The sequence below is a fragment of the Caulobacter sp. GW456-12-1-14-TSB4 genome, assembly GCF_059424195.1.
The window spans coordinates 203,553-287,958 of the sequence record NZ_JBWKZF010000004.1 but is presented as its reverse complement, the minus strand read 5'-3'; the positions used below and the strand labels follow the sequence as shown (position 1 = coordinate 287,958).

The 84,406-nt window shown below is 68.5% G+C and carries 67 protein-coding genes (1 of these 67 running past the window's edge); 30 read left to right on the top strand and 37 right to left on the bottom strand.

What is annotated here, in order from left to right:
- Nucleotides 1–362 (top strand): CbtA family protein (locus AC07YH_RS05895; protein ID WP_494746081.1); only part of this gene is annotated, 362 nt, incomplete at its 5' end.
- Here the strand turns inward: AC07YH_RS05895 and AC07YH_RS05890 are convergent.
- Entirely contained in the window at nucleotides 346–1,107 is a 762-nt protein-coding gene (locus tag AC07YH_RS05890; RefSeq protein ID WP_494746080.1) for a FadR/GntR family transcriptional regulator, read from the bottom strand. The genes AC07YH_RS05895 and AC07YH_RS05890 overlap by 17 nt on opposite strands.
- 181 nt (nucleotides 1,108–1,288) lie before the next feature.
- Between AC07YH_RS05890 and AC07YH_RS05885 the strand changes: the two genes are divergently transcribed.
- The 9 genes from AC07YH_RS05885 to AC07YH_RS05845 all read left to right on the top strand — a co-directional run bounded on the left by AC07YH_RS05885 (nucleotide 1,289) and on the right by AC07YH_RS05845 (nucleotide 15,383).
- On the top strand, nucleotides 1,289–2,461 hold the full coding sequence (locus AC07YH_RS05885) for a mandelate racemase/muconate lactonizing enzyme family protein (protein WP_494746079.1): 1,173 nt from the start codon (nucleotides 1,289–1,291) through the stop codon (nucleotides 2,459–2,461).
- Nucleotides 2,462–2,500: 39 nt separating this feature from the next.
- Nucleotides 2,501–3,442, top strand: coding sequence for an aldo/keto reductase (locus AC07YH_RS05880; protein WP_494746078.1), 942 nt, complete (start codon nucleotides 2,501–2,503; stop codon nucleotides 3,440–3,442).
- Nucleotides 3,439–4,308: an amidohydrolase family protein gene (locus tag AC07YH_RS05875; protein ID WP_494746077.1), complete on the top strand. Its 870-nt coding sequence runs from the start codon at nucleotides 3,439–3,441 to the stop codon at nucleotides 4,306–4,308. The genes AC07YH_RS05880 and AC07YH_RS05875 overlap by 4 nt, the downstream gene beginning before the upstream one ends.
- Complete coding sequence (locus AC07YH_RS05870; protein ID WP_494746076.1) at nucleotides 4,305–5,564, top strand: MFS transporter; 1,260 nt, start codon at nucleotides 4,305–4,307, stop codon at nucleotides 5,562–5,564. The genes AC07YH_RS05875 and AC07YH_RS05870 overlap by 4 nt, the downstream gene beginning before the upstream one ends.
- A 116-nt stretch (nucleotides 5,565–5,680) precedes the next feature.
- Nucleotides 5,681–8,386: a TonB-dependent receptor gene (locus AC07YH_RS05865; protein WP_494746075.1), complete on the top strand. Its 2,706-nt coding sequence runs from the start codon at nucleotides 5,681–5,683 to the stop codon at nucleotides 8,384–8,386.
- A gap of 146 nt (nucleotides 8,387–8,532) precedes the next feature.
- On the top strand, nucleotides 8,533–9,258 hold the full coding sequence (locus AC07YH_RS05860; protein ID WP_494746074.1) for an SDR family oxidoreductase: 726 nt from the start codon (nucleotides 8,533–8,535) through the stop codon (nucleotides 9,256–9,258).
- Nucleotides 9,258–10,100 carry a fumarylacetoacetate hydrolase family protein gene (locus AC07YH_RS05855; protein WP_494746073.1) on the top strand — a complete coding sequence of 281 codons (843 nt, stop codon included), beginning with the start codon at nucleotides 9,258–9,260 and terminating at the stop codon, nucleotides 10,098–10,100. The genes AC07YH_RS05860 and AC07YH_RS05855 overlap by 1 nt, the downstream gene beginning before the upstream one ends.
- Nucleotides 10,101–10,140: 40 nt before the next feature.
- Entirely contained in the window at nucleotides 10,141–12,162 is a 2,022-nt protein-coding gene (locus AC07YH_RS05850; protein WP_494746072.1) for a right-handed parallel beta-helix repeat-containing protein, read from the top strand.
- A complete protein-coding gene (locus AC07YH_RS05845) occupies nucleotides 12,159–15,383 on the top strand; it encodes an alpha-L-rhamnosidase (RefSeq protein WP_494746071.1) in 3,225 nt (1,074 codons plus the stop codon). The genes AC07YH_RS05850 and AC07YH_RS05845 overlap by 4 nt, the downstream gene beginning before the upstream one ends.
- Before the next feature lie 142 nt (nucleotides 15,384–15,525).
- Here AC07YH_RS05845 and AC07YH_RS05840 read toward each other — a convergent pair whose 3' ends face one another.
- From AC07YH_RS05840 to AC07YH_RS05790, 11 genes are read right to left on the bottom strand one after another with little or no spacing between them, the layout of a single operon-like run.
- Complete coding sequence (locus AC07YH_RS05840; RefSeq protein WP_494746070.1) at nucleotides 15,526–17,604, bottom strand: glycoside hydrolase family 2 protein; 2,079 nt, start codon at nucleotides 17,602–17,604, stop codon at nucleotides 15,526–15,528.
- 22 nt (nucleotides 17,605–17,626) lie between these two features.
- Complete coding sequence (locus AC07YH_RS05835) at nucleotides 17,627–19,258, bottom strand: rhamnogalacturonidase (RefSeq protein WP_494746069.1); 1,632 nt, start codon at nucleotides 19,256–19,258, stop codon at nucleotides 17,627–17,629.
- Between the two features lie 56 nt (nucleotides 19,259–19,314).
- On the bottom strand, nucleotides 19,315–20,454 hold the full coding sequence (gene lldD / locus AC07YH_RS05830; RefSeq protein ID WP_494746068.1) for an FMN-dependent L-lactate dehydrogenase LldD: 1,140 nt from the start codon (nucleotides 20,452–20,454) through the stop codon (nucleotides 19,315–19,317).
- Nucleotides 20,451–21,230 (bottom strand): kinase, encoded by a 780-nt coding sequence (locus AC07YH_RS05825; RefSeq protein ID WP_494746067.1) that lies wholly within the window; start codon nucleotides 21,228–21,230, stop codon nucleotides 20,451–20,453. The genes lldD and AC07YH_RS05825 overlap by 4 nt, the downstream gene beginning before the upstream one ends.
- Nucleotides 21,214–22,170: a 2-hydroxyacid dehydrogenase gene (locus AC07YH_RS05820; RefSeq protein ID WP_494746066.1), complete on the bottom strand. Its 957-nt coding sequence runs from the start codon at nucleotides 22,168–22,170 to the stop codon at nucleotides 21,214–21,216. The genes AC07YH_RS05825 and AC07YH_RS05820 overlap by 17 nt, the downstream gene beginning before the upstream one ends.
- A gap of 9 nt (nucleotides 22,171–22,179) precedes the next feature.
- Complete coding sequence (locus AC07YH_RS05815) at nucleotides 22,180–23,334, bottom strand: fumarylacetoacetate hydrolase family protein (protein ID WP_494746083.1); 1,155 nt, start codon at nucleotides 23,332–23,334, stop codon at nucleotides 22,180–22,182.
- Between the two features lie 10 nt (nucleotides 23,335–23,344).
- Nucleotides 23,345–24,115 carry an enoyl-CoA hydratase/isomerase family protein gene (locus AC07YH_RS05810; protein ID WP_494746065.1) on the bottom strand — a complete coding sequence of 257 codons (771 nt, stop codon included), beginning with the start codon at nucleotides 24,113–24,115 and terminating at the stop codon, nucleotides 23,345–23,347.
- Between the two features lie 11 nt (nucleotides 24,116–24,126).
- Entirely contained in the window at nucleotides 24,127–25,227 is a 1,101-nt protein-coding gene (locus tag AC07YH_RS05805) for an extracellular solute-binding protein (RefSeq protein WP_494746064.1), read from the bottom strand.
- Entirely contained in the window at nucleotides 25,224–26,411 is a 1,188-nt protein-coding gene (locus AC07YH_RS05800) for a CaiB/BaiF CoA transferase family protein (protein WP_494746063.1), read from the bottom strand. The genes AC07YH_RS05805 and AC07YH_RS05800 overlap by 4 nt, the downstream gene beginning before the upstream one ends.
- A 23-nt stretch (nucleotides 26,412–26,434) precedes the next feature.
- Entirely contained in the window at nucleotides 26,435–27,199 is a 765-nt protein-coding gene (locus AC07YH_RS05795; protein WP_494746062.1) for an SDR family NAD(P)-dependent oxidoreductase, read from the bottom strand.
- Nucleotide 27,200: 1 nt separating this feature from the next.
- Nucleotides 27,201–28,379 carry an aldose 1-epimerase family protein gene (locus AC07YH_RS05790; RefSeq protein ID WP_494746061.1) on the bottom strand — a complete coding sequence of 393 codons (1,179 nt, stop codon included), beginning with the start codon at nucleotides 28,377–28,379 and terminating at the stop codon, nucleotides 27,201–27,203.
- Nucleotides 28,380–28,472: 93 nt separating this feature from the next.
- On the opposite strand from AC07YH_RS05790, the gene AC07YH_RS05785 reads away from it, so the two are divergent.
- Nucleotides 28,473–28,826, top strand: coding sequence for an L-rhamnose mutarotase (locus tag AC07YH_RS05785; protein WP_494746060.1), 354 nt, complete (start codon nucleotides 28,473–28,475; stop codon nucleotides 28,824–28,826).
- Here the strand turns inward: AC07YH_RS05785 and AC07YH_RS05780 are convergent.
- A complete protein-coding gene (locus AC07YH_RS05780) occupies nucleotides 28,823–29,650 on the bottom strand; it encodes an AraC family transcriptional regulator (protein WP_494746059.1) in 828 nt (275 codons plus the stop codon). The two genes, AC07YH_RS05785 and AC07YH_RS05780, sit on opposite strands and share 4 nt — an antisense overlap.
- A gap of 229 nt (nucleotides 29,651–29,879) precedes the next feature.
- Here AC07YH_RS05780 and AC07YH_RS05775 point away from each other — a divergent pair, with 229 nt between their 5' ends.
- From AC07YH_RS05775 to AC07YH_RS05760, 4 genes are read left to right on the top strand one after another with little or no spacing between them, the layout of a single operon-like run.
- A complete protein-coding gene (locus AC07YH_RS05775; protein ID WP_494746058.1) occupies nucleotides 29,880–30,131 on the top strand; it encodes a hypothetical protein in 252 nt (83 codons plus the stop codon).
- Complete coding sequence (locus AC07YH_RS05770) at nucleotides 30,128–31,696, top strand: PepSY-associated TM helix domain-containing protein (RefSeq protein ID WP_494746057.1); 1,569 nt, start codon at nucleotides 30,128–30,130, stop codon at nucleotides 31,694–31,696. The genes AC07YH_RS05775 and AC07YH_RS05770 overlap by 4 nt, the downstream gene beginning before the upstream one ends.
- The gene (locus AC07YH_RS05765) at nucleotides 31,693–31,971 is read left to right on the top strand and encodes a DUF3325 domain-containing protein (protein WP_494746056.1); all 279 of its coding nucleotides are present in this window, start codon (nucleotides 31,693–31,695) and stop codon (nucleotides 31,969–31,971) included. The genes AC07YH_RS05770 and AC07YH_RS05765 overlap by 4 nt, the downstream gene beginning before the upstream one ends.
- Nucleotides 31,972–32,018: 47 nt before the next feature.
- On the top strand, nucleotides 32,019–34,208 hold the full coding sequence (locus AC07YH_RS05760) for a TonB-dependent siderophore receptor (protein ID WP_494746055.1): 2,190 nt from the start codon (nucleotides 32,019–32,021) through the stop codon (nucleotides 34,206–34,208).
- A gap of 24 nt (nucleotides 34,209–34,232) precedes the next feature.
- On the opposite strand, the gene AC07YH_RS05755 is transcribed toward AC07YH_RS05760, so the two are convergent.
- From AC07YH_RS05755 to AC07YH_RS05735, 5 genes are read right to left on the bottom strand one after another with little or no spacing between them, the layout of a single operon-like run.
- Entirely contained in the window at nucleotides 34,233–35,585 is a 1,353-nt protein-coding gene (locus AC07YH_RS05755; RefSeq protein WP_494746054.1) for an aminotransferase class V-fold PLP-dependent enzyme, read from the bottom strand.
- Nucleotides 35,579–36,145: a rhodanese-like domain-containing protein gene (locus AC07YH_RS05750; protein ID WP_494746053.1), complete on the bottom strand. Its 567-nt coding sequence runs from the start codon at nucleotides 36,143–36,145 to the stop codon at nucleotides 35,579–35,581. Before AC07YH_RS05750 ends, AC07YH_RS05755 begins: the two co-directional genes overlap by 7 nt.
- Nucleotides 36,142–36,681, bottom strand: a complete 540-nt coding sequence (locus AC07YH_RS05745; protein WP_494746052.1) for a DUF6691 family protein — start codon at nucleotides 36,679–36,681, stop codon at nucleotides 36,142–36,144. Before AC07YH_RS05745 ends, AC07YH_RS05750 begins: the two co-directional genes overlap by 4 nt.
- Nucleotides 36,678–37,142: a YeeE/YedE thiosulfate transporter family protein gene (locus AC07YH_RS05740; protein WP_494746051.1), complete on the bottom strand. Its 465-nt coding sequence runs from the start codon at nucleotides 37,140–37,142 to the stop codon at nucleotides 36,678–36,680. The genes AC07YH_RS05745 and AC07YH_RS05740 overlap by 4 nt, the downstream gene beginning before the upstream one ends.
- A complete protein-coding gene (locus tag AC07YH_RS05735) occupies nucleotides 37,139–38,023 on the bottom strand; it encodes a sulfurtransferase (RefSeq protein WP_494746050.1) in 885 nt (294 codons plus the stop codon). The genes AC07YH_RS05740 and AC07YH_RS05735 overlap by 4 nt, the downstream gene beginning before the upstream one ends.
- Nucleotides 38,024–38,174: 151 nt before the next feature.
- Between AC07YH_RS05735 and AC07YH_RS05730 the strand changes: the two genes are divergently transcribed.
- Together AC07YH_RS05730 and AC07YH_RS05725 are read left to right on the top strand one after the other, a co-directional pair.
- Nucleotides 38,175–39,371: a sensor histidine kinase gene (locus AC07YH_RS05730; RefSeq protein ID WP_494746049.1), complete on the top strand. Its 1,197-nt coding sequence runs from the start codon at nucleotides 38,175–38,177 to the stop codon at nucleotides 39,369–39,371.
- On the top strand, nucleotides 39,368–40,111 hold the full coding sequence (locus AC07YH_RS05725; RefSeq protein WP_494746048.1) for a LytR/AlgR family response regulator transcription factor: 744 nt from the start codon (nucleotides 39,368–39,370) through the stop codon (nucleotides 40,109–40,111). The genes AC07YH_RS05730 and AC07YH_RS05725 overlap by 4 nt, the downstream gene beginning before the upstream one ends.
- On the opposite strand, the gene AC07YH_RS05720 is transcribed toward AC07YH_RS05725, so the two are convergent.
- The 3 genes from AC07YH_RS05720 to AC07YH_RS05710 all read right to left on the bottom strand — a co-directional run bounded on the left by AC07YH_RS05720 (nucleotide 40,098) and on the right by AC07YH_RS05710 (nucleotide 43,585).
- Nucleotides 40,098–41,717, bottom strand: coding sequence for a GMC family oxidoreductase (locus AC07YH_RS05720; protein ID WP_494746047.1), 1,620 nt, complete (start codon nucleotides 41,715–41,717; stop codon nucleotides 40,098–40,100). The two genes, AC07YH_RS05725 and AC07YH_RS05720, sit on opposite strands and share 14 nt — an antisense overlap.
- A 33-nt stretch (nucleotides 41,718–41,750) precedes the next feature.
- Nucleotides 41,751–42,584 (bottom strand): sugar phosphate isomerase/epimerase family protein, encoded by an 834-nt coding sequence (locus AC07YH_RS05715; RefSeq protein ID WP_494746046.1) that lies wholly within the window; start codon nucleotides 42,582–42,584, stop codon nucleotides 41,751–41,753.
- An 80-nt stretch (nucleotides 42,585–42,664) separates the two neighbouring features.
- Nucleotides 42,665–43,585: a LysR substrate-binding domain-containing protein gene (locus AC07YH_RS05710; protein WP_494746045.1), complete on the bottom strand. Its 921-nt coding sequence runs from the start codon at nucleotides 43,583–43,585 to the stop codon at nucleotides 42,665–42,667.
- A gap of 101 nt (nucleotides 43,586–43,686) precedes the next feature.
- Between AC07YH_RS05710 and AC07YH_RS05705 the strand changes: the two genes are divergently transcribed.
- The gene (locus AC07YH_RS05705; RefSeq protein ID WP_494746044.1) at nucleotides 43,687–44,448 is read left to right on the top strand and encodes a phytanoyl-CoA dioxygenase family protein; all 762 of its coding nucleotides are present in this window, start codon (nucleotides 43,687–43,689) and stop codon (nucleotides 44,446–44,448) included.
- Nucleotides 44,449–44,495: 47 nt separating this feature from the next.
- Here the strand turns inward: AC07YH_RS05705 and glpK are convergent, their stop codons facing one another.
- The 8 genes from glpK to AC07YH_RS05665 all read right to left on the bottom strand — a co-directional run bounded on the left by glpK (nucleotide 44,496) and on the right by AC07YH_RS05665 (nucleotide 55,800).
- On the bottom strand, nucleotides 44,496–45,980 hold the full coding sequence (gene glpK / locus AC07YH_RS05700; protein WP_494746043.1) for a glycerol kinase GlpK: 1,485 nt from the start codon (nucleotides 45,978–45,980) through the stop codon (nucleotides 44,496–44,498).
- Nucleotide 45,981: 1 nt separating this feature from the next.
- Nucleotides 45,982–47,475: a glycerol-3-phosphate dehydrogenase gene (gene glpD / locus AC07YH_RS05695; RefSeq protein WP_494746042.1), complete on the bottom strand. Its 1,494-nt coding sequence runs from the start codon at nucleotides 47,473–47,475 to the stop codon at nucleotides 45,982–45,984.
- 17 nt (nucleotides 47,476–47,492) lie between these two features.
- A complete protein-coding gene (locus AC07YH_RS05690) occupies nucleotides 47,493–48,719 on the bottom strand; it encodes an MFS transporter (RefSeq protein ID WP_494746041.1) in 1,227 nt (408 codons plus the stop codon).
- Complete coding sequence (locus AC07YH_RS05685) at nucleotides 48,719–50,728, bottom strand: alpha-glucosidase (protein WP_494746040.1); 2,010 nt, start codon at nucleotides 50,726–50,728, stop codon at nucleotides 48,719–48,721. The genes AC07YH_RS05690 and AC07YH_RS05685 overlap by 1 nt, the downstream gene beginning before the upstream one ends.
- A 98-nt stretch (nucleotides 50,729–50,826) precedes the next feature.
- Nucleotides 50,827–53,160, bottom strand: coding sequence for a TonB-dependent receptor (locus AC07YH_RS05680; RefSeq protein ID WP_494746039.1), 2,334 nt, complete (start codon nucleotides 53,158–53,160; stop codon nucleotides 50,827–50,829).
- Nucleotides 53,161–53,249: 89 nt separating this feature from the next.
- Nucleotides 53,250–53,840, bottom strand: coding sequence for an NADPH-dependent FMN reductase (locus AC07YH_RS05675; protein WP_494746038.1), 591 nt, complete (start codon nucleotides 53,838–53,840; stop codon nucleotides 53,250–53,252).
- A 14-nt stretch (nucleotides 53,841–53,854) separates the two neighbouring features.
- Nucleotides 53,855–54,922 (bottom strand): LLM class flavin-dependent oxidoreductase, encoded by a 1,068-nt coding sequence (locus tag AC07YH_RS05670; protein WP_494746037.1) that lies wholly within the window; start codon nucleotides 54,920–54,922, stop codon nucleotides 53,855–53,857.
- Nucleotides 54,919–55,800 carry an aldo/keto reductase gene (locus AC07YH_RS05665; RefSeq protein WP_494746036.1) on the bottom strand — a complete coding sequence of 294 codons (882 nt, stop codon included), beginning with the start codon at nucleotides 55,798–55,800 and terminating at the stop codon, nucleotides 54,919–54,921. The genes AC07YH_RS05670 and AC07YH_RS05665 overlap by 4 nt, the downstream gene beginning before the upstream one ends.
- Before the next feature lie 270 nt (nucleotides 55,801–56,070).
- Between AC07YH_RS05665 and AC07YH_RS05660 the strand changes: the two genes are divergently transcribed.
- The gene (locus AC07YH_RS05660; protein WP_494746035.1) at nucleotides 56,071–57,054 is read left to right on the top strand and encodes a YeiH family protein; all 984 of its coding nucleotides are present in this window, start codon (nucleotides 56,071–56,073) and stop codon (nucleotides 57,052–57,054) included.
- Nucleotides 57,055–57,056: 2 nt separating this feature from the next.
- On the opposite strand, the gene AC07YH_RS05655 is transcribed toward AC07YH_RS05660, so the two are convergent.
- Both AC07YH_RS05655 and AC07YH_RS05650 read right to left on the bottom strand, forming a co-directional pair.
- Nucleotides 57,057–58,061: a LacI family DNA-binding transcriptional regulator gene (locus AC07YH_RS05655; protein WP_494746034.1), complete on the bottom strand. Its 1,005-nt coding sequence runs from the start codon at nucleotides 58,059–58,061 to the stop codon at nucleotides 57,057–57,059.
- Between the two features lie 75 nt (nucleotides 58,062–58,136).
- On the bottom strand, nucleotides 58,137–58,775 hold the full coding sequence (locus AC07YH_RS05650; protein WP_494746033.1) for an arylesterase: 639 nt from the start codon (nucleotides 58,773–58,775) through the stop codon (nucleotides 58,137–58,139).
- A gap of 57 nt (nucleotides 58,776–58,832) precedes the next feature.
- On the opposite strand from AC07YH_RS05650, the gene AC07YH_RS05645 reads away from it, so the two are divergent.
- From AC07YH_RS05645 to AC07YH_RS05625, 5 genes are all read left to right on the top strand, one after another.
- The gene (locus AC07YH_RS05645; protein ID WP_494746032.1) at nucleotides 58,833–59,510 is read left to right on the top strand and encodes an ABC transporter ATP-binding protein; all 678 of its coding nucleotides are present in this window, start codon (nucleotides 58,833–58,835) and stop codon (nucleotides 59,508–59,510) included.
- On the top strand, nucleotides 59,507–62,041 hold the full coding sequence (locus AC07YH_RS05640; protein WP_494746031.1) for an ABC transporter permease: 2,535 nt from the start codon (nucleotides 59,507–59,509) through the stop codon (nucleotides 62,039–62,041). Before AC07YH_RS05645 ends, AC07YH_RS05640 begins: the two co-directional genes overlap by 4 nt.
- 144 nt (nucleotides 62,042–62,185) lie before the next feature.
- A complete protein-coding gene (gene kdgD, locus AC07YH_RS05635) occupies nucleotides 62,186–63,130 on the top strand; it encodes a 5-dehydro-4-deoxyglucarate dehydratase (protein WP_494746030.1) in 945 nt (314 codons plus the stop codon).
- Between the two features lie 151 nt (nucleotides 63,131–63,281).
- Nucleotides 63,282–64,190, top strand: a complete 909-nt coding sequence (locus AC07YH_RS05630) for a LysR substrate-binding domain-containing protein (protein ID WP_494616465.1) — start codon at nucleotides 63,282–63,284, stop codon at nucleotides 64,188–64,190.
- A gap of 56 nt (nucleotides 64,191–64,246) precedes the next feature.
- Entirely contained in the window at nucleotides 64,247–65,812 is a 1,566-nt protein-coding gene (locus AC07YH_RS05625; RefSeq protein WP_494746029.1) for a carboxylesterase/lipase family protein, read from the top strand.
- On the opposite strand, the gene AC07YH_RS05620 is transcribed toward AC07YH_RS05625, so the two are convergent.
- From AC07YH_RS05620 to AC07YH_RS05610, 3 genes are read right to left on the bottom strand one after another with little or no spacing between them, the layout of a single operon-like run.
- The gene (locus tag AC07YH_RS05620; RefSeq protein WP_494746028.1) at nucleotides 65,809–67,299 is read right to left on the bottom strand and encodes a right-handed parallel beta-helix repeat-containing protein; all 1,491 of its coding nucleotides are present in this window, start codon (nucleotides 67,297–67,299) and stop codon (nucleotides 65,809–65,811) included. The genes AC07YH_RS05625 and AC07YH_RS05620 overlap by 4 nt on opposite strands.
- An 18-nt stretch (nucleotides 67,300–67,317) precedes the next feature.
- Nucleotides 67,318–69,162, bottom strand: a complete 1,845-nt coding sequence (locus AC07YH_RS05615) for a DUF8034 domain-containing protein (protein WP_494746027.1) — start codon at nucleotides 69,160–69,162, stop codon at nucleotides 67,318–67,320.
- A 2-nt stretch (nucleotides 69,163–69,164) separates the two neighbouring features.
- Nucleotides 69,165–70,481: an MFS transporter gene (locus AC07YH_RS05610; protein ID WP_494746026.1), complete on the bottom strand. Its 1,317-nt coding sequence runs from the start codon at nucleotides 70,479–70,481 to the stop codon at nucleotides 69,165–69,167.
- A gap of 369 nt (nucleotides 70,482–70,850) precedes the next feature.
- On the opposite strand from AC07YH_RS05610, the gene AC07YH_RS05605 reads away from it, so the two are divergent.
- Nucleotides 70,851–73,643: a TonB-dependent receptor gene (locus AC07YH_RS05605; protein ID WP_494746025.1), complete on the top strand. Its 2,793-nt coding sequence runs from the start codon at nucleotides 70,851–70,853 to the stop codon at nucleotides 73,641–73,643.
- A 180-nt stretch (nucleotides 73,644–73,823) separates the two neighbouring features.
- Nucleotides 73,824–76,874, top strand: coding sequence for a DUF2339 domain-containing protein (locus tag AC07YH_RS05600; protein WP_494746024.1), 3,051 nt, complete (start codon nucleotides 73,824–73,826; stop codon nucleotides 76,872–76,874).
- 39 nt (nucleotides 76,875–76,913) lie between these two features.
- Here the strand turns inward: AC07YH_RS05600 and AC07YH_RS05595 are convergent, their stop codons facing one another.
- Nucleotides 76,914–77,798 (bottom strand): tyrosine-protein phosphatase, encoded by an 885-nt coding sequence (locus tag AC07YH_RS05595; RefSeq protein ID WP_494746023.1) that lies wholly within the window; start codon nucleotides 77,796–77,798, stop codon nucleotides 76,914–76,916.
- Between the two features lie 17 nt (nucleotides 77,799–77,815).
- Nucleotides 77,816–80,077: a TonB-dependent receptor gene (locus AC07YH_RS05590; protein ID WP_494746022.1), complete on the bottom strand. Its 2,262-nt coding sequence runs from the start codon at nucleotides 80,075–80,077 to the stop codon at nucleotides 77,816–77,818.
- A gap of 153 nt (nucleotides 80,078–80,230) precedes the next feature.
- Here AC07YH_RS05590 and AC07YH_RS05585 point away from each other — a divergent pair, with 153 nt between their 5' ends.
- The 3 genes from AC07YH_RS05585 to AC07YH_RS05575 all read left to right on the top strand — a co-directional run bounded on the left by AC07YH_RS05585 (nucleotide 80,231) and on the right by AC07YH_RS05575 (nucleotide 83,420).
- Nucleotides 80,231–81,391, top strand: coding sequence for a TetR/AcrR family transcriptional regulator (locus tag AC07YH_RS05585; protein ID WP_494746021.1), 1,161 nt, complete (start codon nucleotides 80,231–80,233; stop codon nucleotides 81,389–81,391).
- A gap of 56 nt (nucleotides 81,392–81,447) precedes the next feature.
- Complete coding sequence (locus AC07YH_RS05580; RefSeq protein ID WP_494746020.1) at nucleotides 81,448–82,800, top strand: MFS transporter; 1,353 nt, start codon at nucleotides 81,448–81,450, stop codon at nucleotides 82,798–82,800.
- A gap of 77 nt (nucleotides 82,801–82,877) precedes the next feature.
- A complete protein-coding gene (locus AC07YH_RS05575; protein ID WP_494746019.1) occupies nucleotides 82,878–83,420 on the top strand; it encodes a DUF1353 domain-containing protein in 543 nt (180 codons plus the stop codon).
- Here AC07YH_RS05575 and AC07YH_RS05570 read toward each other — a convergent pair whose 3' ends face one another.
- Nucleotides 83,421–84,071 (bottom strand): HD domain-containing protein, encoded by a 651-nt coding sequence (locus AC07YH_RS05570; protein ID WP_494746018.1) that lies wholly within the window; start codon nucleotides 84,069–84,071, stop codon nucleotides 83,421–83,423. It abuts the gene before it with no gap.
- A 138-nt stretch (nucleotides 84,072–84,209) separates the two neighbouring features.
- Between AC07YH_RS05570 and AC07YH_RS05565 the strand changes: the two genes are divergently transcribed.
- Nucleotides 84,210–84,406: the beginning of a GlxA family transcriptional regulator gene (locus AC07YH_RS05565; RefSeq protein ID WP_494746017.1), read on the top strand. Its footprint extends 772 nt past the window's final position; only the first 197 of its 969 coding nucleotides appear in the window; it begins with the start codon at nucleotides 84,210–84,212; its stop codon lies beyond the right edge, outside the window.

The window sequence follows — 84,406 nt, the reverse complement described above, 5'->3', positions numbered from 1 at the left end:
TGAAGTACCCGCCCACCCCGCCGGCCGTCGGCCAGCACGAGACGGTGGCCCTGCGCACGGCCGCCTTCTTCCTGATGATCGCCCTGTCGGTGATCGCTGCCGTCACCGCCCTGAACGTCGGCCGCAAGCTTCACGCCCGCCTGGGCGCGCTGAACGCTGGCTTCGCCGCCGTTGCAGCCTATGTCGTGCTGATCTCGGCCGCCCAGGCGATGCTGCCAAGGATCAACGAGGTGCCGACCGACTTCCCGGCCGTGGTGCTATGGGACTTCCGCATCGCCTCGATCGGCATGCAGGCCTTGCTATGGACGGTGATTGGCGTCGGCTTCGGCGCGCTGGCCAAGCGCGTCATCCAGCGGGGTTAGCCCGGTTGTCGATGCTGGTCGGCCGGCGCTTGCGCCACGAGGTCTCGATGTGGTCGCGCATCGCGTGGGCGGCGCCGTCAGAGTCACCGGCCACGATCGCGTCGTAGATCCGCTTGTGCGCCTCGTGCGTGGCGCGGACGTGGTCCACGTTCAGCCGCCCGCTATAGCTGTAGGTCTTCACGGCCTTGCTCTGGATGCTGTCGATGATCGCCTTGCTCAGGCGGTCGCCCGATAGGCGCATGATGATGTCGTGGAAGGCGACGTCCTCGTGGACATAGCCGGCCGGGGTGTCGATCAGCCCCTCCAGCCGCTCCATCTGCCGGCCCAGCTGGGCGGCGGCTTCCGGGGTGATGTTGCGAGCCGCCTTTGCGGCCATGCTGGCTTCCAGCGAGGCGCGGATTTCCGAGAGATTGTCCAGATAGCTGAGCCCGTCCTCGCGCCGGAACAGGGCGCTGAGGATCATCGGGTCCAGCAGGTTCCAAGACGAGGCGTCCTGGATGATCGTGCCGCGCCCCTGCTGGGAGACGACCAGGCCCTTTTCCGTCAGCGCCGTCGTGGCCTCGCGCACGACCGTACGGCTGACGGCGTACATGTCGCACAGGACGTTCTCGGGCGGCAGCACGGTGCCGGACGGGTAGATCTCGGTGACGATGGCGTTGACGAGGTCCTCGACCACGGCCACGGCCAGCCGGGGACGGCGCGCGGCGGCGGCTCGCAGGCCCGTGGCGTTCGTGGAAGCTGTCATAGCCTGGCGCTCATCTGGTTGTCCGAGCGTTCTACCCGACGCCCCAGTCGTATCACAATACGAGATTCGAGCGGGAGCGAGGCCGTGAAAGCCGTAACCGCTTGCGCCCTACGAAGGGTTGCAAAGCCAAAATTCATAATACATATTATCTCATCTGAGGGCAGTCGTCCCATATTCTGGATTGAAGACCGACACCATGCGGATTACCGGCTATCGCAGCCTGACGACCATCCACGATTGGCAGCGCCCCGTCGGGGACGTGAACGGCGTGGTCGAAGCCGGCGTCACTGAGGTCCCCATCCTGCTGCTGGAGACCGACGGCGGCCTGACCGGCGTGGGCCTGGGCCAGCACACCGACATCGACCGGGTCTTCCCGGCCGTCGAGGGCGAAGACCCCCGCGCCGTCTCGGCGCTGTACGACCGCATGCTGGCGCACGTGTTCAAGAGCGGCCACGCCGGGGCGACCTACGGCGCGATCGCGGCGGTCGACATGGCCCTGTGGGACCTCAAGGCCAAGATGGCCGGCGAGCCGCTATGGCGAACCCTGGGCGCGCGCGACCGCTTCGTCCCCGGCTACGCCTCGGGCCTGTGCTACGGCCTGACCGATGAAGCCTTCGAGGCGCACTATGGCCTGTGGGCCGAGCGCGGCTTCACCGCCGCCAAGATCAAGGGCGGCCGCGACGTCGAGCGCGATATCCGCCGACTGAACCTCGCAGGCGACATCCTGCGCCGCAACACCGAGCGCCCGGCCCTGATGCTGGATGTCAACGAGTGCTGGAGCCGCAAGCAGGCCGTGCGCCACACCAGCGAGATCGAGGCCCGCGTCGACCTGACCTGGGTCGAGGAGCCCTTGCGCCGCTGGGACGCCGAGGGCCACGCGATCGTCAGCCGCGCCATCAAGGCCGCCGTCGCCACGGGCGAGAACCTGACGGGCCTGGACCAGTTCACGCCGCTGTTCGAGGCCAAGTCCGTCGATATCGTCCAGACCGGCAGCGTCTGGGGGATCACCCACTTCAACCGCGTCGCCCTGGCGGCCCATGCCCACAACCTGCCGGTCTCGCCGGTCGGCTATGACTGCAATCCCGTAGCCCATGCCGCCGCGGCCGTGCCCAACATGGTCGGCATCGAGATCCAGGACTTCAACTTCCCGCTGGGCCTCTCGGTCGATCAGCAGATCACGGACGGCGGCCTGGTGCTGGGCGACAAGCCTGGCCTGGGCATCGAGGTCGACGAAGCCGCGATCGCCGCCAACCGACTCAGCGGAACATGGTCGAAGTCAGGGGGACCGCACGTCCGGCCTCGCAGGGCGGGGCTGGGACTGGTGCCCAACAGCCGCGCCGCCGGCGAACGATAAGACGTCCTCAAGGACGCTTCTGGGTAGGAAATGAACCGGATGATCACCACCCGCCTCGGCGCGCCCCTCTCGCCCCTGGCCCTCGGCGGCGCCTCGCTGGGCGGCGTCTACCACGCCGTGTCGCAGGCCCAGGCCGACGCCGTGGTCGCCGCTTCTCTGGAAGCCGGTGTCAACCTGATCGACGTCGCGCCCTACTACGGCCTGACGCGGGCCGAGACGGCGCTGGGCGCGGCCCTGCGCGGCGCCGACCGCGACTCCTACGTGCTGATGACCAAGATCGGCCGCTATGGCGACAAGGACTGGGACTTCTCGCGCGAGGCCACCTTGCGCAGCCTGGACGAAAGCCTGGCGCGCCTGGGCGTGGACCGGATCGACGTCCTGCAATGCCACGACATCGAGCACGGCGACCGCCGGCAGCTGCTGGACGAGGCCCTACCGACGCTGCGCGCGCTGAAGGCCCAGGGCGTGATCGGCCATGTCGGGATCACCGGCTACGACCTGGCCCTGCTGGAGGAGATCGCCGTCGCCGAGCAGGTCGACACGGTGATGGCCTATTGCACCTACACCTTGCAGGACCAGCGCCTGGGGCCGGTTTCACAGCGCTTGGCCGCACATGGGGTGACGGTATTCAACGCCTCGCCGCTGGGCATGGGCCTGCTGACGGCCGGCGGCCCGCCGGACTGGCATCCCGCGCATGATAGCGTCCAGGCCGCCGCCGCCGAAGCCGCGCGCCGATGCGCGGCGCTGGGCGCGGACCTGTCGTTCACCGCCTTGCAATTTGCCCTGCAGACTGCCGCCGACGCGGGGATCGCCTCGACCGTCGTCGGCATGTCCAAGGCCGAGAACCTACGCCAGAATCTCGCCGCCCTGACCACGCCGCTCGACGCGTCCGTGCTGGCGGCGGTCGAGGACGCCCTGGCGCCAGTGCTGGACATCGGCTGGGACATCCGGCCCGGCAGCGGCGGCAAGGCCGGCAAATGATCGACGCCCACCTGCACCTCTGGGACCCCGCCCGGCTCGACTACGACTGGCTGCGCTTCGTGCCGACCATCGCCGGTCGGCAAGGTCCCGAGCAGTGGAGCGCCCAGCGCACCGGCGTACGCCGCGCCGTCTTCGTCCAGGCCGACTGCGCGCCCGAACAGGCGCTGGCCGAGGTCGATTGGGTCGCAAGCCTCTCCCATCCCGATCTGGATATTCTGGGCGTCGTCGCCTTCGCTCCATTGGAAAAGGGCAAGGCCGTCGGCGACCACCTGGACGCCCTGCGCCAGCGGCCTCTCGTACGCGGCGTCCGCCGTTCGGTGCAGAACGAGCCCGACGCCCTCATCACTGATCCTCGTCACCTGGACGGCCTGGTGGCAGCCGCCGAGCACGGCCTGACAATCGACGTTTGCGCCCGTGACCATCAACTGCCGCTGATCATCGACCTGCTCGACGCCCTGTTCGAGCGCGCGCCCGCAGCCCGCGTCGTGCTGGACCACCTGGGCAAGCCCGACATCGCCGCCCATGCCGGCGACATCCACGGCGCCGATTGGGCCAACAGCCTGCGCCGTCTGGCCGCCTTCCCCAATGTCTTCGCCAAGCTGTCAGGCCTAACCACCCAGGATCACTGGACCGAAGGCCGCGACGAGACCCAGGTCCCGTACATCCGCCACGCCCTGGACGGCTTCGGCCCCGAGCGCCTGATGTTCGGCGGCGACTGGCCGGTCGTGGACCTGGCCGGCGGCTACGCCCGCTGGCTGAGCCTGTTCGAGACCACGATCACCGCCCTACCTCCGCGCGACCGCCTCCGCATCGAGGCCGGGACCGCGACCGAATTCTACGCCCTGACGACGGAGACGCTCGCATGAGCCTGGACACCACCCTCCCCGTCACGGCTCCCGCCAGCGCAGGCCGCATGCGTCTGCAGCTGTCGCTGATGGTCAACTTCTTCCTCTTGATGGCGCTCTACAGCGGCGTGCTGGGCGTGCTGCTGCCCAACCAGATCGCCACGCTGAATCCTGGCGAAAAAGCCAACAACCTGGCTTTGCTATTCGCGATCACCTCGGTGTTCTCGACACTGACCACGCCGATCGCCGGCGCCCTGTCGGACCGCACCCGCACGCGCTGGGGCCGCCGCTCGCCCTGGATCGCCGTCGCCTCGCTGATCGGCTCGATGGCCCTGTTCGGGGTGTCGTGGCAGACCAGCTTCTGGTCGCTGATGGTGCTGTGGGTGATGGCCACCGTGGCCTACAACTCCATGCAGCCGGCCATGACCACGGTGATCGCCGACCGCTTCGCGCCGGAGACGCGCGGCGCGGTGTCGGGCATCGTCGGCGCGGGCATGACCGCCGGCCTGACCGCCGGCACCGTCGTGGCCGGCTATCTGGCCGGCGCCCAGGTGCTGGCCTACAGCCTGTTCGCGGTCGCCATCGCCGTCTCGTGCCTGGCCTTCGTGCTGATCAACCGCGAGCCCTCCAGCGCCGAGGCGCCCGCTCGTCCCTTCTCGTGGAAGGCCTTCGCCGCCAGCTTCTGGATCAGTCCCAAGGAGCACCCGGACTTCGCCTGGGCGTTCGCCGGCCGGTTCACGGTCTACATGGGCTACCAGGCCGTGGCGGCCTATCTGCTCTACATACTGCGGGACTATATCGGCCTGTCGGACGCCGCCTCGAACCGGACCATCGCCAACCTGGCGATGCTGACCCTGGTCTGCCTGATCGTCTCGTCGCTGACCTCGGGCTTCCTGTCTGACAAGCTCCAGCGCCGCAAGCCGTTCGTCATCGCCTCCAGCCTGATCATGGGCTGCGCCATGGTCGCCCCGCTGGTCCTGCCCAACATGACCGGCATGTGGATCTATGCCGGCGTGATCGGCGTCGGCTACGGCATGTTCATGTCGATCGACATGGCCCTGATGACCCAAGTGCTGCCCAAGAGCGCCGTCGGCGACGAGGGCAAGGACCTGGGCGTGCTGACCACGGCGGTCAACATCCCGCAGATCCTCAGCCCCGTGATGGCGGCGGTGCTGCTGAACGTCTTCCACAACAACTACGCGGCCATCTTCGTGGCGGCGATCGTGTTCGTCTTCGCTTCGGCCCTGTGCGTCGCGCCGATCAAGGGTGTGCGCTGAGGCCTCAGATAATTTGTATGACGTATTATGATAATTTGACATACGTCTTATCTTGTCGTAAATGCTTTGGATAAGGCCGGGAAACGGCCAAGGGGTTGAAACGACAGGATCCAAGCATGTCCACGAAGACTACTTTGATGGCCGCAACCGCCCTCGGACTCATGGGGGCATGGGCGGCTCCTTCTGCGGTCTGGGCGCAGGACGCCTCCTCGACCGCCGTCGAAGAGGTTGTCGTCACCGGCATCCGCGCCAGCCAGCAGCAATCGATCGACATCAAGCGCAACGCGGTCGGCGTCGTGGATTCGATCGCCTCGGAAGACCTGGGCAAGCTGCCCGACCAGAACGTCGCCGAGTCCCTGCAGCGCATCGCCGGCGTGACCATCGAGCGTAACCGCGGCGAAGGCCGCTACGTCTCGGTCCGCGGCTTTGGCCCGAAGTTCAACGCCGTCACCGTCAACGGCCGCACCCTGGCCACCGACAACAACGGCCGTGAGTTCTCGTTCGACGTCCTGCCCTCGGAGATCATCTCGGGCGCCGACGTCTACAAGTCGCCGCAAGCCAACATCAACGGCGCCTCGATCGGCGCGACCATCGACGTGCGCACGCTGCGTCCGCTGGAACAGCGCCAGGCCTTCAGCGCCGCCGGTTCGGTCAGCGGCACCTGGGCCGAGCTGCGTGACAAGTACAATCCGGAAGCCTCGGGCGTGCTGAGCTGGCGCAACGCCGACCGCACCTTTGGTGTCGCCGTGTCGGCCTCGTACACCGACCAGAAGGTCCGCGACGACGAGTTCACCATCGGCGCCGGCCACGTGTACCGCTCGAGCACGGACTCCTACTACAACGCCGGCGGCGTCGCGGGCGCCCGCATCGGCCCGGGCGTCGCGCCGTTCAGCAACATCTCGATGCCCTCGAACCTGTCGCCGTTCTTCTTCGAGCGCGACAAGACCATGCTGGGCCTGAACGGCACCGTTCAGTACAAGCCGACCGAACGCCTGACCGCCACGGTCGACGCCCTCTACGCGCGGGCCAACATCAAGGAACAGCAGACGGGCCTGGCCTATGACTTCGCCGGCGGCACGCTGGTCGAGCAGGTCATCGCGGGCAAGGAAGCGGTCTACCAGCGCTATCAGGGCGGCTTCGTCGATCAGATCATCCAGTTCGACCATCGCAAGGTCACGACCGACCAGCTGGGCTTGAACCTGAAGTGGGACGCCACCGACGACCTGACCCTGACCTTCGACGCCTCGCACTCGAAGGCCGAGCGTCGCGGCAAGGAAGACAACGACTTCACGACCATCCGCCGCAAGAACGTCGACACCTGGTTTGATCGTCGCGGCGGCAACGAGATGTACTCGTACGGCTTCACCAGCCCCAACTACACCAACGCCGCGACCAACCCGCAGGGCGTGACCGCCCACTACTACATCTGGGGCGGCGGCTCGGACGTCGATGACGCGATCAACGAGTTCTCGGTCGACGCCAACTGGAAGCCCGAAGGCGCGGTCTCGCTGCGTGGCGGCCTGGCCGCTCAGAACCGCAAGAAGACCATCACCGCGATCGAGATGCCGTTCGGCGAACAGTGCGCCTACTGCGACTCCAACCAGGTGCTGCCGGCCTCGCTGTTCCAGAACACCAACCGCAACTTCTTCGACGGCAAATACGGCAACACCATCCTGCACGACTGGCTGATCTACGATCCGCGCGCCCTGATCCTGCAGGTCAAGGAATACGCCACCCGCGACGGCAAGGCCTTCAACCCCTCGGTCCCTTCGCCCTCGGCCTCGTCGGTCGTGGATGAGAAGGTGCTGCTGGGCTACCTGATGAGCGACATCAAGACCGAGCTGGGTTCGATGCCGCTGGCCGTGAACGTGGGCGTCCGCATCGAGGACACCGACTACACCTCGTCAGGCGCCTCGCGCACGGTGACCAGCGCCAAGCCGAACGGCGCGGGCCAGAACATCATCACGGTGTCGCCGGTCGTGCCCGTCAGCTTCAAGGGCCACTACACCGACATCCTGCCGTCGTTCAACGCTCGCCTGAACCTCACCGACGACGTCATCGTCCGCCTGGCCGCCTCGCGCGTCATGACCCGCCCGACCCTGTCGGACCTGTCGCCACGCCAGACCATCCAGACCAACCCGGGCAACGAAACCATCCGTCGCGGCAACCCGGACCTGCAACCCTTCCGCGCCACCCAGATCGAAGGCGGCGCCGAGTGGTACTTCGGCGAGATGTCGCTGCTTTCGGCGGCGGTCTTCTACAAGAACATCGACTCGTTCGTGACCCTGACCACCACGCCGCAGAAGGTCGATCAGGTCACCTTCCAGGTGACGGTGCCCAGCAACGGCAAGGGCGCGGTCGTGAAGGGCTTCGAGCTGGGCTACCGCCAGGTGTTCAACCAGCTGCCCGCGCCGTTCGATGGCCTGGGCGTGCAGACCAGCTTCACCTACGCCGAGTCCAACGCCAACTACACCAACACCGTGGCCAACGTGTCGTACGGTCTGGAGGGCCTTTCGAAGTACTCGTACAGCCTGGTCGGCTTCTACGAGAAGGGTCCGATCCAGGCCCGCGTGGCCTACACCTGGCGCGACAAGTTCCTGCAGGTCGCCTCGGGTCGTAACGGCGAGCCGGAATATTTCGACAGCTACGGCCAGCTGGATGTCGGCGCTTCGTACAACGTCTCGGCCAACTTCACGGTGTTCGTCGACGGCCTGAACCTGACCGACACCGAAGAGTTCATCTACTCGGTCACGCCGGACCGCACGAAGGAGTTCCGAACCACGGGCCGCCGCATCGCGGCCGGGGTACGGATGCGCTTCTAAACCTTTCCCCCTCCTGCCAATCTGGTGAACCGCGTCACGCCCGTCGTGGCGCGGTTTTTCTTTATGGCGATGCCCCCGATCGCGCCTTGACGGGCCGGGCCATCGCCACTAGCAAACATCATACGTCTTATGTTTGAGGTGACGAGATGAGGCTCGCAGGCAAGACCGCCCTGGTGACGGCGGCGGCGCAAGGGATCGGCCGCGCGACGGTCGAGGCCTTCCAGCTGGAAGGCGCGACGGTCATCGCCGCCGACATCCGCACCGAGGCGCTGGACGGCGTCGAAGGGCTGACCGTCCGCCAGCTGGACGTCACCGACCGCGAGGCCGTCAAGGCCATCGCCGAGGAGTTCCCGAACGTCGACGTGCTCTACAACTGCGCGGGCTTCGTCCACGCCGGCACGATCCTGGACTGCGACGAGGACGCCTGGGACTTCTCCAACGCCCTGAACGTCACCGCCCAGTACCGGATGATCCGCGCCTTCCTGCCGCGCATGATCGCCAATGGCGGCGCCTCGATCATCAACATGTCTTCGGTGTGCTCCAGCATCAAGGCGGTGCCCAACCGCTTCGCCTACGGCGCCACCAAGGCCGCCGTGATCGGCCTGACCAAGTCGGTCGCCGCCGACTTCGTGGCCAAGGGCATCCGCTGCAACGCCATCTGCCCGGGCACGGTCGAGACCCCGTCCCTGCTGCAGCGCCTGCGCGACACCGGCGACTTCGACAAGGCCTATGCCGAGTTCACCGCCCGCCAGGCCATGGGCCGCTTCGGCCGCGTCGAGGAACTGGCCGCGCTGGCCGTCTACCTGGCCTCGGACGAGTCCGCCTTCACGACCGGAACCATCAATGTCATCGACGGCGGCTGGGTGAACTGATGAAACTGCTCCGCTTCGGCCCCATCGGCCAGGAAAAGCCCGGCGTCCTCGACGCCCAGAACCGCATCCGCGACCTCAGCGGCGTGGTGGCCGACATCGGCGGCGAGACGCTGTCCGACGAAGGCCTGGCCCGCTTGCGCGCCCTCGATCTGGAGAGCCTGCCGCTAGCCCCTGAAGGCGTGCGCTACGGTGCCTGCGTCGCGGGCGTCAGCAAGTTCCTGTGCATCGGCCTGAACTACGCCGACCACGCCGCCGAGAGCGGCCTGCCGATCCCCGACGAGCCCGTACTGTTCTCGAAGTTCACCTCGGCCATCTGCGGCCCGAACGACGAAGTCCTCAAGCCCCGCGGCTCGACCAAGCTGGACTGGGAAGTCGAGCTGGGCATCGTGATCGGCAAGACCGCCAGCTACATCGACGAAGCGGACGCCGACGTCCACATCGCCGGCTACTGCACCATCAACGACGTCTCCGAGCGCGCCTTCCAGATCGAGCGTGGCGGTACGTGGGACAAGGGCAAGGGCTGCGACACCTTCGGCCCGATCGGTCCCTGGCTGGTCACCCGCGACGAGGTCCCCGATCCGGCGAACCTGAAGATGTGGCTGACCGTCAACGGCAAGACGTTCCAGGACGGCTCGACCGCGACCATGATCTTCAAGCCCGCCTTCATCGTCGCCTATCTCTCGCAGTTCATGACCCTGCTGCCGGGCGACGTGATCTCGACCGGCACGCCGCCGGGCGTGGGCCTGGGCCAGAAGCCGCCGCTCTATCTCGAGGTCGGCGACGTCATGGAACTGGGCATCGAGGGCCTGGGCCAGCAGCGGCAGGTCGTCGCCCAGGCCTGACGCCATCCTCGACAAGAAGAACAAGACTAGGGAGTTCGTGATGGTCAAAACCCTCTTCGCTCGCGGCCTCGCGGCGACCATGGTCTCCGGCGCCGTCCTGGCCTGGGCGGCTCTCGCGAACGCTCAAGTGACGCTGCACGTCTCGCCCCAGGGCGACGACAAGAGCCCCGGCACGGCCGAGCGCCCGGTCCGCACCCTGCCCCGCGCCCAAGCACTGGTGAGGGCCAGCAACGCCAAGGCCGATGTCACGGTCGAGGTGGCGACGGGCGAGTACCGCTTGGACAAGCCCCTGGTCTTCACGGCGGCAGACGGCGGCCAGGCCGGTCACCGCGTCACTTGGCGCGGCCAGGCCGGCGCGCGGCCACTGGTCTCGGGCGGCTTCGACATCACGAACTTCGCGGTGTTCGACGCCGACCGCCGGATCTATGTCGCCGACATCCCCAAAGGTCTCGACACCCGCCAGGTCTGGGTCAACGACACCCTGGCCGAGCGTCCGTGGATGGAAATCCGCGCCTCGGACGTGACCTTCAACGCCACGGGCTTCGAGGTGACCAATCCCAAGCTCGCGTTCCTGTCGAACCTGAAGCACCCGTCACGGCTGGAGATCGAGGCCACAGGCTTCTTCACCGACCGCGTCTCGCCGGTCCAGGCCATCGACGGGACCAAGGTGACGATGCGCCAGCCGGCTTGGGACAACAACACCTGGGGCTATGACACCCTCTCCAAGCCGATCTTCCCCGAAGACTCGCGGCTGTTCCTGGTCAACGCCCTGGAGCTGATCGGCAAGACCAACGACTGGCACGCCAAGCCCTACCAGTGGTTCGTCGATCCGGCCGCCGGCAAGCTGTACCTGCGCATCGCCGAAGACGACGACATCAAGACCCTGCGGGTGACCGTTCCCGCCCTGCCCGCCTTGGTCTCGATCAGCGGCTCGGCCAAGGCGCCGGTGCGTGGGCTGACCTTCGAGGGCCTGCGGTTCTCGTACACCTCGTGGATGGGCCCGTCGGAACCGACCGGCTACGCCAACCAGCAGAGCGGCGCGTTCCTGAAGGATGCGTCGCCCCTCCGCCCGGCCGACGCCTGGACATCGTGCGGCTGGGGCTGCCCCGAGTTCGAGTCCATGCGCCAGAAGTGGAGCCAGATCCCGGCCGCCGTGCAGGTCGCCGCGGCGCAGGACATCGTCTTCACCGGCAACCAGTTCTCGCAGCTGGGCCAGATCGGCCTGGGGATCGGCAACGACGCCAACGCCAACCTCTCCGGCCAGGGCCTCGCCACCAAGGGCGTGCGCGTCAACCGCAACCTGTTCGCCGTGCTGTCGGGCAGCGCCATCATGGCCGGCGGCGTGCGCGAAGACGCTCACCACCCGTCCGCCCCCGAGCTGGTCAATGCCGACCTCGAGATCGCCGACAACACGATCGCCACGGTCAGCCAGGACTACAAGGACAACGCCGCCATCCTGACGACCTACGTCGACGGCGCGCGCATCCTGCACAACGAGATCTCGGACGCGCCCTATGACGGCGTCGCGGTCGGTTGGGGCTGGGGCTACAACGACGCTGGCGGCAACCCGAACTACGACGAGAACCAGAAGGGCTATCGCTACAACACCAAGTACGCGACGCCGACGGTGCTTCGGAACACCCTGGTCGAGGGCAACCGCATCCATGGCGTGAAGACCTGGTACATGGACGGCGGCGCCATCTACAATCTGTCGGCCAATCCGGGCTCGGTGATCCGCGGCAACCACATCTTCGACATCGACGGCAAGATCGCCATCTATCTGGACGAGGGCTCCAAGCACTTCCAGGTGACGGGCAATGTCGTCGATACCCAGGGCAAGTGGCTGAACATCAACACCGCCGGCAAGATGTTCCGCCGCAAGATCTCGACCGACAACCTGGCTGCCGGCAACTGGCACAACTCGCTGCGCACCGGCGGCCGCTGGCTGGCCGAGATCGGCAATGTGGAGAAGGACAACATCCTGGTCCCGACCCGCGACTGGCCGGTTGAGGCTCAGGCGGTGATCGACAAAGCCGGCCCGCGTCCGGAGGCCGGCAAGTGAGCGTCTCCCGTCGCGGCCTGATGATGGGCGCCGGCCTGGCCGGCGTCGCAGCGGCGTCGCCGTCCCTGGCGGCCCAGGCGCTGCAAGGCCCTGCGCTCGAGGTGCTCGATCTCAAGGCCGGCTCGGTCACCGCCCCGATCGGCGTCGAGGACCAGGCCGTGCGGCTGTCCTGGCGACTGGTCAGCCCCGATCCGGACGTCAAGCAGACCCGCTACGAGATCCAGGCGGCCAGCTCGCGCGAGAAGCTGGAGGCCGGCGACGCCGACCTCTGGAACGCCGGCGAGGTGTTGACCGACCAGTCTATGGACGTCTCGTGGCTGGGCAGCCCGCTGAAGTCGCGCCAGATCGTCTGGTGGCGCGTTCTGGTGCGCGACAACAAGGGCCGCAAGGCCAACAGCGCCATCGCCAGCTTCGAGACCGGCTTGCTGGCGCCGTCCGACTGGACCGCCAAGTGGATCGCGGCCGAGAGCGAGCTGGCCAAGGCCGACCGTCAGGCTGGCCTGCTCTGGATGCGCGGCGATCGTCCCGCAGACCGCTCGGCGCGCTACTTCCGCCTGGCCTTCGACCTGCCGGCGGCCGCCAATGTCACGCTATTCTCGATCGCCAACTTCAAGTCCGACGCCTGGCTGGACGGCCAGCCGGTCCAGCGCCCGCCGCACTCGCCCATCGCCTTCGGCGTCGCCCCGATCGCCGAGACCAGGCACAAGCTGGCCGCCGGCCGCCACGTGGTCGCGATCAAGGTCGAGGACCCGGTCGGCTTCAACGAGCCCAAACTGCATGAGATCGCCACGGCGGTGATGGTCCGCGCCGAACTTCCGGGCGGCAAGACCCTTCGGATCACCTCGCGCGGCATGAAGACCACCCTGCACGCGCCCGACGACTGGATGCGCCCGGGCTTCGCCGACGGCGGCTGGGCTAAGGCCGAGGTCTCGAAGACCCAACCCCAAGCGTGGCCCGGCTACGGCGCCTTCCTGCTGCGCAAGGACTTCAAGGTCGCGCGCCCGATCGCCCGCGCCCGGCTCTACGCCACGGCCCTGGGCGCCTACGAGGCCCAGATCAACGGCAAGCGGGTCGGCGACGCCCTGCTGACGCCCGAGAGCACCGACTTCCGCAAGACCGCCCTCTATCGCGCCTATGACGTCACCGACCTGCTGGTCACTGGCGACAACGCCATCGGGGCCATGGTCGGCGACGGCTGGTACGGCAGCTATCACGCGCCCGCTGGTCGCTACACGTTCGGCGACGCCCCGTTGCGCTTCCTCGGCCAGCTGGAGATCACCTACGCCGACGGGACCCGCGAGACCGTCTCCAGCGACGAGACCTGGCGCATCGCCCCTGCCCCGATCACGCGCGGCGAAATCTACTACGGCGAGGACTACGACGCCCGCCTGGAACAGTCCGGCTGGGCCACCGCCGGCTTCACCGGCCAAGGCTGGCGCGCCGTCGATCCCGCCCCAACGCCGCCCTGCGCCCTCAAGGCCCAAATTAGCCCGCCGATCCGTCGGATCGAGACCCTGAAGGCCGCCACGATCAAGGCCGTCGGCGCGCGCCACGTCTTCGATTTCGGCCAGAACTTCGCCGGCTGGGCGCGGCTGAAGGTGCGCGGCAAGGCCGGCCAGGTCGTCACCCTGCGCTTCGCCGAGGTGCTGGCCGCCGACGGCCGCGCCGACCAGTCCAACCTGCGCGCCGCTCGCGCCGCCGTCGTCTACACCCTGAAGGGCGACCCGGCCGGCGAGACCTATGAGCCGCGCTTCACCTATTTCGGCTTTCGCTATGTCGAGGTCGAGGGTCTGGCCCAGGCCCTGGGCCGCGCGCCCACCGCCGACGATGTCGAGGGTGTCGTCGTTTCCTCGAACCTCACCGAGACCGGCCACCTGCGCATCGCCAATCCGGTGATCCAGCAGCTGTGGCGCAACAGCCTGTGGAGCCAGCGCAGCAACTTCATGGGCGTGCCCACCGACTGCCCGCAGCGCGACGAGCGCCTGGGCTGGACCGGCGACGCCAACGTCTTCTGGGACGCGGCGGCCTTCAACATGGACGTCGCCGCCTTTACCGAGCGGTTCGGCCGCGACCTGCGCGACGCCCAAGGTCCGCGCGGCGAGTTCCCGGACTACGCCCCGGCCGGCTGGGCGGATCTCGGCCTCGGCGCCTCGCCCGGCTGGGCCGACGCCGGCGTCATGCTGCCGTGGACGGTGTGGAAGCGCTACAACGACACCGCCATCGTCGACCAGAACTGGGCGGCGATGACCCGCTACCTGGCCTTCATCCGCAGCAATAATCCGGACCTGATCTGGCGCAAGGAACGCGGCTACGACTTCGGCGACTGGGTGGCGCTGGACGCCAAGAACCCCGGCGACGAGACCACGCCCAAGGCCCTGATCGCCACCGCCTGGTGGAAGCGCTCGGTCGAGGCCATGGCCGACATGGCGTACGGGTCGAGCCGCAAGCCTGACGCCGTCCGCTACCGCGATCTCGCCAGCCAGATCACCGCCGCCTTCCAGCGTGAATTCGTGCGGCCCGACGGCTCGATGGGTAATGGCTCGCAGGCTGGCTACATCCTGGCCCTGCGCTTTGGCCTCGTTCCACAGGACCTGCGCGCGGCGGCCACGGCCTACCTCGTCGCCGACATCCGCCGGCGCGGCAATCTGCTGTCCACGGGCTTCCTGGGCACGCCGTTCAGCCTCGACGCCCTCGCCGACAACGACCAGGACAGCGTCGTCTACGACCTCTTGCTGCGCACCGACTTCCCGTCGTGGGGCTACATGATCCGCAAGGACGCCACCACGATCTGGGAGCGCTGGAACGGCGATGTGGGCGACGTGTCCATGAACTCGTTCAACCACTACGCCCTGGGCGCGGTGACCGGCTTCGTGTTCCGCCGGATCGCGGGGATCGAGCCGATCCGCGCGGGGTTCCTGTCGTTCCGCTTCGACCCGGTGCTGGACCCGCGCGTGCCCAAGGGCGGCGGGGATTATGACAGCGTCCTGGGGCGGATCAGTACGGATTGGGAGCTGAAGCCGGATGGCGGGTTCGCGCTGCGGCTTGTAGCTCCGACCAACAGCCGGGCCGAGGTGCATGTGCCCGCGAAGAACGCCGATGCGGTGCGGGTGAATGGCGTCGCGGCGGCTCAGGCGCCGGGCGTGACGGTGCAGGGCCTGAAGCGCGGCAAGCTGGTGCTGGAAATCGGCTCGGGCGATCACCGGTTCGAGAGCCGAGGCTAACCTAAACCCCGCCTTCCCGGCGAAAGCCGGGACCCAGATCGAACCAAGGGCGCTGAGTGCTTTCACTCAGCGCCCTTTCGCATTCACGACAGACTCTCAGGATGAATCTGGGCCCCGGCTTTCGCCGGGGAGACGGAGAGGTTTACGGGTTAGTCCGGTACGTCCACCGCACGCTCTCACTCAGCGTCTTCCCCGCGCCTTGCGTCTCGGCCTCAACGACGTTCTCCCCCGTCGCCAGGTCGATCTCCCACAGCGCCACGTGATCATCGACCGCCACGGTCGCCCACTCGCCGCCATTCAGCCGCAACCGCACGGTCGGCTGGTTCGAATAGACCTTCACCTTCACGTGCTTGGTCCGCTTGTTCACGTCGCGCGAGCTGGTGATGTGCAGCATCGGAACCTCCGACCAGTTGGCCTGGTACCAGTAGTAGGCGTCCTTGCGCACCTTGCGATCCTCAGTGACCAGGCCCTTGTCGTTGATCGCCGGGCGGTCGCCCTCGTTGCGCTTGAACGACGGGAAGTCGAAACCGACCCAGATGAAGTTCGACCACAGGAACGGGCGCTTTTTCAGCTCACGCCAATGCACCTCGTGGAAGCCGGTCTGCCACTGCTCGGGATGCCAGTAGCCGTCAGCCACCGGGCGACGCAGAACCGGGTCTTCCTGATGCAGGATGCTGGCCCCGGCGCCGTATTCGCTGACCCCGATCGGCCGCTTGGGCAGGCGGGCATGCAAATCATCCGCCCACGGACCAATGTCCTTGCTCTCGGTCCAGTACCAGCCGAAATAGCGATTATAAGAGACCGTGTCGCTGTGCTGGGCGATCGGGTCGTCGTCCTTCAAGCAACAGTGGGCGTAGGTTGTCGGCCGGGTCGGATCGAGTTCCTTGGCCGTCGACTGCAACGCCGCCAGCAGCTTGTTGGGCGCCTCGCCCGACGCGCGCAGCTCGTTGCCGATGCCCCACAGCGCCACCGACGGGTGGTTGACGTTCTGGGCGATCAGTTCGCGCATCTGTTGGACGAGGTTCTCGCGGAAGGCGTCCGACGGGTCGATGTCGTCGATCAGCGGCACCTCGGTGGTCAACAGGATGCCCAAACGATCGGCCGCGTCATAGACCCGCTGCGGATGCTGCATGTGGGCCAGGCGCAGGGCGGTGACGCCCATCTCGGACATGATCCGCATGTCCTCGTCGATCTCGGCGTCGCTGAGGATCGGGCCCTTGCCGAAGCGGGTCGGCATCTGGATGTTCGCGCCGTAGAGGGCATAGGGCTTGCCGTTCAGCAGGAACCGCCCCTCCCCGTCGAGGCCGACGGTACGGACGCCCAGCGGAACCTCGGCGCTGTCCACGAGCTTGCCGTCGACCCGCACCTCGGTGCGCAGGCGGTAGAGATAGGGCGAGCGTCGGCCCTCCCACAGCTTGGGCTTCTTCAGCACCAGGGCCTGCGGGACCGTCTGGCTCTGGCCGGCCGCGAGCTTGGCCGAGCCCTTGGCCTGGGCCACCGCCGCACCCTTGGCGTCAAGAATGGTGGTCACGACCTCGACGCTGGCGGCCGCCTTGCGGTCGTTGCGGACCAGCACCTTGGCCGCGATTTTCGCTTGGCCCGCCGCCAGACTCTCGGTGCGGCCGTAGAGGCCGGGGCCGCCCCAGTCGCCGAGGTCCACGTGGACGTCCGAGGTCTCGACCAGCTTCACGGCGCGATACAAACCGCCGAACACGTTGAAGTCGCCGTTCAACGGCGCGAAGCGGGTGTTGCGGGCGTTGTCGACCCGCACGGCCAACACGTTGCGACCGGCCTTCAGCGCCTCGGTGACGTCATAGCGGAAGGCCGCATAACCGCCCTCGTGCGTGCCCAGCTTCGTCCCGTTCAGATAGACGTCGGCCTTCAGCGCCGCGCCGTCGAACTGCAGGAAATAGCGCTGGCCGGGCTTGGGCGCATGATCGAGCGCCAAGCGGTACCAGGCTGGTCCACGATAATAGACGCCTTCCGGCTCGCCCCGCGCCTTGGCCCCGCCGATGCCGGAGTCAGCGATGTTGTAGGTGTGCGGGGTCGAGACGGTGGTCCAGGCCTTGTCGTCGAACGCCACGGCCTCGGCGCCGGCGGCGTCGCTGCGCACAAAGCGCCAGCCGTCGCTCAGCGGCTTGACCTCGGCGGCCTGGGCCGCGCTGAACACCAGGACGGCGAGACCGGCCAGCAGGCCGGCGCGGAACGATCGAGGGGTCATGGCGTCTCTCTGTCTTCGATGTTCAGGTCAGGCGTTCGACGTCGCGCACGCGGACCTCGCGGCTGCGCACGGCGCGGACGGCCGAGCCGGGCGCGAGGCTGGAGCCGAGGCCGTCGATGACCGCGCCCTGCACGTCGTCCAGCACCACGGCCGGCCGCGCGTCGGGCTTGTCGACCGTGAAGCTGACGTCCTTGATGCTGATGTTGCGGGCGTGGCGCACCCACAGGCCATGAGCCGGGAGAGCGCCCATGAAGCTGGGCTCCAGCGACGACTTGGGACGCTCCTCGATCTCGCGGGCGGCGTCCTCGCGCGTGCCGCCGCCGGCCGAGCGCACGTGGATATCGGCGAAGCTGACGTCCTCGATGATCCCGCCCGGAATGCCGACGACGCCGCTGGCATAGGGCCCCCGCGCGCCCGAGACGTTGATGTTCGAGAACCGCACGCGCCGCACCTGTGACGGCCCGTTGCCCTCCGGCGCGCGGTTGCGGGCCGACAGGCGCACGAAGATCGGGTGATTGACCGGGTTGCGCAGCAGGATGTTCGAGAAGGTCACGTCCTCCAGGATCCCGCCGTCGATCGCGCCCAACTGCAGGCCGCGCGTGTTCTCGCAGACGCAGTCCGAGATGAGGATGTTGCGGAAGCCGGCCACGCTGTCGGTGCCCAGCTTGATCCGCCCCAGCACCCCGATGTCGTCCACCGACATGTAGGGCGAAGGCTGGTAGGTCCCGTCGACGACCGTGCCGAGCAGGTAGCCGCTGGTCTTGCAGCCGATGACACTGACGTCCTCGCAGAAGCGCGGCTCCTGCAAGGCCATGCTGCTCTTCAGGACGATGGCGTCGTCCTTGGGGGCGTTGACGATGCAGTTGGTGACCTTCACGTCGCGGCAGGCGTCGATGTCGATGCCGTCGCGGTCGGTGTCGACCGTCAGGCCGTCGATCCGGACATTGGTCGAGCCCAGCACGTAGCAGGCGAAGTGGCCGCCTTGCAGGATGGTGAAGTCGCGCAGCAGCACGTTGCGGCAGCGGATCAGGCCGATGCCCTTGTTGCCGCGGCCCTCATAGGCCATCTCGCGCGGGATGGTCCGGCGGGCGGCGTCGGCGCTCAGCCCCTGCTCGGCCGGCGACTTCCAGCCGGTGATGCCATGCCAGCGCGGCGCGGGCCCTTCGCGGTCCAGACCCAGGCCGTGGATCAGGCCCTTGCCGATGATGGCGACGTCGTTGACCCCGTCGCCATAGATCAGGCTGTTGTGGAAGTGGCTGACGCCGTAGTCCTGATATTGCTCGTCATAGACGCTCTCGGGCAGGTCGTAGCGGCCGGCGTGCTTGCGCGGATCGGCGGCCTCGATCACCGAGCCGTTCATCAGCACCAGGGTGATGAAGCTCTTCAGGCGGATCGAGAAGCAGAGATAGTGGCCGGGCGGCACGACGACCGTACCGCCGCCGGCGGCAGAAGCGGCTTCGATGGCGCGGTTGATGGCGTCGGAGTCGATGGCGATGCCGTCGCCGACCGCCCCGTAGTCGCGGATGTCGTAAAAGCCCTTCAGCGAGCCGGCGGCCCGCACCAAGGACGGGCTAGCCGCCATGGCCACGCCGAGACCCAAGGTTACGAACCGACGGCTGAACTCCGCCTTCTGGCCCAACGCGTCGTCCGCCATGCCTCCCCGCCTCTTCTTGTTTGAGGGCGGCATGTTGTATGATGTATTATCTTATATCAACCCATCTTTGCCAGGATGTCGGAAGAGATCGCCGCCGTGGAGGTCACGCCGGTCAACGCCATGGCCACGCGCATCTCGGCGGCGATCAGCTCCAGAAGACGCGTCACGCCGGCCTGCCCGCCGGCCGCCAGGGCGTAGACATAGGCCCGGCCCAGCATGACGCCGTCCGCGCCCAGGGCTAGCATCCGCACGACGTCGAGACCCGTGCGCACGCCGCCGTCGACCAGCACCGTCATCCGGTCGCCTACCACCTCGGCGATCGGCGGCAGGGCGCGGGCGGTCGAGAGCACGCCGTCCAATTGCCGGCCGCCGTGGTTGGAGACCACCAGTCCATCGGCGCCGAAGCGCAGGGCGTCGCGAGCGTCCTCCGGATCCAGGATTCCCTTGATGATGATCTGGCCCTTCCAGACGTCGCGGATCCACTCCAAGTCTTTCCATGAGATCGACGGATCGAAGTTCTCGCCCAGCCAGCCGATATAATCCGCCAGTCCCGTCGCCTTGCCGCGATAGGCCGAGATGTTGCCCAGGTCGTGCGGACGGCCGTGCAGGCCGACGTCCCAGGCCCAGCCGGGCTTGAACACCGCCTGCTTCATGCGCCGCACGCCCGACCACGGCCCGCTCATGCCCGAGTGCGGATCTCGATAGCGCGAGCCCGGCACCGGCATATCGACGGTGAACACCAGCTTGGTCACGCCCAGCGCCATGGCCCGCTCCAGGGCGTCACGCATGAAGGCGCGGTCCTTCAGGACATAGAGCTGGAACCAGATCGGCCGCCCCGAGGCCTCGGTGACCGCCTTGAGGTCGCAGACGCTGACGGTCGAGAGGACATAGGGAATGTTGGCCGCCGTCGCCGCGCGGGCCACCTGCAGCTCGCCCCGCCGGGCCGCCATGCCCCCAAGGCCGATCGGGGCCAGCAGCACCGGCATGGCCAGGGTCTCGTCGAACAGCCTGGTCTCGAGGCTGCGGGCGGAGACGTCGCGCAGCACGCGTTGGCGCAGGGCGATGCCGGCCAGGTCGTCGACATTGCTGCGCAGGGTCTTCTCGGCGAAGGCCCCGCCGTCGATATAGTCGAACAGGAAGCGCGGCAGGCGACGCTGGGCCGCCGCGCGGAAGTCGGTGGTCGAGGCGATGATCATGTGAGGCCGCGCTGCTCGTCCAGCCGCAGCGTCAGGTCCGCATAGGCCGGCATGTCGGAAAGGATGTGGCGGGTCAGGCGCTCGTAGTGCTGGATGAAGATGCCGATCTCGGTGTCGCTCATCGTCCGGCCGCCCTCGCCGACGCGGGCGCGCAGTTGGTGTTCCTGCTGAATGCGCCAGTCGCGGACGACCTCGAACCCCGGCGCGGCCAGGAGGACCAGCCGGTCGATCCGCGCGAAGAGGTCGGCATAGTCGGTGGCCAGGGCCAGGTTCACGCAGCGCCGCCAGGTGGCGTCCTCGTCACGCTCGGCTTCCAGGGCGTTGATCGGAGCGTCCAGCGCCGCGTCGTCCTGGGCTCGCGCGCCGACGCACCAGCCCTCGAAGATCAGTACGTCCAGCGGCCCCTTCACCGGCGCTCCGCTCGGCGCGGGATCGTCGGTGGCCTTGTCGAAGCGCGGCAACACCACATTGCGGCCCTCGCGGACCTGGTCCAGGAGGCGGACGCCCAGTCCGGTGTCGTGGGTCCCCGGAACACCGCGCGTGGCGAACAGCGGATGGACGATCTCGCCCAGCCGCGCCCGTTCGGCGTGGGACAGGTAGAGGTCGTCGATGGAGAGCGTCGCCGCCCGCAAGCCCCTAGCGTTCAGGCGCGCCGTCAGCCCCTCGGCCAGGGTCGACTTACCCGAGCCCTGCGCACCGCAGACGCCGAGAACGAACGGCCCGTCGCCGCGCCAGCCGTCCAGGGCCCGCTCGACGACATCAAGCGACGCGGTCATGAGGCGGCTTGCCGTCGAAAAAGGCGTCGAGATTGTCGGCCACCCGCATGCCCATGGCCGTGCGGGTCTCCAGCGTCGCGCTGCCCAGGTGCGGCAGCAGCACGGTGTTGGGCGCGGCCAGCAGCACCGGGTTCACCTTGGGCTCTCCCTGATAGACGTCCAGGCCCGCGCCAGCGATCACGCGGTCGGTCAGAGCCTGGGCCAGGTCGGCCTCGTTCACGACCGACCCGCGCGCTGTGTTGATCAGGATCGCCGTCGGCTTCATCCGCGAGAGCAACGCCGCATCGACCATGTGATGGGTCTCGGCCCCGCCCGGCGTATGCAGCGACAGCACGTCCGACATCGCCGCCAGGCTCTCCAGCGTGTCGTGATAGGTCGCGCCGTCCTCGTCGATCGCGCGTCGGCGGCTGTAATAGGCAAGCTCCATGCCCAGCGCCGCCTTGGCCCGCTGGGCCGTGGCGCGGGCGATGCGGCCGTAGCCCACCAAGCCCAGGGTCTTGCCGGCCAGCGACTGGCCCAGCAGATGCGTCGGCCGCCAGCCGGCCCAGCGGCCCTCGCGCAGCTCGCGCTCGCCCTCCCCGGCCCGCCGGCTGGTCATCAGCATCAGCAGCACGGCCAGCTCGGCCGTCGCGTCGGTCAGGACGTCGGGCGTGTTGGTCACCACCAGGCCGGCGGTCTTGGCGGCGCCCAGGTCGATGTGCTCGAAGCCCGCGCCGTAGTTGGCGATGATCTTCGCGCGCGCCCCCGGCGTCGACAGTACCTCGGCCGGCATCTTGTCCGACACCGTCGGGCACAGGGCGTCGTACTCGGTCATCGCCACCTTCAGCTGGTCGATGGTCAGCGGCGTGTCGGTCGCGTTCAGCGTCACGTCGTAGCGCTCGGCCAAACGCTGCTGGACGGCTTCGGGCCAACTGCGGCTGATCAGGATCTTCGGCTTCATCGTCTCGTCCTAGATCAGGCCGCGACGGGCCAGGTTCCGCATCAGGTCCGCCACGCCGAAGGTCCACGGCTCGCAGGCGTCGGTCGGACGCACGCGATTGACCAGCGCGCCCAGCTCGTCGCAGGCGATGCGGACCACGTCGTTCGTCGCGTGGGTGAATCCCTTGCCGCTTTCGTAGCGGTCCTCGACCGGGGCGAACAGGGTCCCCAGAAACAGCACCAGGCCGTCGGGATAGCGGTGATGGGCGTTGATCGCCTGGGCGACCAGGTCGGCCGGCGCGCGGCTGATCTCGCTGAGCGACGAGCGGCCCCGCATCGTGAAGCCGTCCTCGCCGATCACGGTCAGGGCGATCTCCAGCTTGCCGACGGTGTCGAGGTCGAAGTGCTCATCGAACAGCCGCACGAACGGGCCGACGGCCGCGGCGGCGTTGTTGTCCTTGGCCTTGCCCAGCAGCAGGGCCGAGCGGCCTTCGACGTCGCGCAGGTTGACGTCGTTGCCCAGGGCCGCGCCGACGATCCTTCCAGCGGACGAGACGGCCAGCACCACCTCGGGCTCGGGATTGTTCCAGGTCGAGGCCGGATGCACGCCGACATCGGCGCCCGTGCCGACCGACGACATCGGCTGGCCCTTGGTGAAGATTTCGGCGTCCGGACCGATGCCGACCTCCAGGTACTGGCTCCAGGCCCCGGCGGCGATCAGGGTCGCCTTCAACGCCGCCGCCTCGGGGGAGCCGGGCTTCAGCTGTCGCAGATCGTCGCCGACTAGGTCGCGGATCTGGCCGCGCAGGCCCGCCGCCGCCGACAGGTCGCCCCGCGCCCGCTCCTCGATCACCCGCTCCAGCATCGAGGTGACGAAGGTGACGCCGGCGGCCTTCACCGCTTGCAGGTCGATCGGCGACAGCAGCCAGGGCTTGGTCGGATCGCGGGTGTCGGGATCGGTGTTGGCCAGGACGTCGGCCAGCAGACCCAGGTCCACGCCCTCGGCAGAACGCAGGGCGGCGGCCGGATCATCGGCCTCACAGAGATCACGCGCGGTCGGGAAGGCGCGCGAGACGTCGATCAGGCGCTCGCCGTCGACGCGGACCACGGCCGGGCCGGCAGGCGTCCAGATGCGGCCGAACAGCAGGGCCCGCGCATCGGCGGGCAGGATGTCGGAGGGTTGCAGACGCATGGCTCTACCGGCGCTTGAACACGGGCGGACGCTTCTCCGCGAAGGCCGCGCGGCCCTCGGCGGCGTCCTGGGTGGCGAAACAGATGGTCTGCAGGTCGCGCTCGTATTCCACGGCCTTTTCGTAGGGCATGGCGTGGGCGGCCTTCAGGTTCAACTTAGCGGTCTCAGCGGCGATCGGGGCGCGCGAGGCGATGGTCTCGGCCAAGGCCTTGGCGCGGGTTAGCAGGTCCTCGGGCGCGACCACCTCGCTGACCAAGCCCCACTCGCGAGCGCGCTCGGCGTCGACGGGGTCGCCGGTCAGGATCATCAAGGCCGCGTTCGAGGCGCCGATCGAGTGGACCAACCCCGCCGCCATGCCGCCGCCGCCGATCCAGCCCAGCTTGATCTCGGGCGCGGCGAACCTGGCGTTGGTCGAGGCGATGCGGATGTCGCAACTCATCGCGGTCTCCAGCCCGCCGCCCAGAGCGTAGCCGTTGACCGCCGCGATGGTCGGCTTGCGGCACAGGCGGACGGCGTCGCAATAATCGCCCCGGTTCCGGAAGTCCCAGGGGGTCTCGTAAGCGTCCAGGGTCGCGATGTCCGACCCGGCGCAGAAGGCCTTCTCGCCCGCGCCGGTGATCACCACGCAGCGGATGGTGTCGGAAGCATCGACCTGCACGATCGCCGCCTCGACGGCCTTGGCCATGTCGGGGGTCACCGCGTTCAGCTTCTGGGGGCGGTTCAGGGTGATGACGGCGACGTGGCCCGTCACCTCGAACAGAACGTCTTGGCTCATCTCGAAGTCCTTCAGATCTCGGCGCCGGCTGGGCGGTGGCGCTCGAACAGCGCTTGCAGGTCGTCCAGCACGGCGTCGGCGGGCTCACCGGCCTCGAGACCGGCGCGGAGGCGTTGCGAGGCCGCCGTCTGGAAGGCGATGGCCCCATAGTGGCGCGGGCGCAGGCTGGCGCCGTCCAGGGTGGCGTAGGTGTCGGCGTAGAACCCGCCCCAGCGCGCATTGACGGCCGGGTCGCGCCAGGCGCTCTTCAGGGCCGGCTGGCCCTCGTGGTCGGGGATGAAGCCGCGCTGGGCCTCGTGCGACATCAGCCAGCGCAGGTGATCCAGCAGTTGCGGCGTCACCTCGCACTTGCGCGAGACGCCGATCCCCGTGCCGCCCAGGATCGAGCCCACCGGCCCGTCCGCCGTCACGCGCGGCGCGTCGGCGAAGCTCAAGGAACCGCCTGGGGCATAATTCACGTAGCCGTAGACCAACGGGCAGACCGCCACGTCATCGTTGCGGCTCATGTGCTCCAGGATGCCGATCGGGTTGAGCGGCCGCAAAGCCTGCGGGCTGTTCGCCGCCAGCTTGCTCAGCAGGTCCCACGCCGCGCGAGCCTCGGGACGGTTGCGGAAGGTCCCGCCATGCGCGGCGCAGATCGACTGGAAGGTCAGGGCCGCGTGCGGGCCCGACAGCGACATCGCCACGACGCCCGTCTCGGACAGCCGCACGATCTCGTCCCACAGCGCCGGCGGGGCGTCGAGGCGGTCGCGGCGCCAGGCCATGACCTGGGTGGCGGCGTCCTGCGGCAGCGCCCAGTGCCGGCCGGCATAGTGGTAGCTGACCATGCTCCTGCCCATGGCCTGCTCGCGCCAGGCGGCGATCTCCTCGGCGGAGAACAGCTCCTCCAGCGGTCGCAAGCAGTCGGCCACCACGGCCTCGCCGACGTGCGGATGGTCCAGCACCACGAGGTCGTACAGCGCGCACTGCTCGCCGATCGGCCGTTCCTCGAAGCCCTCCAGCGAATGGCGATCCCAGGTCAGGGAAAGGTCGTCGCGAGCATGCGCGGCTGCCGCTTCCAGGGCCTTGTAGCCGCGCGGATGATCCCAGGTCAGGCCGCGATAGGCGGTCATGCCGAGCGGACCACGCCGGCCTGGATCAGGGCGTCGATCTCGTCGGCCGAGTGACCGGCTTCAGCCAGGATCTCACGGGTGTGTTCGCCGACCAGCGGCGCGCCACGATCGATGCTCGAGGGCGTCTTGGAGAACTTGATCGGGAAGCCCGGGGCCTTCACCCGGCCCTCGGTGGCGTGGTCGTACTCGACGAACGTTCCGTTGTGCTGGATCTGCGGGTCCTCGACCAGGTCGGCATAGCCATAGACCGGGCCGCACCAGATATCGTGCTCGCGGAACAGGGCCAGCCACTCGGCGCTAGCGCGATTGACCAGGCGCTTGCGCACGCAGGCGAAGATCTCGTCGCGATGCGTCCAGCTGTCGGTCTCGTCGTCGAGGTCGGCGAAGAACGGCTCCTCGATCAGCGCGCCGAGGGTCTTCAGCGAGGCCATGGCGATCGAGATGTAGCCGTCGGCGGTCTGGTACACGCCGTAGGGCGCGCGGATGTAGGTGTGGGCGTGCGGTTCGGCCGAGCGGGTCTGCGGCTTGCCGCCGACCGTGAACACCGACAGTTCCTGCATCTGAATCGTCGTGATGGCATCCAGCATGTTGATCTGAACCAGCTGCCCCTCGCCCGTCCGCTCGCGGTGGAACAGGGCCGCCAGCGCGCCTTCGAAGGCGGTGTAGGCGGTGATGGCGTCGACCAGGTACTGGCCGGCCGGCTGCGGCGGCTGGTCGGCCGAGCCCGAGGACATCATCGCCCCCGACATCGCCTGTAGCAGCAGGTCCTGGCCGGGATAGTTCTTGTACGGACCATCCTCGCCATAGCCCGACATCGAGACATAGATCAGGCGCGGATTGATTTTCGACAGGGTCTCGTAGTCGACGCCCAGCCGCTGGGCGACGCCGGGGCGGTAGTTCTGCAGGAAGACGTCGGCCGTCTTGACCATCTCCAGCAGCAGGGCCTTGCCCTCGGCGCTCTTCAGATCGACGGCCAGCGAGCGCTTGTTGCGGTTCAGGGACAGGAACGAGACGTTGATCTGGTTGCCGCGCGCGCCGCCGGCCGCGACGTGGCGCTGCCACTCGCCGGTGGTCGGCTCGACCTTGATGACGTCGGCGCCCATGTCGCCCATGCGCTGGGCGGCGAACGGGCCGGCCATGGCGATCGAACAGTCGAGAACGCGAATTCCGCTCAGGATACCCATTTCAGAACAAACCTTTGGCTGGATCAGCTCATCACCCAGCCGCCGTTCACGTGCAGCGTCTGACCGGTGATGAAGCCCGCCGCGTCGGCGGCGAAGAAGGCGATGGCGTGGGCGATGTCGCCGACATGGCCACGACGTTTGATGGCCTGGCTGTCGAGGACGTGGCGGGTGTAGCCCTCGGGATCGGGATGGATCTTCTCGGCGTCGGTCGGGAAGGCCCCGGGGGCGATGGCGTTGACGGTGATCCCGTACGGCCCGAACTCGCGCGCCCAGGCCCGCGTCAGGCCAATCAGCGCGCCCTTGGAGGCGACATAGGGCGACAGGTTCGCCCACTCGCCCGAGATGGTGATGCTGGAGATGTTGATGATGCGGCCAAAGCCCTTGGCCCGCATGGCCGGCAGGGCCTCCAGCACCGCCACGACCGCCGCGTCGACATTGATCCGCTGGACCAGTTGGTGGTCCTCGATCGTGTAGTCCTCGAAGGGCTTTGAGGGGTAGATGGCGGCGTTGTTGATCACGACGTCGAAGCCGCCGGTCTTGGCCGCCAGCACGCGCAGGGCGGCGCGGAAGCCTTCCAGGTCGGAGAGGTCCGAGGTCGAGACGATCAGACGGCCGCCGTCGATGGTCGCGGCGGCGATTTCCAGCGCCGCGACCTTGGCCGGGTCGTTGTCGATGGCGACGACGGTCGCGCCGCGCGCCATCAGCTGCAGCGTGGTCTGCAAGCCAAGGCCGCCAGCCGCGCCGGTGTAGAGGACGACCTTGCCGTCCAGGTCCAGGATCGCGGACACCTCAGCGTCCCCCGATCGCGGGATAGACGCCGGACGGCGCGGGATAGTCCTCGACCGGCTGGCGCGCGACGCCTTCGATACGGGTCACGGCCTCGGACACCGCCGCCGCGTCGGGCAGGATGCGGAAGACGCTGTCGTAGCGACGCTCCTCGCCGTGTTCGAGCTCGATCAGCTCGCCGCGCTCACGGGCGAAATCCTTGCCCAGCACATGGTTGGTCGAGGGCTCGATGCCCAGGGCGTAGTGGCCCGCGTGTAGGTTCTGCCACTCGTACATGGCCGGGAATTGCGACTTCAGGGTCTGGACCTCGAAGCCGAAACCCAGGGCCTCGTTGACCAGGGCGACATTGACCTTGCCCTCGCCATCAGGGGCCATGTCGTGCTGCCAGACCTGTTCATGGAAGTTGCGAATCGGCGCCGACAGGGTGCGATAGCCCACGCCCTGCTTCTGATAGTCCTTGCCCGCATGCGCCGCCCAGACCACGTCGCGGATCGGGGCGACGTAGCGCGAGCCCTCGGCCAGCACCGGATAGCCGACATTGATGTGATAGCAGTACATGTGCGGCGTCTTGTAGAAGCCGTGATTGACCACCCGGTCGTGCAGGTGGATCTCGTCGGAGCCGACGGTGGCCTCGATCCGGCGGATCAGGTGCAGGTCCTCGCCGAACACCGTCGACTGCTGGACGACGCCCTCGGCCCAGAGGATGCACGTGTCGCCCTCCCAGCGCTCGCCATAGCCGGTCAGACGCGCGGGGATCGTGCCGACACGGCCGTGCAGCGACGAGCTGACCGTCTTCTTCGGCCCGTAGAAATAGTGGCCAGCCGGGTCGTCGTGCATGAACAGCACGTGGTCCAGGCCGCAGGTGACCATCAGGCCCGAGAACGACCGAAACCAGGAGAGACCGCCCTCCCCCTCGTATTCGTGCAGGCCCGGATGGCGGAAGCCCGACGGCGAGTGCCAGCCGACAGCGCGGCCGTTGTGCTCGCACTCGGCGATGTCCATGGCCCGATCGACCAGGACCGTGAAGCGCAGGCCCGTGCCGGTGCGGAACTCCAGCTGCCGAACGCCGCGCTCGACGCCGTCGCCCAGGGTCGAGAGGCGGACACCGGCGAACTGCGACAGCGAACCGGTATGTTCGGCCAACGCGCGGCGGCTCAGACTCCGTCCATACAACTCGGGCACGCCTTGCCTCCCCGGCAACGATCTCTATAAGATAATATGTATGATGTTTATAGGCATCACGCCGATCCCGTCAACGGGCTTGTCGAGGTGGAAATGAGCAGGATTGTCCGCCGATGCTTCGCGGTCGACTTGTACGACGACCCCGCCTCGATCGCGCGCTACCGCGCCTGGCACGAAGCCGGCGGGCCGCCGGCGGCCGTCACGGCGGCGATCCGCGCGGACGATGTGCGCGAGCTGGAGATCTGGCTGGTCGGCGACCGGATGTTCATGATCCTGGAACAGGGCGACCAGTACGATCCAGCCGCAAAGGCCACGCGCGACGCGGCCAACCCCGACGTCCAGGCCTGGGACGCGCTGATGCGCACCTTCCAGAAGTCCCTGCCCTTCGCGCCAAGTCAGACCTGGGTCGAGATGGAGCGGATCTACGCCCTGTCGGAACAGCCCTAGGGCCGTCGCAGCGCGCTTCGCCGGCCGGGCTCCAGCTGCTCGGCATAGCGTCCCGGCGAGATGCCGAACGACTTCTGGAACAGCGTCGCGAAGGCGCTGAGCGACGAGAAGCCCAGGACCTGGGCGACCTGGGTGGCCGACTGCCCCGTGGCCAGCAAGGCGGCGGCCTGGGTCATGCGCAGCTGCTGGCGCCAGGCGACGAAGCTCATCCCGGTCTCCAGGCGGAAATTGCGGGTGAAGGTCCGTCGGCTCATGCTGGCCTCGGCGGCCCAGGCGTCGATGTCCCTTGGGTCGGCCGGGTCCTTGCGCAGGGCGGTGCAGACGCGTTGCAGGCGCGGGTCCGTGGGCAGGCGCGGTCCCGCGTCGGTCGAAGGCGGCGCGCGCGTGATCTCGCCCAGCATCAGGCGGACGATGTCGCCCTCCCGGCCCGCCTCGTCGTAGCGCGCGTCGAAGGTCAGGAACTCCTCGACCAGGGCGTGGAGGAAGGGGCTGATGTCGATCACCCGCAGGTCGTCCGGCTGCGGGCTGGCCTGCGTCGTCACATAGAGGACGTTGTAGGCTGCCGGGCCCCGGCAACTGACCTCGTGACGCATGCCGGCCGGGATCCAGACCCCGCGCCCCGGCGGCAGCACGATCGCCGCGTCGCCGGCCCGGACAGCCGCCACACCTTCCAGCCGATAAGAGAATTGCGCACGGTCATGGACATGCGGTGGGTCGTAGTAGCCGGTGGGCTGGCGACCGTAGAAGCCGATGACCGGCCGCACGGGCGGGTAGTCGGCGCTGCTCTGGTTAATCGGCGGTTCGGTGGGATCGGGGAAGGACACGGAATCTCTGGGACAACTGGCGATCGATATCAGCCGTGGATCGGCGCGCGCGGCAGTCGCGAACGGGTCGATATGTTCAGGGATCGGGCCAAAGCCAAGCCCCATCGTTGCGAGTGACTATCAATAACGCTAGGCGAGCCTGAAATCAAAGCGGCGCTGCCGCGGGGGTGTAGGGCGTATGGCGACGGGCGTCGTTCAAGGACGGAAGCAAGGCAGCTGGCCAAGGGGCTTGGACGTCGCCGTTCGGGTGTTGCTGGCCATTCCGGGGGCCTATTTCGTGACCGCCGCCTGCACGACGCTGCTGGCCCGGACGATCCCCGCCGCCCGCCTCGACGCCACCTTGTGGTCAACGATCGCCGCCTTCGGAATCTATGCGGGCCTGGTGGTCTGGGTCTTCGCCGCGTCCAGCGCCCTGCGCGCGGGCGCCGTCCTGCTGGCCATTGGCGGCCTCGCCTGGCTCGGCGCGGTGCTGGCGGCATGAAGCAAGGGTTCCGGCAATCGCAGGCGGGCCTGCACACCTGGACCGGTCTGCTGGTCGGCTGGGTGCTGTACCTGATCTTCCTGAACGGCACGGTCAGCTACTGGCGTGAGGAGCTGACCCGCTGGGCGCGGCCCGAGATCGCCGCCACCCGGAACCTTGAGACCGTCACGCGCGGCGCGGTCGCACACCTGCAGGCCACGGCCCCGAAGGCGGCTTCCTGGCAGATCACCCTCCCCGACGAACGGGCGAGCGGCGCGGAGACGACCTGGAAGCCCAGGGGCAAGCCCAAGCCGCTGCGGCCGGGCACGCCTGATCCCACCGCCGCGACCATCGGTCCGGATGGCAAGCCGGTGACGGTGCGCGACACCGAAGGCGGCGACGTCTTCTATCGGCTGCATTTCGACCTGCGGTACATGCCGGCGATCTGGGGCCGTTGGGTGGTCGGCTTCTGCTCGATGTTCATGCTGGTGGCGATCATCAGCGGGGTGATCACCCACAAGAAGATCTTCGCCGACTTCTTCACCTTCCGGCCCGGCAAGGGTCAGCGCAGCTGGCTGGATGGCCACAACGCCCTGGCGGTGCTGGCGCTGCCGTTCCACGCCATGATCACCTACACGGGCCTCGTCACCCTGATGGTGATCTATGTGCCGTTCGGCGTGACGGCCAACTACCCGACCAAGGCGGCCTACTACGCCGAGAGCGCGCCGCGCACCAAGGCGCCCAAGGCCAAGGGCGAGGCCGCGCCGCTGACCAACATCGGCCCAGTGCTGGCGACGGCCGCCAGGACCTGGGACGGCGGCCAGCCGGGGATCATCCGCATCGACAATCCGGGTGATGCGGCCGCGCGCATCGTCCTGACCCGCCGCGCCTCGGACAAGCTGGTCGACGGCCGCTGGGAGATCGTCTTCGACGGGGTGACGGGCAAGGTCCGCAGCAGCGTCGCGCCGACCTCGGCGGGCATGATCACGCGCGGCGGCATGATCGGCATCCACGCCGGCCGCTTCGCGCCGATGACCTTGCGCTGGCTGTTCTTCCTGTCGGGTGTCGCCGGCACGGCCATGGTCGCATCGGGTCTGGTCCTGTGGACCGCCAAGCGCCGCGCCAAGCTCGCCGACACGCGCCACTTCGGCTTCTGGCTGGTCGAGCGGCTGAACATCGGCGCGGTCGCCGGCCTGCCGTTGGCCATGACCGGCTTCCTGTGGGCCAACCGCCTGCTGCCGATCGGCATGGCGCACCGCGCGGACTGGGAAGTCCACGCCATGTTCCTGACCTGGGCCGCCGCCCTCCTCCACGCCTTTGTCCGCGCGCCGCGCCGGGGCTGGATCGAGCAACTGAGCCTGACCGGCGTCGCCCTCGTTCTGCTGCCGATCTTCGACCAGACCGCCACCGATCGAGGCCTGATCGACAGCCTCAAGGCCGGCGACGGCGCGCTGATCGGCATGGAGCTGGGCTTGCTGGCCACGGGCGCGAGCTTCCTGCTGATCGCCTGGCGCGTGGCCCGCTCACAGACCAAGCAGAAGGCCAAGAACGCCGCTCCCGCCAAGCTGGCCGAGGCGCGCGGATGACCCTGCTGGCCCTCCTCCTCAGCCTCGCGGGCTTCGCTGTTCTGGCGCTCGCCATGGACCGTCACCATCACGCACTGGCCGGCGTCCGCCCGGCCAAGACCCGCAAGCGGTGGCTGCAATTGGCCGGGACACTGGCCCTAATCCTCGCCCTGATCGTCTCGATCATCGCCTGGGGACCGGCCTACGGCCCGATCTACTGGCTGGGCTTCCTGACCGCCGGCGCCGCGCCGGTGCTGTTGGCCCTGACCTACGCGATCCCTCGCGGAAAACCCTGAAATTCCAAGCTCTTCTCGCACCTTTCGAACCAAAGGATACCCAAGCCTTGTCCGCTCGCACCGTCCTCCTCGCCAGCGCCGCCCTCCTGGCGCTCGTCTCGACCGCTCACGCCCAAACGGCTGAGGACACCACTGTCGATAGCGTGCTGGTGACCGGCCGCACCGAGGGCTACCAGGTCAAGGGCACCAACACCGCGACCAAGCTGCCGCTGACCCTGCGCGAGACGCCCCAGTCCCTGACGGTCTTCACCCGCCAGCGGATTGAGGACTTCAACCTGATCACCGTGACCGAGGTCTTCGCCCAAACCCCGGGCGTCAACGTCCAGCAGTACGATTCCAATCGCGTGCTGTTCAACGCGCGCGGCTTCGCCATCACCAACTTCCAGTTCGACGGCGTGCCGACCCAATACGCCACCGGGGCCGGCGGCAATTCGGTACTATCGGACACCTCGATCTACGAGCGCATCGAGGTCGTGCGCGGGGCCACGGGCCTGGTCACCGGCGCGGGCGATCCGTCGGCGACGATCAACATGGTCCGCAAGCGCCCGACGGAAGATTTCCGCGCCTCGACCAGCCTGTCGGCCGGCTCGTGGGACTATCGCCGCGGCGAGGTCGATGTCTCTGGTCCGGTCGCGCTGAACGGCAAGATCCGTGGCCGCCTGGTCGGCGCCTATACCGACCGTGAGTCCTATGTCCGCTTCCAGCACGACAAGTCGCCCAGCCTGTACGGCGTGGTCGAGGCCGACCTGACCGACAACACCCGCCTGCGGATCGGCGCCGACTACCTGCGCACGGACTCGCAGGGCGGGGCCTGGAGCGCCGCGCCGCTCTTCTTCCGTGACGGTAGCAAGGCCGAGCTGCCCCGTTCGTACAGCGCCGGCGCCAAGTGGAACCGCTGGGAGCGCGAGAGCGTCAACGCCTTCGCCGTGCTGGAGCACGACTTCGGCGGCGGCTGGGTCGGCCGCGTGGCCTACAACAATCGCTCGACCGACACCGAGAGCCTGCTGTTCGCCGGCTCCAACAGCGGCGGCTTCGCCGACAAGACCACGGGCCTGGGCCTGACCATCTCCGACACCTACACGGTCACCGAGACCCGCGAGCAGGCGCTCGACGCCTACGCCTCGGGTCCGTTCGAGGCCTTCGGCCGGACGCACGAACTGGTGGTCGGCGGCAACTTCTTCAGCCGTGACCTGCGCACGCTGAACGCGGCCATCACCAGCCGCCCGTACAGCCTGACCGCCTTCCCCAGCATCTTCACCTGGAACGGCGACATCGGCCTGCCGGGCGTCTCCAACACCGGCAAGCCACGCAGCATCGCCAACACCACCGAAGGCGGGCTCTACGCCGCCCTGCGCCTGAACCCGACCGATCGCCTGAAGGTGATCACCGGCGCGCGCTTCACCGACTGGGACGTCAGCACCGACAACTTCAGCGCCACGACCGGCGCCTACACCACGACGACCGGCCGCTACGGCGAGAACCGCATCTCGCCTTATCTGGGCGTGCTCTACGACCTGACCGGCAACCTGACGGCCTTCGTCAGCTATGCCGACGTCTTCCAGCCGCAGAACCTGAAGACCAAGGACTTCGAGCAGATCGCCCCGAAGGTGGGCGGCAACTGGGAGTACGGCATCAAGGCCGAGTTCTTCGAAAAGCGCCTCTACGCATCGCTGAACGGCTTCTACATGCAACAGGACAACGTCGCCGAGATCGACCCGACCGTGCTGCCCAACAGCCTGCCGGACGGTACGACCGCCTATCGCGCCGTCAGCGGCGTGAAGACGCAAGGGGCCGAGATCGAGGTCTCCGGCGAGATCACCAAGGGCTGGAACATCACCGGCGGCTATACCTACACCTACAACGAGGACGCCAAGGGCAACCGTGTGTTCACGGTCAATCCGCTGCACATGCTGAAGCTGAACTCGACCTACAAGCTGGGGCGCTGGACCCTCGGCGGCGGCGTCAGCTGGCAGACCAAGGTCTATCAGAACATGAACGCCCCGACGGGCCGCTTCACCACCGCCGGCGCGCCGGTGCTGGCCGCCACGCGCGTGACGCAAGGCAGCTACGTCCTGGCCGACGCCCTGCTGCGCTACGCCGTCACCGACAAGATCAGCGTCGGGGTCAACGCCACCAACCTGTTCGACGAGAAGTACTATCGCAATGTCGGCTACTTCAACGGCGGCTACTGGGGCGAACCGCGCCGTGTGCTGTTCAACGTCCGCGCCCGCTACTAGGGCTTGAGGCCGGCGCGCTGTCGTTCACCGAAAGCCCTCGATGAACGACAGCGCGCGGTCCAGGTCCGCATCGATCGTCGGCGCGCCGACCGACAGCCGCAGAGCGCCGACGGCCGCGCCGCCCAGCCGATCCCGCAGGGCCGGGATGCTGAACCGCCCTTCCAGCGCATCGAGGGACGCGGCCAGCGGTAGCGCCTCGAAACCGAAGGCCTTCTCCGCCGCGCCCGGATTGCAGAAGCAGCCGCCGCGGATCGCGAGGCCATGATCCCGCGCCCCGCGCTCGACCTCTTCATAAGCGACGACCTGCCCATCGGCGCGCAGCAGGTTGAAGGCCACCGTTCCGCCGCGTCCTTCCATGGTCCGAGGACCGTAGAGCCGCACCTTGGGCGCGCTGTTCGGGTGGCGAAGCGCGCTGGCCTCGTCGAGGAACCGCTGGGTCAGCTTACCGACATGCGCCTGGAGCGCCGCGCGCGGGATCTGGTCCAGGAACGCGAACCCGGCCTCCAGCGCCGCCAGGTCCAGATAGTTCGGCGTGCCGTCCTCGAAGCCTTCATGGCCCAACCGCAGCCCGTGGCGACCATGCTCGACCGACACGAAGTCCACGGTCCCACCCGCGAACCATGGCCGCTGCAGCCGCGCCAGCGCCGACTTCCGCGCGATCAGCGCGCCGACGCCGGTCGGCAGGCCGAACAGCTTGTAGAACGAGCAGGCCACGAACGCGGCCGGATGGCGGCGCAGGCTCAGTCCCCCGCAAGCCCCGGCCGAGGCGGCGTCGATCAGCACGTCGTACCCAAGGCCGTGAGCGATCTCGACCAGCCCCAAATCGTGCCGGACGCCGGAGAAGTTCGACTGCTGCGGGAAGGCCAGCAGGCCTGGCCCGTGCGTTGCGCGCAAGCGCTCTTCCCCGTGATCAAGCCGCAGCTCGGCGTCCAGCGGCAGTACCTCGACCGGCGCAAAGGCACGGCGAGCATACTCCCGTATCCCATTGATCGAGTTGTGACTGTCGGCGCTCAGCACCAATCCGCAATCACGCGCGAACGGATAGCTTTCGGCCACTAGTTTGATCGCCGCCGTGGCGTTGGCGGTGAAGCAGACCTCGTAGACCGCCGGGTCGGCGTCGAAGAACGCCAGGGTCGCGGCGCGGGCGGCGTCCATGACCTCGGCGCTGTTACGCGAAGCCAGGTGCTCGGAGTGCGGATTTCCGAACACGCCCGTCGCCAGCCGCGCCGCGTGGGCCCGCGCCTGGGAAGCGCCGTAGAGCGCGGCGGCGGTGTAGTCGAGATAGGCGATCCCGGCCGCGTCCAGCCGCCCGAACTCCTCGGAGCGAAAGGCCTCGAAGTCGAACGCCGGCGCGGTCGCGGCGTGTCGGGCTAGCATCCGCGCCTCCGATAGGTCTTGAGCGCGGCGGGTTCGCCGTTGGCCACGCCGACCTGCGGGAAGCCGCCGAAATAACGGCTGAGATCGGCGGCGGCGTCGCGCTCGGCGGCGGGCATGTCGGCCGGTAGCATCGGCGTCATGACCTCCTCCCGCCAATCGGCGAGGCCGCCAGGGACGAAGACCACGTCGGCGACACCCTGGGCCTTCAGCAGCACCCAGGCCTGGCCGGCATGGGCGCCCTCCTGCGAATAGAGCACCACCGTCTCACCCGGCTTGAAGGCCGTGCGCACCAGTCGGTCGATCGGCAGGTTCTCGGCCGTCGGGATGGCGTCGTCGGCGAAGGCCTTGGCGTCGCGGACGTCGACGACGCGCAGGCCTGGTTTGCGGGCGCGGATCCAGGTCGCCAGCTGACGCGCGCTGATATGGTCGGAACCGTCGTCGATAGCGCGCGTGATGGCGTCGAGGTCCAGAGCACCGGAGGTGCGCTGCGGGCTGCCGGCGAACGGCGCCAACAGACCGAGGGCCAGCGCGCCAAGCCCTAGGCGACGGGTCGCGCTCATCGCCGCGCCTCCCAACGTCCGATCGTGGCCAGCAGGCCGACGCAGGCCACGGTTATCGCCGCCACCACCACGCCGTAGGACAAGCCCGTGAGTTTCGGCAGGGTCATCGCGCCCATCGGCGTCGCGCCGTAGAAGGCCTCCAGGCTCGGAAAGGCCAGCCCCACCGCCAGCATGCCGACCAGTAAGCCTAGCACTGTCGCCGCCCCCTCGCCGCGCCCGCTGGCCAGGGCCACGCAGGACGTGCCGGGACACAGGCCGCTCAGCACAAAGCCGATGCCAAAGACTAGCCCGCCGACCAGCTGCGGCAGCACGAAGGTCTCGGGCGCGTAGACCTTGCCCAACTCGATCAAGCCCAATCGATCGAGCCAGAAGGCTCCCAGCATGGCGGTGACAAGAGCGCTCATCATCACCTTCAGCACCGTGAAGTCGCGCAGGTAGAACTGCCCGGCCAGCTTGGGCGGATCGCCCAGGCCAGCGCGCTCCAGGGTCCAGCCGAATGCGACGCCGATGGCGGCCGCGACGAGGAGATCGCTCATGCCCACAGCCTCCGCAGCAGCGGCGCGGCCAGGAAGCCGGCGGCGAACAGGGCGAGCATGAACACCCAGGCCCCGACGCTCAGCAGCGCGCCGCCGCTGAGCGCCAGGCCGCTGGTGCAGCCTCGCGCCAGGGCCGCGCCGACGCCCATCAGGACGCCGCCACCCAGCGAGGCGGCCAGCCGTCGGCTCGGCGCCTTGCTCACCGCCAGCCGTCCAGCCAGCCAGGCCGACAGCCCAGCGCCAACGATCAACCCGCTGACCTCGACGAGCATCCATGAACCGCCGTGGAGATAACCTTCGACCCAGCTGTTCTTGCTGACCACTCCGGCCACGTGGCTGGCGACACTGGCGAAGGCGCCCGACGCACCCAGGCCCTGCCCGCTCAGCGCGAAGCAGGCCAGCAGCACAGCGCCAAGGCCAACGCCCGCCAGATACGGATCAGCGTATGGACGCGGCGTCATTTCTCGACCGGCAGGTCGCGCAGCGACCAGTCCTCGAAAGAGCCGTCATAGAGCACCGCCTCGACCCCGGCGGCGCGGGCCGCCAGCATCACCGCCGTGCCCTGCTGGCCGATGTGGCAATAGACGATGGCCTTGTCGCCCGGCTTGACGCCGGCCTTCTGGAACAGGGCCAGCAGGTCGTCCGGCCGCTTCACGGCCAGGTCGTCGTTGGTGATGCTGGTGAACGGCAGGCTGCGCGCGCCGGGGATGTGGCCACGCTTGATGTGCCCATGCGCGCCCGACGGCATCAGCCCGTCGTAGAAGACCTGGGCTCGCGCATCGATCAGGGCGTAGCCGGGCTTGCCGGCATTGGCGCGAACATAGTCGGCGTCGACCACTGTCGGTCGAAGCTGGATCGGCCCCAGCGCGCTCGGCCTGACCGCCGGGACCGCCTCGGTCGTCACCGCCCCGCCCTCGCGCCGCCACGCCCTCGTGCCGCCGTCCAGCAGATCGGTGCGCGCACCCAAGCCGGCGCTCTGCAGGGTGAACAGCACCCGTGTCGCCGGCGAGACCCAGTCGCCGCCGAAATAGACCACGACCTTCGAGCGATCAGTAACGCCCAGCGCCTGCAGCCGTGCGCGCAGCACCTCGGCCGACGGCATCTGCAGGCTGCGCCCATCGGCGTCCACGGCAAGGTCCGACTGGCGGACGAAGCGCGCGCCGGGGATGTGGCCGGCCTTGTACTCATCGGCGTCGCCGACATGCAGCAGCACGAGGTCGGGGTCCTTCAGGTGGCCCTTCAACCAATCGGCCGAGACGGTCACTGTCTCGCGCGGCGCTGCTTGCGCCCCGCCCGCCATCAGCACGGCCGCCAAGGCCGTCGCCAGAACCCGCTGTCGCATGATCTTTCCCCTTCTCCGGTTGGAGCCATGGATAGGGGCTGCACGGACAGCTCGACCGTCAGCGCGACGAAACCGTCCCTCGTCCGACGAAACGGCCCAGGACGGGACGGGCCGCCGTGCGCACGGGCGCGGGCTTTGCTAGCTTGGCGGCATGGCGAGCCTCGACGACGATCTCCGCACCCGATTGCCGCGCGGCGTGCTCTCCGACCTGGGCGGCTGGACGCTGTATCAGAGCTTCCGGACCTTCACCTGGCCGTGGCTGTTGCGGCGGGGGATCCTGTTCTGGCCGCTGGCGCTGTTCGCGGGATCTGCCTTCGCCGCCTACCACGCCTCCAGCATGGGCGTGTGGAGCGACTGGCCGCCGCTGGCGTGGCGCGCCTGCCTGGCCGGGCTGCTCACCGTCACGACCGGCCCTGCCCTGGCGACCCTGGTCCGCCACCTGCGCCCGCCGGTGATCGTGGAGCGCGTGCTGGTGATCGCCGCCATAGGCCTGGGCCTCTGGATCGGTCTCGTCGCCATCACCTGGGCGTCGCACTACCACGACCATCTGATGGAGGCCTATGCCGACCGCTCGATGAAGGTCGGCGTCTTCGCCAAGGTCTTCTCGCAGATCCTGCGCACCAGCATCGACACCTCGGTCTTCGTCTGGGTGTTCGCCGGCGGCGGCCTGGCGACGATCTACTATCTGGGCGAGCGACGACGCCTGGCCCAGTACGCCACCCAGCGCCAGCTAGAGACCCTGCGCGCCGAGCGCAGCGCCGCCGACACCCGGTTGGCTGTCCTCCAGGCCCAGGTCGAGCCGCACTTCCTGTTCAACACCCTGGCCTCGGTGCGCTCGCTGATCGCCAGCGAACCCGCGCGCGCCGCCCAGACGATCGACGCCCTAGCCGACTACCTGCGCGCCGCCCTGCCCCGCCTGCGCGAGGACCGGGTCGAGGACGCCACCCTGGACCGCCAAATCGACCTTTGCCTGGGCTATCTCGACCTGATGCGCGTGCGGATGGCCGGACGCCTGTCCGTACGGGTCGAGGCCGATGCCGCCGTCCGCGCCCTGCCCTTCCCGCCGCTGATCCTGCTGACCCTGGTCGAGAACGCCGTCACCCACGGCGTCGAGCCCAAGCCCGGCCCCGGAGAGATCGCCATCCTGGCCGGGCTCGACGGCGACATCCTGACCGTGACGGTCGAGGACGACGGCGCGGGCCTGACGCCCGGCATCACCCCCGGCCTGGGCCTGGCCAATGTCCGCGCGCAGCTCCAGAGCCTGTTCGGCGACCGCGCCGGCTTGGAAATCGCCTCGCGTCCCGAAGGCGGTGTCAGCGCCCGCATCCACGTGCCGGTCGCGCCATGATCACCGCCCTGATCGCCGAGGACGAGGCCCCGCAGCGCCAGGAGCTGCGGGCCATGCTCGCCGAGCTCTGGCCCGAATTGACGGTCATCGCCGAGTGCGAGGACGGCCTCGAAGCGCTGGAGGCCTGGACCGCCCGGACGCCGGATATCGCCTTCCTCGACATCCGTATGCCCGGCCTCAGTGGCCTGGAGGTGGCGCGGCAGGCGCCCGAGGCGGCGCAGGTCGTCTTCGTCACGGCCTATGACGAGTTCGCCGTGAAGGCGTTCGAGGCCGGGGCCGTGGACTATCTGCTCAAGCCCATCCGCGCCGACCGCCTGGCCGAGACCGTGGCTCGGCTGCGGGCCCGGCAAACCGCGCCCAAGATCGACATGGAAGCCCTGGCGCAGGCCCTCTCCGGCCAGCTCGCGCCGAAACGGAAGATCAGCTGGATCACCGCCAGCCTCGGCGATGTCGTCAAGATGATCGCCATCGACGACGTCCTCTGCTTCCAGTCCGAGGACAAGTACACGCGCGTGGTCACGGCCTCGGAGAGCGCCCACATCCGCACGCCGCTGAAGGACTTGGCCGAGCAGCTCGATCCCGAGATCTTCTGGCGCATCCATCGCAACGCCATCGTCCGCGTGGCGGCGATCCGCCAGGTGAAGCCCGACGAGGACGGCCGCCTCCAGGCCTGGCTGAAAGGCGTCGCCGAGCCGGTGCGGATCAGCGACGCTTTCCGTCACAAATTCAAGGCGATGTGAGGCGATCTTCCAGGATCATCGCCGCGCCCTTCTCGGCGATCATCACCGTCGGGGCGTTGGTGTTGCCCGAGGTGATGGCCGGCATGATCGAGGCGTCGACCACGCGTAAACCGTGAAGGCCACGCACACGCAGGCGCTCGTCCAGCACGGCCATCGGGTCGTCCGCGAGGCCCATGGCGGCCGTGCCGACGGGGTGGAAGATCGTCGTGGCCAGGGCCTTGGCGGCGGCCAGCAGCGCCTCGTCGGTATCGGCCTCCGGACCGGGTCGGAACTCCTGTGGCGCGTAAACGGCCAGGGCCGGCTGAGCCATGATCCGGCGAGCCCATCGCAGGGAGGCGACGGCGACCTCGCGGTCGGCTTCCGTGGTCAGGTAGCGCGGATCGATCAGCGGGCGGTCGGCGAGGTCGGGTCCCGACAGGGTGACGCTGCCCCGGCTGGTGGGACGCAGGTTGCAGACGCTGGCGGTCACCGCGCCGAACCGGTGCAGGCCCTCGCCCCACTTGTCGAGGCTGAGCGGCTGGAAGTGGAACTCCAAGTCGGGCGTCGCCAGGCGCGGGTCCGAGCGGCAAAACATCCCTAGCTGCGACGGCGCCATCGTCAGGGGCCCGGACCGCCGCAGGGCGTAGTCGACGCCCATGCCAAGTCGGCGGAGGAGATTGGCGTAGTCGGTGTTCAGGGTCCGCACGCCGCTGACCTTGTAGACCGGCCGGATCTGCAGGTGGTCCTGGAGATTGGCCCCAACGCCGGGCAGGTGATGGCGCAGCTCGACGCCGGCGCGCTTCAGGGCCTCAGCGTCACCGATACCAGAGCGTTGCAGGATCACCGGCGAGCCCACCGCCCCGGCCGCCAGGATCACCTCGCCCTTGGCGCGGGCGCTCAAGGCCTGGCTGCCGCGTCGAGCGCGCAGGCCGGTCACGCGCTTGCCGTCGCACTCCAGCCGCTCGACCTCGACACCCTTTTCCAGGCGCAGGTTGGGCCGCTTCAGAACCGGCTTGAGGAAGGCCGTAGCGGTGCTCCAGCGCCGGCCCGCCCGTTGGTTGACCTGGAAGTAGGACGAGCCCGCGTTGTCGCCACCATTGAAGTCGTCGATGCGCGGGACGCCGGCTTCCTCGCCTGCGTGGCGGATGGCGTCCAGCACGTCCCAGCGCACGCGCGGGTGCTCGACGCGGTACTCGCCGCCTGAGCGGTGATGGTCGCCTTGCGGCGCGGCATGGTCCTCGTGACGCAGGAAATAGGGCAGCACGTCGGACCAGCCCCAGCCGGTCAGGCCGCGCTGGCGCCAGCCGTCATAGTCCTGAGCCTGGCCGCGCATGTAGATCATGGCGTTGATCGCCGAGGAGCCGCCGATCACCTTGCCGCGCGGATAGGCCAGGACACGGTCGTCGAGACCGGGCTGGGCGGTCGTCTCGAACAGCCAGTCGGCGCGCGGATGACCGATGGCATAGAGGTAGCCGACCGGGATGTGGAACCAGATCCAGTTGTCCTGGCCGCCGGCCTCCAGCAGCAGGACCTTGATCGACGGATCGGCCGACAGCCGGTTGGCCAGCAGGCAGCCGGCCGAGCCCGCCCCGACGACGATGTAGTCGTACTCGCCCAGATCGATCACGTTCGACTCGTCCTCCCGCGTTGGAGACTGCGGTCAAAGCGTGGGCGAGAACAGATGTTTGATCCTTGTCTTCAGCGCCAACGCCTCGGTCCCGCGGTCGGTCAGCTCGCGGCCCTCCGGATCGGTGATCGCATAGGGCGGTGGGCCCAGCTCGCAGAGGATCGGCAGGATGTCGCTCTCGCCGGCCCTGGCTCGCCAGTGGCCGATCCCCTGCCCCCACCAACCCTCGAACGCGGTCCGCCAACCGGCGCTGGTTGTGGCCTCCACCGGCAACTGGATTTGGTTGGGCCCTGCGATCCGCAAGTGGAAGGCCCCGCAGCGCGCCAGGACTCGGTCGATCCGCTCGGCCAGATGCGGGGCCGGCGGCAAATCCATCTCGTGCGCCGTGACATAGTGCGAGAGGTCACCGGTCAGGGTCAGGTCCGGCAAGGCCGTCAGGATGTCGACCGTCCAGAAGAGGTCGTTGAGCACGCGGCCGCGATGGGTCTCGTAGAAGACCGGGATAGGGCAATCCTTCGAGACCGCTAGCAGCGAAGCCATGAGGTCGATCGCTTCACCGATACTGGTGGCGACATTGGCGACCTGGAAGTTGATGTGGCTGGCGCTGCCCAGGGCGATCGCCTGGTCCAGATACCGGGCCAGTTGGTCGGCGTCGCGGACCAGCGCCTGGGCTTCCCAGAACAGGCCCTCTTCCGCCATCCGCCGCGCCGTCGCTTCGGCGCGGGCGGTGCGCATCAGGTTGACGCCGACGCCGTCGAAGCCTGCCGCCACGATCCGGTCCAGCGCCCCCTCGACATCGTGGTCGAGATCGACGCCCCGCAGGCCGTCCATGGCCCATAGCGACTGATAGACTTTCAGCTTCGGCATCGCGCCCTCCCGAGGGTTAGGAGACGACGCGGCCAACCTCAGGTCCAATCGCAAATAGAGGGGCGGCCCATGCGCAAATGCTATGGACGGTCGGCCAATTCCAAGGCGGCTTCAACACGGGCTTGGGCCGCCGCCGCGACGGCGGCGCGGAACTCGGCGATGACCGGCGGCGATGGTCCGATCTCCGGCTCCAGCAGCGAGAAGGCCACCTTCAGGGTCGGGCGAAAGCGGCGAACGACGACGCCTAGCCGGTGGAATAGCGGGGCCGAGAATGGCTCGGCCACGGTGACGCCCAGGCCCGCCTCGACATAGGCGTAGGCCGGGAATGAATGCTGGGTCTCCAGCCGCCGGTGCAGTTCGACTTTGCGCTCCTCCAGGGCATGATCCAGGCCGAACCACAGGGCCTCGGCCTCGTGCATGGGACCGATGAAGGCCTCGCCATCCAGGTCGCCGACATCGATATGAGCGCGTTCCGCCAGTCGGTGGCCAGCCGGCAGGATGCAGACATATTCGGCCTCGACCAGCGGCGTGCTGACGACGCCGGTGCGCGCCGGGGCCTCGACCGCCAGCCCGATGTCGGCCTGGCCCAAAAAGACGCGATCCACCACACCACGCTGACCCAGGGACTCCACCGTGATCTTGATGTCGGGATAGCGGGCGTTGAAGTCGGCGATCACCGGCGGCAGCACCCCGACCGCGAGGGCCGATAGCGAGGCGACGCGGATCGTGCCGACCGGATGGGCGCGGATGCGGCGCGCGGCCTGGTCCAGCAGGTCCAGGCCCGTGAAGCTGCGCTGGACGGCGTCGTACAGCGCCTCGGCCTGGGCCGTCGGGATCACACGCCCACCGCGCCGCTCGAACAGCTGGAAGCCGACCGAGGCCTCCAGGTCGGCGATCAGCCGGCTGACCGAGGGCTGGCTGACGTTCATCATCGTCGCCGCGGCGGTCACCCCGCCGCTGGCCATCACCGCCCGAAACGCTTCCACCTGGCGCATGCGCATCGGCTATCCATAGGATTTCCAAATGAGCCGGGCAATCAATTCGATTTGATCCTATGGCCTGGCGGGCCGACCCTCCCTTCAAGAAAAGCCGGGAGGTCACGATGTACGAACAACAGCGGCAGCAGTTCGCCCGCGAAGGCTATGCGGTCTTCGAGAAGGCGCTGGTCGGTCCGATGCTGGATATGCTGCGCGAGCAGTGCGACAGCTTCGTCGCCCGCGAGGACGCCCGGATGGACGAACTGGGCGTCGACACGATCGGCATCACCCATCGCGGCAAGCGCTACTTCGCCAACGAATGCCAGCGCGAGCAGCCCAAGCTGCGCGAGATGCTGTTCGGCGAGACCATGGCGGAGATCTGCCGCGCCACCCTGGGCGACGACGTCTATTTCTTCTTCGACCAATACGTCGTCAAAGGCCCCAGCGGCGGCATGCCCTTTGCCTGGCACCAGGACAGCGGCTACGTGAACCACTACGGCGGCCCGCCGGCCCACAAGCCCTACCTGACCTGCTGGTGCCCGCTGGACGACGCCACGATCGAGAACGGCACGGTCCGCCTGCTGCCCTTTTCCCAGATTCCGGAAAGCCGCGAAGGCGTGCTGCCCCATACCAAGCAGGACGGCAGCAACGACCTGGTCGGCTGGACCGGCCCCGAGGAAGGCGTCACCGTCGAGGTCCCGGCCGGCAGCGTCGTGGTGTTCAGCAGCCGCGTGCTGCACGCCACGGGCGCCAATAGCACCACCAAGATGCGGCGGGTCTACCTCGCCCAGTATTCGCCGGAAGCGATCGTCAATCCCGGCACGAACCACCTGCGCCGCAACGCCATTCCGCTGTTGCGCGACGGCAAGCACGTCACCCTCGCCTAGTGCGACCTCGACGTCGCCGGGCGATGAACCCGGCGACGTCGTCTTTCCTAACTCGCCATCGACACCACGGCCTCGACCGCCTTGCGCCAGCGAGACGCCGAGGCCAGACGCGTTGCATCATCGCCGGCCGGCTCGAAGCTGCGGTCCAGGCGCCAGAAAGTTCCGTCGTCCGCTTCCGGCATCACCGCCCGCCGCGCCAGCCAGGCCGCGCCCAGCGCCGTCGCCTCGCGGGTCTGGGGACGATCGACAGGCGCGTCCAGCAGGTCGGCCAGCGCTTGCAGCATCCAGTCCGAAGCGCTCATGCCGCCATCGACGCGCAGGCGCTCCAGCTCGTGGCCTTCGCCCAGGTCGGCGGCCATGGCGTCCAGCAGGTCGCGGGTCTGGTGGCAGACGCTCTCCAGCGCCGCGCGGACCAGATCGTCGGGCCCCGTGGCGCGGGTCAGGCCGAAGATCGCGCCGCGCGCCTCGGGTCGCCAATCGGGCGCGCCCAGGCCCACGAAGGCCGGGACCATCAGCACACCATCATTGGCGGCGCGGCCGGCCATCATGTCGGCTTGGGCCGCATCGGGAAGCACCCGCAAGCCGTCGCGCAGCCATTGCAACGCCGCGCCGGCCACGAAGATCGAGCCCTCCAGAGCGTAGGTCCTTTGGCCATCCAACTGATAGGCGACGGTGGTCAGCAGGCGGCGCTTGGAGACCACCGGCGTGTCGCCCGTGTTGAGCAGCAGGAAGCAGCCGGTGCCGTAGGTGGCCTTGGCCATGCCGGGCGATAAACAGGCTTGGCCGATCAGGGCCGCCTGCTGATCACCGGCCAGGCCCCTGATCGGGATCGCGCCGTCGAACCACTCCAGCGATGTCGCGCCAAAGTCGCCCGAGCTGTCGCGGATGTCCGGCAGCATCCCGCGCGGCACGTCGAACAGCGCCAGCAGGGTCTCGTCCCAGCCGCCGTCGTGGATGTTATAGAGCTGGGTCCGCGAAGCGTTGGTGGCGTCGGTGGCGTGGGTCGCGCCCAGGGTCAGCCGCCAGAGCAGGAAGCTGTCGACCGTGCCGCAGGCCAGCTTTCCCGCTCGCGCCGCCTCGCGTGCGCCGGGGACGTTGTCCAGGATCCAAGCGATCTTGCTGCCCGAGAAATAGGGGTCGATCAGCAGGCCCGTGCGGGCGGCGATCTCGGGCTCGTGACCGCCCGCGCGCAGGCGCTCGCAGAGGTCGGCGGTGCGGCGATCCTGCCAGACGATGGCGTTGTGGATCGGCTTGCCGGTGGCGCGGTCCCAGACCACCACCGTCTCGCGCTGGTTAGTCAGGCCCATGGCGGCGATGTCGGCGGCGGCTAGGCCGGCCTGGGCGATCGCCTCCTGGCAGACGGTCAGGCTGCTGGTCCAGAGGTCCTCCGGATCGTGCTCGACCCAGCCCGCTTGCGGAAAGTGCTGCGGGAACTCGCGCTGGGCCACGGCGACGATCCGCAGGTCGGCGTCGAACACGATGGCCCGCGACGAGGTCGTGCCCTGGTCCAGGACGAGGAAGTGCTTGTCCATCTCAGCGCCCGCCCATGAAGGCGTCCAGCGCCGCGCACTGGGCCGCGTCCATATGCAGGCCCAGCTTGCTGCGCCGCCAGACGACGTCGTCGGCCGTGCGGGCCCACTCGACGTCCATCAGATAACGGACCTCGCGTTCGTAGAGACCAGCGCCGAAGTCCCGGCCGAGGTCTGCCAGGCTCTTGGCGTCGCCCAGCACGACCTTGACCCGCGAGCCATAGGCCCGGGCCAGACGGCGCGCCGTCTCCGGCGCGAGGAACGGATAGGCCGCCGTCACGTCGGCGATGCAGGCCGCCAGGCCGCCCTTGCCCAGGTCGCCACCCGGCAGCGGCTTTGTCGCCGTCCAGCGCGGCTTGCGAGCCCAGTCGATGTGATGGGACAGCTTGTCGATCGCCGCTTCGGAGAGGTGGCGATAGGTGGTGATCTTGCCGCCGAAGACGTGGATGACCGGCGCCGCGCCCTGCTCGGCGTCCAGGGACAGCACGTAGTCGCGCGTGGCCTCCTGGGCGCTGTCGGCGCCGTCGTCCAGCAGGGCCCGGACGCCGGCATAACGCCAGACGATCTCGTCGCGGGTCAGCGGCTGGGCCAGGTATTCACCGATGGCCTCAAGCAGGTACTCGACCTCGCTGTCGGTGGCCTTGACCTCGGCCGGGCCGGCGGTGTGGTCCATGTCGGTGGTGCCGACCAGGGTGAAGTCGTCCTGGTACGGAATGGCGAAGACGATGCGGCCGTCGCCGTTCTGGAAAATGAAGGCGCGCGGGTCGAGCTTGCGGTCCACGACGATGTGCGTGCCGCGCACCAGGCGCAGACGCGCATCGGCGTGGGTCGCGGTCAGGCCGGCCACGCCATCCGCCCACGGGCCGGCGGCGTTGACCAGCGAGCGGGCCGAGAACTCCAGCACCTGCCCTACCCCGTCAACCGCCTGCACGTGCCACAGGTCCCCCTCGCGCCGGGCCGAGGTCACGCGGGTGCGGGTCAGGATGCGCGCGCCGCGCTCGGCGGCATCCAGCGCGTTCAGGGTCACCAGGCGGGCGTCATCGACCTGGCAGTCGGAATATTCGAAGCCGCGCTTGAACTGCGGGTCCAGCACCTTGCCTGCGGGATCGGTCGCGAAGTCCAGGCTCTTGGTGGCCGGCAGGCGTTTGCGGCCGCCGATATAGTCGTAGAGGAAGAGGCCCACTCGCAGCATCCAGCGCGGCCGCAACGACCGGTGATGCGGCAGGATGAACCGCAGCGGCTGGATCAGGTGCGGCGCGATGGCCCACAGCCGCTCGCGCTCCTCCAGCGCCTCGCGCACCAGCTTGAACTCGTAGTGCTCCAGATAGCGCAGGCCGCCGTGGATCAGCTTGGTCGAGGCCGACGACGTGGCGCCGGCCAGGTCGCCCTGCTCGATCAGCGCCACCCGCGCGCCTCGTCCGGCGGCGTCGCGGGCGATGCCGCAGCCATTGACGCCGCCGCCGATGATCAGCAGGTCGAAGGGGGCTTCAAGGGTCATGCGAACTACGCTTCAGGTCAGAGGTTGGCCAGCCGCAACGTCGGCAGCCACAGGTGGATCCAGGCCAGGGCCAGCAGATAGGCGCAAGAGGCCATCAGGAACAGCGGCAGGTAGCCGACGCCATTGGTCAAAAGCACGCCAGCCAGCTGCAGTACCGCCATGCCCGACAGGTTGCCGGCCAGGGCGCCCAGGCTGGTGACGGTGCCCACGCGCTGGGCTGGGACGACATCGGTGATGATGCCGAAGACATTGACCGAGAAGCCCTGGTGCGCGGCCAGGGTCAGACCCAGCAGCAGCGTGGCGACCCAGGCATTGGGCGCATGCAGCACCAAGGGGGCCGGGACCACCAGCAGCGCGCAGACCAGCATCACCGTCTTGCGTGCTCGGTTGACCGACCAGCCGCTGGCCAACAGTCGGTTGACGATGGCCCCGGCGATCAGCGAACCACCTGCGGCGATCAGATAGATCACGGCCAAGGGCACGGCGAAGTCCTTCATGCTCAAGCCGAACACCCGGTGGAACAGGTCCGGCGTCCAGAACAGCAGGAACCACCAGACCTGATCGAACAGGGCCTTGGCGCCCATGATCGCCCAGGTGGCGCGGTCGCTCAGCACGTCGATCCAGCGCACCTTGCTCGGCCCGGCTTGCAGCGGATCGGCCGGGCGCGGCTGGAAGACCTCGGACTGGCCCGCGCCGCTGGCGAACCAGGCGACGACCCACAGCAGGCCCGCGCCGCCGACGAGGGCGAAGGTGTTGCGCCAGCCCACCGCCCCGGCCAGGAACGGCACGAACAGCGGCGTGACCACCGCCCCGATATTGCCGGCGGCGTTGAAGAGACCCAGGGCCATGGAGCGCGACTTGGCGTCGAAGGCCGCCGTGATGGTCTTGATGCCGGTCGGGGTGCCGAGGGCCTCAGTCGCGCCCAGCGCTACCCGGGCCGCCGTGAACTGCGCCACCGTGTGGGCCAGGCCGTGGGCCATGGCGGCCAGGCTCCAGGAGCCTACGGCCAGAGGGTTGGCGATCTTCAGCCCCACCCGGTCGGTGAACCAGCCGGTGAACAGGAAGGCGATCGCGGCCGACAGCTGGAACGTGGCGGCCAGGTGGCCGTAGTCGGCGTCGGTCCAGTGCAGATCCTCCTGCAGCATGGGCTTGAGGATCGCGATGATCTGCCGGTCGGCATAGTTGAGGATGCTGGCGACGATCAGCAGGCCCAGCAGGAAACGGCGATCGAGCTTGAAGGTCATCAGAGCGTCCTGAGATCGCGGAACAGCGCCGCGTCCGCCGCGTCGCCTCGGTAGTAGACGGGCGGCTTGCCCAGCGGCGCGGGGGTGTCGACCGTCTGGCCGCCGGCGAAGACCTGACCCGACCAGGCGTGAACCCAGTCAGCGCCGGTGGGCAGGTAGACCGAGCGGGCCTTCTTGCCCTCCTCGATCACCGGCGCGACCAGCAGGTCGCGGCCGAACAGGTATTGGGTCTGCTCGGCATAGGTCGCCGGGTCATCCTCGTGGTGCAGGAACAGCGGCCGTTGCAGCGGCAGGCCCTGGCCGGCGGCCTCGTCGCGAAGGCTACGGATATAGGGCGCCAGGTGGCGATAGATCCGGGTCATCCGGGCGAAGTGGGCCAGAACCTCGGGGTCCTGGTCCAGTTGCAGGTTCTGGTCGGGCCGGTTGCCCTCGTGCGAGCGCATGACGGCGGTGAAGGCGGCCATCTCGCTCCAGCGCATCAGCAGCTCGGCGGTGCGGACATTGCCGAACAGGCTGGTGTAACCGCCGATGTCGCTGTGGTGATAGGCGTTGCCCAGCAGGCCCGAGGACAGGGCCGCGACGATCACCGTGCCGATGCCGTCGTGGCGCGAGAAGTCCACCGACTGGTCGCCGGCCCACAGCAGCGGGCAATAGCGCTGCACGCCGGTATAGCCGGCGCGCATGAAGAACACGGTGTCGTCGGTCTTGCCCCGGCTGGCCACGGCGTCGGCATTGACCTTGGCCCACAGGGTCGGCCAGGCGTTGTGCATCAGCATGCCGTCCACGCCATTGGCCAGACGCACGTCCGTGGGCAGGTACTCGCCGAAGTCCGCCATCCAGCCCGACAGGCCGAAGTCCAGCATCTGCTGACCGATCACGGCCTCGGAGAACCACGCGGCGGCCGCCTGATTGGTGAAGTCCACGACTCCGCAGTCGAACTCGCCGAAGTCGACGATGTAGGGCTCGTCGGCATCCAGGCGCTGGGCTAGGTAGCCAGCCTCTTTCGCCACCGGATAGAGGTCGCCATCGACGCACAGATACGGGTTCACATAGCCCAGGAAGCGGATGTCGCGCTGGGCCAGCTCGCCGATCTTGCGGTCGAGGCCCGGATAGCGCGTCTCGTTCCACTTCCAGTTCCAGAACAGGCGCTTGCCAAACGAGGTGATGCGCAGGCCCACCCAGTCCTCGCACCACAGACCCGAGATTGCGACGTCGGCCTTCTCATAGGCCTCCAGCCGCCGGAAGCTCTCGTCGCCCTGCTTGAGGCCGATGATCGCGCCGTTCAACACCCAGTCGGGCAGCGGCGGCTGGCGGCCGAAACGCGTGGAAAGCGCGCCGACCAGCTCGACGAAGCTGCCCCCGGTGAAAATCTCGATCCGCTCGGGCACTTCCCAGACTTCGATCTCGTGGAAGGCGTCGTGGCGGAAGTCGAACACCGCATAGGCCGTGGTCTCGACGTGTACGGCGTAGCGGCGCGAGGAGATGAAGGTCGGCTGCGGATAGTTGGTGTGGAAATAGTCACCGCCGGCCCCGACCTGATCGGCCATCCAGGTGATCTGGGTGGACTTGTCGCGGCCGACGCCCGGCTCGGAGGTCCACAGCGGGAAACGGCGGCCGCGCAGGTCGAAATAGGACAGCTGCTCGCCCGCGCCCCAGACGTTCTCGCCGGCCTCGCCGACCAGGCGCAGCCACAGGCGGTTGATGGGGATCGCGCCGGCGACCAGGATCACATGGCCGTTCGGGAAGACCTCCAGGACTAGGCGTTCGGCCGAACCGGCCTCGGTCGCGAAGCCGATGCGGACTCGGTCGTCCAGCACCTCGGCTTTGGCGGCCCGCAGACCCACCCGCTCGCTGACATAGTCGGAGATGGCGAAGTTGCCGCGGGCCATCTTCACGTCGGCCTCGCCGAGGCCGACGAACAGGCACGGCTCGGCTTGCGTGTGGCGCAGGATCTCGCGGCCGCCCGCGCGCAGGGCGAAGCCCTCGGTCAGGGAAATGTACTCGAGCACCTTGGCCTCCGCCCCGAGCGAGCATCGCAGCTCGACCGTCGAAAAAGAAAGGGCGGACCCGGCCGGAGTGAGGGAAGCCGGGCCCGCAGGAGGGAACGTCAGTTGAAGTTGTACCGGAGGCTGGCGCCGAAATAGCGCTCGGCGTCACGCGGCGTGATCTGGCGCATGAACGACGTGCCGTTCGGGATGCGGTTGATCACGAAGTGCTGGTCGGTGAGGTTCTTGGCGATCAGGGCCAGACGAACCTTCTCGTCCTTGCTGACGAACGCGACGCTGGCGTCGACCGTGCCGTAGCCCTTTTGGATGGCGTACGGGTTCTGGTTGATGTCGAAGCCCATCTTGCTCTGGTATTGCGCGCCGACATTGAAATCCAAGTCGAACTTCTGGCCTTCCAGCGGCACCAGCCAGCTCGTGTTGACCGACAGCTTGTGCTTCGACGACAGCGGCAGCGGCTTGCCATTGATCGCCAGAGCCGGACAGGCCCCCGTCGCCGGGCATTTGAACTGGTCGATCTTGGCGTCGATATAGGCGTAGCCGCCCGTGAACCGCAGGTTCTTCACCGGCTCGAACACGAAGTCGGCCTCGACGCCCTGGGTCTTGATCGTGCCGGCGTTGGTCAGTCGCGAGACCACCGTGGTGCCGATCAGGTCCAGGTTGGTGGCCTGGAAGTTGTTGTATTTCGTGTTGAAGGCCGAAAGGTTCAGCACCAGACGGCCGTCCAGCAGACGCGACTTCAGGCCGACCTCGTAGGCATTCGAGGTTTCGGGCGCGATGCCGAAGTTGTCCGTGGCCTGCATGTTGAAGAACACGTTCATCGCCGGGCCCTTGTAGCCCCGGGTGTAGCTGCCATAGGCCATGATCACCGGCGAGACGTCGTACTGCGCGCCGACCTTGCCCGACCAGCCGCTGGCGTCGGTGCCGCCCGTGCCCGAGAAGGTCGGGTTGACGCCGCTCAGCGCGGCCGCGCCCGAGGTGCGCAGGCGGCGATGGACGAAGTCGATGCTGTCATGCGTCCAGCGCGCGCCGAAGATGCCGCGGAAGCGATCGCTGAAGTTCAGCGTGCCCTGGCCGAAGGCGGCGTAGTTCTCGAGCGTGGTCTGGAACTCGCCTATGCCGGAATTGGCGGTGTAGGTCGAGGCGCTCGGCGAACAGGGTGTGGCCGTCCCCAGGCTGCCCAGGGTCACCGGAGCCAGCGTCGAGGCGGTGCACGAGGTGACCGTGCGGATGAAGTAGTTGCTCTCCCAGGTGTGGTAGTAATAGAGGCCCGCCACATATTCGAAGAAGTGGCCCAGCGGCGACGCGACGCGCAGTTCCTGGGTGAATTCGTCGAAGTTCAGGCGGCCATAATCCTGGGTGCGGATGTCGGCGGCGAGCGCCCCGGTGGCCACATAGCTGGGCGCGTCGGAGCGGAAGTCGCCGTCGCGGCCCTGGGCGTTCTTCCAGTTCCGATAGGCGATGATCGAGGTCAGGGTGTACTCGCCGACCGACCAGTTCACCTGGGCCGAGAAGCCGCTGTTGATGTCCTTGGTGAACGGCGACTGGTCGTTGTCGATATCCTTGTTGCGGTCGTTCGGCGTCAGCGGCTTCAGCGACGGCAGGAAGACGTTGTCGTTGAACGGGCTGGAGAACACCGTGCCGATGCTGTCGGCATAGCCGCTGTCGACATTGTGCGAATAGTCGGCGATCAGGTCGACGGTCAGGTCGTCGGTGGGCTTCCAGCGCAGGCGGCCGCGCAGGCCGTTGTGCTCGTAGCCGTTGACGTCTTCGCCGTTGAAGACGTTCTTGCCGTTGCCGTCATAGTGGCTGAAGAACCCGGCCAGTGAGCCGGCCAGGGTGTCCGACAGCGGGCCCGAGATCGCGCCGCGCAGGCGGTATTCGTTGCCCTGATAGTAGGCCGCGTCGAGGTAGCCGGACTTCTCCTGGCTGGGCGCGCGAGTGATCAGGCTGATGACCCCGGCCGAGGCGTTCTTGCCGAACAGCGTGCCTTGCGGACCGCGCAGGATCTCGACCCGCTCCAGGTCCAGGAAGTCGGCCGTGGCCTGGCCGCTGCGGGCGTAGACCACGCCATCCACCACCATCGACACCGAAGGCTCGACGCCCGAGGCGAACGAGACGGTGCCGACGCCGCGGACGGTCAGGGCGGAGTCCTTGTTGGTGTTGCCCTTCCGGAAGGTCAGGGCCGGCGCCATCTGGATCAGCTGCTCGGGCGAATTGACGTTGGCCCGCTCCATGGCCTGGCCGCTGACGACGCTGATGGCGATCGGAACCTTCTGGACGTTCTCGGACCGCTTCTGGGCGGTGACGATCACCTCCTCGATGACCGGTGCGTCCGACGTGGATTGCGCCCAGGCCGAGGTCGCCGGCAGCAGGCCGAGCGTCAGCGCCATGGCGGCGCCGCTCATCATCGCGACGCGATGGTTACGCGTGTTCATTGGTTACCCTCCCTCTTTAATTCCCACCTTTTTGGTGGGTGTTGTTTGCCCCTCACGGAGGCGTTGGTCTTCCTAGAAAAACTGGTCCCTCATGCAGACAGCTTCAGGCGCAGGAAGTCGGCGACCTGGTCGCCGACCATGGTGAGCTGGGTGACCGCCGAGGGGTCGTCGCACGCGCCGTCCTCGCCAAAGCGCGAGACCTGGCTGTTGATCGCCGCCGCCATCGGCGTGGGCCAACCGCGCAGGGCGTGGACGATGGAGCGCAGGGTGGCGATGGTGCTGCCCGTCGCCTGCCAGCCATAGGCCGTGACGACCAGGCCGACCGGAATGCCGCTGAGATAGACGCGCCCGTCGCGGGCCGTTTCCTCCAGCAGGTCCAGGGCGTTCTTGATCGCGCCGGAAATGCTGCCGTGGTAGCCTGGCGAGGCGATGACCAGGCCATCGGCCCGGCGCACGGCCTCGACGAAGTCCAGCTCCTGCGGCGTGCGCGAGGCGGCCTTGGGCAGGTACATCGGCAGCTCGCCCAAGAACGCGCCGCCGAACATCCGGGTCTCGACGCCGCGCGCCTCGATGGCCTTCAGCGCGATGGCCAGGGCCCGCTCGGTGGACGAGCTGGTTCCGGCCACGCCGCCCAGACCGACGACGAACGGCCGACCACTAGCTTGAGAGGAGGACGGCATGCTCTCCCCTCGCCCTAGACCAGGGGCCCGTGGTCGATGTGCGGCAGCACGTGACGGGCGAACAGGTCCGCCTCGGCCGCGTGCGGATAGCCCGACAGGATGAAGGCCTCGATGCCCATGTCGCGGTAGTCGTTCAGCTTGGCCAGAACCTGGTCCGGATCGCCAACGATCGCCGCGCCGCAGCCCGAGCGGGCCCGGCCGACGCCGGTCCACAGGTTGGCCTCGGCATAGCCGTCATCCTTGGCGCTCTCGCGCAGGGCCGCCTGGGCCGCCACGCCGGCCGAGGCCGAGTCCAGCGACTTGGCGCGGATGGCCGCGCCCTGCTCGGCGTCCAGCTTGCTCAGCAGGCGGTCGGCGGCGGTGCGGGCCTCGGCCTCGCTGTCGCGGACCACGACGTGGGCGCGATAGCCGTAGCGCAGCGTGCGGCCGTACTTGGCGGCGCGGGCGGTCATGTCGGCGATGATCTCGGCGATCACCTCCTTGCGGTCCGGCCACATCAGGAAGACGTCGCAGCCCTTGGCGGCGGCCTCGCGGGCGTCCTCCGACAGGCCGCCGAAATAGAGCAGCGGCGCCTTGCCCGAGACGGTGGTGATGCGCGGCGGGTCCAGCTTCAGGTTCCAGAACTCGCCCTGGTGGTCCAGGCTCTCGCCGTTCAGCATGGTCTTGAGGATGCTCATCGCCTCGACGGTGCGGGCGTAGCGCGGGGCCGAGGCCAGCTTCTCGCCCGGCATGTCCGACGAGATGATGTTGACGGTCAGGCGGCCGCCCAGCATCCGGTCGATGGTGGCGATCTGGCGGGCCAGCTGCGGCGGCCACATCTCGCCGATCCGCACGGCCATCAGCAGACGCATGCGCTTCAGCAGCGGCGCGACGCCGGCGGCGAAGGCGGTGGTGTCGACGCCCAGCTCGTAACCAGAAGGCAACAGGATGTTGTCGAAACCGCCGCTCTCGGCCTGCAGGACGATGTCGCGGCAGTGCTCCCAGCTGGACTTCAGCTTGGGATCGGGAACGCCCAGGAACTCGTAATCGTCATCGCAGAGCGCGGAAAACCAGCTGATCTCGCAAGGCGGACGTTGGGTCATGGCAAGTTAGCTCCCATGGAGGCGACGAGGACGCGGTACCAGTCCGCGCGGGTCCAGCGCGGCTTGTAGGCGTCCGGTATTTCAGCGATGCGGGCCACGGTTTGCGAGCCCACGATCGGGATCGGTTTGGCAGGATGCGCCATGATCCAGCTGTAAGCCGCCGCGGCGCGCGAGACACCCGCCGTCTGCGCGACCTCGTCGAGGATGGCGGCCACCGCCCTGCCCCGCTCGTCCTGCGGCGACGCGATCCGGCCGCCGCCCAGCGGCGACCAGGCCAGCACGGCCATGTCGCGACCCATGGCCTGGTCCAGCACGCCGTCGAACAGCGGCCCATAGGCCAGCGGCGAGAACTCCGGCTGGCACGAGACGATCGGCAGCGACAGGTGCGCGGCCAGGGCCTCGACCTGGGCGACGGTGTAGTTGGAGACGCCGATCGCGCCGATCTTGCCGGCCTTGTGGGCGGCCTCCAGCGTCCTGGCCACGGCGGTCGGGTGGGTCAGCATGTCGGGACGGTGGACCTGCCACAGCGCCACGTGATCCACGCCCAGGCGCTTCAGCGAAGCGTCGATGGCGCTTTCCAGATAGGCCGAGCTGGAATCGTAGGGCACGCCCGGGATGATGCCGCCCTTGGTGGCGATCACCATGCGCTGGGCCAGGCTTGGCGCTGCGGCCAGCACCTGCCCCAGCAGCGCCTCGGACGCGCCGAACGCCTCGCCGTTGTCGGGACCGTAGATGTCGGCCGTGTCGAACAGGGTGACGCCGGCGTCCAGCGCCGCCTCGATCAGGGCCTGGGCCGCGCCGACGTCGGTTCCCCGGAAACGCCACATGCCCCAGGCGACCGAGGAGATCTCGGGACCATCGGCGTGGAGACGGCGCATCGGTGGAGGTGTGTCGAGGTATGTCATCGTTGTCATATTACGCACGTTTGAACGGCTGACAACGGTGATTTTTCGACGATCCCCACGCGCAGAGTCACGACCGCTCGACGCTAAATTTCAGTCAACTTGCTGAAATAACGTAATTATTCTCATATATCGCCACATTCTCGAAATCACGACCAACTTGCCCATGTCCGCAAATATGATAACGGTGTCAGAACAAGACCGCAGGCGCTAAACCGGCTAATCAGCTAGGTTTCGGGGAGAATGATGGTTCGGATCACCGCTTACGCGCCTGGATTGGCCGTCGCTGGCCTGGCGACCCTGGCCGCGGCCTATGTGTCGGACCACTACGGCGCGCCGCTGACCCTGATGTGCCTGCTGTTCGGCCTGTCGATGAACTTCCTCAGCGTCGATTCGCGGCTGGAGCCCGGCCTGACCATCGCCTCGCGCACCCTGTTGCGCTGGGGCATCGTGCTGGTGGCCGCCCGTGTCACCTTCGGACAGATCGCCCAGCTGGGCCCGCAAGCCCTGGTCTCGATCGTCGTCATCGTCGCCCTGACCCTAGGCTGCGGCGTGCTCGCCGCGCGGCGGATGGGCTTCTCGCCGGCTTTCGGCGCGCTGTGCGGCGGGGCGGTGGCCATCTGCGGCGCCTCGGCGGCCATGGCCTTCGCCAGCCTGCTGGGCGACAAGCGGATCCAACAGGCCCAGCTGACCCTGGTGCTGGTCGGCATCTCGGCCTGCAGCGCCGTGGCCATGGCGCTCTATCCCGCCATCGCGCATCACCTGCATTTCAACGACCTGCAGGCCGGCTTCATGCTCGGCGCCTCGATCCATGACGTCGCCCAGGCCCTGGGCGCCGGCTACAGCTTCTCGCAACCCGCCGGCGAGACCGCCGCCATCGTCAAGCTGACCCGCGTCGCCCTGCTGGCCCCGGCCCTCGCCGTGGTCGCCCTGTTCCTGCCCAAGGACCAGGACGCCAAGATTTCCACGCCTGTCCTACCCTGGTTCGTGATCGGCTTCTTCGGGGTGGCGGCGATCAACTCGTTCGGCCTGATCCCCCACGTCGCCGCCGACGCCGCCGGCAAGGGCGCTACCGCCCTGCTGGCCTGCGCGGTCACCGCCACCGGCGTGCGCTCGAACATGCAGTCCCTGACCCAGACCGGCTGGCGACCCTTGCTGGCGATCGTGGTCGCGACGATCCTGGCTCTAGGCTTGAGCGTGGCGGCCGCCGCTTTCGTGATCCACCACTAGCCCTACGCCTTGGTAGGCGGCGCGGTCGATCCCCGCAGCACCAGCTCGTGCGCCAGGCGACGGTTGACCGGACCTTCGACACCTTCGAACAGCAGGCTCGCGGCGGCATGGGCCAATTGGCGGGTCGGCTGGCGCACCGTGGTCAAAGGCGGCCACAGCTGGCTGGCCAGGGCCGTGTCGTCGAAGCCCGCCACCGACAGCTCGCCCGGCAGGGCGATGCCGCGCCGATGGGCGACGGTCAGCACGCCGGCGGCCATGTCGTCATTGCTGGCGAAGATCGCGGTCGGCGGGATCGGCAGGTCCAGCATGGCGTCGGCCGCCGCCTCGCCCGAGGCGAAGTCGAAGAAGCCCTGGCGCACATAGCGCGGCTCGTAAGGCAGCCCCGCGCGATCCAGCGCCCGGCGGTAGCCGTAGAGGCGCAGGTCGCTGGCCGTGTGATTGACGTGGCCGATGATGAAGCCGATCCGCTTGTGACCCAGCGAGATCAGGTGGCTGGTCATGTCGTCGGCGGCCTGGACGTCGTCCATCGACACCGACGGACTGCGGCCATGATCGGTGCCCGGCGAGATCCGCACATAGGGCACGCCCCGGCGGTCCAGCTCCTCCAGCGCCGCCACATTGTCGGTGACCGGCGAGGACAGGATCACCCCGTCGACCTGGGTCTGGTCGATCAGCCCGCCGATCTCGACCGCCAAGGTCGACGAGGCCGCGTCGCTGGGCTGGGCCAGCAAACGCACCCCCTCCTCGATGCAGCGCTCCCAGATGCCGGTCTGGATCTGGTGGATGTAGTGGGGGCTGTGGTTGTCGTAGATCAGCGCGATCTGGTGGCTGCGCTTGCCCGCCAGCATCCGCGCCGCGGCGCTGGGCTGGAAAGCCAGCGCCTCGATCGCTTCCTCGACGCGCGCGCGCACCTCGTCGGAGACGTACTTCTCGCGATTGAGGACGCGCGAAACGGTCTTGGTGGAAACGCCGGCGCGAGCCGAAACGTCCTTGATCGTCGCGCGCACCGCGATTCGCCTCCCATCGACGTATGAGCTTCATTGCTACCCATTGCGGTCGCCGCCTTCAATGGGACGGGGGCTTCATCGGCTCTTGAGCGCCTTGGCGACGACGGGAGCCAGGGCCTCGCCGATCTTCCTGGCGCCGATGGCGTTGGGATGGATGCCGTCCCGCTGCAACAGGGTCTGGTTGCCGCCCACCCCGGCCAGGATGTTGGCGTAGAGCGGAACCCCGAACTCCTTCGCCAGGCTGGGATAGAGCGCGTTGAACTCGCGGGCGTAGGACGCCCCGATGCTCGGCGGCGCGCCGACGCCGACCAGCACCACGCCGATGCCCCGGCTTTTGAGCTTCTGGAGGATGCCGCGCAGATTGGCCTTGGTCTGGGCTGGCTCGACGCCTTGCAGCAGGTCGTTGCCGCCCAGCGCCACCACGCAGACCTTGGTGTCGGCGGCGACGCTGAACCCAACCCGCGCGAGCCCGCCGCCGCTGGTGTCGCCCGAGACGCCGGCCGCTCGGACGACGGCCGAAACCCCTAGCTTGCCCAGCGCGGCCTGCAGCTGGGCCGGCATGGCGTCACGCGCTGGAAGGCCCAGGCCCGCCGTGATCGAGTCGCCCAAGACGGTGACGATCTGCGGCTTCGGCGCAGCCGCTACGAGGGGCAAAAGGCCCAGGCCGAGCAAAATTCGGCGGCGATCGGGAAAACGCTGTGCGGTCAGGCTCATGCCTTCCTATGTAGTCAGGCTGCCGGCCGAACAAGGACCGGCCTCGCAGGAAACACCATGACCGACGACGCCTCGCCTCTCGTTCTCGACGCCGTCGCCCTGACCCTGCCCTCCTCCGCTGGACCCGTGAACATCCTGCGCGGCGTCGATCTGACGGTGAACGCCGGCGAGCGTGTGGCCGTGGTCGGGCCGTCGGGCTCGGGCAAGTCGTCGCTGATCGCGGTCGGGGCCGGGCTTGAGGAACCGACCGCCGGGACCGTGCGCCTGTTCGGCCAGGACCTGTCCAAGCTGAACGAGGACGGCCGCGCCCGCCTGCGCCGTGGCCGGGCGGCGCTGGTGTTCCAGTCGTTCCACCTGCTGCCCAACATGACCGCCGAGGAGAACGTCGCCACGCCGCTGGAGATCGCTGGCGCGCGCGACTCCCTCTCCACCGCCCGCGACTGGCTGGGCCGCGTCGGCCTATCCGGCCGCCTGACGCACTATCCCCACCAGCTGTCGGGCGGCGAGCAGCAGCGCGTGGCCTTGGCCCGCGCCCTGGCCGCCCGCCCCGCCCTGCTGTTTGCCGACGAGCCGACCGGCAACCTCGACGGCGCGACCGCGACCTCGGTGGCGGACCTGATGTTCAACCTGGTCGCCGAGGTCGGAGCCGCCTTGGTCATGGTCACCCACGATCCGAGTCTGGCCACCCGCGCCGACCACATCGTGCGGATGGCCGACGGGCGCATCGCCTCGTGAACACTCCCTTCGTTTCTTGGCCCCTCGCCTTCCGCCTCGCCGGCCGTGAGCTGCGCTCGGGCGTGCGCGGCTTCCGCATCTTCCTGGCCTGCCTGGCGCTGGGCGTGGCCGCCATCGCCGCCGCCGGCTCGACCGCCGAGGCCTTCCGCCACGGGTTGGCCAGCCAGGCGCGCGAGATCCTGGGCGGCGACCTGTCGTTCTCGGTCGAGAACCGCGACTTCACCGACAAGGAACGCGCGACCTTCGACAAGCTGGGCGTCACCACCTACGCCGCCGTGGCCCGCGCCATGGCCCAGGCCCCCAGCGGCGAACGCCGCCTGGTCAGCCTGCGCGGCGTCGACGGACGCTTCCCGCTGGCCGGAACGGTAAAACTGGAAGGCTCCCAGAACCTGGGTGCCGCCCTCGCCGACCACGACGGCCTGCCCGGCGCGGCGGTCGAGCCGGCGCTGCTGGATCGCCTGCACCTGAAGATCGGCGACCGGTTCGAAGCCGGCCCCATGACCCTGGTCGTGCGCGCCCGCCTGATCAGCGAGCCCGACGGCCTGTCGCGCGGCTTCTCGATGGCCCCGCGCGTGCTGGTCCATCGCGAGATGCTGGAGCGCTCCGGCCTGCTGGCGCCCGGCGGTCTCACCAGCCGCACCGTCCGCGTGGCGCTGAAGCCTAGTGAGGATCCCCGCGCCATCGGCAAGACGGTGCAGGCCGCGCTGCCGGAGGCCCACCTGCGGGTCCGCGACCGCCTGGACGCCGCCCCCGGCGCGCGGCGGCTGATCGACCAGCTGGAATACTTCCTGGGCTTCATCGGCCTGGCCTCGCTGGTGGCCGGCGGCCTGGGCGTGGCCGGCGCGGTCTCGGCCTATCTGTCGACCCGCGAACCGGCGATCGCCGTGCTGAAGGCCCTGGGCGCCGAGAGCGGCCTGATCCGCGACCTGCACCTGATCCAGATCGGCGTGCTGGCCCTGCTGGGCATCGCCATCGGCCTCGCGGTTGGGGCCGTCGCGCCGCTGATCCTGGGCCAACTGGCCGGCTCGAACCTGCCGATCCCGGCGCTGTTCAAGGTCTATCCCCTGCCGCTGGCCAAGGCCGGACTGTTCGGCGTGCTGGCGGCCGCGGCCTTCTCGCTGGTGCCATTGGCGCGAGCCCGGGTCACCCCGCCCTCGGCCCTCTTCCGCCGCGCGCCCAAGGCCCGCCTGCCGCTAGGCCTGGAAACCATCGGCGCGGCCGTCGCCGGCCTTGGCCTCGCCGCCCTGGCCGTCGCCACCGCTCCGACGCCGCTGGCCGCCGCGATCATGATCGCCGGCGTCGCCGTCGCCTTCGGGCTGCTCACCGCGCTGGGCCGCTCGGCCGCCTGGCTGGCCGGACGCCTGCGCGGTCTGACCCGCGGCCCCGCCAAGCTGGGCCTCGCCAACCTGGCCGGCCCCGGCTCGGCGGCGCGGACCGCCAGTCCGGCCATCGGTCTCGGCGTGGCCCTGCTGGCCTGCGTGGTGCTGATCCAGTCGGCGCTGCTGGCCCAGGTCAGCGACGTGGCTCCGCGCACCGCCCCAGCCATGGTCTTCACCGAGATTCCCGGCGACCGCGCGGCCGCCTTCGACACCACGGTGGCCGGCGTCATCGGCCCGCTGCGCGAGGACGCCTATCTGCGGATGCCTTTCGCCACCGGCCGGATCATCGCCCTCAAAGGCAAGCCGGTCGATGTGAAGACCATCAAGAGCTCCGAGCGCTGGGCGTTCGACAACGACCTCAGCCTGTCGCTGCTGGCCAAGGAGCCTAAGAGCGCCGGCGTGGTCTCCGGCCACTGGTGGCCCGCCAACGACGCGGGTCCGCCCAAGGTCGCGCTGAGCGCCGAGATCGCCCAGGCCGCCGACCTCAAGGTCGGCGACACCATCACCGTCCTGGTGCTGGGCCGCGAGATCGAGGCCAAGGTCGCGGTGCTGCGCAAGATCGACTTTGGCGGCTTTGGACCGAGCTTCAATATGATCTTCAACCCCGCCACGCTGGAGGGCGCGGAGCTACGCAGCGTCGCCATCGCGCGCTTGAGCCGAACGCAGGAAGCAACCCTGACCCGTAAGCTCGGCGAGGTGTTCCCGGGCGTCAACGTGATCAGCGTCCGCGAGCAGCTGGACGCGGCGGCGGCCCTGTTCGATCGCTTGGCGCTGGCCGTGCGCGGTGCGGCGGCGGTGGCGGGCCTGGCGGGCCTGCTGGTCCTGGCCGGAGCTATCGCCGCCGGGGCGCGGGCTCGGGCGCGCGAGGCCGCGACGCTGAAGGTGCTGGGCGCCACACGGAGCCAGATCCTGATCGCCTACGTCATCGAATACGGCGCGGTGGGCCTGATCGCGGGCGCGGCCGGCGTGGCGTTCGGTTTCGCCGCCGCCTGGCCGGTGGTGGTCAAGGTGTTCGAGGCCAGCTGGAGCGTCGACTGGAGCGGGGTGTTGGTGCTGCTGGCCGGCGCGACGGGTCTGGCGACCTTGGGCGGGCTGATCGCCGCCAGCCTGGCGCTGTCGCAACGCCCCGCGCCGGTGCTGAGGGGCGATTAGGCGCGGGTCGGATCAAACCAATTCCCGCATAGATCGATAGCGCCTTTGGTTTAGACCCCGCCGGCCGCCCCCTCTACCGTGATGATCAAGAAGCGGCCCCCTGGGAATGACCCGGTGCGAGGGCCGCCGCTCGGAGAGGACTTCATGAGCCGAATGTCGCCGACGGAAATGGCCCGCCAGCTCGGCGGCGGCCTGCTGTCGTTCCCCGTCACCCATTTCGATGCCGATCACCAGTTCCTGGAAGCGCCCTACCGCGAGCACTGCGGCTGGATGCTGGAGCGCGAGCTGGCCGGTCTGTTCGCCGCCGGCGGCACGGGCGAGTTCTTCTCGCTGCGCCCCGCGGAAGTCGGCCAGGTGGTCCGCGCCGCCGTCGCCGAGACCAACGGCAAGATCCCGGTCATCGCCGGCTGCGGCTACGGCACGGCCATCGCCACCGACCTGGCTGCTGACGCCGAGGCCGCCGGCGCCGACGGCGTGCTGCTGCTGCCGCCCTACCTGACCAACGCCACGCAGGAGGGCCTGGCCGCCCATATCGAGGCGGTCTGCAAGGCCACCAAGCTGGGCGTCATCGTCTACAACCGCGACAACGCCATCATCAACGAGGACACCCTCGAGAAGCTGTGCGAGCGCAATCCGAACCTCGTCGGCTTCAAGGACGGCGTCGGCGATCTGGAGCTGATGATGCGGGTCTATGCCCGCATGGGCGACCGCCTGACCTATATCGGCGGCCTGCCGACAGCCGAGACCTTCGCCCTGCCCTATCTGGAAATGGGCGTGACGACCTATTCGTCGGCCATCTTCAACTTCATGCCGGAATGGGCGCTGGAGTTCTACAAGTCGGTCCGCGCCCGCGACCGTGAGGCCGTGATGGCCGGCCTGCGCGACTTCGTGCTGCCGTACATCACCCTGCGCAACAAGGGTAAGGGCTATGCGGTCTCGATCGTGAAGGCCGGCATGAAGGCCATCGGCCGCGACGCCGGCCCGGTGCGTCTGCCGCTGACCGAACTGACGGCCGCTGAGTTCGCTGAACTGCAAGGCTTGATCGCGGGCGCCACCGCCGGCGACCAGCGCCGCGCCGCCAACGGCTAGGATCAAAGGGGTCGATGCTTCAGACGCATCGACCCGCTTTGCGCACGCGATGAACGCCTTCACGCCTCTCCCTGGCAAGAAGACATTGGCGATCGGTCCGAACGAGCGTCTAGCTTCACGCCTCCAGGGTGTCGTCGATGGGCGTTTTCCGATGTTCGAACTGAGTCAGCTGCGCTGCTTCGTGGCCACGGCAGAGGAGCTGCATTTCGGCCGAGCGGCCCAGCGGCTGAACATGACCCAGCCGCCGCTGAGCCGGCAGGTCCAGCTCTTGGAGCGGATCCTGGGCGTGACCCTGCTGGACCGCACCAGCCGCAATGTGCGCCTGACCCCCGCTGGTCGCGCCTTCCTGCTGGAAGCCCGCCGCATCCTGCGCCTGGCCGAGAGCGCGGCGCTGGCCACCCGCCGCATCGCCAGCGGCGACGCCGGCCAGATCGCCATCGGCTTCACGGCCGCCTCGGGCTACAATTTCCTGCCGCAGCTGGTGATCCGATCCACGGCCCGGCTACCCAACGCCGACCTGACCCTGCGCGAGATGGTCACCCGCGAGCAGGTCGAGGCGCTGCTGACCGGCCAGATCGACATCGGCCTGGTGCGTCCGCCGATGGAGCGGGCCGAGTTCGCCACCGCCCGCGTGCTGTCCGAGCCCCTGGTCGCGGCCCTGCCCACCGGTGACCCGCGCCTGGCCAAGGCCACCCTGACCCTGGCCGACTTCGACGCCGCCCCGCTGATCATGTATTCGCCCGAGGGCGCGGGCTATTTCTACAACATGCTGACGACGCTGTTCGACGCCAACGGCGTGGCCCCGAACTACGTCCAGCACGTCACCCAGATCCACTCGATGCTGGCCCTGGTCCATGCGGGCCTCGGCGCGGCGATCGTGCCCGAGGCGGCCATGAGCCTGCACTTCGACGACGTGCAGTTCCGGCCCGTGGCGACCACGCCCGACCGGCCGGTCGAGCTGTACATGGCCTGGCGCAAGGACAACGAGAGCCCGATCCTGCAGACCTTCATCGACCTTTGCCTGGCCGAGGCCCCGCCTTCGGAGTCCGGCGCGCGCTGACGCGTCCTCTCCCGGCGGGCCAAGACCCAACGACAAGAGACTTGGGAGAGACGTTCATGACCCTCGATCGCCGCGCCGTGCTGGCCGGAACCCTGGCCGTGGCCGCCGCCACGCGCGTCAACGCCGCCGGTCGCGCCGCGCCCGTGGCGACCACCAACGCCGGCCGGGTACGCGGGGCCGAGGTCGACGGGATCAAGGTCTTCAAGGGCGTCCGCTATGGGGCCGACACCTCCTCACGACGGTTCCAGCCGGCCCAGGCGGCCCAGCCCTGGAAAGGGATCGCCGACGCCCTCGCCTACGGAGCGGCCAGCCCGCAGACCAAGGCCGACGAAGGGACCAGCGAGGACTGCCTGTTCCTCAATGTCTGGACACCCGGCGTGGCCGACGGGAAGAAGCGGCCGGTGATGTTCTACGTCCACGGCGGGGCCCACGCGAACGGCTCGGGGTCGAGCCCGCTTTACGACGGCACCTGGCTGGCCAAGACCTACGACGTGGTGGTGGTGACGGTGAACCACCGGCTGAACTGCTTCGGCTACAGCTATCTGGCGCGGTTGGGCGGGCCCGAGCTGGCCGACAGCGGCAATGTCGGCAACCTTGACCTGATCCTGGCCCTGGAGTGGGTGCGCGACAACATCGCGGCGTTCGGCGGCGATCCCGGCAACGTCATGACGTTCGGCCAGTCGGGCGGCGGCGGCAAGGTGGTGACCCTGATGGCCATGCCGCGCGCGGCGGGCCTCTACCACAAGGTCGCGACCATGAGCGGCCAGCACGTCACGGCCATGGGCCCGATCCACGCCACGATCCGCGCCAAGGCGTTCATGGAAAAGTTGGGTCTCAAGCCCGGCGAGGTCGAGAAACTGAAGACCCTGCCGGCCGCCCAGTTGGTCGATGCGCTGAAGATGCGCGATCCGCTGGAGCGCAAGGGCAATATCATCTTCTGGTCGGTGCTGGACCACGGCGTCCTGGCCCGCCATCCGTTCTATCCGGACGCCCCGCGCGAGAGCGGCCACATCCCGATGATCATCGGCAACACCCACGATGAGACCAAGGCCTTCCTGGGCGGCGATCCCAAGAACTTCGCCCTGACCTGGGAGGAACTGCCGGGCAAGCTGGACAACGAGCTGGTGCTGGACATGTCGCCCGAATATCTGGTCGCCAAGTACCGCTTGCTCTATCCGAACTACAGCCCGTCGGACTGCTTTTTCGCTATCACCACGGCGGGCCGCTCATGGCCGGGCCATCTCATCCAGGCGGAGCAGCGGGCCAAGATCGGCGCGCCGGCCTGGATGTATCAGCTGGACTTCGGCGCCCAGACCGACCCGAAGATGGGCGCCTACCACACCTACGACATCCCGCTGGTGTTCGGCACGCTGGACGCCAAGGAGTCGAAGACGGGCACCGGGCCAGCGGCCCAAAAGGTCCGAGATCAAATGAGCGCAGCGTTCGTGGCTCTAGCGCGCACGGGCGATCCGAACAACGCGGCGATCCCGGCGTGGGAGAAGTACACCCTGCCCCGCCGGCCGACGCTGCTGTTCAACGAGACCTCGAAGATGGTCGATGACCCGCGCAAGGAAGAGCGCGAGCTGTTCTCGGCCGCGCCGTTCCTGAAGGAAGGGACCTAGCGGAGGCTGGCGGGCTTGGAGAACGCCGAGCTCGCCCCCGCCGCTGTAGTGGATGTGGCGGTGATGGCCGAGCCGGCCGCCGCGCCGTCGACCTGACCGGTGAAGGCCGCCTTGCCACTGGCGTCGGTGACGGCCTGGATCGAGCCCAGATAGCGCTCGCCCTCGGCTGTCCCGGCCTTGCTGGCGAAGACCTCGACGGTGACCGAGGTCTCGGGCGGGCCTTGCAGGACGCCCTTCACGGCGACCTTGCCGGCGGTCACGCGGACCGAGGTCAAGTTCGGCGGCTGCAAGCCGAACTGCGGCGGTGCGTGGCAGGTCGCCGGATCGTCCTTGCCCGTGCAGACCACGGCCGCCCCAGCCTTGTCGAACACCACGCCCATGCCGCGCGAGCCGACGAAGCTGCCGTGCTCCAGGCCCGGCGGGCCGACGACGATGCCGCCTCGGGCCAGCTTCGGATCGCAGGAGCCACCCGCTGAGCAGCGCATGATGGGCAGGCCGTTGCCGGCGATCACGTTCTGGCTGATCCGGTTGGCGGCGACCTTGGCCTCGGGCCGCACCGCGATGCCGACGCCGTTGCCGCGGATTTCGTTGCCCACGACCATGTTGCTCGCGCCGGTCAGACTGATCCCGAAGGCGTTGCCCTCGAAGACGTTGGCGCCGACATAGTTGCGCGCGCCCCAGTTGGATTGCAGGCCGTCGGAGTAGCGCGTGAAGCGGTTGCGCACGACGGTGTTGTCGTTGCCCCACAGGATCTCGATGCCCTGCGAGGGCTCCAGATTGTCGATCCCGCCGTCGAAGACATTGTCGGCGATCAGGTTGAAGGCCGCGCCGCGCGTCAGCTCCAAGCCGTCGCCGTTCTCCAAGAAGGTGTTGCGCAGCACCTTGTTGTCCAGGGTCGTGTTCGAGGTCGAGCCGCCCTTGCCGTCGTCGCCGCTGAGCATGACGCCCGCGCCGCCGATGTTGCGGACAATGCGGTTGTCGATGACCACCGCGTTGGAGGTCCGCAGGATCAGCACGCCAATGCAGAAGTTGCGGATCTCCAAGCCGCGCAGGGTCACGCCCTTGGTATCGACCAGAGCGAAACCTGGATTGCTGGCGGTGCGCACATTGGTGCCGTACTGGCCCGGGACCATGCCGGGGCAGGACTTCAAATCGCGCGGCAGGTAGCCCGAGCCATCGACGACGTTGTGACCGCCTGAGCGCAAGAAAGCTCGGCCTTCGATGCTCACCGGCCCCTTGATCGGCGGCAGGGCCGACTTCAGCACGATAGTCGGGACGGCGATCTCGATGCGGTAGCGGCCGGGCTCGGTGTTGCTGGTCGCGATCGCCCATCGCAATGAACCTTGGGCCTCGTCGTCGGCCTCGCGATCGACCAAGAGCAGTGTGGTCTCGCCGCCGGTGTTGGCCGGACCGCCGGCGGCGACGGCCGCGATCGGCTTGGGATCAGGCGCCTGGGTGAGCGCCAGCGCCAGGACAACACCGATCATCGATCCCTCCGAAGGTCGTTAGACCCTGTCCCACGGGAAGGTCAGGGTCGGGGCGTTCGTATAGCGCTTCATCTTCAAGGTGAGCCGCGCGCCGGCGCCGGCGGCCAGGCGCAGGGTGAATGCCGAGGAATCGACCGGTTGCGCCGTCCCCTCGCCCACGGCCGCGCTCAGGATCTGGTGCTCCGCATAGGCGCCGCCCTGCACCGTCACGGTGCGCGACGCGACCTGGTTGGTGTTGACTAGGGTGACGAGCGTCTCGTCCTCACCCAACTTCTCCACCAGGGCCGCAACATCCTGCGGGACGCCCGCGCGGCGGCGCTCGGGATCGAACCAGCGCAGGCGCGTGTAGTGCAGCGCCCCGCCCTGGGCCGGCGAGGTGCCCGACCATGGCGGCCGGGCGATCTGGATGCCGCCTTCCATCAGGTGGATCAGCGCCGTGACGCTGGCCGGATTGATGTCCAGGGCCGCGTCGGCCAGGCGGGTGTCGGGCGTGGTCTTGTCGTCGCGCTGGGCCTGGGCGCGGGCGCGGACCCGTTCGAGGTCGCCACGCAGGGCCTTGGTCGGGAAGCCGGCGTCCTTGCCATCCAGATAGTTCAGCCACGGATGCTCGGCGGCGCGAGCGCGGTCGCTGGCCTTCTGCGACATGTACCAGATCTCGAGGCCGTTCAGCCGGTACTCGCCCGGCGCATAGCCGTACCAACCCTTGGCGCCATACATGCGCGGGGTCTGGACCTTGCCGTCGATGGTCTTCTTCTGGGCGTTGATGACGTCGTTCTGGCGACGCCAGACGTCGAGATACTTGTCGTCGCCGGTCAGCAGATAAGCGTTGAGGAAGCCGACCACGGCGCGCGGCACGCGGTTGCGATCCTCGCGTTTGCCGGTCTGGGGAACCAGCGGCGAGAAGCCCCAGCCGTAGGTCCCGCTCCACCACTGGCCCTTGGGTCCGCCGATCTTGCCATCCAGGCCGATCTTGCTGGGCAGGACGTCGCCATTGGCCTTGGCCCGGTCGATCCAGGCGTCGACATACGACACGATCCAGTCGCGGTACTTCGGCTCGTGGTCCAGCATGTAGGCGTTCAGCACCAGGCTGGTGGCCTGCAGGTTCAGCGGCGCATCGCCGACCACGTCGCCATACTCGTCGTAGTGGTGCAGCGTCTGCTCGTAGGTGTCCTCGCCGTGCTCCATGAAGAAGTTCGTCGGGTCGAACCGGTCACCGGCCCAGTCCAGGGGCGTGGCCGGACGCAGCATCGGACCCTTGCTACCGGTGATCATGCTGCGGATGATCTTCAGCTTGGGATCGTAGTTGGCGACCGCCTTGTCCTCGCCGGTATAGAAGCCCGAGAAGCGCTTCACCCTGTCGCGGTACTTGGCGTCATAGGGATCCGACAGCGCCAGCAGGTTGAACACCGACAGCCCTTCGGACAGGTGCTGCCAGTCGGTCATGACCGGGAACTCGCGGTAGTACATGCCCTCGCGGGCGAACGGCACGTCCTTGGTCTTGGCGGCCGTGTACTGGGCGACATTGCCGTCGAAGGCCTTCTTGGCCATGGCCAGCAGGCTGTCGCCGCCGCCCAGCGCATGGAGGGTCGGCCAGTCGTTGACGTTCTCGATCGCGTCGTCGGGACCGTCATTGGCGCCCCAGCGCTCGACCGCCCGCAACCAGCCGCGCTCGTCGAAATAGCGGGCGAAGAAGGCCTGACAGGCTTCTTCGTTGGCCTTCAGCAGTTCGCGTTGCAGCAGAGCCCATTCGGGCGGCGCCATCGGCGTCGAGACGGTGGCGATCGGCGCGGCCGAAGCCGGACGCGCCAGGGCGGCGAAGACCAGGGCCGAGGCGCCGGCCAAAACGGAACGACGGGTGGTCATGCTCAGACGGCCTTCAGTTCCAGACGCTGGATTTTCCCCACGATCAGGAAATAGGCCAGGATGCAGATCACGCAGTGGGCGCCGACGAAGATCAGCGCGCCGTCGAACGAGCCGGTCGCCTTGACGATGTAGCCGATGACGATGGGCGTCACGATGCCGGCGACATTGCCGAAGGTGTTGAAGATGCCGCCGGTGACGCCGGCCATCTCCTTGGGCGAGGTGTCGGCCACCACCGCCCAGCCCAGCGACGCCACGCCCTTGCCGAAGAAAGCCGCGGCCATGATCACGATGACCAGCCACTCCTGCTCGACGTAGTTGCAGACGATGATGCAGGTGGCCAGCACCATCCCGAGCAGCAGCGGCGTCTTGCGGGCGATGTCCAGATTGCCGGTCTTCTTCAGCAGGCCGTCCGAGATCATCCCGCCCAGGATGCCGCCGGCGAAGCCGCACAGCGCCGGCAAGGCGGCGGTGAAGCCCGCCTGCAGTATCGACAGGCCGCGCTCCTTCACGAGGTAGATCGGGAACCAGGTGACGAAGAAATAGGTCAGCACGTTGATGCAGTATTGGCCCAGATACACGCCCAGCAGCATGCGATTGGTCAGCACCTGCTTGACGTTGGCCCAGTTGAAGGCCGCGCCGTTGGCTGCGTTCTTCTCTTCCATCCGCACCAGGCCGCCGCCGGCCTCGATATAGTCGACCTCGGCCTTGTTGACGGCCGGGTGGGCCAGCGGGCTGTGGATCAGCTTGGCGAAAGCAATGGCGGCGACGATGCCGACGCCGCCCATCACCCAGAACACCGAGCGCCAGCCGAAGCTATGGGCCAGCCAGCCCATCAGCGGCGCGAAGGCGACCAGCGAGAAGTACTGCGCCGAGTTGAAGATCGCCGAGGCCGTGCCGCGCTCCGAGCCCGGGAACCAGGCCGCGACGATGCGGGCATTGGCCGGGAACGAGGGCGACTCCCCCAGGCCGACAGCGAAGCGCATGGCGAACAGCAGGCTCGCGGCCATGAGACCAGTGAAGAAGCCCGCCAGGCCCTGCAGGGCGGTGAACAGCGACCAGACCACCAGCGAGATGACGTAGATCGTCTTGGAGCCGAACTTGTCCAGCAGCGCCCCGCCGGGAATCTGGCCCAGGACGTAGGCCCAGGCGAAGGCCGACAGGATGTAGCCCATCGCCACCGGGTCCAGACCCAGCTCCTTCGACGCCGACTGGCCCGCGATCGAGAAGGTCGCGCGGTCGGCGTAGTTGATGGTGGTGATGATGAAGAGAACCGTGATGATCAGCCAACGCACGCGCGTCCGCTTGGCGGCTTCGGTCATCCTTGGTCCCCTTCCCTGATAAGCCGATCTGACGTCGGCGTGGGTGAAGGGACGCTAGAGGCCGTCGCTCACCAGGTCTAAGTCAATTCGCCTATGGACCGATCCAACGCAGGCATGGATTGAGCCCGATCGCGCATCGAATCCGCCCCGCGCCTCGACCTCGCCCCTGCGGATACCACGGAAAGCGCCGCGCAATCGGTTGCACATCCCGATATCCGCATCGATCCGTGCCGAACGCGCATAGGTTCATACCCGATTGGGATTGGCCCTCGACGAAAATCCGCACCTATCCTGAAGCCAACCAAGAAGGCGACCCGATCGTCTTCGGCATGAATGAGACCCGCGAAACGCGGGCACTGGGAGGGAACCATGTCGACCAACCACAAGACCGCCCTGCGCGCCGCCCTGGCGCTGAGCGCCTCGGCCCTGACCCTGGCGATCGCCAGCGCGGCGACCGCTCAAGAAGCCCCGCCGGCCCAACCGGCCAGCGACGAAGTCGAGGCTGTCGTCGTCACCGGCTTCCGCGCCAGCCTGCAGAGCGCCATCAACATCAAGCGCAGCTCCAGCGGCGTCGTCGACGCCATCAAGGCCGAGGACATCGCCCAGTTCCCCGACCTGAACCTGGCGGAATCCCTGCAACGCATCCCCGGCGTCTCGATCTCGCGCATCAACGGCGAAGGCCGCCAGATCACCGTGCGTGGCCTGGGCTCGGAATATACCCGCGTCCGCATCAACGGCATGGAGGCCATCTCCACTACCGGCGGCACGGCCAACAGCGGCGGCACCAACCGCGGTCGCGGCTTCGACTTCAACGTCTTCGCCTCGGACCTCTTCAACAGCATCGCGGTGCGCAAGACCGCCTCGGCCGATGTCGAGGAAGGCTCGCTGGGCGCCACGGTCGACCTGAACACCTCGCGGGCCTTCGACAGCCGCAAGCCCCAGCTCGTGCTGTCGGCGGGCGCCAGCTACAATGACCTGTCCGAGAAGACCACGCCGCGCGTCTCGGCCCTGGCCAGCCGCACCTTCTTCGACGGCAAGCTGGGCATCTTGCTCTCGGCCGCCTACGAAGAGCGCCACCTGAAGGAAGAAGGCGCCAACATCACCCGTTGGGCCGTCGGCGGCAGCAACGGCGGCTTCAACGCCGCCTCGACCGTGCCGGGTTACACCCTGGCCCAGATCAACAACACCAACACGACCACGGGCATCTTCGCTCCGCGCATCCCGGCCTATGTCAGCTACGACATCAAGAACAAGCGCACGGGCCTGGCCGGTTCGATCCAGTTCAAGCCGGACTCCAACACCGAGATCAATCTCGACATGCTGTACGCCTATCTGGCGGGCGTGCGGAAGGAAGCCCAGCTGCAGGCCATCGGCCTGTCGCGCGCCACGACCGGCAAGCCGGAGACGATCATCCGCGACGGCGTCGTGGTCGGCAGCGACCTGGTCCAGGCTCGCATGGACAATGTCGATCTGCGCACCCAGGCGGCCTATGACGAGCTGAACACCGAGTTCAAGCAGACCACCCTGTCGGCCAAGCACAACTTCGGCGACCGCTTCGTTCTGGGCGGCGTCATGGGCTTCGCGGACTCGACCTTCACCCAGCCGGTCTCGACGATCATCACCTTCGACCGGGCCAACAGCCAGGGCTATGCCTACGACTTCCGCAGCAGCCGCGCCCCGGGGATCACGCTGGGCTTCGACCCGACCGATCCGGCCAACTGGTCGGCGATCAACGGCACCTCGGAAGTGCGCATCCGCCCGACCTTCGTCGAAAACCAGTTCTCGACCGCCAAGGTCTATGGCGAGTGGGAAGCCAACCAGAACCTGAAGCTCAAGGCCGGCGTCGACTGGCGCAAGTTCGAATACGACAGCTACGGCCTGTACCGCACCAGCGAGACCGTCAGCCAGACCCTGACCCCGGCCCAGCTGGCCTCGGTGTCGACGGTGTTCAGCGGCTTCGGCAAGGGCCTGGGCATGCCGGCCGGCAACGCCACCGCCTGGCTGGTGCCCGACATCGACAAGTACAACGCCCTGCTGAACATCTACAGCAACACCGGCATCTACGCCCTGACCGGCACCAACAACACCTCGGCGCGCGGCCAGTACGGCGCGGTCGAGGAGCGCGACACCGGCGCCTACGTCCAGGCCGAGTTCCGCTTCGAGGCGTTCGGCCTGCCCTTCCGCGGTGACGCCGGCGTGCGCCACGTCAAGACCAAGCAGGAGTCGGCCGGCTACGCCGCCGTCGGCGGCTCGGTCCAGCGCGTCGAGGTCAAGCGCGACTACGACCTGACCCTGCCCTCGTTCAACCTTGCGGCCGACGTCACCGACACCTTCGTGGCTCGCTTCAGCGCCGCCAAGACGATCGCCCGTCCGGGCATCGGCTCGCTGTCGCCCGGCGGCGACGTCGCGGTGCAGGGCGCCAACCGCAGCTTCAGCTCGGGCAACCCGTACCTGAATCCGACCCAGTCCAAGAACCTGGACGTCTCGCTGGAATGGTACCCGCAGTCGGGCACGATGTTCGCCGCCGGCTTCTTCTACAAGAAGATCAACACCTTCGTGGCCACCCAGAGCGAGCAGCGCGTCTACAACACCCTGGGCCTGCCGGACTCGCTGATCGCCGGCACCTCGGCCACGCCGGACATGCTGTTCCAGGTCTCCAAGCCTATCAACACCAAGGGCGGCGACCTGAAGGGCTTCGAGCTGAACGTCCAGCAGCCCTTCACCTTCCTGCCGGGCTGGCTGAGCCACTTCGGCGTGATCGCCAACTACACCTACGTCGCCTCCAAGATTGAGTATCCGACCTCATCGACGGCCGGCTCGCCGGTGGTGATCAACGACCTGATCGGCCTCTCCAAGAACGCCGCCAACGCGACGCTCTACTACGAGACCGACAAGTGGAGCGTCCGCGGCTCGCTGGCCTATCGCGCCGGCTACCTGACCCAGGTCCCGGGCAGCGACGGCAACACCGTCCAGGGCACCAACGAGACCCTGAACGTCGATATGCAGGCCAGCTGGAACATCCGCGAGAACCTGAAGCTGTCGCTGGAAGGCGTGAACCTGACCGACGAGTTCAACGACCAGTACGTCGGCGATAGCAACCGCCTGAACGTCTACACCCACAGCGGCCGTCAGTTCATCGTCGGCCTCCGCTACAACTTCTAACTCTAGGCTTTCTAGGCGTCCTTCCTCTTCCCCCGCCTAGCACTACGGCGCCGCTCCTGCCTCCCGGGAGCGGCGCTTTTTCTTTGAGCGGTCGGCCTACTCTCGACTTAAGGTTTCATTGAGCGCTTACCTCGCATACCGGGATAGAACGACGGTAGGCCGCAGGACGAGGCGCGCGAGATGGAATGGTTGCTGTTCCTGGGTCTGGGGATCTGGGTCTATCGACAAGGCCAGACGATCCGCAGCCTTGAACGGCGCCTGGACGCGGTGAGCCAGTTGGAGCAGCCGGCGCAGCGCCCTGCTTCATTCACCGTGCAAGAGACCGCGTTCGCCGAGGCGATGGCGACGTTCCCGCCTCTGGAACCGGAACCTCTCGCGCCGTACGTCCCGGCCTCCGAACCCGAGCCCGAGATTCGACCTGAACCCGTCGCGGCCGAGCGGGCTTTGCAACCCGAGCCCGTCGTCATCCCGCCTCCCCCTCAGACGCCGCGCCCTGCGCCGGCGCCGCGTCCCGCGCCGACCATCACCCGCGAGTCGGTCTCGACCTGGCTGTCGGAGAACGGCCTGGCCTGGATCGGCGGCGGCGGCCTGGCGCTGGGCGGCTTGCTGCTGGTGGCCTATGCCGCCCAGCGCGGCCTGTTCATCCCCGAGTTCCGCATCGCCCTGGCCGTCCTGCTCGGCGCGGCGATGCTGGGCGCCAGCGAGTGGATCCTGCGCCAGAAGCCGTCGATCGCCGGTGGACGCCACCTGCTGGCCGCCGCCGTCTCGGCTGGCGCCGGGGCCGTCACGCTGTACGGCGCCGTCTGCGCGGCCCACGGCCTCTATCATCTGATCCCGCTGAGCGTGGCAGCGATCCTGGCGGCCGCGATCTCCCTGGGATTGCTGGCGCTGTCGCTCAGACACGGCGAGCCCCTGGCCCTGGTTGCGGTGATCGGCGCGGTGCTGACGCCGGCCTTCACCGGCCTGCCCGACTGGTCGCCCTCGGCCTTGACCGCTTACGCCGTCCTGATCGGCGCGACAGGCTTTTCGATCTCGGCCCTGCGTCTGTGGGGGAAGGCGAGCGCCGCGACCATCATCGGCCTTCTGCTGCTGAGCGGCGCGCCCCTGGAAGAACACCACGACGTGTCGGCCATGATCATGCAGGCCCTGGCGGCTATCGGCCCCTTCGCCGCGACGCTGTGGCGACGTCGCTTCCGGCTCGAGGATCCGCCCGAAGCCGACTTCTGGGGCCTGCCCGTCCTGGCGTTGGTCCTGACCACCCTGGCCTCGCTCGGCCTCTGGCTCTACGGGCCGTTCACGAACGGTCCTCTTCCGACCGCCGTCCTGCTATCCGGGTTCTTGATCGCCCTGGCGGCGGTCATGGCGACGCGTGACGTGATCCCCTCGGGCCTCTTCGCCATGCCGGTCGGCGTGGCGATCGTCTGCCAGCTGGTGGTCATGATCATCCACATCCGCTCGCCGACCCTCTCGGCTCAACTGCCGTGGCTCTACGCGCTGACCGCCCTGATCCCGGCCGCCGCGCTGTGGACGGCGCTCCAACTCCCGGCCGTGAAGCGCACACGCGTCTTGGCCATCGGCGGGATCGGCGTCGCGATCGTGGCAAGCCTGACCTGGCCCATCCTGTACGCGGCGGACATCCGGTTCGGCTGGACGCCCGCGGCGATCCTGGCTGCCGCCCTGTTCGCCGCCGCGGCGCTGATCGCGCGCCGTGTCGAGCAGGCCTCGACCGACCGGGGCCTGGCGCTGTGGCTCGCCGCCGCCGCCGAGATGGCCTTCCTGGCCATACACGCCGCCACCGCCCCGCGCTTCGAGCCCGCCGCCTTCGGCCTGGCCGCTGCCGTCCTGGCCTTCGCCGCCTGGCGTCTGCCCTGGCGCGGCCTTGCGCCCGCCAGCGTGGTCGGCGGCCTGATCGCTTTCGTCGCCATGCTGCGCCCGGCGTTCCTCGGCGAGACCCTGGATGGCAGGCTGCCCCTGCCGATCATGCTGGCCATCAGCGCCGTGGCCGCCGCCCTGCTGATCGTCTCCGCCACGCTGATCTGGAAGGGTCGCAATGAGACCGTCCGCAACGAGGTCGAAGCCCTGCGCGCCACTGCCCTGCTGATCGTCATGCTGGCCGCGTTCGCCGCCTTGCACGTCCTGCTGGCCGGTCCGCGCTTCCAAAGCGGCGACGGCCTGCTGGAAGCCTCGCTGCGCACCCTGATGCTGCTGAGCACGGGCCTGCTGCTGGTGCTGCGCCAGCGTCCCGACGACGGCCCGATCACCCGCTGGCGCGCGGTGATCGTCGTCACCCTGGGCATGGTCCACGGCCTGCTGCTGCAAGGCCTGGTCTGGAACCCCTGGTGGGGCGTGGGCGAGCCCCCGGCCGGACCGCCTGTGCTCAACACCTTGATCCTCTCCTACCTCGCCCCCGCCGGCCTGCTGGCGGCGATCGCCTGGCGTCGCAAGCCGGCGGACGATCGCTGGACGAAAGGCTGGGTCTTGGCCGTGCCGCTCTTCGCGCTGCTGTGGGCCGTGCTAGCGGTTCGGCACCTCTTCCACGGCATCGACATGCACGGCGCGTTGATCGGTCGAGCCGAGGGCGCGGCCTACGCCATCCTGGCCCTGCTCGCCGCCCGTCAGTTGGCCTCGCCGCGTCTGGCCAGCCGAGGCGCAACGCATTGGTTGGCCAGCGCCGCACCGGCCTTCGGCTGGATCGCGCTGATCGCGGCCGCCCTGGTGTTCGGCCTGCGCGCCAGTCCCTGGTGGGGCCCCTTCAACGAACCGCTCGCGCCGGTCAGCGCGGCGGTCCTGCTGTTCGGCCTCTACGCAGCCGGCGCTCTCGCCATGCTGAGCCTGCGTCGCGGCGACACGCCGTTCGACCGCACCGCCCTGGCCGGAGCGGTCGGCGCCCTGTTCGTGCTGCTGACCCTGCTGATCCGCTACGCCTTCCACGGCGCGGACATGCACGCCACCACGCCCGGCGAAGGCCTGGAGACCTGGACCTTCTCGGCGCTATGGGCGGTGTTCGGCCTGGCGGTGCTGGGCCTGGGCGCGGCGCGCAAGGACATCGTCCTGCGCTGGGCGGGCTTGGCTGCGCTCTTGTTTACGGCTGCCAAGGTCGTGCTGTTCGATCTGGCGCGACTGGAAGGCGTAACCCGCGCCGCCTCGTTCCTGGCCGTCGGCGGGTTGTTCCTGGGCGGGGCCCTGCTGGCGCGCCGCCTGAACGCGCGGCATCAGCCGGAAGATGTCTAAGGAAAGCACGGGCGCTGTCAGCAGCGCCCGCGCCGGTTCCTACGTCGTCGTGTAGAGCTTCCGCAGCTTCAGCAGGTCGGCCTTCGACAAGCCGAGTTCGTCACGGAAGTAACCCTCGGCGCCGCCGGCATGGCCGTCGATCACCTTGAACACGCCCTCGATATAGCTACGGTCCACGCCCATGAACGCCTGCAGCACCGCCGGCGGCATACGCTTCCAAGCCTGGGAAGCCGCGTCGTCCTGCGTCACCGATTTCCTCGGGTCGAAGTAGCGGTTGCTGAGCAGATAGTCCTCGATCACCGTCTCGCGCGGTACGTCCAGGGCCGTCAGGATCAGGGCGGCGGCGACACCTGTCCGGTCCTTGCCCGCCGAGCAGTTGAAGGCCAGAGGCGTGTCGCCGGCCAGCAGTTGGGCGAACATCCGACGGTACTGGCCGTTGAACGTCTTGAGCATCTGCGGGTACTGCGCGGCCATGGCCGCCTTCGCCTGTTCGGCGGACCAGCTTCCAGCCTGGCGGAAATCAGCGCCGCCCATGCTGTCCATGCCGTAGTCGTCGGCGAGGATGCGCGGCGCCTTGCCTTCCGGCCAGCGCACCGGGGCGGCCTTGCGCTCCTCGATGCTGCGGAAGTCGCAGACCGTGCGGATGCCCAGCTTGGCCAAGTAGAGGAAATCGGCGTCGGTCAGGCCGTTCATCGCGCCAGAACGGTAGAGCACGCCCCAGCGGGTGGTGCGGCCGTCGCGGGTGCGATAACCGCCCAGGTCGCGGAAGTTCTGCCCGCCCTGGAGCGGCAACACGCGGTCGTGCGCGACCTGGGCCTGCACGGACGGGGCCTGCACGGACGGGGTCTGGGCGTGGAGCGTCCCGGCGAGCGGCGCCAGGAGGGCGAGCGCGCCGAACGCGCTCGCGAGGATGTATTTGCGCATCATGTCCTCCCTTGGCCTTAGAAGCGCAGCGTGGCGTCGAGGCCGAACGTGCGCGGCTCATTGAAGATTCCGTAGTCGCCGATGGCGACCCAGGCGGCGTGGCTCTTGCCGACCAGGTGCTGCTCGTTGAGCAGGTTGCGGGCCCAGAGCGCCAGCTCCAGCTTGCCGTCGCGGCTCAGGTCCACGCCGGCCAGCGCCAGGCGGCCGTTCACGATGAACGAGGCGTCGGTCAGCGTCGCCTCGCCGGCCATGGACCGGTAGCCGTCGGCGATGTTGGCGTCGAGGTGAGCCTTCAGCATCGCCGCGCCGCCGCCGACCGGCAGGGTGTAGTCGGCCGAGACGCTGCCGGCGTTCTTGGGCGTGTTGGTGACGTAGACGATCGTCGGGATGCCCTTGTTGAACGGATTGGGCGCGGCCGGCAGCTTGGCCTCGGTATAGGCGTAGCTGGCCGAGATCGTCAGGCCCGGCAGCGGGGCCAGCGAGCCGTCGACCTCGAAGCCCTTGATCGTGCCGCGACCTTCGGCGTTGGTGGTCTCGATCGTGGTGCGGTTGGTGCCGGCGTTAGGCGCCAGGAAGTCGATCTGGATGTCGGTGTAGCGGGTCGAATAGGCCGCCAGGTTCAGGCGCGCGCGCTTGTCCCAGAAGCTGGTCTTAAGGCCGCCTTCGAAGGTCGAGACGTTCTCGGGACCGTACGAGCGATAGGTCAGCGAGCGCGAATTGGCGCCGCCCGCGCGATAGGCCGTGCCCCACTTGCCGTAGACTTCGACGTCGCTGCTGGGGTCGAAGGTCAGGATGACCTGCGGGTCGAAGTGGCTCTTGGCGAAGTCGAACTTGTAGGCCGTGTCGGCGCCGTTGACCTTGTAGAGCTCGCCGCTCTTCTCGTCGTGGGTGTAACGGCCGCCGGCCGTCAGGCGCAGCTTGTCGTCCAGCACCGGCGGCGTCCAGGTCGCCTGGCCGAAGGCGGCGTAGCTGTCGGCCACGGCCGTGCTGGCGCGGTCCGGGAACGGCGTGGCCGCACCGGCGCCAAAGGTCGGGATCGGCGTGGCGACCGTGCCGTCGGCATTCCAGCGCATGGTGCTGGGCGTCCAGGCGTCGTCGTCGCCGGCCTCATGATAGTAGTAGAGCCCGCCGACATATTGCAGTCGGGCGGCGTCGCCGACCAGCTGGAGTTCCTGGCTGAACTGGTGCTGGCGCATCGAGGCCAGGCTGTAGCGGCCGAAGGCGCCGTTCGGGACGAACGGGCCGGCGTGCGCGCCGATGCCGTTGTCGTACTGGTTTTGCCGCAGGTGACGCCAGGACGTGATCGAGCGGACCTCCAGGTCCTCGCTCGGGCGCCAGCTCATGTGCAGGCCATAGCCGTAGGTCTCGCCGACGCTGGGCTGTTCGGGCACACCGATGTCGGCGCTGTAAGCGCGATCCGGCTGAACCTTGACCAGCGGCGCCAGCGCGGCCGTCGCCGGATTCTTGGCGACCAGCTGGACGTAGTAGGAGGTCGAGGCGTCGTAGCTGTAGTCAGCGTCCAGCTGGGCGCTGAAGTTGCTGCTCGGCTCCCACAGCGCGCCGATATGCGCGCCGCGACGGTCGAACTGGTTGAAGTCGTCGGCGCCCTGGAAGGGGTTCTTCACCGTGCCGTCGCGCTTGGCGATCAGGCCGTCGAACTTGACGCTGACATTGTTGACAGCCGGCAGGTTCAGGTGGGTCTCGGTCGAGTAGCCGCCAAGGTTTCGCACACCGACAGTCTGGCGCAGGTCGAAGTCGCCGGTCGGCTTGCGCGAGACGATGCTGACCGCGCCGCCGACCGAGTTGCGGCCGAACAGCGTGCCTTGCGGGCCCTTCAGCACCTCGACGCGCTCGATGTCCATCAGCGCCATGCCCAGGCCCTGGGCGCGGCCCAGATAGACGCCGTCGATATACATGCCGATGCCGGCGTCGCGGCTGGGCTGGTTCGGGTCGCCGCCGGTGATGCCGCGCACGCCGATGCTCAGCGCCGAGTTGCGGGTGAAGGTCGGGGTGACGCGCAGCGACGGCACGGCGCCGTCCTTCAGGTCCAGCAGGCTCTCGACGTGGCGGGCGGTCAGCGCCTGGGCGTCCAGCACCGAGATGGCGATCGGCGTCTTCTGGACGTTGGTCTCACGCTTTTCGGCGGTGACGATGATCTCGCTCAGCCGGGCGTCGTCCGCCTTGCCGGCGTCTTCCGCGTGCGCGGCCATCGGCGCGAAGAGTCCGAATGCGGCGCTAGCCAGCATCACGGCTCGGAAGGTCGAAATTTGCTGCCTCATGGAGGTCCCCTGATCTCAAGTTGGCGGCTAATTAGATCGCCTGTATGTAATCCGTGTGACACTTGTCTGGAGCGCCGAGATCGCGGAATATCGCTTACGAACAAGGGAAACCCGATGCCGTCGAAGCCGTCCGAACAAGGCGAAAAAGCGCACTTGTCTGCACAAAAGCTGATTGCCGCGACGCTTTCGGCCTGGGAATTGGAGGGCAGCGGCGGCGTTTCGGGGCGTTCGCTGGCCGGATCGGCGGGACTGCCGATGTCGGCGATCTACTACCATTTCGGCGATTTAGATCGCTTGTTGGAAACCGCGCAGGCCGAGGCGCGGGCCGAAACCGAGCGCTGGTGCGCCGCACAGTTGGACGCGATCGGCGTCGATGTCCGGGGTCCGGCGGCGCTGGGTCCTTTGATGGCCACTCTGATCGATGACTGGTGCGAGACCCGCCGCACCCTGGCCTTCGCCCGGCGCGAGGGCCAGGTCATGGCCATGCGCGACGAGCGCCACGCCCCCGCCTGCGCCAAGTGGGACGATCTCTGGCTGGGCTTCTGGCGGGAAGTCTGCGAGCGCCTCGACCTCGCCGACCTGGCCACACTCAACAGCTGGATGTTCGACGGCGCCAGCGGCCTGCACCTGATGCGCTGGCGGCGCCCGGTCGACCGGGCCGCGCTGTCCGAGCTCTGCGACGGCTGGGGCAATTGGGCGGATGGACGGGTCGCGGGCGAAAGCCCATGGTTCGAGGCGGCCAAGCGCGACGCCCTGGCGTTGATGCCGCCGCCGCCGCCCGAGGACGAGACGGCCAAGACCATCGCGGTCGCCGCCGCCGCCGTCGTGGCTCAGCGCGGCGTCACGGGCCTGACCCACCGCGCCGTAGCCGCCGAGGCCGGCCTGACCCTGGGCGTGGTGTCCTACAAGTTCCGCACCAGCGCCGACCTGCTGAAAGCCGCGTTCGACACCATCTATCGCCGCCTCGCCCCTTCGACCAGCGAGCCGCTGCCGGCGACCAGCGGCGGCCATATGCGTCCGACGCTGGGCCGGGCGGACCTGCTCGGCACCGAGGAGCTGGGGATCGCCGCCTCGCGCGATCCTCAATTCAGCGCCTTCGCCGCCCAGCTGCGCTATCTGCGCGGCGCCGCCTCGGGACGCGTCATGCAGCGCCAGCTCGGACCGGAAGTCCAGATGACGCCGATCGACGCCGCCATCGCCTCCTCCATGATGGGCGGGCGCGTCCGGGCCTATGTGGCCGGCGGACGGGCCCAGGACCCCGATCCGGAGCATGGCGATTTCGGACCCCTGCTGGCCCGGTTCGCGCATCGGTAGACCGGTCACATGACCGTCATCGCCGCATCGGACAATGCGACGACAAGGGGGTCGTCGTGCGCGCCAATCACCAGAAGCGGCCGAACGAGCGGCTGAGCCTTTTCGGGCTCATCGTCTTCTCGTCGCCGATGCTGATCATGCAGGCGATCGAGGTGCCCTGGCGGACCTATCTGCCCAGCCTGTTCGCCACCCAGTTCGGCCTGCCGCTGGGCGCGATCGGCGCGCTGTTCATGGCCATCCGCATCTTCGACTGCGCGGTCGAGCCGGCCATCGCCTGGGCCAGCGACCGCTTTCCGACCCGCTGGGGCCACCGCCGCCCCTGGCTCGTCGCCAGCGCGCCGCTGATCATGCTGGGCGCGACGGGGGTGTACTTCGCCTGGCCCTGTACCAGCCTGTTCAGCGTCGCCCTCGCCTGCCTGGTGCTGCACCTGGGCTACGTCATGCTGGTCACGCCGCACGGCGGCTGGGGCCTGGAGCTGGCGAGCGACGCCGACGAGCGCCTACGGATTTCGGGCGGCAAGATCTGGTTCGGGATCGCCGCGACCCTGGCGGTCCTGCTGCTGCCGTCTGCGCTGGAGCGCGGCCTTGGCATGGACTTGAAGGGTCAGGTGGCGGCCCTAGGCGTCGCACTACTGATCCTCTGCCCGCTGGTCGTCGCCCTGGTGCTGCGCTTCACGCCCGAGCCGGACCTCGCCCCCGGCCGCGCCTCACAACTCGCCAATCCGCTACGGCTCTATGCCGGCGTGCTGAGCGCGCCAGGCCTGCGGTCGGTGCTGCTGTTGCACGCCCTGTCCGGCTTCGCTCAAGCCGCTGGCGGCGCGGTCTTTCTGTTCCTGGTCGATGGCGCGCTAGGCCTGAAGGGTTGGGGCAGCACACTACTGCTGATGCAGACCGCCGTGGCGCTGGTGACCACCCCGGTGTGGGCCAAGCTCGGTGCCCGGATCGACCGGCGCACCCTGCTGATGCTGAACTACGGCTGGCAGCTGATCACAGCGCCGCTGGTCCTGCTGCTGCCGGCCGGCATGCTGGCTCCAACCATCGCCTTCCTGCTGCTACGCGGTCTGTTCGCTGGCCTCGACTTCCTGGCGTTGCGGACGATGGTCTCCGACATCGCTCGCGACTCCGCCGCCGCCGGCCTGCAGTGCGGGGCCAGCTGCCACTCGGTCAGCAACATCACCCTGCGGCTGGCCATGGGCGTGGGCGCCTGGCTGGTCCTGTCGCTGCTGTCCCTGGTCGGGGCCGAAGGCGCGGCCCTGACCGCCGGCGTCACGGCCGAAGGCGGCCTGATCGTCCGCGCCGCCTATGCCCTGCCCTCGATGATGGCCGGCGCGGTGGGCCTCCTGATCCTGGGTCAAATGCAGCCCAGGAGCGTACTCACCAAGACAGCAAGATATGGTAGCGTCGCGTAACACCGTTCCGGGAGGGCGCGCGTGATCAAGACCCGCAAGGCCATTTTCGCGGCGACCGACATCCAGCCGGGCTATGCATGACCGACGCCGCGCCCCCCAGCCGCTTCAAGGGCAAGCTCTATCTGGTGCTGCTGGAACGGAAAGACCGCCAGTCGATCCGCAGCGGCCGCTCGCTCTGGGCGCTGCAGCAACCCCTGATCTACGAAACCGGCGAGCATCGTCACGAGCAGATCACCATCCCCGCCGGCTTCGTCACCGACCTGGCCTCGATCCCGCGCCTCGTCTGGTCGTTCTATCCGCCGGACGGCCCCTGGGTGAAAGGCGCGGTCATTCACGACTTCCTCTACTACACGCAAGGGGACGGCGAGTGGTACGGCCGGCACGGCGTGCCGGAAGGCCGGCGCTACAGCCGCGCCGAGGCGGACGGAGTCCTCTGGGAAGCGATGACGGATCGCGGCGTCGGGCTGTGGGGCAAGGTCGTCATCTGGTCCGCCGTTCGACTGGGCGGCTGGATCGGCTGGGCCCGGAAACACCGCAAGCCCCGTCCGCATCCGACGCCCGCCGCCCTCACGTCCGAGCCAACGAAACCCAAGACCCGCCGCCCCAAGACCGCGACCTGATCAGACCGCGATCGGCCAGGCCGAGCCCAGGATGATCGAGCAGAAGTTCTGGCGCTGGAAGTTGCCCGGGTCCTTCAGGGCCAGGACGTCGGCCTTCACATTGCCGAATGTCGTCTCCGGCTTGTGGGCGATACCTTCGGCGAAGTGTTCGATGATCCCTTCCTTGAAGTTCGCCTCGCGCGGGTGGCAGGCGCAGACCTGGCGGCGATGCTCGGGACTAAAGGCGTGGAAGTCGATGCCCAGGACGTCCATCTCGACGCCGGCCGTGACCAGGGCCACGGTCGGGCGCATGTGCTCGGGCACGCCCGGCGTGGTGTGCAGGGCAATCGAGGCCCAGACGTCGTCGACGTCGCGCTCGGGGATGTCGTAGGCGGCCAGGAAGTCACGCGCGGCGTTGGCGCCGTCGATCTCGAAGCGCAGGTCCGGGCTGGAATGGGCCTTGGTCAGGCCCACGTCGTGGAACATGGCCCCGATATAGAGCAGCTCCGGATCATAGCTTAGGCCGCGCCGCTTGCCGGCCAACGCGCCCCACAGGAACACCCGGCGGCTGTGGTTGTAGAGCAGGTCGTCCTCGATATCGCGGACCAGCTGGGTCGCGGCCTTGGCCATGGCGCTGTCAGGAATCCGCACGCCAGCAATGATCTCAGTCATGTCGTTCTCCAGCCGCCGTGTCTGGCGGCCTCAAGGTTCTGACGCCGGAGCACGCGCGGGCCAACGACGCGGGTCCGTCGGTTCGCGACAACGACACGTCGATTGCGGACAGCCTCGATTGCCCTATGTCAGGAAGCCATGCCGACCCAGACCATCGCCCTGGTGATCCACGACGGCGTCCAGGCCCTGGACGTCGCCGGCCCCGCCGACGTCTTCGCCGAGGCCAACCGGTTCATCCCGGCGGATGACGCCTACGAACTGCTGCTGGTCGCGCCGATGCTGGCGCCGCTGCGCACCTCCAACGGCACGCGGATCTTGCCGGACCAGACGCTGGA

Coding starts and splice junctions, on each gene's coding strand:
- AC07YH_RS05890 (WP_494746080.1), bottom strand. CDS start 1,107: ATGACAGCTTCCACGAACGCCACGGGCCTGCGAGCCGCCGCCGCGCGC.
- AC07YH_RS05880 (WP_494746078.1), top strand. CDS start 2,501: ATGATCACCACCCGCCTCGGCGCGCCCCTCTCGCCCCTGGCCCTCGGC.
- AC07YH_RS05875 (WP_494746077.1), top strand. CDS start 3,439: ATGATCGACGCCCACCTGCACCTCTGGGACCCCGCCCGGCTCGACTAC.
- AC07YH_RS05870 (WP_494746076.1), top strand. CDS start 4,305: ATGAGCCTGGACACCACCCTCCCCGTCACGGCTCCCGCCAGCGCAGGC.
- AC07YH_RS05865 (WP_494746075.1), top strand. CDS start 5,681: ATGTCCACGAAGACTACTTTGATGGCCGCAACCGCCCTCGGACTCATG.
- AC07YH_RS05860 (WP_494746074.1), top strand. CDS start 8,533: ATGAGGCTCGCAGGCAAGACCGCCCTGGTGACGGCGGCGGCGCAAGGG.
- AC07YH_RS05855 (WP_494746073.1), top strand. CDS start 9,258: ATGAAACTGCTCCGCTTCGGCCCCATCGGCCAGGAAAAGCCCGGCGTC.
- AC07YH_RS05850 (WP_494746072.1), top strand. CDS start 10,141: ATGGTCAAAACCCTCTTCGCTCGCGGCCTCGCGGCGACCATGGTCTCC.
- AC07YH_RS05840 (WP_494746070.1), bottom strand. CDS start 17,604: ATGACCCCTCGATCGTTCCGCGCCGGCCTGCTGGCCGGTCTCGCCGTC.
- AC07YH_RS05835 (WP_494746069.1), bottom strand. CDS start 19,258: ATGGCGGACGACGCGTTGGGCCAGAAGGCGGAGTTCAGCCGTCGGTTC.
- lldD (WP_494746068.1), bottom strand. CDS start 20,454: ATGATCATCGCCTCGACCACCGACTTCCGCGCGGCGGCCCAGCGTCGC.
- AC07YH_RS05825 (WP_494746067.1), bottom strand. CDS start 21,230: ATGACCGCGTCGCTTGATGTCGTCGAGCGGGCCCTGGACGGCTGGCGC.
- AC07YH_RS05820 (WP_494746066.1), bottom strand. CDS start 22,170: ATGAAGCCGAAGATCCTGATCAGCCGCAGTTGGCCCGAAGCCGTCCAG.
- AC07YH_RS05810 (WP_494746065.1), bottom strand. CDS start 24,115: ATGAGCCAAGACGTTCTGTTCGAGGTGACGGGCCACGTCGCCGTCATC.
- AC07YH_RS05805 (WP_494746064.1), bottom strand. CDS start 25,227: ATGACCGCCTATCGCGGCCTGACCTGGGATCATCCGCGCGGCTACAAG.
- AC07YH_RS05800 (WP_494746063.1), bottom strand. CDS start 26,411: ATGGGTATCCTGAGCGGAATTCGCGTTCTCGACTGTTCGATCGCCATG.
- AC07YH_RS05785 (WP_494746060.1), top strand. CDS start 28,473: ATGAGCAGGATTGTCCGCCGATGCTTCGCGGTCGACTTGTACGACGAC.
- AC07YH_RS05770 (WP_494746057.1), top strand. CDS start 30,128: ATGAAGCAAGGGTTCCGGCAATCGCAGGCGGGCCTGCACACCTGGACC.
- AC07YH_RS05765 (WP_494746056.1), top strand. CDS start 31,693: ATGACCCTGCTGGCCCTCCTCCTCAGCCTCGCGGGCTTCGCTGTTCTG.
- AC07YH_RS05755 (WP_494746054.1), bottom strand. CDS start 35,585: ATGCTAGCCCGACACGCCGCGACCGCGCCGGCGTTCGACTTCGAGGCC.
- AC07YH_RS05750 (WP_494746053.1), bottom strand. CDS start 36,145: ATGAGCGCGACCCGTCGCCTAGGGCTTGGCGCGCTGGCCCTCGGTCTG.
- AC07YH_RS05745 (WP_494746052.1), bottom strand. CDS start 36,681: ATGAGCGATCTCCTCGTCGCGGCCGCCATCGGCGTCGCATTCGGCTGG.
- AC07YH_RS05740 (WP_494746051.1), bottom strand. CDS start 37,142: ATGACGCCGCGTCCATACGCTGATCCGTATCTGGCGGGCGTTGGCCTT.
- AC07YH_RS05735 (WP_494746050.1), bottom strand. CDS start 38,023: ATGCGACAGCGGGTTCTGGCGACGGCCTTGGCGGCCGTGCTGATGGCG.
- AC07YH_RS05730 (WP_494746049.1), top strand. CDS start 38,175: ATGGCGAGCCTCGACGACGATCTCCGCACCCGATTGCCGCGCGGCGTG.
- AC07YH_RS05725 (WP_494746048.1), top strand. CDS start 39,368: ATGATCACCGCCCTGATCGCCGAGGACGAGGCCCCGCAGCGCCAGGAG.
- AC07YH_RS05715 (WP_494746046.1), bottom strand. CDS start 42,584: ATGCCGAAGCTGAAAGTCTATCAGTCGCTATGGGCCATGGACGGCCTG.
- AC07YH_RS05710 (WP_494746045.1), bottom strand. CDS start 43,585: ATGCGCATGCGCCAGGTGGAAGCGTTTCGGGCGGTGATGGCCAGCGGC.
- AC07YH_RS05705 (WP_494746044.1), top strand. CDS start 43,687: ATGTACGAACAACAGCGGCAGCAGTTCGCCCGCGAAGGCTATGCGGTC.
- glpK (WP_494746043.1), bottom strand. CDS start 45,980: ATGGACAAGCACTTCCTCGTCCTGGACCAGGGCACGACCTCGTCGCGG.
- glpD (WP_494746042.1), bottom strand. CDS start 47,475: ATGACCCTTGAAGCCCCCTTCGACCTGCTGATCATCGGCGGCGGCGTC.
- AC07YH_RS05690 (WP_494746041.1), bottom strand. CDS start 48,719: ATGACCTTCAAGCTCGATCGCCGTTTCCTGCTGGGCCTGCTGATCGTC.
- AC07YH_RS05680 (WP_494746039.1), bottom strand. CDS start 53,160: ATGAACACGCGTAACCATCGCGTCGCGATGATGAGCGGCGCCGCCATG.
- AC07YH_RS05675 (WP_494746038.1), bottom strand. CDS start 53,840: ATGCCGTCCTCCTCTCAAGCTAGTGGTCGGCCGTTCGTCGTCGGTCTG.
- AC07YH_RS05670 (WP_494746037.1), bottom strand. CDS start 54,922: ATGACCCAACGTCCGCCTTGCGAGATCAGCTGGTTTTCCGCGCTCTGC.
- AC07YH_RS05665 (WP_494746036.1), bottom strand. CDS start 55,800: ATGCGCCGTCTCCACGCCGATGGTCCCGAGATCTCCTCGGTCGCCTGG.
- AC07YH_RS05660 (WP_494746035.1), top strand. CDS start 56,071: ATGGTTCGGATCACCGCTTACGCGCCTGGATTGGCCGTCGCTGGCCTG.
- AC07YH_RS05650 (WP_494746033.1), bottom strand. CDS start 58,775: ATGAGCCTGACCGCACAGCGTTTTCCCGATCGCCGCCGAATTTTGCTC.
- AC07YH_RS05645 (WP_494746032.1), top strand. CDS start 58,833: ATGACCGACGACGCCTCGCCTCTCGTTCTCGACGCCGTCGCCCTGACC.
- kdgD (WP_494746030.1), top strand. CDS start 62,186: ATGAGCCGAATGTCGCCGACGGAAATGGCCCGCCAGCTCGGCGGCGGC.
- AC07YH_RS05630 (WP_494616465.1), top strand. CDS start 63,282: ATGTTCGAACTGAGTCAGCTGCGCTGCTTCGTGGCCACGGCAGAGGAG.
- AC07YH_RS05625 (WP_494746029.1), top strand. CDS start 64,247: ATGACCCTCGATCGCCGCGCCGTGCTGGCCGGAACCCTGGCCGTGGCC.
- AC07YH_RS05620 (WP_494746028.1), bottom strand. CDS start 67,299: ATGATCGGTGTTGTCCTGGCGCTGGCGCTCACCCAGGCGCCTGATCCC.
- AC07YH_RS05615 (WP_494746027.1), bottom strand. CDS start 69,162: ATGACCACCCGTCGTTCCGTTTTGGCCGGCGCCTCGGCCCTGGTCTTC.
- AC07YH_RS05610 (WP_494746026.1), bottom strand. CDS start 70,481: ATGACCGAAGCCGCCAAGCGGACGCGCGTGCGTTGGCTGATCATCACG.
- AC07YH_RS05605 (WP_494746025.1), top strand. CDS start 70,851: ATGTCGACCAACCACAAGACCGCCCTGCGCGCCGCCCTGGCGCTGAGC.
- AC07YH_RS05600 (WP_494746024.1), top strand. CDS start 73,824: ATGGAATGGTTGCTGTTCCTGGGTCTGGGGATCTGGGTCTATCGACAA.
- AC07YH_RS05595 (WP_494746023.1), bottom strand. CDS start 77,798: ATGCGCAAATACATCCTCGCGAGCGCGTTCGGCGCGCTCGCCCTCCTG.
- AC07YH_RS05590 (WP_494746022.1), bottom strand. CDS start 80,077: ATGAGGCAGCAAATTTCGACCTTCCGAGCCGTGATGCTGGCTAGCGCC.
- AC07YH_RS05575 (WP_494746019.1), top strand. CDS start 82,878: ATGACCGACGCCGCGCCCCCCAGCCGCTTCAAGGGCAAGCTCTATCTG.
- AC07YH_RS05570 (WP_494746018.1), bottom strand. CDS start 84,071: ATGACTGAGATCATTGCTGGCGTGCGGATTCCTGACAGCGCCATGGCC.